This window comes from Mammaliicoccus sp. N-M50 (genome assembly GCF_022386995.1).
Taxonomy (GTDB): domain Bacteria; phylum Bacillota; class Bacilli; order Staphylococcales; family Staphylococcaceae; genus Mammaliicoccus; species Mammaliicoccus sciuri_A.
In genome coordinates, this window is the sequence record NZ_JAJNJA010000002.1 from 115,343 (window position 1) to 230,685 (window position 115,343).

Annotated in this window: 104 protein-coding genes, 1 riboswitch and 2 other annotated features (2 of these 107 running past the window's edge); of the genes, 86 read left to right on the forward strand and 18 right to left on the reverse strand. The window is 32.5% G+C overall.

The window, feature by feature from the left end; translation table 11 throughout:
* From LQ622_RS03925 to LQ622_RS03935, 3 genes are all read left to right on the forward strand, one after another.
* Positions 1–476, forward strand: the 3' portion of a protein-coding gene (locus tag LQ622_RS03925) for an MDR family MFS transporter (protein ID WP_204168633.1). The gene continues 700 nt to the left of window position 1, outside the view; 476 of the gene's 1,176 nt are visible here — the last part of the coding sequence; its start codon lies beyond the left edge, outside the window; it ends in the stop codon at positions 474–476.
* Between the two features lie 290 nt (positions 477–766).
* Positions 767–3,151, forward strand: coding sequence for a leucine--tRNA ligase (gene leuS, locus LQ622_RS03930; protein ID WP_126477596.1), 2,385 nt, complete (start codon positions 767–769; stop codon positions 3,149–3,151).
* A gap of 21 nt (positions 3,152–3,172) precedes the next feature.
* The gene (locus LQ622_RS03935) at positions 3,173–3,484 is read left to right on the forward strand and encodes a rhodanese-like domain-containing protein (protein WP_037588592.1); all 312 of its coding nucleotides are present in this window, start codon (positions 3,173–3,175) and stop codon (positions 3,482–3,484) included.
* A gap of 285 nt (positions 3,485–3,769) precedes the next feature.
* On the opposite strand, the gene LQ622_RS03940 is transcribed toward LQ622_RS03935, so the two are convergent.
* On the reverse strand, positions 3,770–5,029 hold the full coding sequence (locus LQ622_RS03940; RefSeq protein ID WP_037588590.1) for a BaiN/RdsA family NAD(P)/FAD-dependent oxidoreductase: 1,260 nt from the start codon (positions 5,027–5,029) through the stop codon (positions 3,770–3,772).
* Positions 5,030–5,151: 122 nt separating this feature from the next.
* Between LQ622_RS03940 and LQ622_RS03945 the strand changes: the two genes are divergently transcribed.
* From LQ622_RS03945 to LQ622_RS03985, 9 genes are all read left to right on the forward strand, one after another.
* Entirely contained in the window at positions 5,152–6,786 is a 1,635-nt protein-coding gene (locus LQ622_RS03945) for a putative polysaccharide biosynthesis protein (protein WP_025905265.1), read from the forward strand.
* 3 nt (positions 6,787–6,789) lie between these two features.
* The gene (locus tag LQ622_RS03950) at positions 6,790–7,497 is read left to right on the forward strand and encodes a pseudouridine synthase (protein ID WP_239762045.1); all 708 of its coding nucleotides are present in this window, start codon (positions 6,790–6,792) and stop codon (positions 7,495–7,497) included.
* 63 nt (positions 7,498–7,560) lie between these two features.
* Positions 7,561–7,986 carry a YtxH domain-containing protein gene (locus LQ622_RS03955; RefSeq protein WP_025905267.1) on the forward strand — a complete coding sequence of 142 codons (426 nt, stop codon included), beginning with the start codon at positions 7,561–7,563 and terminating at the stop codon, positions 7,984–7,986.
* A gap of 254 nt (positions 7,987–8,240) precedes the next feature.
* On the forward strand, positions 8,241–9,659 hold the full coding sequence (pepV, locus tag LQ622_RS03960; RefSeq protein WP_037588588.1) for a dipeptidase PepV: 1,419 nt from the start codon (positions 8,241–8,243) through the stop codon (positions 9,657–9,659).
* Positions 9,656–10,504, forward strand: coding sequence for a D-amino-acid transaminase (dat, locus tag LQ622_RS03965; protein WP_239748112.1), 849 nt, complete (start codon positions 9,656–9,658; stop codon positions 10,502–10,504). Before pepV ends, dat begins: the two co-directional genes overlap by 4 nt.
* Before the next feature lie 263 nt (positions 10,505–10,767).
* Entirely contained in the window at positions 10,768–11,559 is a 792-nt protein-coding gene (locus tag LQ622_RS03970) for a phosphotransferase family protein (RefSeq protein WP_025905270.1), read from the forward strand.
* 13 nt (positions 11,560–11,572) lie between these two features.
* Positions 11,573–12,208 (forward strand): tRNA (guanosine(46)-N7)-methyltransferase TrmB, encoded by a 636-nt coding sequence (trmB, locus tag LQ622_RS03975; protein ID WP_025905271.1) that lies wholly within the window; start codon positions 11,573–11,575, stop codon positions 12,206–12,208.
* 132 nt (positions 12,209–12,340) lie between these two features.
* On the forward strand, positions 12,341–13,183 hold the full coding sequence (locus LQ622_RS03980; protein WP_232193771.1) for a YtnP family quorum-quenching lactonase: 843 nt from the start codon (positions 12,341–12,343) through the stop codon (positions 13,181–13,183).
* Positions 13,173–14,372 carry a MalY/PatB family protein gene (locus LQ622_RS03985; RefSeq protein ID WP_037588582.1) on the forward strand — a complete coding sequence of 400 codons (1,200 nt, stop codon included), beginning with the start codon at positions 13,173–13,175 and terminating at the stop codon, positions 14,370–14,372. Before LQ622_RS03980 ends, LQ622_RS03985 begins: the two co-directional genes overlap by 11 nt.
* Before the next feature lie 67 nt (positions 14,373–14,439).
* On the opposite strand, the gene LQ622_RS03990 is transcribed toward LQ622_RS03985, so the two are convergent.
* Entirely contained in the window at positions 14,440–14,754 is a 315-nt protein-coding gene (locus LQ622_RS03990) for a hypothetical protein (protein WP_204258595.1), read from the reverse strand.
* A 79-nt stretch (positions 14,755–14,833) separates the two neighbouring features.
* Between LQ622_RS03990 and LQ622_RS03995 the strand changes: the two genes are divergently transcribed.
* The 14 genes from LQ622_RS03995 (at position 14,834) to ccpA (ending at position 29,823) form a co-directional block, all read left to right on the forward strand.
* Complete coding sequence (locus LQ622_RS03995; protein ID WP_204258594.1) at positions 14,834–15,910, forward strand: M42 family metallopeptidase; 1,077 nt, start codon at positions 14,834–14,836, stop codon at positions 15,908–15,910.
* 87 nt (positions 15,911–15,997) lie between these two features.
* On the forward strand, positions 15,998–16,777 hold the full coding sequence (locus tag LQ622_RS04000) for an amino acid ABC transporter substrate-binding protein (protein ID WP_058611995.1): 780 nt from the start codon (positions 15,998–16,000) through the stop codon (positions 16,775–16,777).
* Positions 16,758–17,477: an amino acid ABC transporter permease gene (locus tag LQ622_RS04005; protein ID WP_191835880.1), complete on the forward strand. Its 720-nt coding sequence runs from the start codon at positions 16,758–16,760 to the stop codon at positions 17,475–17,477. The genes LQ622_RS04000 and LQ622_RS04005 overlap by 20 nt, the downstream gene beginning before the upstream one ends.
* Positions 17,474–18,202: an amino acid ABC transporter ATP-binding protein gene (locus tag LQ622_RS04010; protein WP_025905278.1), complete on the forward strand. Its 729-nt coding sequence runs from the start codon at positions 17,474–17,476 to the stop codon at positions 18,200–18,202. The genes LQ622_RS04005 and LQ622_RS04010 overlap by 4 nt, the downstream gene beginning before the upstream one ends.
* A gap of 87 nt (positions 18,203–18,289) precedes the next feature.
* Complete coding sequence (locus LQ622_RS04015; protein ID WP_159315521.1) at positions 18,290–19,306, forward strand: PTS sugar transporter subunit IIC; 1,017 nt, start codon at positions 18,290–18,292, stop codon at positions 19,304–19,306.
* The gene (locus LQ622_RS04020) at positions 19,303–19,617 is read left to right on the forward strand and encodes a thioredoxin family protein (protein ID WP_239748113.1); all 315 of its coding nucleotides are present in this window, start codon (positions 19,303–19,305) and stop codon (positions 19,615–19,617) included. The genes LQ622_RS04015 and LQ622_RS04020 overlap by 4 nt, the downstream gene beginning before the upstream one ends.
* A gap of 155 nt (positions 19,618–19,772) precedes the next feature.
* Positions 19,773–20,651 (forward strand): DUF1444 domain-containing protein, encoded by an 879-nt coding sequence (locus LQ622_RS04025; RefSeq protein WP_025905281.1) that lies wholly within the window; start codon positions 19,773–19,775, stop codon positions 20,649–20,651.
* Between the two features lie 12 nt (positions 20,652–20,663).
* Complete coding sequence (gene ytpR, locus LQ622_RS04030) at positions 20,664–21,269, forward strand: YtpR family tRNA-binding protein (protein ID WP_126477592.1); 606 nt, start codon at positions 20,664–20,666, stop codon at positions 21,267–21,269.
* Entirely contained in the window at positions 21,253–24,510 is a 3,258-nt protein-coding gene (locus LQ622_RS04035) for a DNA translocase FtsK (protein WP_308193291.1), read from the forward strand. Before ytpR ends, LQ622_RS04035 begins: the two co-directional genes overlap by 17 nt.
* 22 nt (positions 24,511–24,532) lie before the next feature.
* On the forward strand, positions 24,533–25,840 hold the full coding sequence (gene murC / locus LQ622_RS04040) for a UDP-N-acetylmuramate--L-alanine ligase (protein WP_025905284.1): 1,308 nt from the start codon (positions 24,533–24,535) through the stop codon (positions 25,838–25,840).
* Positions 25,841–25,930: 90 nt separating this feature from the next.
* A complete protein-coding gene (locus tag LQ622_RS04045) occupies positions 25,931–26,482 on the forward strand; it encodes a DUF948 domain-containing protein (protein ID WP_025905285.1) in 552 nt (183 codons plus the stop codon).
* A 91-nt stretch (positions 26,483–26,573) separates the two neighbouring features.
* Positions 26,574–27,236, forward strand: coding sequence for a YtxH domain-containing protein (locus LQ622_RS04050; RefSeq protein WP_159315524.1), 663 nt, complete (start codon positions 26,574–26,576; stop codon positions 27,234–27,236).
* Positions 27,237–27,493: 257 nt separating this feature from the next.
* Entirely contained in the window at positions 27,494–28,573 is a 1,080-nt protein-coding gene (locus LQ622_RS04055) for a bifunctional 3-deoxy-7-phosphoheptulonate synthase/chorismate mutase (RefSeq protein WP_037588564.1), read from the forward strand.
* A 260-nt stretch (positions 28,574–28,833) separates the two neighbouring features.
* A complete protein-coding gene (gene ccpA / locus LQ622_RS04060; RefSeq protein WP_025905288.1) occupies positions 28,834–29,823 on the forward strand; it encodes a catabolite control protein A in 990 nt (329 codons plus the stop codon).
* Positions 29,824–29,875: 52 nt separating this feature from the next.
* Here ccpA and LQ622_RS04065 read toward each other — a convergent pair whose 3' ends face one another.
* From LQ622_RS04065 to LQ622_RS04075, 3 genes are read right to left on the reverse strand one after another with little or no spacing between them, the layout of a single operon-like run.
* Positions 29,876–31,021, reverse strand: coding sequence for an acetoin utilization protein AcuC (locus tag LQ622_RS04065; RefSeq protein ID WP_204189080.1), 1,146 nt, complete (start codon positions 31,019–31,021; stop codon positions 29,876–29,878).
* A complete protein-coding gene (locus LQ622_RS04070; RefSeq protein ID WP_075578034.1) occupies positions 31,014–31,658 on the reverse strand; it encodes a CBS and ACT domain-containing protein in 645 nt (214 codons plus the stop codon). Before LQ622_RS04070 ends, LQ622_RS04065 begins: the two co-directional genes overlap by 8 nt.
* 15 nt (positions 31,659–31,673) lie before the next feature.
* A complete protein-coding gene (locus LQ622_RS04075; RefSeq protein ID WP_239762029.1) occupies positions 31,674–32,309 on the reverse strand; it encodes a GNAT family N-acetyltransferase in 636 nt (211 codons plus the stop codon).
* Positions 32,310–32,458: 149 nt separating this feature from the next.
* On the opposite strand from LQ622_RS04075, the gene acsA reads away from it, so the two are divergent.
* Together acsA and LQ622_RS04085 are read left to right on the forward strand one after the other, a co-directional pair.
* Positions 32,459–34,171, forward strand: a complete 1,713-nt coding sequence (acsA, locus tag LQ622_RS04080) for an acetate--CoA ligase (protein WP_239762028.1) — start codon at positions 32,459–32,461, stop codon at positions 34,169–34,171.
* 165 nt (positions 34,172–34,336) lie between these two features.
* Positions 34,337–36,004, forward strand: coding sequence for a formate--tetrahydrofolate ligase (locus tag LQ622_RS04085; RefSeq protein WP_239774726.1), 1,668 nt, complete (start codon positions 34,337–34,339; stop codon positions 36,002–36,004).
* Positions 36,005–36,084: 80 nt separating this feature from the next.
* Here the strand turns inward: LQ622_RS04085 and LQ622_RS04090 are convergent, their stop codons facing one another.
* Positions 36,085–38,541, reverse strand: a complete 2,457-nt coding sequence (locus LQ622_RS04090; RefSeq protein ID WP_107565170.1) for a transglycosylase domain-containing protein — start codon at positions 38,539–38,541, stop codon at positions 36,085–36,087.
* A 100-nt stretch (positions 38,542–38,641) separates the two neighbouring features.
* Positions 38,642–38,831, forward strand: a binding site (T-box leader).
* A 49-nt stretch (positions 38,832–38,880) separates the two neighbouring features.
* Here LQ622_RS04090 and tyrS point away from each other — a divergent pair.
* From tyrS to LQ622_RS04105, 3 genes are all read left to right on the forward strand, one after another.
* On the forward strand, positions 38,881–40,143 hold the full coding sequence (tyrS, locus tag LQ622_RS04095; protein ID WP_103361687.1) for a tyrosine--tRNA ligase: 1,263 nt from the start codon (positions 38,881–38,883) through the stop codon (positions 40,141–40,143).
* A gap of 120 nt (positions 40,144–40,263) precedes the next feature.
* A complete protein-coding gene (locus LQ622_RS04100) occupies positions 40,264–40,842 on the forward strand; it encodes a LemA family protein (RefSeq protein WP_049318639.1) in 579 nt (192 codons plus the stop codon).
* Positions 40,842–41,696 carry a TPM domain-containing protein gene (locus tag LQ622_RS04105; protein WP_239762026.1) on the forward strand — a complete coding sequence of 285 codons (855 nt, stop codon included), beginning with the start codon at positions 40,842–40,844 and terminating at the stop codon, positions 41,694–41,696. The genes LQ622_RS04100 and LQ622_RS04105 overlap by 1 nt, the downstream gene beginning before the upstream one ends.
* A gap of 59 nt (positions 41,697–41,755) precedes the next feature.
* Here LQ622_RS04105 and LQ622_RS04110 read toward each other — a convergent pair whose 3' ends face one another.
* The gene (locus tag LQ622_RS04110; protein WP_239762025.1) at positions 41,756–43,012 is read right to left on the reverse strand and encodes a S1C family serine protease; all 1,257 of its coding nucleotides are present in this window, start codon (positions 43,010–43,012) and stop codon (positions 41,756–41,758) included.
* Positions 43,013–43,179: 167 nt separating this feature from the next.
* On the opposite strand from LQ622_RS04110, the gene LQ622_RS04115 reads away from it, so the two are divergent.
* The 3 genes from LQ622_RS04115 to LQ622_RS04125 all read left to right on the forward strand — a co-directional run bounded on the left by LQ622_RS04115 (position 43,180) and on the right by LQ622_RS04125 (position 45,757).
* The gene (locus LQ622_RS04115) at positions 43,180–43,809 is read left to right on the forward strand and encodes a lysophospholipid acyltransferase family protein (RefSeq protein ID WP_126477584.1); all 630 of its coding nucleotides are present in this window, start codon (positions 43,180–43,182) and stop codon (positions 43,807–43,809) included.
* A gap of 154 nt (positions 43,810–43,963) precedes the next feature.
* A complete protein-coding gene (locus tag LQ622_RS04120) occupies positions 43,964–45,079 on the forward strand; it encodes an HAD family hydrolase (protein WP_159315528.1) in 1,116 nt (371 codons plus the stop codon).
* 144 nt (positions 45,080–45,223) lie between these two features.
* Complete coding sequence (locus LQ622_RS04125) at positions 45,224–45,757, forward strand: hypothetical protein (protein ID WP_239762024.1); 534 nt, start codon at positions 45,224–45,226, stop codon at positions 45,755–45,757.
* Between the two features lie 53 nt (positions 45,758–45,810).
* Here the strand turns inward: LQ622_RS04125 and serA are convergent, their stop codons facing one another.
* From serA to LQ622_RS04140, 3 genes are all read right to left on the reverse strand, one after another.
* A complete protein-coding gene (serA, locus tag LQ622_RS04130) occupies positions 45,811–47,406 on the reverse strand; it encodes a phosphoglycerate dehydrogenase (protein WP_025905517.1) in 1,596 nt (531 codons plus the stop codon).
* On the reverse strand, positions 47,399–48,556 hold the full coding sequence (locus LQ622_RS04135; RefSeq protein ID WP_037588540.1) for a pyridoxal-phosphate-dependent aminotransferase family protein: 1,158 nt from the start codon (positions 48,554–48,556) through the stop codon (positions 47,399–47,401). Before LQ622_RS04135 ends, serA begins: the two co-directional genes overlap by 8 nt.
* A 101-nt stretch (positions 48,557–48,657) precedes the next feature.
* Positions 48,658–49,101, reverse strand: a complete 444-nt coding sequence (locus LQ622_RS04140; RefSeq protein WP_037588539.1) for an SACOL1771 family peroxiredoxin — start codon at positions 49,099–49,101, stop codon at positions 48,658–48,660.
* 73 nt (positions 49,102–49,174) lie between these two features.
* On the opposite strand from LQ622_RS04140, the gene LQ622_RS04145 reads away from it, so the two are divergent.
* Entirely contained in the window at positions 49,175–49,927 is a 753-nt protein-coding gene (locus LQ622_RS04145) for a glycerophosphodiester phosphodiesterase (protein WP_037588537.1), read from the forward strand.
* A gap of 54 nt (positions 49,928–49,981) precedes the next feature.
* On the opposite strand, the gene rpsD is transcribed toward LQ622_RS04145, so the two are convergent.
* Complete coding sequence (gene rpsD / locus LQ622_RS04150) at positions 49,982–50,584, reverse strand: 30S ribosomal protein S4 (RefSeq protein WP_037588534.1); 603 nt, start codon at positions 50,582–50,584, stop codon at positions 49,982–49,984.
* 225 nt (positions 50,585–50,809) lie between these two features.
* Positions 50,810–51,274 carry a GAF domain-containing protein gene (locus LQ622_RS04155; protein WP_037588533.1) on the reverse strand — a complete coding sequence of 155 codons (465 nt, stop codon included), beginning with the start codon at positions 51,272–51,274 and terminating at the stop codon, positions 50,810–50,812.
* 136 nt (positions 51,275–51,410) lie between these two features.
* On the opposite strand from LQ622_RS04155, the gene ezrA reads away from it, so the two are divergent.
* From ezrA to LQ622_RS04175, 4 genes are all read left to right on the forward strand, one after another.
* Positions 51,411–53,105, forward strand: a complete 1,695-nt coding sequence (gene ezrA, locus LQ622_RS04160; RefSeq protein WP_037588531.1) for a septation ring formation regulator EzrA — start codon at positions 51,411–51,413, stop codon at positions 53,103–53,105.
* A 144-nt stretch (positions 53,106–53,249) separates the two neighbouring features.
* A complete protein-coding gene (locus LQ622_RS04165; RefSeq protein ID WP_204252559.1) occupies positions 53,250–54,395 on the forward strand; it encodes a cysteine desulfurase family protein in 1,146 nt (381 codons plus the stop codon).
* Positions 54,385–55,602: a tRNA uracil 4-sulfurtransferase ThiI gene (thiI, locus tag LQ622_RS04170; protein WP_037588526.1), complete on the forward strand. Its 1,218-nt coding sequence runs from the start codon at positions 54,385–54,387 to the stop codon at positions 55,600–55,602. Before LQ622_RS04165 ends, thiI begins: the two co-directional genes overlap by 11 nt.
* A 47-nt stretch (positions 55,603–55,649) precedes the next feature.
* On the forward strand, positions 55,650–56,423 hold the full coding sequence (locus LQ622_RS04175; protein ID WP_025905508.1) for a sulfite exporter TauE/SafE family protein: 774 nt from the start codon (positions 55,650–55,652) through the stop codon (positions 56,421–56,423).
* A 57-nt stretch (positions 56,424–56,480) separates the two neighbouring features.
* Here the strand turns inward: LQ622_RS04175 and LQ622_RS04180 are convergent, their stop codons facing one another.
* Positions 56,481–57,284, reverse strand: a complete 804-nt coding sequence (locus LQ622_RS04180) for an NAD kinase (RefSeq protein WP_025905507.1) — start codon at positions 57,282–57,284, stop codon at positions 56,481–56,483.
* Between the two features lie 85 nt (positions 57,285–57,369).
* Between LQ622_RS04180 and sppA the strand changes: the two genes are divergently transcribed.
* The 6 genes from sppA to LQ622_RS15030 all read left to right on the forward strand — a co-directional run bounded on the left by sppA (position 57,370) and on the right by LQ622_RS15030 (position 62,043).
* The gene (gene sppA, locus LQ622_RS04185; protein ID WP_204170162.1) at positions 57,370–58,365 is read left to right on the forward strand and encodes a signal peptide peptidase SppA; all 996 of its coding nucleotides are present in this window, start codon (positions 57,370–57,372) and stop codon (positions 58,363–58,365) included.
* 12 nt (positions 58,366–58,377) lie between these two features.
* Complete coding sequence (locus LQ622_RS04190; RefSeq protein ID WP_204170161.1) at positions 58,378–58,929, forward strand: RDD family protein; 552 nt, start codon at positions 58,378–58,380, stop codon at positions 58,927–58,929.
* A gap of 79 nt (positions 58,930–59,008) precedes the next feature.
* Positions 59,009–59,509, forward strand: coding sequence for a thiol peroxidase (gene tpx, locus LQ622_RS04195; protein WP_025905504.1), 501 nt, complete (start codon positions 59,009–59,011; stop codon positions 59,507–59,509).
* A gap of 60 nt (positions 59,510–59,569) precedes the next feature.
* Positions 59,570–60,514, forward strand: coding sequence for a class I SAM-dependent methyltransferase (locus tag LQ622_RS04200; RefSeq protein ID WP_037588518.1), 945 nt, complete (start codon positions 59,570–59,572; stop codon positions 60,512–60,514).
* 75 nt (positions 60,515–60,589) lie between these two features.
* Entirely contained in the window at positions 60,590–61,786 is a 1,197-nt protein-coding gene (locus LQ622_RS04205) for an acetate kinase (protein ID WP_037588517.1), read from the forward strand.
* A 128-nt stretch (positions 61,787–61,914) separates the two neighbouring features.
* Positions 61,915–62,043 (forward strand): hypothetical protein, encoded by a 129-nt coding sequence (locus LQ622_RS15030; protein WP_257213200.1) that lies wholly within the window; start codon positions 61,915–61,917, stop codon positions 62,041–62,043.
* 571 nt (positions 62,044–62,614) lie between these two features.
* Here the strand turns inward: LQ622_RS15030 and LQ622_RS04210 are convergent.
* Positions 62,615–63,121: a universal stress protein gene (locus LQ622_RS04210; RefSeq protein ID WP_025904325.1), complete on the reverse strand. Its 507-nt coding sequence runs from the start codon at positions 63,119–63,121 to the stop codon at positions 62,615–62,617.
* A 232-nt stretch (positions 63,122–63,353) separates the two neighbouring features.
* Between LQ622_RS04210 and ald the strand changes: the two genes are divergently transcribed.
* A complete protein-coding gene (ald, locus tag LQ622_RS04215; protein WP_204252562.1) occupies positions 63,354–64,466 on the forward strand; it encodes an alanine dehydrogenase in 1,113 nt (370 codons plus the stop codon).
* 124 nt (positions 64,467–64,590) lie between these two features.
* Positions 64,591–65,484 carry a nuclease-related domain-containing protein gene (locus LQ622_RS04220; RefSeq protein ID WP_239762022.1) on the forward strand — a complete coding sequence of 298 codons (894 nt, stop codon included), beginning with the start codon at positions 64,591–64,593 and terminating at the stop codon, positions 65,482–65,484.
* Between the two features lie 301 nt (positions 65,485–65,785).
* On the opposite strand, the gene LQ622_RS04225 is transcribed toward LQ622_RS04220, so the two are convergent.
* A complete protein-coding gene (locus LQ622_RS04225) occupies positions 65,786–66,415 on the reverse strand; it encodes a copper homeostasis protein CutC (RefSeq protein WP_239762021.1) in 630 nt (209 codons plus the stop codon).
* Entirely contained in the window at positions 66,412–67,467 is a 1,056-nt protein-coding gene (locus tag LQ622_RS04230) for a M24 family metallopeptidase (protein WP_103354277.1), read from the reverse strand. The genes LQ622_RS04225 and LQ622_RS04230 overlap by 4 nt, the downstream gene beginning before the upstream one ends.
* Positions 67,468–67,578: 111 nt before the next feature.
* Here LQ622_RS04230 and LQ622_RS04235 point away from each other — a divergent pair, with 111 nt between their 5' ends.
* Both LQ622_RS04235 and LQ622_RS04240 read left to right on the forward strand, forming a co-directional pair.
* The gene (locus LQ622_RS04235; RefSeq protein WP_037588512.1) at positions 67,579–68,268 is read left to right on the forward strand and encodes a metal-dependent hydrolase; all 690 of its coding nucleotides are present in this window, start codon (positions 67,579–67,581) and stop codon (positions 68,266–68,268) included.
* A gap of 195 nt (positions 68,269–68,463) precedes the next feature.
* The gene (locus tag LQ622_RS04240) at positions 68,464–69,759 is read left to right on the forward strand and encodes a DRTGG domain-containing protein (protein WP_037588511.1); all 1,296 of its coding nucleotides are present in this window, start codon (positions 68,464–68,466) and stop codon (positions 69,757–69,759) included.
* Positions 69,760–69,793: 34 nt separating this feature from the next.
* On the opposite strand, the gene LQ622_RS04245 is transcribed toward LQ622_RS04240, so the two are convergent.
* Positions 69,794–70,144, reverse strand: coding sequence for a YtpI family protein (locus LQ622_RS04245; RefSeq protein WP_049318664.1), 351 nt, complete (start codon positions 70,142–70,144; stop codon positions 69,794–69,796).
* A gap of 74 nt (positions 70,145–70,218) precedes the next feature.
* Between LQ622_RS04245 and LQ622_RS04250 the strand changes: the two genes are divergently transcribed.
* From LQ622_RS04250 to pyk, 8 genes are all read left to right on the forward strand, one after another.
* The gene (locus LQ622_RS04250) at positions 70,219–71,145 is read left to right on the forward strand and encodes a DHH family phosphoesterase (RefSeq protein WP_204252566.1); all 927 of its coding nucleotides are present in this window, start codon (positions 70,219–70,221) and stop codon (positions 71,143–71,145) included.
* A gap of 11 nt (positions 71,146–71,156) precedes the next feature.
* The gene (locus LQ622_RS04255; protein WP_239762020.1) at positions 71,157–74,348 is read left to right on the forward strand and encodes a DNA polymerase III subunit alpha; all 3,192 of its coding nucleotides are present in this window, start codon (positions 71,157–71,159) and stop codon (positions 74,346–74,348) included.
* A gap of 134 nt (positions 74,349–74,482) precedes the next feature.
* Positions 74,483–75,712 carry an NADP-dependent malic enzyme gene (gene ystJ, locus LQ622_RS04260; RefSeq protein ID WP_239762043.1) on the forward strand — a complete coding sequence of 410 codons (1,230 nt, stop codon included), beginning with the start codon at positions 74,483–74,485 and terminating at the stop codon, positions 75,710–75,712.
* A gap of 19 nt (positions 75,713–75,731) precedes the next feature.
* A complete protein-coding gene (locus LQ622_RS04265) occupies positions 75,732–76,187 on the forward strand; it encodes a FadR/GntR family transcriptional regulator (RefSeq protein ID WP_025904315.1) in 456 nt (151 codons plus the stop codon).
* 18 nt (positions 76,188–76,205) lie between these two features.
* Positions 76,206–77,075 carry an acetyl-CoA carboxylase, carboxyltransferase subunit beta gene (gene accD, locus LQ622_RS04270; RefSeq protein WP_025904314.1) on the forward strand — a complete coding sequence of 290 codons (870 nt, stop codon included), beginning with the start codon at positions 76,206–76,208 and terminating at the stop codon, positions 77,073–77,075.
* Positions 77,068–78,012 (forward strand): acetyl-CoA carboxylase carboxyltransferase subunit alpha, encoded by a 945-nt coding sequence (locus tag LQ622_RS04275; protein WP_239762019.1) that lies wholly within the window; start codon positions 77,068–77,070, stop codon positions 78,010–78,012. Before accD ends, LQ622_RS04275 begins: the two co-directional genes overlap by 8 nt.
* A gap of 238 nt (positions 78,013–78,250) precedes the next feature.
* Complete coding sequence (pfkA, locus tag LQ622_RS04280; RefSeq protein WP_204168615.1) at positions 78,251–79,216, forward strand: 6-phosphofructokinase; 966 nt, start codon at positions 78,251–78,253, stop codon at positions 79,214–79,216.
* A gap of 30 nt (positions 79,217–79,246) precedes the next feature.
* Complete coding sequence (gene pyk, locus LQ622_RS04285) at positions 79,247–81,007, forward strand: pyruvate kinase (RefSeq protein WP_126477570.1); 1,761 nt, start codon at positions 79,247–79,249, stop codon at positions 81,005–81,007.
* A gap of 189 nt (positions 81,008–81,196) precedes the next feature.
* Here the strand turns inward: pyk and LQ622_RS04290 are convergent, their stop codons facing one another.
* Positions 81,197–82,552 carry an amino acid permease gene (locus LQ622_RS04290; protein ID WP_037588496.1) on the reverse strand — a complete coding sequence of 452 codons (1,356 nt, stop codon included), beginning with the start codon at positions 82,550–82,552 and terminating at the stop codon, positions 81,197–81,199.
* 427 nt (positions 82,553–82,979) lie between these two features.
* On the opposite strand from LQ622_RS04290, the gene LQ622_RS04295 reads away from it, so the two are divergent.
* The 29 genes from LQ622_RS04295 to LQ622_RS04435 form a co-directional block, all read left to right on the forward strand.
* Positions 82,980–84,098 (forward strand): citrate synthase, encoded by a 1,119-nt coding sequence (locus LQ622_RS04295; RefSeq protein WP_037588495.1) that lies wholly within the window; start codon positions 82,980–82,982, stop codon positions 84,096–84,098.
* A 48-nt stretch (positions 84,099–84,146) separates the two neighbouring features.
* The gene (gene icd / locus LQ622_RS04300; protein ID WP_025904308.1) at positions 84,147–85,415 is read left to right on the forward strand and encodes an NADP-dependent isocitrate dehydrogenase; all 1,269 of its coding nucleotides are present in this window, start codon (positions 84,147–84,149) and stop codon (positions 85,413–85,415) included.
* Between the two features lie 62 nt (positions 85,416–85,477).
* Positions 85,478–86,410 carry a malate dehydrogenase gene (gene mdh / locus LQ622_RS04305; protein WP_191835674.1) on the forward strand — a complete coding sequence of 311 codons (933 nt, stop codon included), beginning with the start codon at positions 85,478–85,480 and terminating at the stop codon, positions 86,408–86,410.
* Positions 86,411–86,554: 144 nt separating this feature from the next.
* Positions 86,555–87,265 (forward strand): response regulator transcription factor, encoded by a 711-nt coding sequence (locus tag LQ622_RS04310; protein ID WP_037588492.1) that lies wholly within the window; start codon positions 86,555–86,557, stop codon positions 87,263–87,265.
* Positions 87,258–88,964 (forward strand): two-component system histidine kinase PnpS, encoded by a 1,707-nt coding sequence (gene pnpS / locus LQ622_RS04315; RefSeq protein ID WP_204189026.1) that lies wholly within the window; start codon positions 87,258–87,260, stop codon positions 88,962–88,964. The genes LQ622_RS04310 and pnpS overlap by 8 nt, the downstream gene beginning before the upstream one ends.
* A 191-nt stretch (positions 88,965–89,155) precedes the next feature.
* Positions 89,156–91,777, forward strand: a complete 2,622-nt coding sequence (polA, locus tag LQ622_RS04320; RefSeq protein WP_191835672.1) for a DNA polymerase I — start codon at positions 89,156–89,158, stop codon at positions 91,775–91,777.
* A gap of 21 nt (positions 91,778–91,798) precedes the next feature.
* On the forward strand, positions 91,799–92,671 hold the full coding sequence (gene mutM, locus LQ622_RS04325; protein WP_204189023.1) for a bifunctional DNA-formamidopyrimidine glycosylase/DNA-(apurinic or apyrimidinic site) lyase: 873 nt from the start codon (positions 91,799–91,801) through the stop codon (positions 92,669–92,671).
* 8 nt (positions 92,672–92,679) lie between these two features.
* The gene (coaE, locus tag LQ622_RS04330) at positions 92,680–93,276 is read left to right on the forward strand and encodes a dephospho-CoA kinase (protein WP_191835671.1); all 597 of its coding nucleotides are present in this window, start codon (positions 92,680–92,682) and stop codon (positions 93,274–93,276) included.
* A 162-nt stretch (positions 93,277–93,438) separates the two neighbouring features.
* A complete protein-coding gene (locus LQ622_RS04335) occupies positions 93,439–94,473 on the forward strand; it encodes a glyceraldehyde-3-phosphate dehydrogenase (RefSeq protein WP_037588481.1) in 1,035 nt (344 codons plus the stop codon).
* 179 nt (positions 94,474–94,652) lie between these two features.
* Complete coding sequence (gene nrdR / locus LQ622_RS04340; RefSeq protein WP_025904300.1) at positions 94,653–95,111, forward strand: transcriptional regulator NrdR; 459 nt, start codon at positions 94,653–94,655, stop codon at positions 95,109–95,111.
* 11 nt (positions 95,112–95,122) lie between these two features.
* Entirely contained in the window at positions 95,123–96,505 is a 1,383-nt protein-coding gene (locus LQ622_RS04345) for a replicative helicase loading/DNA remodeling protein DnaB (protein ID WP_204189018.1), read from the forward strand.
* Entirely contained in the window at positions 96,505–97,425 is a 921-nt protein-coding gene (dnaI, locus tag LQ622_RS04350) for a primosomal protein DnaI (protein ID WP_204189016.1), read from the forward strand. Before LQ622_RS04345 ends, dnaI begins: the two co-directional genes overlap by 1 nt.
* Before the next feature lie 314 nt (positions 97,426–97,739).
* The gene (gene thrS / locus LQ622_RS04355; protein ID WP_037588475.1) at positions 97,740–99,668 is read left to right on the forward strand and encodes a threonine--tRNA ligase; all 1,929 of its coding nucleotides are present in this window, start codon (positions 97,740–97,742) and stop codon (positions 99,666–99,668) included.
* A gap of 69 nt (positions 99,669–99,737) precedes the next feature.
* Positions 99,738–99,910: riboswitch (Lysine riboswitch) on the forward strand.
* A gap of 88 nt (positions 99,911–99,998) precedes the next feature.
* The gene (locus LQ622_RS04360) at positions 99,999–101,492 is read left to right on the forward strand and encodes an amino acid permease (RefSeq protein WP_159315695.1); all 1,494 of its coding nucleotides are present in this window, start codon (positions 99,999–100,001) and stop codon (positions 101,490–101,492) included.
* A gap of 52 nt (positions 101,493–101,544) precedes the next feature.
* Positions 101,545–101,670, forward strand: a sequence feature (ribosomal protein L20 leader region).
* Between the two features lie 23 nt (positions 101,671–101,693).
* Entirely contained in the window at positions 101,694–102,224 is a 531-nt protein-coding gene (gene infC, locus LQ622_RS04365) for a translation initiation factor IF-3 (RefSeq protein ID WP_025904295.1), read from the forward strand.
* A gap of 25 nt (positions 102,225–102,249) precedes the next feature.
* Positions 102,250–102,450, forward strand: coding sequence for a 50S ribosomal protein L35 (gene rpmI, locus LQ622_RS04370; RefSeq protein WP_016910907.1), 201 nt, complete (start codon positions 102,250–102,252; stop codon positions 102,448–102,450).
* A 42-nt stretch (positions 102,451–102,492) separates the two neighbouring features.
* On the forward strand, positions 102,493–102,852 hold the full coding sequence (rplT, locus tag LQ622_RS04375; protein WP_025904294.1) for a 50S ribosomal protein L20: 360 nt from the start codon (positions 102,493–102,495) through the stop codon (positions 102,850–102,852).
* 149 nt (positions 102,853–103,001) lie between these two features.
* The gene (locus tag LQ622_RS04380) at positions 103,002–103,625 is read left to right on the forward strand and encodes an NUDIX domain-containing protein (RefSeq protein ID WP_239762017.1); all 624 of its coding nucleotides are present in this window, start codon (positions 103,002–103,004) and stop codon (positions 103,623–103,625) included.
* 2 nt (positions 103,626–103,627) lie between these two features.
* Complete coding sequence (locus LQ622_RS04385) at positions 103,628–104,557, forward strand: hypothetical protein (RefSeq protein ID WP_126477560.1); 930 nt, start codon at positions 103,628–103,630, stop codon at positions 104,555–104,557.
* Between the two features lie 93 nt (positions 104,558–104,650).
* The gene (gene tig / locus LQ622_RS04390; protein ID WP_025904291.1) at positions 104,651–105,931 is read left to right on the forward strand and encodes a trigger factor; all 1,281 of its coding nucleotides are present in this window, start codon (positions 104,651–104,653) and stop codon (positions 105,929–105,931) included.
* Between the two features lie 123 nt (positions 105,932–106,054).
* On the forward strand, positions 106,055–107,317 hold the full coding sequence (clpX, locus tag LQ622_RS04395; protein WP_025904290.1) for an ATP-dependent Clp protease ATP-binding subunit ClpX: 1,263 nt from the start codon (positions 106,055–106,057) through the stop codon (positions 107,315–107,317).
* Positions 107,318–107,466: 149 nt separating this feature from the next.
* Positions 107,467–108,054 carry a ribosome biogenesis GTP-binding protein YihA/YsxC gene (gene yihA / locus LQ622_RS04400; protein ID WP_025904289.1) on the forward strand — a complete coding sequence of 196 codons (588 nt, stop codon included), beginning with the start codon at positions 107,467–107,469 and terminating at the stop codon, positions 108,052–108,054.
* A gap of 74 nt (positions 108,055–108,128) precedes the next feature.
* A complete protein-coding gene (gene hemA, locus LQ622_RS04405) occupies positions 108,129–109,466 on the forward strand; it encodes a glutamyl-tRNA reductase (protein ID WP_204189014.1) in 1,338 nt (445 codons plus the stop codon).
* Positions 109,467–109,486: 20 nt separating this feature from the next.
* Positions 109,487–110,320 carry a cytochrome C assembly family protein gene (locus LQ622_RS04410; protein WP_037588464.1) on the forward strand — a complete coding sequence of 278 codons (834 nt, stop codon included), beginning with the start codon at positions 109,487–109,489 and terminating at the stop codon, positions 110,318–110,320.
* A gap of 18 nt (positions 110,321–110,338) precedes the next feature.
* Positions 110,339–111,262: a hydroxymethylbilane synthase gene (gene hemC / locus LQ622_RS04415; protein WP_204189012.1), complete on the forward strand. Its 924-nt coding sequence runs from the start codon at positions 110,339–110,341 to the stop codon at positions 111,260–111,262.
* 15 nt (positions 111,263–111,277) lie between these two features.
* Positions 111,278–111,961 carry a uroporphyrinogen-III synthase gene (locus LQ622_RS04420; protein ID WP_191835664.1) on the forward strand — a complete coding sequence of 228 codons (684 nt, stop codon included), beginning with the start codon at positions 111,278–111,280 and terminating at the stop codon, positions 111,959–111,961.
* Positions 111,958–112,941, forward strand: a complete 984-nt coding sequence (gene hemB, locus LQ622_RS04425; protein ID WP_025904284.1) for a porphobilinogen synthase — start codon at positions 111,958–111,960, stop codon at positions 112,939–112,941. The genes LQ622_RS04420 and hemB overlap by 4 nt, the downstream gene beginning before the upstream one ends.
* A 1-nt stretch (position 112,942) precedes the next feature.
* Complete coding sequence (gene hemL, locus LQ622_RS04430; protein ID WP_037588456.1) at positions 112,943–114,232, forward strand: glutamate-1-semialdehyde 2,1-aminomutase; 1,290 nt, start codon at positions 112,943–112,945, stop codon at positions 114,230–114,232.
* Between the two features lie 55 nt (positions 114,233–114,287).
* A protein-coding gene (locus LQ622_RS04435; RefSeq protein WP_239774727.1) for an AbrB family transcriptional regulator crosses the window boundary here: on the forward strand, positions 114,288–115,343 show its 5' portion. It continues 15 nt past the right edge of the window; 1,056 of the gene's 1,071 nt are visible here — the first part of the coding sequence; it begins with the start codon at positions 114,288–114,290; its stop codon lies beyond the right edge, outside the window.

Sequence of the window (115,343 nt, forward strand, 5' to 3'; positions counted from 1 at the left end):
AATCAGTTGGTATTTCCTTGAAACAATATAGTTTCCTTTGGACAATAAACGGTGTATTGATATTAGCAGGGCAACCTTTAATTGCACCATTTATCAATAGATTTAAAGAGAAATTGAAATTACAAATGTTTATAGGGCTGACGATTTTTATATTAAGTTATGTCATTACAAGTTTTGCTGAGCAATTTACAATGTTTGTTGTAGGGATGGTTATTTTAACATTTGGAGAAATGTTTGTATGGCCAGCAGTGCCTGCAATCGCAAATAAATTAGCACCTAAAGGCAGAATGGGTGCATATCAAGGTATTGTAAACGCATCTTCAACAGTAGGGAAAGCATTCGGGCCAGTTGTAGGTGGCGTAATAGTTGATATGTTTGATATGAAAATGATGTTTTACAGTATGATAATACTTATTTTAATAGGTTATTACTTCTTATACATTTATGATAGAGGTATTCCAAAGCAAGATACATGATATTAATAAATAAGACTTGCAAAATATATTGAAATTGCATAATATTAGGATGTATATAAGTAAAGTAGCTTTAATGCGAATCTTAAGAGAGTCAGTGGTGCTGTGAACTGATGATATCCATTAAGTGAACTTACGAACGATTTATTATTTATTAAAAGCAATCTTAAACCATATAAATGAAGCGCACTTAATTGTGAATTCTGGGTGGTACCGCGGCATATTTATTCAAGTCGTCCCAACTGTTATGATGGTTGGGATGGCTTTTTTTATTTTATAGGAGGAACGAACAAATGAATTATAATCATCAACAAATTGAAAAGAAATGGCAAGATTTTTGGGCAGCTAACAAAACATTTAAAGCTAACGATAATCTTGGACAAAAGAAATTCTACGCTTTAGATATGTTTCCGTATCCATCTGGCGCTGGTTTACATGTAGGACATCCTGAAGGTTATACAGCTACAGATATCGTCTCAAGATATAAAAGAATGCAAGGTTACAATGTACTTCACCCAATGGGTTGGGATGCATTTGGTTTACCAGCTGAGCAATATGCTATCGATACAGGGAATGACCCTAAAGAATTTACAGCTAAAAATATTGCGACTTTTAAAAGACAAATTCAAGAGCTAGGTTTCTCATATGACTGGGATAGAGAAGTGAATACAACTGACCCAGACTACTATAAATGGACGCAATGGATTTTCATTCAATTATATAATAAAGGATTAGCTTATGTTGATGAAGTAGCAGTAAACTGGTGCCCAGCTTTAGGTACAGTATTATCTAATGAAGAAATCGTTGATGGTGTTTCAGAACGTGGAGGACATCCAGTTGTTCGTAAACCAATGAGACAATGGGTATTAAAAATCACTGAATATGCAGATCGCTTATTAGAAGATTTAGATGAATTAGATTGGCCTGAATCTATTAAAGATATGCAAAGAAACTGGATTGGTAGATCTGAAGGTGCTGAATTAAAATTCAATATTGATAATACGGATTTATCATTTGAAGTATTTACAACTCGTCCAGATACAATTTACGGTGCGACTTTTGCCGTACTTTCACCAGAACATCCTTTAGTAGATTTAATTACGACTGAAGATGAAAAAGAAGCTGTTGAAGCATATAAATTAGCAGCATCACGTAAATCTGATTTAGAAAGAACAGATTTAGCAAAAGATAAAAGTGGTGTATTCACTGGTGCATTTACAACAAACCCATTCACTGGTAAAAAAATGCCGATTTGGGTTGCTGATTATGTGTTAATTAGTTATGGAACAGGTGCAGTTATGGCAGTTCCAGCACATGATGAAAGAGATGCTGAGTTTGCAGAGAAATTCAATTTAGATATCATCACAGTATACGATGAAGATGGAAAAATGATTGATTCAGATGTATTAAATGGCTTAACAAAAGAAGAAGCGGTACCTAAAGCAATTGAATTACTAGAAGAAAAAGGTATCGGTCATAAAAAAGTAAGCTATAAATTAAGAGATTGGTTATTTAGTAGACAACGTTATTGGGGTGAACCAATTCCAGTTATTCATTGGGAAGATGGTACAATGACAACTGTTCCTGAAGAAGAACTTCCATTAATCTTACCTGAAACAGATCAAGTTAAACCATCAGGTACAGGAGAATCACCTTTAGCTAATATCGATGAATTCATTAATGTTGTAGATCCTAAGACAGGTATGAAAGGTCGTCGTGAAACGAATACAATGCCACAATGGGCAGGAAGCTGTTGGTATTACTTAAGATACATCGATCCTCATAACAATGAACAATTAGCTGATCCTGAAAAACTTAAACACTGGTTACCTGTTGATTTATATATCGGTGGTGTAGAACATGCCGTGCTTCATCTATTATATTCAAGATTCTGGCATAAAGTGTTATACGATATCGGTGTAGTACCAACTAAAGAGCCTTTCCAAAAATTATTTAACCAAGGTATGATTCTTGGTGAAGGTAATGAAAAAATGAGTAAATCAAAAGGTAATGTTGTTAACCCTGATGATATTGTACGTTCTCATGGTGCAGACACATTACGTCTATATGAAATGTTCATGGGTCCTTTAGATGCAGCAATTGCATGGAGTGAAAATGGATTAGACGGTTCACGTCGTTTCTTAGATAGAGTATGGCGTTTATTTGTTACTGAAGAAGGGAACATTACGGATAAGGTCGTTGAAAACGAAACACCAGACCTAGATAAAGTGTATAACCAAACAGTTAAGAAAGTAACTGAAGACTTCGATACACTAAACTTCAATACTGCAATCAGTCAAATGATGGTATTCATCAATGATTGTTATAAACAAGATCAAATCAGCAAAACATATGCTGAAGGTTTTGTTAAAATGTTATCACCAATTGCGCCACATATTTCTGAAGAATTATGGCAAAAACTTGGTCATAACGATACTTTATCTTATGAAGAATGGCCTACATTTGATGAGTCATTACTAGTAGATAACGAAATAGAAATTGTTATCCAAGTTAACGGTAAACTAAAAGACAAAATCAAAATTTCTAAAGATTTATCGAAAGATGAAATGGAAGCAGTTGCGATGGATAATGAAAAAATCAAAGAAGCGATTGAAGGTAAAACAGTCCGTAAAGTGATTGCAGTTCCACAAAAGTTAGTTAATATCGTAGCAAATTAATCAATTAGGAGTGTTCTAGTGATGAAAGAAATTACAGTAACAGAATTAGCAGAAAAAATTACATCTAATAGTCCAATTAATATAGTTGATGTGAGAGAAGATCATGAAGTAGCATTAGGTGTAATCCCTGGTGCTAAACATATTCCAATGGGAGAAATTCCAAATGAATTAGATCATTTCTCTAAAGACCAAACATATTATATTGTATGTGCAGGTGGCGTTAGAAGTGCTCGAGTAGTTGATTATTTAAATGACCACGACATTGATGCAGTAAACGTAGAAGGCGGCATGAATGAGTGGGGCGACGATGGTTTAGAAAACAAAAGAATTTAATGAAGAAATAAATAAGGGAGCGGAACAGAAATCTAATTTGTATAAAAAGATTTCGTAGTTCCGCCCCGGCAAGGATGACTAGAGTTGAAGAAAGCTTGGTACAAGCGCATTTTCAATTCAGTCATCTACTGCCAAGACACTATATAAGGCTGAGACATTACATTATGTCTCAGCCTTAAAATATGTGTGAGTATAATATTATTTAGAGTTAGTAACAATTCTAGCCAGTTTTGTAAATAAGGATGTCATAAATCACAGCTCACACTAAAAGCATGCTATAGAATTTTAATCATTAAATTGTGCTGCGTTATAGCCTGCTACATATCCTGTGACAAGTGCACTTGTTATATTATAGCCACCTGTATAACCGTGGATATCTAGTACTTCTCCTGAGAAGTATAGTCCTGCACATATTTTGGATGCCATTGTATTAGGTTCGATTTCTTTAATATTAACACCGCCACCTGTTACGAAAGCTTTATCGAGTGGAAGTGTACCATTTACTGTGAATGTAAATGATTTAAGGTTTTCTACGAATGTTCGAATGGCTTGCTGGGACAGATGATGGTATGTCACATCTAAATCAATACTTGACTGTTGTAAGATAAAATGTAAATATCTTTCTTGGACTAGTCCTTTTAGTGCATTTTTAATTGCTTTATTTGGTTCGTCTTTTAATTTTTTTACAATTTGTTGTTCTAAGTCATGTGCTTTAATTTCTGGAAAGGCATCTATAGACATTTGTATGTCGGTTTTCTTTTGAGATTTTTGTTCTTTGTAAACAAATTGACTACATCTTAATGCTGCTGGTCCTGAAACGCCAAAATGTGTAAACAACATATCCATTTGATGTGTGATTCTAGGTTTACCATTTTTCTTGAGGACGGATAGTCCGACATTTTGTAAACTTAATCCTTGAAGTGTTTTGTTTTTAATGAATGGTTCACTAGATTTAATTGGTACTTCTGTTGGGAATAGTTCTGTTATGGAATGACCTAAACACTCAGCGAATTTATACCCGTCTCCTGTCGATCCAGTATGTGGTACACTGCAACCGCCTGATGCGATGATGACAGTCTTTGCAGGGATAAATGTACCATCTTGTAGTGTGACGCCTGTTATTTGTTGATTTTCACTTTCAACAGATGATACTGTAGTTTCTTGGCGTATTTCTACACCATTTTGTTTAATGGAATCAACTAGTGCATCAACAACATCTTGAGCGCGATTTGAAACAGGGAACATTCGTCCGTGATCTTCTTCTTTTAATTGTACAGATCTAGATTCAAAAAATTGTATAATAGATTCATTATCGAATGTTGAAAATGGACTATATAAGAATTTTCCATTACCAGGAATGTTTTTTATAATTTCTTCATAAGGTAAGCGGTTGGTAACGTTACATCTACCGCCACCAGATATGCGGAGCTTTCGTCCTAAGCCTTTTTTCTTTTCGAGTAGCAAGACGTTTTTACCATTTGAACTTGCACTATATGCGGCCATTAAACCACTAGGTCCAGCGCCGATAATTATTGTGTGATACATAAGTTACCTCCATAAGTCGATGTAATAATATTTTAACGAATAATGTGTCTTTAAAAAAGTAGTAGAATAGAAATAAACCTGTTATTATTAAATTTAAAAGTAAATTAGATAGGGATGAAATTATGTCAGAAAGTAAAGCGCTAGTAAGGGGAACCTTCCTACTTACTGCAAGTATTTTAATAACAAAAGTAATTGGTATTCTTTATTTAATACCTTTTTACGCTATTATAGGCGATGAAAAAAATCTTGCTCCATTTACATATGCTTATCAACCATACACAATCATGATAACAATAGCAACTGCGGGCGTTCCTTTAGCAGCTGCGAAATATGTATCTAAATATAACGCATTAGGTGCTTATAAAGTAAGTAGAAAATTGTACCGGTCAAGCTTTTTAGTTATGACGGTATCAGGATTTATCGGATTTTTATTACTTTATTTCTTATCACCAACTATTGCTCAATTAACTTTAGCAAATAAAGGTGGTATAGAAGGTGGATGGGGTATAGAAGATATTACAACTGTTATTAGAACAATAAGTTTTGTAGTATTATTTATTCCATTACTCGCAACATGGAGAGGGATCTTCCAAGGATTTAATTCAATGGGTCCTACAGCTGTATCTGAAGTAACTGAACAAGTAGCACGTATCGCATTTATACTTGGCGGAAGTTATATCGTATTAAATGTCATGGATGGTTCTGTGTTAATGGCCAACCAAGTTGCAACTTTTGCAGCTGGTATCGGTGCAATTATCGCATTACTGACTTTACTTTATTTTTGGATGAAGAGAAGACATTTAATAAAAGCAGAAGTTGAACAAGATACAAGTGATATTGATGTATCGTATATCAAAATATATAAAGAAATCATTAAATACAGTATTCCATTTGTAATCGTAAGTTTATGTTTCCCAATTATAAACTTAATCGACCAGTTTACACATAATACTGGGTTAGCGATGGCGGGTGTAGGCAGTGAATTACAAGATATTTATTTCACAATGCTAAGTATGACAACTAATAAAATTGTTATGATTCCGACATCTCTTGCAGCAGGATTTGCAGTGAGTTTAGTACCATTTATTACGAATACTTACAATTCAGGTAGAATTGATGCAATGCATCATCAAATCAGAAAATCATTAGGCGTATTATTATATTTAACAGTTCCAGCATCACTTGGCATTATGGTATTAGCACAGCCTTTATATAACGTGTTCTATAGTTACAATCCAATGGGTACAGAAATATTATTCTGGTATGCGCCAGTTAGTATTTTAATCGCATTATTATCTGTAACAGCTTCAATGTTGCAAGGTATTGATAAACAAGCCTTAACAGTATGGATCGTTATCGCGTCATTAGTCATTAAAGCAGTTATTAACTTACCACTTATTATGGTATTCCATACGTTAGGTGCTGTTATTGGTACGGCAATCGCATTATTAGTAGCTGTTATCTTAAATTGTGTAGTTCTATATAAATATGCAGACTTTAAATTTAATATCACAATTTACCATACATTAAGAATTACTTTCTATACTATAATCATGGTATTATTCGTTGAGTTAAGTTACTTTATTGTGTCATTAATCATTGATCCAACATCAAAATTAGGTGCGCTTATCACACTTATTGTAGGTGGATGTGTAGGTGTAATCGTATATGGATATTTAACAATGCGTTCACGTTTAGCGGATGAATTTTTAGGTGATTTAACTGCAAAAATTAGACGCAAAATTAAGTGGGTGTAAATGATGAGATTAGATAAATTTTTAGCAAATTCAGGTATCGGAACAAGAAAAGAAGTTAAAAAGTTTCTAAAGAAAAATCTCGTTACCGTTAATGATGAAATCGTTAAGAAACCTGAAATGCATATTAATCCAGAAGAAGATGTCATAACATTTGATGATATTCCGATAGAATATGAACCAGTTGTTTATTTAATGATGAATAAGCCATCAGGATTCGTTTCAGCAACAGAAGATGATGAACATGAAACTGTCATTGATATTGTCCCAGAATATATGCATTTAGATTTATTCCCGGTAGGGCGTTTAGACAAAGATACAGAAGGTTTATTACTTTTAACAAACGATGGTAAATTCTCGCATCAACTTATGAGTCCGAAACAAAAAGTCGCTAAAAAGTATTATGTTGAAGTATCTGGACACATTTCAGAAGATGCAATAGATATTTTTAAAGCAGGCATTGATTTAGGAGACTTTACATCTTCTCCAAGTGAATTAGAAATTGTAGAAAATGGGGAAGACTCTATTGCTTACGTTACGATTTATGAAGGTAAATTCCACCAAGTTAAGCGAATGTTTCATGCGATAGGTTGTGAAGTGACTTATTTAAAACGTGTTCAAATTGCTGATTTAGAACTTGATGAACGTTTAGAACTTGGTGAGTATAGACATTTGTTAGAAGAAGATTTTAAACTTTTAAATTTATCTGTTTAAAATGTTTAGAAAGATTTCCTCGGGGTAATATAATAAATATTAACTAAATAGAGGTGGATACAAATGGCTAAAAAAGCAGGATTATTTAGAACGTTAGTAGTATTAGGGGGAACTGCAGCAGCAGTTGTCTTATCTAAAAAAGAAAATAGAGATAAATTAAAAAATGAATACGGGAAATATAAAGAAGATCCAGAGAATTACAAAGAAAATGCTAAACAAAAAGCAAATGAACTAAAAGGTAAAGCACAAGACGAGTACTCAAAATATAAAGAAGATCCAACTTCTTATAAAGAGTCAGCTAAAGAAAAGGCAAAAAATGAATTCCAAAAAGCAAAAGAAGATCCAAAAGGTTATGCATCAAATGCTAAATCTCGTCTAAAAAAAGAGGATCAAGATCCAACTGAACAAAGAGAAGCTAAATTTGATGATGAAGGCGGAACTGCAAACAACAATTTAAGAGTTGTTACAGAAGAAGACTTGAAGAAATAATTTTCTTCTTATGTTCAATATTGGCTAAAACTAGGGCAACTTATTTGTCCTAGTTTTTTTTGTTAACAACTTTTGTCGTGTCGGGAAATAATAAGATTCAAAAAAATAATTTTATATAAGACTTTAGTCGTACGTAAAAGGAAATAACTTTTCGCATAAAAAATTAAAAATTTATCGGTAATTCTATTTCATATTTACAAAAATATCATGTATTATATAGATAACTATTCAAGTTAAGAAAGAGATGATTTTCGATGTGGAGAAATAAAGTTAAAGAATATGAAGAAGATATTATAAATGATTTAAAGGGGCTATTAAGCATCGAAAGTGTAAGAGATGATGCAGCAAGTACATACGATGCGCCAGTTGGACCAGGTCCAAAAGAAGCGTTAAATTATATGTATAAGTTAGGGGAAAGAGATGGATTTTCTCACGTTGATATAGACAATATCGCAGGTAGAATTGAAGCGGGTAAAGGTGACGATTTATTAGGTATACTTTGCCATGTCGACGTTGTGCCAGCAGGTGCTGGATGGGATTCTAATCCGTTTGAACCTGTAGAAACAGAAGATGCAATTATTGCAAGAGGTACACTTGATGACAAAGGACCAACAATTGCAGCATACTATGCCGTTAAGATACTTGAAGATATGAAAGTCGAATGGAAAAAAAGAATACATATTATTGTAGGTACTGACGAAGAATCTGATTGGAAATGTACAGATCGTTATTTTGAAACTGAAGAAATGCCTTCAGTAGGTTTTGCACCAGATGCAGAATTCCCTCTAATCCATGGAGAAAAAGGGATTGTAACATTCAACATCGTTCAATCTGGTTATGTGGAAGATAATGATGAGCCTGAAGTAGAATTAAAAGCATTCTTCTCAGGTGAAAGATTCAATATGGTACCAGATACTGCTCAAGCTAAATTACTTATCAAAGAACAAATGACGAATGTTGTTCAGAAATTTGAATCATTTTTAAATGAACATGAGATTGAAGGCGAAACAACAATTGATGAAGGATTCTTAAACATCGTTGTTCATGGTAAATCAGCTCATGGTATGGATCCTACATTAGGTGTGAATGCTGGGTTATACCTTATTCAATTCTTAAATGAATTAAATTTAGATAAATACGCGAGCTCATACGTGAAATTTGCAAATGAATATTTAGTTGATTCTCCAAAAGGTGAAAAAATGGGTATGAAATTTGCTACTGAAGAAATGGGTGAAGTGACGACTAATACAGGTATTATGAGTTATACAGATGTAGATGGTGGTCAATTTGGTATTAATTTAAGATATCCAGAAGGCTTTAATTTCGATCAGTCAATGTCTCGTTTTTCTGAAGAAGTGAAAGAAAAAGGCTTCGACATTGAAATGGACAAACACCAAGTTCCACATTATGTAGATAAAAATGATCCATTCATTGAAAAATTATTATCAGCATATCGCAATCAAACAGGTGATCAGTCCGAGCCGTATACAATCGGTGGCGGTACATATGCTAGAAACTTAGATAAAGGTGTGGCATTCGGTGCGATGTTTAAAGATTCTGAAGATTTAATGCACCAAAAAAATGAATATATCACGAAAAAACAATTATTTAATGCAACTGCAATTTATTTAGAAGCTATATACAATGTCTGTGTAAAGGGTGATGATGAATGAGTTATATTTATATAAATGATGAGTTTGTTGATGAATCTGAAGGTAAGGTTAGCTATTCTGATAGAGGTTATAATTTTGGTGATGGCATATACGAATACATACGTATATATGATGGTAAAGTATTTACATCTAAAGAACACTATGAAAGATTATTTAGAAGTGCGAAAGAAATCGGACTTAATTTAGACGCGTATTCTGTTGAAGGTTTAACAGAAGTAACAAAAGAATTAGCAGCAAAGAATAATGTTGTAAATGGTGGCGTGTATATTCAAGTGACACGTGGTGTTGCACCTCGAAACCATCCGTTTCCTGATGCAAGTACAAAGCCTGTATTTTCAGCATTCTCTAAAAGCTATGACAGACCATATGACGAATTAGAAAATGGTGTTAAAGCTATTACAGTTGAAGATATCAGATGGTTAAGATGTGATATTAAGAGCTTGAACTTATTAGGTAACGTGCTAGCAAAAGAGAAAGCTACACAAAATGATGCTGCTGAAGCAATCATGCATAGAGGCGAAACAGTTACAGAAGGTAGTTCAAGTAACGTTTATGCGATTAAAGATGGCAAGATTTATACACATCCTGCAAATAATTTAATTCTTAATGGGATTACGAGACGTGTTATAAAAGAATTAGCCGAGGATTTAAATATTCCATTTATTGAAGAATCATTTACATTAGATTTCTTAAATAATGCAGATGAAGTGATTATTTCAAGTACATCTATTGAAGTCATGCCAGTTGTGCAAGTAAATGATCAAAAAATAGGTGTCGGAAAAGTCGGACAAATTACGAAGCAATTACAAAATGCATTTAATAATTATATAGAGTCAAAATCATAAAAATTTTTTAGTGTAATTTTAATATCTTAAGTAATTCAAGTGGATACTGAATTTATAAGACTTATTGTATATGAATAGGTTCAAAATACTCGAAAGTTTTCATTTATGAGGTTGAAATCTTAACCGAAAGATAATAAAATTTAAATCAAGCGCACTAAAATTACAAAAATTAAACAAAAATTTTTAAGATTAAAATATGACTCTTGAAAAAGAATATTCTTGAGTCTTTTTCTTTTTCTTTTATTGAAAGTGAGGTGGATAGGTTGGAACATTTTTATCAATTAGGATGGACATTAGACTCAGCAGGTGGTGCATCTGGTGAAGCATATATGGCAGAACAAGATGGCCGCAAGCTCTTCCTAAAACGTAATTCAAGTCCTTTCTTAACAGCATTATCTGCTGAAGGTATCGTGCCAAAATTAGTTTGGACAAAAAGAATCGAAACAGGAGAAGTTGTAACTGCACAACATTGGAAAAATGGTAGAGAGTTAGTCCAAGATGAAATGAATTCTAACCGTGTTGCCAAACTTCTTAAAAAAATACATTCTTCTAAACAATTATTAAATATGCTTAAACGTATGGAAATGAAACCTATGCATCCAGAGATTTTATTTAATAAAATTAACAGCTCATTGTCACGACATGTATTGTCTAATCGCACTGTGAGAAAAGCATTGTTATATTTAGAAGATAACATGCCAACATTAGACAGTAGATTCTATACAGTCATACACGGAGATGTGAATCACAATAATTGGCTTTTATCTGATCAAGATGAACTTTTCTTAGTAGATTGGGAAGGTGCAATGATTGCAGATCCAGCTATTGATATCGGAATGATTTTATATACTTATGTTGATGAGAAAGATTGGTCAGATTGGCTAAGTATGTATGGCATTAACGATACGCATGATTTAAAGAAACGTATGAAGTGGTATACATTGATTCAAGCTATCGCAATGGTAGAGTGGTATGAAGAGAAAAAACGTTATAAAGATATGAATGATTGGTTACACTTCTTAAATGAAGTGATGACAAGAAATGTATTTATATAAGGAGTAACTTTGAATGAGAATGAGAAATAAACCTTGGGCTGACGATTTCTTAAAAGATCATCCCAATATAGTAGATGTAGATCTTAATCATCAATATAAGATGGCAGAATGGTTTGATAAAGATCAACCCATTCATATTGAAGTCGGAACTGGTATGGGTAGATTTATTACTGAGACGGCTAAACAAAATCCTAATATCAATTACGTAGCAATTGAAAAAGATAAAAATGTTATGGTCCGTGTTCTTGAAAAAGTTAAAGAAATGGAATTAAACAATATTAAATTGATTAATCAAGATGCTAAATTATTAACAGAGTATTTTGTTGAAAATGAAGTTTCTAGAATTTATTTGAATTTTTCAGATCCATGGCCAAAGACAAGACATGCTAAAAGAAGATTAACTTTTTCTAGCTTTTTAGAAATTTATCAGCATATTTTGAAAAAAGATGGGCAAATACATTTCAAAACAGATAATCAAGGATTATTTGAGTATAGTTTAGAAAGTATGTCTCAATATGGTATGTCATTTGATTATATTAATTTGAATTTACATGAAGATGAGCCTGAAGATAATATCCGTACTGAATACGAAGATAAATTCTCTAGTAGAGGTTTTAGAATCTATCGTATGGAAGCAAGCTTTAAATAAGGAAGTTGGAATCGTTATGATTCTAACTTCTTTTTTTATGCCATTTTTAACTAATGTGTTGTAGCAATCATGAAAGATGTTCATTACTCTAATTAGTGATAAAATAATAATAAATGATTGGAGGGGAATTTCTTGTTAAATATAGGTGATTTTAAATTATATCCATTACAAGGTGGTATTACTCAAATGGATGGTGGTGCAATGTTTGGTGTCGTTCCAAAAGCATTGTGGACTAAAAAATATCCGCCTAATGAACTTAATCAAATACCTCTCGTAACACATCCTATATTCGTTCAAACAGATGAACACAATATTATAATTGATGCTGGGATAGGTAATGGTAAATTAACAGATAAACAAAAAAGAAACTATGGTACAACTTATGAAAGTGATATTAGTAACTCATTAAAGCAATTTAATTTGACCATAGATGATATTGATATTGTATTGATGTCTCATATGCATTTTGATCATGCTTGTGGACTTACAACTGCAGATGGTCAATCAGTATTTAAAAATGCAACAATTTATACATCACAAATTGAATGGAATGAATTGAGAGCCCCAAATATACGAAGTAGTGCTACATATTGGGAACAAAATTATAAAGGTATTGAACATCAAGTTGTAACATTTGTGGATTCGATGGAAATCGTTCCAGGCATTAAAATGATACATACTGGTGGTCATAGCGCTGGGCATAGTGTCATTGAAATTGAAAGTAATGGTGTGAAAGCTGTGCATATGGCTGATATCTTGCCTACATTAGCCCATCTGAATCCTTTATGGGTTACAGCTTATGATGACTATCCAATGGATTCTATTAATGCTAAGGAAAGGCTTTTACAGAGATATATTAAAGAAGATTATTGGTTCGTGTTCTATCATGATGCCAATTATTTTGCGCTTAAGCTTGATGAACAAACGAAGGGAATTAAAGAAGAAATAAGAAGGGATGATTTAATTGAAATATAATTTTGATGAAGTGATTGATAGAAGGGGAACAGCAACAGTAGCATATGATGGACAACGTAAAGTTTATGATTATGAGAACTTAGAACCATTTTGGATCGCTGATATGGATATTAAGACACCTGATTTTATTATTAACCATTTGAAAAATAAATTAGATCAAGCACATTTCGGTTATTTAGTATGGAAGCAAGAAGCATATTTAAATGCGATTAAAAATTGGTACAAAACAAGATTTTCTGTGAACATCCAAAAGAATGATATATATTATGTGCCAAGTATTTTGTTTACGGTAACTGAAGTTATACGTGAATTTACGAAAGAAGGCGAAGGTGTCTTAATACATACACCTTCATATAATGCTTTTTTAAATTTAATTGAAGGTAATAAAAGAGTTGCTGTCGAATCTCCATTAGTAGCGACAGATAACGGTTATGAGTTGGATAAAGAACAATTTGAAGAAATGGCAGCGCGTGATGATGTTAAAGTGTTAGTACTGTGTAGTCCTCATAATCCAACAGGTAAAGTTTGGACGAAAGAAGAATGTGCATTTATGAAAGATGTTTGTGAAAGACACGATGTCTTTATTGTTTCTGATGAAATTCATATGGATTTTGTGAGAAGTGAAAATGGATTCTATTCTATGACAAATGAAATGACATTAGATTCTCCAATTCTTGTTGTTACTGGATTAGGTAAAACATTTAACTTAGCGAGTTTAGCAAGTAGTTATATGATTACAAAACATCGCTATTTCACATTACAATTCAATCGTAAATTGGCAACATATTATGGATTGTCTGCTGCAAATACATTGGCTGTTGAAGCAGTTAAAGTAGCCTATAATGAAGCAGGTGAATGGGTAGATCAATTAAATGAGCATATCGAGAAGAATATGACCATCTTAGATGAATTTATTAAAAATGAAATGTCTGATCAGTTATCGTTCATTAAACCTGAATCGACATATTTAGCTTGGATAGACTTTTCTAAAAGTGGTTACGTAGAAAGTGATGTTCAAAAAGCATTGCAATCTGTAGGTAAACTTGCAACAGGCATCGGACATTCATATGAGCTTGGAGAAAGTCATCATTTCAGAATGAATTTAGCTTGTAGTGAAGAAAAATTAAGAAGCGGTTTAGAATCTATTAAAAAGTCATTCGACGCACTAGATCACGGTGAAGTTGAATAATGTTTCAGTCATAAAAAATAGAGTCTGAGGTTTAAATTAATCACTCAGACTCATCTTTTTAAACTTATTAAATTTCAAATATATCAATGACTTGGCCATTAAAGGCATCGGCTATAAATTCATAGTGTACTTGTTTATCATCATTGTTAACGGTAATACCACCATGCACAACTTTAGTTTCAATGCCGAATTTTTGGTAGGTCTTTGGGATATGTAATATATAAGAGGCTTCAACATTATTAAATTGTGCTTTGACTTGTTTAAGTATTTCTTCACAACTATATGGTTTATATTGCTTAGCATATACGATAGAAGCAATAATTCCTAAACCAGTAAAAATGGACAATAATATAATGAAAAAGCGGAACTTATTATTCTGCATGACCATGCCTCCTTCTATTTAATTTAAGTTTAACACAAAGACTGAATGATAGATAAATATTTCAATAAGGAGATTTACAATGACACAAATTAGACAAGAAACACTTAATAGAATGAAAGAATTAACAGAATTACACGCTGTACCTGGATTTGAAAATGAAGTACGTGAATATTTAAAAGAAAAAATGGCACCATTTGTTGATGAAATTATTGGTGATAATATGGGCAGTATTTATGGTGTGAAAAAATCCAAAAAAGAAAATGCTCCTAAAGTATTAGTAGCAGCTCATATGGATGAAATTGGCTTTATGGTTACTGAAATGACAAAAGAGGGTATGTTAAAGTTCACACCACTTGGCGGTGTGTCATCAGACGTATGGCTATCACAAACACTACAGTTAAAAACGCGTGACGGTAAATACTATAACGGCGTAGTTGGCAGTATCCCTAAACATTTTAGAACTGGTAAAGAGTCAGGTGTTGCTATTGAAGATATGCTTTTAGATGTTGGTGCAGAAAGCATTGATCAATTAAAAGAAATGGGCATTAAAATTGGTGATACAATTGTTCCAAGTACGAATTTTGAACAACTAACAGAGAATAGAATACTCGCTAAAGCATGGGACAATAGATATGGTTGTTTAGTCGGATTAGAATTACTCGAAGCAGTTAAAGATGAAGAGCTTGATGTTGATTTATATGTAGGCGCAAATGTTCAAGAAGAAGTTGGTTTAAGAGGTGCTTCAGCAAGTGTGAATTTAATCAAACCAGATTTAGCATTAGTTGTGGATTGTTCACCTGCAAATGATATGAAAGGACACATTGGCTTATCAGGTGCTTTAGGAAAAGGTGTATTAATTAGAATTTTAGATCGTACGATGATTTTATCTGAAAGAATGAGAGATTATTTAATTGAAATGGTTGAAGAAAAAGAAATTAATCATCAATACTTCCAATCACCAGGTGGTACAGATGGTGGAGAAATTCATAAAGCTCTAACAGGTATCCCAACTGCGGTAATCGGTGTTTGTGCTAGATATATCCATACAAGTAAAGCTATTTATGACGCAAGAGATTACGAAAGTGCAAAATTATTACTCAATGAAATCGTGTTAAATTTAAGTTCAGAAAAGATTGAATATTTGAAATTTAAATAGTCCAGATTTTAGTAATTGACAGTAGTTGTAATTCGGTCTAAAATATGTTTATTCCGATTTGGATACTAAGAATAGAGGGATGTATAAATGAAAAAGGGTATATTTTTAATTATTGCATTAATTGTTGTGTTAGCTGCATGTGGAAACAGCAACGACAAGAAAGAAAGTAGCAAGAAAGATGATAAAACAATTGTAGTAGGTACAGAAGGTACGTATTCACCATTTAGCTTCCATGATAAAAATGATAAGTTAACTGGATATGATGTAGAAGTAACAAAAGCAGTTGCTAAAGAAATGGGATACAAAGTTGAATTTAAAGAAACACAATGGGATTCAATGTTTGCTGGGTTAGATTCAGGACGTTTTGACATGATTGCTAACCAAGTTGGTATCAACGATGAAAGAAAAGCAAAATATAAATTCTCAGATCCATACACTTATTCAAATGGTGTATTAGTAGTAAATGAGAATAATAAAGACATTAAATCATTCGACGACGTTAAAGGTAAAAAGTTAGCACAAACTTTAACATCTAACTATGGTAAACTTGCAAAATCTAAAGGTGCAGATATTACTAAAGTAGATGGCTTCAACCAAGCGATGGATTTATTACAATCAAATCGTGTTGAAGGTACTTTCAATGATAATGTTTCATATTTAGATTATAAAAAGCAAAAACCTAACGCTAAAATAAAAGCAATTCAAGGTGATGCTGAACAAAGTCAATCTGCATTTACATTTAGTAAAAAAGAAGATGACAAAGTGATTAAAGATTTTAATAAAGGTCTAAAAACTTTAAAAGATAATGGCGAATTAGAAAAAATAAGTAAGAAATGGTTTGGCGCTAATGTTTCAGAGCCTAAATGATGAGCAACTTCATGCATTAAATGCTGCCAAACAAGCATTTCTACCGATGTTAGAGGGTCTAGTTAAATATTCTATTCCTATTACTTTAGTTACTTTTGTACTTGGTTTAATCTTGGCATTAGTTACAGCATTAATGCGTATATCAAGTAGTAAAGTTCTAAAAGGGATTGCACGTTTTTATGTTTCAATCATTCGTGGTACACCTATGATTGTTCAATTATTCATTATCTTTTACGGAATCCCTGAGATTGGTAGATTGGCAACAGGAAATGCAGACAATCAATTAACTTTGTCACCTGTCATAGCTGCGATAATTGGTCTTTCTTTTAATGTAGGTGCATACGCATCTGAAATTTTAAGAGGTGGAATTATGTCTATTCCGAAAGGTCAAACTGAAGCGGCATACTCGATTGGTATGAATTATAAACAAACTGTACAAAGAATTATATTACCTCAAGCAATTAGAGTTTCAGTACCTGCATTAGGTAATACATTCTTAAGCTTGATTAAAGATACGTCTTTACTTGGCTTTATTTTAGTAGCAGAAATGTTTAGAAAAGCACAAGAAGTCGCTTCTACAACATATGAATTCTTAACGATTTATTTACTAGTAGCGATATTGTATTGGATTGTATGTTTTATCATATCAATCGTTCAATCTTACTATGAATCTTATATTGAAAGAGGGTATCGTTCATGATTGAACTTCAAAATATTAAAAAGTCATTTAATGATAAAGAAGTCATCAAAGGGATTAATCTTTCAGTAGATAAAGGTGAAGTAATTACTTTAATTGGGAGATCAGGTTCTGGTAAGACAACTTTATTGAGAATGATGAATGCATTAGAAATTCCGACTGAAGGTACTGTAGTTGTTAATGGCGAAACGTACACGGCAGATAATAAGAAGTCCCAAATTAAAGTACGTAAACAATCTGGTATGGTGTTTCAAAATTACAACTTGTTTCCACATAAAACAGCAATTGAAAATGTTATGGAAGGTTTAGTTACTGTTAAAAAAGTAAATAAACAAAAAGCATATGACGAAGCACTTCAACTTTTAGAAAAAGTAGGATTAGAAAGTGTTAAAGATCAAAGACCTCATGCTTTATCTGGTGGTCAACAACAACGTGTGGCGATTGCGAGAGCATTGGCAATGAACCCTAAAGTGATGTTATTTGACGAACCGACATCAGCATTAGACCCAGAGTTAGTGAATGATGTATTAAAAGTTATTAAAGATTTAGCCAATGAAGGTATGACGATGGTTATTGTTACACATGAAATGAGATTTGCTAGAGAAGTTTCTGATAGAATGATATTCATTCATGATGGTTTAATCGGTGAAGAAGGTAAACCGGAAGAAATGTTTACTCAACCGAAAACAGACGCATTGAAGAAATTTCTAAATGTTATAGAAGTATAAAGTTTCAATATACACATGTTATTATTTTAATTTAAATAATGACATGTGTATTTTTTATTGTATAATCCTTTTAAGGAGTGTGAATAAATGGAACGCGTAAAATCTTTTTTTAATCGAACAATTATAGATGGATTAAGTTATATGGCTTTAGGTTTGTTTAGCACATTAATTGTTGGACTGATTATTGAAACTTTAGGCCAATCATTAAATACATATTTTGATACTTCAATGATGATAGAAATAGGTAAGTTAGCTCAAACTTTAACTGGAGCTGGGGTAGGGGTAGCAGTGAGTTACGGTTTAGGCGCATCACCACTCATTATATTTACAACTGCTGTAACAGGAATGTATGGATATGAACAAGGGGGCGCTGTAGGTAGTTATTTATCTTCAGTATTTGCAAGTGAACTTGGAAGATTATATTCAGGCAAAACTAAAATAGATATTATTTTATCACCGATTTTAACGTTATTTATAGGTGCAGCAATTGCAAAGTTTATAGCACCATTTATCGATGCATTTATGAAAGCATTAGGAAACTGGATACAATTAAGTACGGATCAACAACCTTTATTAATGGGGATATTCGTCAGCCTTATAGTTGGACTTACACTAAGTAGTCCAATTTCAAGTGCAGCTTTAGCGTTAATGCTTGGCTTAAGTGGAACAGCGGCAGCAGCAGCTACGATAGGTGGTTGTTGTCATATGGTCGGATTTGCAGTAACAAGCTATAAAGATAATGGTATTTCAGGTGTTATTGCTCATGGTATTGGTACAAGTAAACTTCAAATTCCAAATTATTTAAAGCAGCCTTTTATATTAATACCACCAGTCGTAGCAAGTATTGTCGTAGCGCCAATTATGACAGTCTTTTGGCCAATGGAAAATAATGCTGCTGGTGCTGGAATGGGTTCAAGTGGACTTGTAGGGCAAATTATGACGATTAAAACAATGGGTAGTACGACTGAAGTATACTTACAAATTGCATTCTTCCATTTCTTATTACCAGCTGTAATCAGTTTATTTGTTTATCAATTGTTGAAGAAGTATCATATAATTAAAGATGGTCAACAAACATTAATGATAGGAAGTGCAAAGAAATGAAACAATTAACGTCAATCGAAGAATACAAATCATTGATTAACGAACCAACAATATTTATGTTCACAGCATCTTGGTGTCCGGATTGTCATTTTATAGATCCTGATTTACCTGGACTTGAAGAGAAATATCATCAATATCAATTCGTATCAGTTGATCGTGATGAATTTATTGATTTATGCCAAGAAGTTGATGTTATGGGCATTCCAAGTTTTATCGCTTATAACAACGGTCAAGAACTTGATAGATACGTTGGTAAAGAAAGAAAAACAATTCCACAAATTAGTGAATTTATTGATGGATTAAATAATTAAATTTATATAAAAAAAGCAGGTCGAAAAAAGTTTCTTTTATTTTCGAATTACCTGCTTTTTTATTTTATTTAACTTCATTTAAATATGTTTATCACTGTTACATAACTGCGATTTGTTGTAAACTATATAGAGGTATAAAAATAGGAGTGTTAAGTATGAATGTCTTTCAAATGAGAGATTTATTAAAAGACCGATTGAAAACTTTAGATGCAAATTTTAAGTTTGATAGGGAAAATGAAAGTTTAAGAATTGAACGAACGGATAATCAAAAAGGGCTTTCAGTTAAATTAGCTCCGATTATTGCTAAATATAAAAATAACGGTAATAAAACAATAGACGAAATTGTTTATTACGTCACTGAAACTATAAATGCAATGCAAGATGAATCTAATAAAGAAATTAATAAGATTGAGATCTTGCCTGTCATAAGGTCTACTAGTTTTCATAAAGAAACGAAAGAAGGTACACCTTTTGTCATTGATGAACATACAGCTGAAACAAATATATATTATGCGCTTGATTTAGGAAATACTTATAGACTAATAGATGAGTCTATGCTCAGTGAACTTAATTTAACGAAAGAACAAATTAAAGAGCAAGCGTTATTCAATATTAAAAAGAGAAAAACAACTTACAAGTCTGATGAAGTTCAAGGCAATACATTCTACTTCATTAACACGAATGATGGATATGATGCTTCACGAATTCTCAATCAAACATTCTTAAAAGATGTTTATCAAAATATTGAAGGGGAAATGTTATTAGCTACACCTCATCAAGATGTATTGGTGATTTGTGATATTAAAAATGAAATTGGATATGATATTGTAGCGCAAATGACGATGCAATTCTTCCAAAATGGCTTAGTGCCAATAACATCATTATCATTCTCTTATACACCTGATAAACCTTTAGAACCAATATTTATTTTAGGTAAAAATCACTCTCGTAAGAGAAACCAAGAAGTTATTGAGCGTTTAGAAAAAAATAGAGAAATATTTAAAAAAATGAAAAATAATCAAAAAAGATTGTAAGGAGTAGGAGAAATGAATTTATTTTATAATAAAAATGGTGTTGGCGACGTATTAATGGTTACTTTAGAACCTTTAACTGAAGGATTAGAATATGATTTTCAAAATGATTTAACAATTATCAAAAGCGAAGATAAAATTGTTGGATTGAATATATTCAATGCTTCTAAATATGTTCAAATAGAAGGCAATGGCAATATTAAAGTTGAAGAGAAACACATTAATAGTATTCAAGACTTACTAGAGAAAAATAATATTAATTATAAATTAGACGTTGATTTATCTCCTAAGTTTGTAGTAGGATACGTATCTGAAAAATCAAAACATCCTGATGCAGATAAACTATCAGTATGTAAAGTTGATGTTGGAAATGAGACATTACAAATTGTATGTGGCGCTCCAAATATTGATCAAGGACAAAAAGTTGTTGTTGCTAAAGTAGGAGCGGTAATGCCTAGTGGAATGATTATTAAAGATGCAGAATTACGTGGTGTTCCTTCTAGCGGTATGATTTGTTCAATGAAAGAACTTGATTTAGAAGGTGCTCCAAAAGAAAAAGGTATAATGGTACTAGATGATAGTTATACTGTAGGAACACCATTCTTTGAAGACGAAAGGTAGTGAACCTATGAGTTGGTTTGATGATATATTCGGGCAATCGAAAAATGAACAAAAAAATGAAAAGCAAAAAAGCGATCAAGTGTCTTTTGATCATCATCCAGATGACGATTCAACTAATGAAGAAATTTATAGAAGACCTAAAGGCAAATTTAGATTTCCGATACAAATGGAATATGAAGAGCAATCCAATCAAGAGCATCATCAACGTGATAATGAAACAAGTCAACGAGAAGAGAAATATCATGATAGTAGATTTTATGATGAAAGCTCAGCTTCTTTTCCAACGAATAGAAGAAGACGTAGAAGAAATCGTAATGTAGATTCATATGAACCTGCTAAGAAGTCAAGAAGTTATGACCAGGATGTAACACATCATTACGGTACGAAAAGTAAACAATCTTCTCAACGATACGACAACAGTAAACGTCATCATGATGACTATCAATTTCAAGAGAGATTAAATGCTTTACATCAGCCAAAATTTAAAGCTTCTGAAGTGCCTTCAGCAATATTCGGTATGAGAAAACAAAAAGAAGTTCCTAATAGTGGTTTGAAAGATCATTCAGCTCAATCTTCACAAAATGATGCTGTAAAAGAAAATAAACGTAAACAAAGTAGTGAAATCGTACGAGATGTCCCTACTTATTCAAAGACGGACAATACGATTAACATTGAAAATATTTATGCTTCACAAATTGTTTCTGAAATTAGAAAAGAACGTGAGAAGAAACTTCAAAAGAAAAAACAATTTGAAAAAGCTTTAAGAGAAAAAAGAGAACAAGAGCTTAACAGTCTTGATTCAGAAGAGAAAAAGTCACAAATTAAAAATCAAGACTATTACTTAAAACAACAAGCTTCATATATTAAAAATGATCCAAAAGATTATCAAGACGTGGAAGATGAACAAGAAGACTTACACGATGAATTACAAAATGACATACATCAAGATGAAACAAGCGACTTACATGATGAGACGGCTAATTCTAATGCGTTACAACCAGATGTCAATGATTTAACTACATATGAATTTAAAGAGATAGACTTGGATTTTGATGATACAGAAGACGACATTCAGCAAGACAATGTTGATGAAATCGTTGAAGAAGTTGATGCTGAACAAGAAGAAGTCAACTCAACTCACGATTCAAATGAAGAGGAAGTTTCAGAATTTGAAGAAGTAGAATCAAACAATGAAGTAGAAGAAATTCATAATGCTGAAGACAGTACGGAAGCTGAAGCAATACAGTATTTTGAAGAAGATAATGATGATTCTAATGAAGCTGTTATCGAACCTTCAGAAATAATCGATACGCATGATTCTCTCGAAGAAGACAATGATGCATCCATTACGCAATCAGAACAATTTGTCGAAGATGATATTTATTTTGAAGAAGTAGAAGATTCTGATTCTGAAGCTGAAGAAATAGATACAATCGAAAATGCTGAAGATTTATTAACATTTGACGAAACTGAAGAAGATAGAGATGAAAGCTTATTCGAGTCTGATCATGTTGATGTGGAAAGTGATACTGAAACAGAAGAAGCGGATAATGTTATTGCAGAAGAATCAAATAACGATCCTATAGAAGTAGAGGACACGGTTCAACAACCTGAAGAACCTAAAGAGACAACTTCTCACGAACCTATCTTGAAGCCTAAACCTGTTAGAAAGTCTTCACCATTTAACGTGATGATGACACCTTCAGATAAGCGTAAACATCAAGCATTTAAGAGTTCATCAAATATCAACAAGACACAAACATCAAACATACAACAAGCAGAAAGTGAAACTCAAAACGAACAACATGGGTCTAACCAAGCTGTTAAACGTAAAGGACCATCTTATGTACTTCCACCAGTATCTATATTAGATGATGTTGTCGAGGAAGAAGATAATAGTGAATGGTTAGAGGAAAAGAAAAAAGAACTAGATGAAGCTTTTTATCATTTTAATGTGCCTGCACATGTAGTAAATATGATACAAGGGCCAACTGTAACGAGATTTGAATTATCTGTTGAAAAAGGTGTTAAAGTATCTAGAATTACTGCTTTACAAGATGACATTAAAATGGCATTAGCTGCTAAAGATATTCGTATTGAAGCACCTATCCCGGGTACAAGTTTAGTAGGTATCGAAGTGCCTAATCAAAGTCCTAAAAAGATTCCGTTAGGCCAAATGATTACGTCTAAACCTTTCCAACAAGCAGAGAGTAAACTAACTGTAGCTATGGGCTTTAAAATAAATAACGAGCCGCTATTAATGGATATTGCAAAGACACCTCATGCGCTCATTGCCGGTGCTACAGGTTCTGGTAAGTCAGTATGTATTAATGCTATTTTAACAAGTTTACTTTATAAAAATCATCCAGATGAGCTGAAACTATTACTGATTGATCCTAAAATGGTAGAGCTTGCACCGTATAATAATTTACCGCATTTAGTTGCGCCAGTTATTACGGATGTTAAAGCCGCAACTGCTAGTTTAAAATGGGCTGTTGAAGAGATGGAACGTAGATATAAACGTTTTGCAGAATTACATGTTAGAAATATTACGGCATTTAATAAGAAAGCAAATTACGAGCAAAGAATGGCAAAAATCATTATAGTTATAGATGAGTTAGCTGATTTAATGATGATGTCACCTCAAGAAGTTGAACAATCTATTGCTAGAATTGCACAAAAAGCTAGAGCATGTGGTATACATATGATTCTTGCGACACAACGACCATCCGTCAATGTGATTACAGGTTTAATTAAAGCAAACGTACCAACAAGAATATCATTCATGGTATCGTCTTCTATTGACTCTAGAACAATTCTTGATGTTGGTGGAGCAGAGAAATTACTTGGTAATGGTGATATGTTATATCTTGGTAACGGTATGAATAAACCGATAAGAGTTCAAGGTGCATTTGTATCAGATGATGAAATTGACGAAACAGTAGAAAATGTAAGTAGTCAAATGAAACCAAATTATCTATTCAAAGAAGAAACATTGTTGAAAAAGGTAAATGAACAACCTGCTGATGCACTGTTTGATGAAGTTTGTGAATTTATGTTAAACGAAGGTCATATTTCAACTTCACTTATACAAAGACATTTCCAAATTGGATATAATAGAGCAGCTAGAATGATTGATAACCTTGAAGAGAGAGGTTATATATCTGGACCTAACGGCTCTAAACCAAGAGATGTACTCATTACTAAAGATATGATAGAAGAAAGAGAAACTAACATTTAAGAAATAGAAGGAGTGACATGAAATGACATTATTTCATTTTGTCGGCATAAAAGGTGCAGGTATGAGTTCACTTGCACAAATCATGCACGACATGGGACATAAAGTACAAGGTTCTGATATAGAGAATACAGTATTTACTGAAATAGCATTAAAAAATAAAGGCATTAAAATATTACCATTTGATGTTGAAAATATTAAAGAAGGTATGACTGTTATAGCAGGTAATGCCTTTCCAGATACACACCCTGAAATAGCTAAAGCATACGAAATGGGACTTGAAGTGAAAAGATATCATATTTTCCTAGGTGAATTTATGTCCCAATATACGTCAGTTGCAGTTACAGGTGCACACGGTAAAACATCGACAACTGGATTATTATCACATGTCATGAATGGTGATCAAAAAACGTCATTCTTAATAGGTGATGGAACAGGTATGGGATTACCTGATAGCTCATACTTTGCTTTTGAAGCTTGTGAATATAGAAGACACTTTTTAAGTTATTATCCAGATTATGCGATTATGACAAATATTGATTTTGATCATCCGGACTATTTTAAAGATTTACAAGACGTAACAAATGCATTCCAAGAGATGGCTAGTAATGTTAAAAAAGCAATCGTTGCTTGGGGACATGATGCTGAGCTTAGAAAAATTAAAGCTGATGTTCCAATTTACTTTTACGGTTTTGAGCATGACAATGATGTCTATGCTGACAATGTTCAAACGTCTTCTAAAGGTACAACATTTGATGTTTACTTTAAATCTAAAAATGAACTTATAGGTACATTTACAACACCTATGTATGGTGATCACCACGTTCTAAATGCATTAGCAGTTATTGCAATTTGTCATTTAGAAAAACTAGATATTGAAAATATTAAAGAAGCATTATTAACATTTGGTGGTGTAAAAAGAAGATTTAGTGAAAGTTTTTACGACAATCAAATCTTAATCGATGACTATGCACACCATCCGAGAGAAATTAATGCTACAATTGAATCAGCTAGAAAAAAATATCCTGAAAACGAAGTGGTTGCAGTATTTCAACCTCATACATTTTCAAGAACAGAAACTTTCTTAAACGAATTTGCTGAAAGTTTAAACCTTGCTGATAAAGTATACTTATGTGACATCTTTGGTTCTATTCGAGAACAACAAGGTGAGCTGACAATACATGATTTAAAAGCATTAATTCCTAATGCGGATTTAATAAGCGAAGAATCAGTTTCTCAGCTACAAAAGCATGATAATGGTGTTATACTATTTATGGGTGCTGGAGATATTCAAAAAGTTCAAAAAGCCTATGTTTCTTCACTATCACATTAAATATAATATGTTTATACTTTAATAGTGAGGGTATTAAATATTAGTAAATCGAATAAAGATTAGTTTTATAATTATTAGGAGGCGTTCAGTATGGATTGGATTTTACCAATAGCAGGCATAATTGCTGCGGTTGCATTTTTAATTATTTGTGTTGTCTTAGCACTATTTTTAATGCAATTATTAAAAACAGTTAAAGGAATTAATGAAACTTTAGATGGCATTCAAGGCCAAATACAAGGTATCACACGTGAATCTACTGATTTACTTCACAAAGCAAATCGTTTAACTGAAGATATTCAAGATAAATCATTACGCTTAAACTCAGTAGTAGATGCAGTTAAAGGTGTTGGAGATTCTGTACAAACACTTAATAATTCAGTAGATAGAGTTACAAATTCTATTACTCACAATATCTCACAAAATGAAGATAAGATTTCTCAAGTTATTCAATGGTCAAATGTTGCAATGGAAGTTGCAGATAAATGGCAATTAAGAAGAGATCGTAGAAGTAACGTATCATACAAAAATAATGTAAATGCTTCTAAAGATTTTGAAGCGCAAGTGCCGAAAGACTACAATGAAACAACAACATCAGGTGACAACCTAGATGAAGATAAAATTGGTGCAGGCTTGAAAAAATAAAGTGCATGGAAGCAAATAACTATCTTTTCAGGCTGAGGCATTTAAACATGTCACAGCCTGATTTCTTTAATAAAATTAGGGGGAAAATATAATGGAAAACAAATACAATAGAGATTTATATACACATGGTTTAGAAACGTATGAAGCTGAATATGAAAAAAATACAAACGGTAGAGATTTTGTATTTGGTGTAGTATTAGGTACAGTAGTAGGCGGAATTGTTGGTTTATTACTAGCTCCTAAATCAGGGAAAGAATTACAAGATGATTTAAGTGAGAAATCAAACAAAATTATCGATGACGTTAAAACTAAAACTGACGACTTAAAAGTTCAAGCTCAATCTAAAGCTGAAGAAATCAAAACACAAGCTGAAGAAAAGAAAGAAGAAGTTAAAACTAAAGTTGAAGATAAAAAAGCTCAAGCTAGTGAAAAAGCAGAAGAAGTGAAAGCTAAAGCTGCTGATAAGAAAGAAGAAGCTAGTCAAAAAGCGGAAGAAGTAAAAGCTAAAGCTGCTGACAAAAAAGAAGAAGTTAAAACAAAAGCTTCAGAAAAGAAAACAGAAACTAAGAAAAAAGCAGAAGAAGTAAAATCTAAACAAGCTGAAAAGAAAGCTAACAAAGGCGTTGTAACAGCTGACGATGTAGGCGACGAAGAATTAAAAGCACAAAAAAGTGCAATTAAATCTGAAGTAGAAAATGAAGACTTAAAAGGTCCAAAAACAGTTGTAGAGAAAAAAACTTTCGATAAAAAATAATAAATAAGTGATGTTTAACGCATATTATTTGTACTACCGAAAAGTCATAACATAACTTTTCGGTAGTTTTTTATATTGTAATGAACACTATTATAAATTAAAATATACTTTATTAGTCTGATTAGTAATAAATTTTAATATTTTTGAGATGTTGGGGTTGAATCAGAGCATTTTAATTGTTATACTAACATCTAATTACTTATATATTTTATCGCTTTAAAGTATGTGAGTTAAATTGTTTACATGAGGTGAAAAGGATGTCAAATGAATTAGAGAATTTAAGAAAAAGAATTGAAGGTATTAATGATGAAATTTTAGCTTTATTACAAGAGCGTGGTACTTTAGCTAAAAAAATTGGTGAAGAAAAACGTAAACAAGGTACTCAAGTATATGATCCACAACGTGAAAAAGAAATGTTAAATCATTTAATTGATAATAACCAAGGACCATATAACGACAATACTATTAAGCAATTATTTAAAGAGATCTTTAAAGCTTCTACTGACTTACAAAAATCTGAAAATGAAAAACATTTATATGTTTCTCGTAAATTAAAACCAGAAGATACTATTGTACAATTCGACAATGGTGCAATTATTGGTAATAATAAAAAATCATTCGTATTCGGTCCATGTTCTGTAGAATCACAAGAACAAGTTGATGCAGTTGCGAAAGATTTAGCTGATAGAGGCGAAAAATTCATTAGAGGTGGCGCATTTAAACCACGTACTTCTCCTTACGACTTCCAAGGTTTAGGTGAAGAAGGATTAAAAATTCTTAAAAATACTAAAGATAAATACGGTTTAAATATCGTAAGTGAAATTGTAAATCCTGCACACTTTGAAATGGCTGATGAATACTTAGATGTATTCCAAATTGGTGCAAGAAACATGCAAAACTTTGAGTTATTAAAAGAAGCAGGTAGAACAAATAAACCTGTCTTATTAAAACGTGGTCTTTCTGCAACTATCGAAGAATTCATCTACGCTGCAGAATACATTCACTCACAAGGTAACAATAACATTATCTTATGTGAACGTGGTATTAGAACATATGAAAAAGCTACAAGAAACACATTAGATATTTCAGCAGTTCCTATTTTAAAACAAGGTACACATCTTCCAGTTATGGTTGACGTTACGCATAGTACTGGACGTAAAGATATTATGTTACCATGTGCTAAAGCTGCATTAGCAGTTGGAGCTGACGGTGTAATGGCAGAAGTACATCCTGATCCATCAGTAGCATTAAGTGATGCTGGTCAACAAATGGACTTAAACGAATTTGATGCATTCTACAAAGAAATCGTTGAAGCTGCTAAATTATACGAAAAATAATATTCATATACATCAACTGGCGAAAAGTTATCATAACTTTTCGCCAGTTTTTTTATGTTGTAAATTAACATATGTTCGTTTGTTTTCTGAAAAACTATTTACAATTTACACAAAAACCAAAAATATTAGAGCAATTGTATCGACAACACCTCTATAATCTTTTATAATTGGTAATTGTGAGTTCGCTTTCATATACTTTGAAAACATTATGAAAACGTGCTAGAATAAAGTAGAAAACGTTTTCAAGATAGGAGGATATTATGACTGTAACAATATATGATGTTGCAAGAGAAGCAAAAGTATCAATGGCAACAGTTTCACGTGTCGTAAATGGTAACCAAAATGTTAAACCTTCAACACGTGATAAAGTAAATGAAGTCATTAAAAGATTAAATTATAGACCTAATGCTGTAGCTAGAGGTTTAGCAAGCAAGAAAACAACAACTGTTGGGGTAATTATTCCTGACATTTCAAATGTTTATTATTCTGAATTAGCTCGTGGATTAGAAGATATTGCCACTATGTATAAATATCATACAATCATTTCAAATTCTGATAATGATAGTGAAAAAGAACAAGAGATATTTAATAATTTATTAAGTAAACAAGTTGACGGTATCATTTTCTTAGGTGGTACTTTAACAGACGAAACAGTAGATCTTATTGATAAATCATCAGTACCAGTAGTCGTTTCTGGTACAAATGACAAAGATTCTAAACTTGCTTCAGTTAACATTAACTATACAGAAGCTAGTAAAGAAATTGCTGAGTCATTGATTAAGAAAGGTGCTAAGAAATTTGCATTTGTAGGTGGGGGATATTCAGAAAAAGCACAAGATGATGCTTTTAAAGGATTAGAACTTGCACTTCAAGAAGCTGGCCTTGAAATCGAAGACAATGCTAAATTTGTTGGTAATGAAACATATAAAGATGGTAGCCGTGCTTATGAGGCTGTTTCTCAAGATAAGCCGGATGTTATTTTATGTATTAGTGATGAACAAGCAATTGGTATTGTACACGCAGCACAAGATGCAGGCGTTAATGTACCAAATGATTTACAAGTTGTAAGTTTCAATAATACAAGATTAGTTCATATGGTTAGACCTCAATTATCAAGTGTGACACAACCATTATATGATATTGGTGCAGTTGGTATGAGATTATTAACTAAATATATGAATGACGAACAAATTGATGAACCTAATGTGATTTTACCTTATAGAGTAGAATATAGAGGTACAACTAAATAGTATAAAAAGACGACTGAAACAATGGATATGTTTCAGTCGTCTTTTTTAATATTTAATTAAACCAGTCTAATATTCTTAATTTAGTATTATTATTTTTTTCTGTTATTTCTGTTCTTCTTGGTATTTCAGTATAGTCTTCTTTTTCATCTATCCAAGTTGAAGGTAGTGGTAATGGTGCGTGTGATTGGTATTTTTGTAACCATGAATCTGGTAGCGAGCCTTCAGGTGTTTGTAGGTCATTTAGTGCAAACCATACATGTGACCACGCTCTAGGTACAACGCGCCATATATTATAGCCACCGCCACCAATCATAATGATTTTGCCATCACAATATTTGTCTGCTAAACCTTTAACGATATAAGGTATTTTATACAATGTATCAAGTGTGCAGCTCAAATGTGTGAGTGGATCTAAATAATGTATATCCACACCATTTACACTAAGTATGACATCTGGCTTATATGCTTTACAAACGGCTTCTACTGTATCTTTAAAGACGTCTATGTATGAATCGTCTTCTGTATAAGCATCTAATGGTACATTGACTGTGGTTCCAAATCCTTTACCATCACCGCGTTCTGTTAACGCACCAGTGCCTGGAAATAAGTATCGACCAGTTTCATGTATAGAATAGTTCATGACGTCTTCGTTTGTATAAAATGACCATTGTACGCCATCGCCATGATGAGCGTCTGTATCAATATATAAGACGCGTTGATTATACTTTGATTGCATGTATTGAATGGCAACAGCGCTGTCATTATATATACAAAATCCGCTCGCTTTACCTTTAAAGCCGTGATGTAAGCCACCACCAAGATGGCATGCTCTTGTTGCTTCTCCAGACATAACAGCATCTACTGCACTTAAAGTTCCACCAACAACACGTGCACTATTTTCATGCATATTTACAAATTGTGGTGTGTCTTCAGAATTTAATCCGTATTTATCATATTCTTCTAATGGTAATTCACCATTGCCAGCTTTCTTTATTGCTTCTATATAATTTGGTTCATGTACGAGTTGAAGTTCTTCATCAGTCGCTACCCGAGGTGGAATAATATGCGCTTCGGTTAATACCCCTAAATCAAAGAGTAAATCAGTTGTTAATTTAAGTCTCATTTGATTGAAAGGGTGACTATCTGAAAAACGATATTTCAATAAATCTTCAGAATATACATATTTAACATTAGTCATTTTTTATACCAAACGGATAGATGACATGGTAATCTTGTTCTTCTAATAATTTGTATATCTTCTCTGGATTCATTGATTTCACTCGTAACATCAGGTATCTCTTATTAATATCTTGTTGATCTGCATATGCAAGAACGTTTAAGATATCAATATTTTGTTCTTTAAATATTCTTGTAATATCATGAAGTGCGCCAACTTTATCATCAATATGTACTTCAATAATAGAACCAGGCATAGTCACGCCAGTAAGTTCTAAAAATGTATTGAGCATATCTTTTTGGGTTACGATACCAATTACTTTATTATCTCGAATAACTGGAATTGAACCGATAGACATTTCATAAAAATCTAGTGCAATATCTTCTACAAAATCAAGTGGATGGCAACGTATCACATTGCGTCTCATAATTTTTGAAACAGATAATGACAAACTTTTATTGGGCTCGTCATCAGATAATATGCTAGGCAGTGCCATTTTTATATCTCTATCAGAAATAATACCGAGTAAATGATCTTCTTCATCAACAATCGGTAAATGTCTAATTTCTTTTTGTGTCATTAATACTAAAGCATCTTCAATAGATTTATCACTTTGTATTGTCGTACAAGGTGATGTCATAATTTTTTCAACTAACATAAATTTAAACCCCCTCTAAAAGAAAAATCGATTCATAAATCTGAGCTTATCAAATGCTTCCATTTGTTCTTGTTGAATATTTTGTCCAATCCTTGCCATTAGGCTATTTGCTGGATGACTAATAATTTCAGGATCATCTGTTGCAAACACTTCTAATCCACCTTCAGCCATCATTTTATGCATGATTTTTTGATATTGATAAACATCTAAACCACTGTTTTTTAAATCCCAATGCCAATAATATTCAGTTGTAATGACGATGAAATCTTCCATTTCTGGTGCTTTCATAGCAAGTTGAAGCATTTTTTTACCTAGACCATATTTACGATAATCTAAAGACAATTCAATAGCGCCTAATTCTAGAATATACGGTAAATTACCATCTGACCATCTCTCTAATGGGTCAGGGTATAAGTATGTTGTATAACCAATAATATGTTGATCAATACGTGCAATAATTATTCTTCCTTCTGGTAATTCAGCAATTTCAATGATCGCTTCAAATTGTTCTTTAGATACTCTAAAACTATTGAGTCCTTCATCAAAAGTCATGTTCCGTAATTCATCTGGATGTACAGGTCCTTCAACGATAATATCTGTGTCTTTATCATAGGGGACAGTTTCAGATATAAAAGTCTTCTTGAATTTCAATGTTGTACCTCCTTTCATTAAGTATGATATTCTATATTTGTAATATGTATTTTGAATAATCAAATTTTTTTGAAAAGTATCATCTATTTATATTATAATGTAAATAGGCTTTATTGAAAACGATTACATTCATAAAAGGGGAGATTTAAATGAAAGTCGAAGTATACGAAGCATTAAATGATTCTTATAACCTTGCTGATTATGATGAAACAGTAAAAAATCATAATTGGAAAGATATCGAAAAGAATTTCAGTTGGAGTGAAACTGGAAAAATAAATATGGCTTACGAATGTATAGATCGTCATGTAGATAATGGTAAAGGGGACAAAATTGCACTTCATTATAAAGATAGCAATAGACAAGATAGTTATACATTTAAAGAATTACAAATCGCGAGTAATAAAGCTGCAAATGTCTTGAAAAATGAAGCGAATGTACAAAAAGGTGATAGAGTATTTATATTTATGCCTAGAACACCTGAATTATATTTCTCTTTATTAGGTACTTTGAAGATTGGGGCTATTGTAGGTCCATTATTCGAAGCCTTTATGGAAAAAGCAGTTAAAGACAGATTAGAAAATAGTGAAGCTAAAGTTATCATTACGACGAACGATTTAGTTGGTAGAATTCCGAAAGATGAATTACCAAACCTTGAACATATTGTCGTTGTAGATGACGATGTAAGTGATGAATACATTGATTTCAATCAATCATTTGAACAAGCAAGTGAAGAATTTGATATTGAATGGTTAGATCGAGAAGATGGATTGATCTTACATTATACATCAGGTTCTACAGGACAACCTAAAGGTGTATTACATGTTCAAGAGGCTATGATCGTACATTATATATCTGGTAAATATGTATTAGACTTTAAAGAAGATGACATTTATTGGTGTACAGCTGACCCAGGTTGGGTAACTGGAACATCATATGGTATCTTTAGTCCATGGTTAAATGGTGTTACAAACTGTATCGTCGGTGGAAGATTCTCGCCAGAAGGCTGGTATGACTTTATTCAAACATATGGCGTAACGATTTGGTATACTGCGCCAACTGCACTACGTATGTTAATGGGTGCTGGCGATGATGTTGTTAGTAAATATGATCTTTCTTCATTAAGACATGTGCTTTCAGTAGGTGAACCGTTAAACCCTGAAGTTATTAAATGGGCACATAACGTATTTAATCATAGAGTACATGATACATGGTGGATGACTGAAACAGGTGGACATATGATTGTAAACTATCCATCTATGGATATACGTGCTGGTTCAATGGGTAAACCTTTACCAGGTATTGAAGCAGCAATTGTAGATGATCAAGGTAATGAATTACCACCGAATAGAATGGGTAACTTAGCCCTTAAAAAAGGTTGGCCATCAATGATGAGAACAATTTGGAATAACCAACCTAAATATGATTCTTACTTTATCAATGATGAATGGTATGTTTCAGGAGATTCTGCATATAAAGATGAAGATGGTTATTACTGGTTCCAAGGTAGAGTTGATGATGTCATCATGACTGCTGGTGAACGTGTAGGTCCATTTGAAGTTGAATCTAAACTTGTTGAACATCCAGCTGTTGCTGAAGCGGGTGTTATCGGTAAACCTGACCCAGTAAGAGGTGAAATTATTAAAGCATTTATTGCTTTAAGAGATGGGTATGAAGAATCAGACGAACTTAAAGAAGAAATTAGAAAGTTTGTTAAAGAAGGATTAGCTGGACATGCAGCACCTCGTGAGATTGAATTTAAAGATAAATTACCGAAGACACGTTCAGGTAAAATTATGAGACGTGTACTTAAAGCTTGGGAATTAGATTTACCAGCAGGTGACTTATCTACGCTTGAAGATTAATTTAAATAAAGTTCACGTCATATAATTGGCGTGATCTTTTTTACGGGAAATTTGAATAAAAGTAGCTTACATATCGACTTTTATGAGTGAATTGTATATCCTAATAGTGTTAGGATATGTCATTTAATATTTAATTTGTAATATAAATTTAAGGAGTGAACGATGTTGAGTCATTTATCAGATTTAGAAATTGCAAAACAAAGTACTTTAAGACCAATTAGTGAAATAGCTGAGAAGGTGGGGATTTCTCATGAAGCTTTGGAACCTTATGGTCACTATAAAGGAAAAGTTAATATTACAAAGCTAAATGATCTAGAGGAAAAAGGTAAAGTTGTACTTGTAACAGCTTTAAGTCCAACGCCAGCTGGTGAAGGTAAATCAACGGTAACGGTTGGATTAGCAGATGCCTTTAATCAACTTAATCAAAATGTAATGGTCGCATTAAGAGAGCCTTCACTTGGTCCTGTATTTGGTATGAAAGGTGGCGCAACAGGTGGTGGTTATGCACAAGTTTTACCAATGGAAGAAATCAATTTACATTTTAATGGTGACTTACACGCGATAACGACTGCAAACAATGCGTTGTCAGCATTTATCGATAATCATATCTATCAAGGTAACGAACTTAATATTGATTCTAGACGAGTTGAATGGAAACGTGTACTTGATATGAATGATAGAGAGTTACGTCAAGTTGTAGTTGGTTTAGGTGGTCCAACAAGAGGTGTACCAAGAGAAGATGGTTTTGATATCACTGTTGCATCTGAAATAATGGCTATATTCTGTTTATCAAACGGCATTAAAGATTTAAAAGAAAATCTAGCTAACATTACAATTGGCTATAATGTGGATAAGCAACCCGTAACGGTTCGTGATTTAAAAGTAGAAGGTGCTTTAACACTTATTTTAAAAGACGCGCTAAAACCTAACATTGTACAAACGATAGAAGGCACACCTGCATTAGTACATGGTGGACCTTTTGCGAACATTGCGCATGGATGTAATTCAATTATTGCTACGAATACTGCTAGAAAGTTAGCGGATATCGTCGTAACAGAAAGTGGATTTGGTTCAGATTTAGGTGCAGAGAAGTTTTTAAATATCAAAACACGCAAAGCTGGATTTGATCCAAGTGCAGTTGTTATAGTCGCAACTATTCGTGCGTTAAAAATGCATGGCGGTGTAGCAAAAACTGATCTTAAAGAAGAAAATGTTCAAGCTGTTCAACAAGGTATCGTAAACCTAGAACGACATGTCAATAATATTAAACAGTTTGGCGTTGAGCCTGTTGTAGCAATTAATGCGTTTATTCACGATACAGATGATGAAGTACAAGTTGTCTTAGATTGGTGTAAAGAAAATAACGTAAAAGTAGCTTTAACAGAAGTTTGGGAAAAAGGCGGAAAAGGTGGCGTCGAACTTGCTAAAGAAGTATTAAAAGTATTAGAAACGCCACAATCCTTTAAACATCTTTATGACTTGGATTTATCTATAGAAGAAAAAATAGAAACAATTGTTCAGAAAGTATACGGCGGTAGATCTGTTAAATTCAGTGATAAAGCCTTAAAACAATTGAAGACAATTAAAGAAAACGGTTGGGATAAATATCCAGTTTGTATGGCGAAAACACAATATTCATTTACAGATGATCCAAAAGAACTTGGTGCACCAGTAGACTTTGATATAACAATTAGAGAATTATCACCAAGAACTGGTGCAGGATTTATCGTAGCATTAACAGGGGACATCATGACAATGCCAGGTTTACCAAAGAAACCAGCAGCATTAAATATGGATGTTAACGAAGACGGTTCTGCAGTAGGATTATTCTAAATAGAATATAAGTCAACAAAAAATAACACCTCATTTTCACTGAAAATGAGGTGTTATTTATTTTGAACTAGAAAGTTTATCTAATTATTGCCACTTGGTGGTGCGGTGCTTGTACCACTGGATGGCTTGCTATTGCTGTTTGAACTACTATTATTGCTGCTTGATTTATATGACCAAGCTTCTTTAGAATTTTTAGAGACGCGTTCTTTAGGTTTAACTTTTGATGATGTGTTTGTATCAATTGCTTGTCCTAGTCGTTTTAATACATAGTCAGAATTAATATCTTTATTCGAAGTATCGACTTTGTCAGATATTAATGTAGAAGATTTAGATTCACCACTACTACAGCTTCCTGTAGAATTTGTGTATTGGCAAATTGTGTCTTCTTTAACTGTGCTAGGTCTAGAGAATTCACTATCGTATCCTAATTTTTCTCTATCTGTAGAAGATAATGCATTAACCATATCTCTCCACATAAATAATTGATAATGACTGTCTTCATCAAATGTTATTGGTTGGTCATAACCCATCCAAATACCTAGTGTAACTTTTGGTGTATAGCCTACAAACAAGCTATCTTTAGCATCTTGTGATGTACCTGTTTTACCAGCCCAGTTACCGTCAAATGAATTCTTAATTTGATAACCTGAACCGTCATCAAGTACACCTTCTAAAATACTTGTTGTTAAATATGTTGTTGATTCACTAAAGATACGTTTAGGATCTTTTTTGTGTTGATAAATCACTTCACCATCTCGTGATTTAATAGATTCAATCATATAACTTTCATTATATTCACCTTTATTAGCTAAAGTACTGTAACCATTCACATCTTGTTCTAATGTGAAGTCTGCTGTACCAAGTGTTAAGGCTAAACCATCTTGGATATCTTTAGGTACGGTCATACCCATTTTATTTAAGTTTTCCCATGGTTTGTAGTCTTGAACATTGCTATACAATCTTAAAGTACTTAAGTTTAAAGAATTTCTTAAAGCATAATCTGCTGTTACTGGTCCAAATTCTCTTCTATCGTAGTTATCAGGTGAATAACCTTGGAAGTCGAATTTTTTATCCAGTAGGGCAGTGTTTGGTGTGATTAATCCATTTTCAAATGCTGGTGCATAAGTGAGTAATGGTTTCATTGTTGAACCTGGTGAACGTTTAGCACTTGTTGCATGATTGATTTGTGATTTTTCGTAATCTCTACCACCAACGAACGCTAGAATTTTACCAGATTGATTTTCTTTTAATAATGCACCGACTTCATGTTGGAACTCTTTGGAAGCTTTTTTACCTTCACTGTTTGTATAACTTGCTTCTCTATCCCAAGAGTAGCTACCAGAATTATCTTTAACTTCTTGAAGTTTATCGTACATATCTTTTTCAATCGTTGTATCTACACGGTAACCTTCAGTTCGCATAGCTTGATTAGCTTTTTCAGTATATTTCGTCATAAGAACTGGCGTTTGATCAAGTTCTTTCTTAGAAATATTATCTTCTTTAGCTAAATGATATTTAAGGATATCGACAGTACGTTTTTCAACTTCTTCAGTTAAGAATGGATATTTCTGATTAGGTTCTTCAACTTTATCAACAAATGATTTCTTGATGTCGAATTTTAATGCTTCATCGTATTCTTTTTTCGTAATTTTTTCTTCTTGATACATTCTTTTCAGAACATAGTGTTGACGATTGATGCCGTATTTCAAGGATTCATCATCTTTCAAATCACCATTCGGTAAGAAAGGTGTGTATGTGTATGGATTCTGTGGTAATCCAGCAAGATACGCAGATTGTGCGATGTTTAAATTCTTAGCTGATTTACCAAATACACCTTGAGCAGCGGCTTCAATACCCGCTATATTAGAACCATTTGAATTTCTTCCGAATGAAACGACGTTTAAGTAACTATCAATAATTTCTTCTTTTGATAAGTTCTTTTCAACATTCATTGAAAGTAGCATTTCTTTAGCTTTACGTTCAAATGATGTTTCATTAGTTAAAAGTTGGTTCTTAACAAGTTGTTGCGTTAATGTACTCCCGCCAGAAGAATTAGCACTACCAAGTACTTCTTGTACTGATGCTCTTATAAAAGCTTTAGGTACAATACCGTTATGGTTATAGAAGTCTTCATCTTCTGTTGATATAAGTGCATTTTTAACATTCTTACTTATGTCTTTCCCTTTAATAACATCCCTTTGGACATCACTTTTTAATCGACCAAGTGACTCTCCAGAACCAAAATAAACAGATGTACTTTCTGTCATTGAATAAAGTTGTTGCTTCATTTCTTTTTTAGACATTACTTTTTCATCTTTGACAAGTCCTGCGAAGTATCCGCCGCCAATACCCAATCCTAAAGCTAATAATAAACAACTAATAAATACAATAATGAAAAATAAATTGCTTATTACATTGTATGTAGTATGGAATATGAGTTTTGGGGACCATTTTGTTTCTTTAAAAGTATCTTTATATTTCTTACTTGAACGATTAAATTGTTCTTTAAGTTTGTTTTTAGACTGATTTGAACTCAAATTTTTACCTCCAATCTAATCATCAATATTATAACATATATGTTTAGTGTTGACTTTTAAAAAAGTTAGCATTATACTTTGTAATTAATTGCATAAGGTAATGAACTAAAGGAGAAGTAGTGATTATTTTCTTTTTAAGAGAGTCAGTGGTGCTGCGAACTGATAAAGTGATAATGATGAATACACCTTTATAACAACAAGTTCAACGTTTTTAATGTACGTAACATTAAAGAGTGATGATGTATTTACATCATAAGTATGGTGGTACCGTGTATTCAAGCACCCTTACATTTTTTGTGAGGGTGCTTTTTTATATTCTATTTTAGAGGAGGAAATATAATGACAAATGAACTTTTAGAAGATTTAAAATGGAGAGGTTTAATTTATCAACAAACTGATGAACAAGAAATTGAAGACTTATTAAATAGAGAGTCAGTTAAAATATATTGTGGTGCAGATCCTACAGCTGATAGTTTGCACATTGGACATTTATTACCATATTTAACATTACGTCGTTTCCAAAACCATGGACACACACCAATCGTCTTAGTCGGTGGTGGTACAGGTATGATTGGTGACCCATCAGGACGTTCAGAAGAAAGAAAATTACAAACTGATGAACAAGTTGAAGCTAACGTAAGAGGAATCATGAATCAAATGCATAAAATATTTGATTTTGAAGGTGAAGACTCAGCGATTCTTGTTAACAATAAAGATTGGTTAAAAGAAATAGACTTAATTTCATTCTTAAGAGATTACGCTAAACACGTGGGTGTAAACTACATGTTAGCGAAAGATTCTGTTAAGACAAGATTAGAAACAGGTATTTCATACACTGAGTTTACGTACATGATTTTACAAGCAATTGATTTCGGATACTTAAACCGTAATTATGATTGTAAAATGCAAATCGGTGGTTCAGACCAATGGGGTAACATCACGACAGGATTAGATTTAATGAGAAGAATGTACGGTGACACTGAAGCTTACGGTTTCACAATTCCACTTGTTACAAAAGCAGATGGTAAAAAATTCGGTAAATCTGAATCAGGTACTGTATGGTTAGATAGAAGTAAAACATCAGCTTACGAGTTATACCAATTCTGGATTAATTCACAAGATGCTGATGTTGTGAAATACTTGAAATACTTTACTTTCCTTGATAGAGAAGAAATTGAAAGACTTGAAAAAACAGTTGAAGAAGCACCTCATTTAAGAGAAGCTCAAAAAGTATTAGCTGAAGAAATGGTTCGCTTTATACATGGTGAAGAAGCTGTAGAAGAAGCTAAAAGAATTACAGATGCACTATTTAAAGGCGATATTAAATCATTAACAAAATCTGAAATCGTAGAAGGTTTTAAAGACGTGCCAACAGCTGAAGTAAGTTCTGAAACTGTACAACTTGTTGACTTTATTATTGAAGCAGGTGTTTCTCCTTCAAAACGACAAGCACGTGAAGATATCACAAATGGTGCAATCTACTTAAACGGTGAACGTATTCAAGATGTTAACCACGAGATTTCAAGCGAAGATAAAATAGATGATGAATTTACAATTGTTAGAAGAGGTAAAAAGAAATACACAATGGTTAAATACGTTTAATATTTATGAGTTATAATGGCTGAGACAACGATGTTTGTCTCAGTCTTTTTTCGCATACATATGGTATTTATTGTATAATAAAGAAGACCATTTATTTATAACAAGAAAGGGAGACATTTAATGAAAAAATATTTAGGACCAATTATTGTTGTTGTAGCAGTAATTGTTATTATTGGCTTATTTATGATCGGTCCATACAATAGATTAGTTGGACTTGAAGAAGAAGCGGATAAGTCATTATCTAATATTGATAATCAGCTTCAAAGACGTGTTGACTTAATTCCTAACTTAGTTGATACAGTTAAAGGTTACACGAAACATGAAGAAAAAGTATTTAAAGATGTATCAGATGCACGTAGTAAATTAGCAGGTGCGAATACGCCAGAAGAAAAAGCAGAAGCAAATGGAGAAGTTAATAGTGCGTTAAGTCGTTTACTTGCTATCAGTGAAAATTATCCAGATTTAAAAGCAGATAAGCAATTTACAGGATTAAGAGACGAATTAGCTGGTACTGAGAATAGAATTGCAGTAGCTAGAAAAGATTATAATGAATCTATTAATGAATATAATCAAGCTACTCGTAGATTCCCATCTAGTATCGTAGCAGGATTGTTTAATTTTGATAAGAAAGAATATTTCCAAGCCAAAGGTGAAGCTAAAGATGCACCAAAAGTTGACTTTGGCGGAGACGAATCTTAATGAAATCAATGTTTAAACGATTTTGTGTCTTGCTTATTGTTAGCTTTTTTTCACTAAGTTATGTCGTACATGCAGCTGATGATAAATTTCCTAAGTTAGAACAGCCTGTATTTGTACAAGATCATGCTAAATTAATGTCTGATCAAGATAAAGACAAAATTAATCAAAAAGGTCAAAAATTACAAGATGGAACAGATGCAGATATCTTGTTAATGACGATGAAATCAATAGGTCAAACACCTCGCCAAGATTATGCGTTAGAAGCGGGGCGACACTATAAAGTTGGTGACCAAAAGCATAATCGTGGGATTGTTATCCTATTAAATATGGATAACGGTAATGAGAACAATAATAGAGGTATTGATATAGCAGTTGGAGATGGACTTGAAGGTGTCCTCAATGACTCTAAAGTTGGGGAATTGATCGATTCTAAATTCATGCCTTACCAAAAGAAAGCTGCTCAAACTAAAGATACTAAAAAAGCAAACGCTTATTACAGTCAAGGTTTAACAAATTTATATGATGCAGTGTGGGATGAAGTAGCTAAAAGTTACGGATACGATGGTAAAAAGTTCACAGAAGACGAACCACAAAGTAGTGGGTTAGGAAAAATACCATTTATCATCTTTATCATATTTATTATTGTATTCTTCATTATTTACTTCAAAAATGGAGGCGGTAGACCTCCAAGAGGTGGAAATAGAAGAGGTACAAGACGCGGTATGACTGGTCCATTTATCTTTGGAGGCTCATCAGGTAGTTCTGGTGGCGGTTTCTCAGGTGGAGGATTCTCCGGAGGTGGCTTCGGCGGAGGAGGCGGCTTCTCTGGCGGTGGCGCAGGTAGAGGATTCTAGTTTGAAATATGTATATAGAAAAAGCATGCAACTCAATATGAGTTGCATGCTTTTTTGAATTAGTTTTGTTCTTTCAATGTGATTTTTGTTGTATGTGTTTTGCCATCTCTAATGTATTTGATTGTGATTTTGTCACCTGGTTTTTTCTCAGTGTAGATATAATTTTTAATATCAGAAACGTCTGATACATCTTTATCGTCTACTTTTGTGATGACATCATCTTTTTTAAGCCCGTTGTCTGCTTTTTTATCTACTTCAGAAATGTAAACACCTTTATCTGTAGTGAGATTTAATTCTTTCTTATATTGGTTTGGTATATCATCTATTGAAATCATGCTGATGCCGATATAAGGTCGTGTTACTTTACCGTCATCCATAATATCTTTAATGATATTATTTACTTCATTACTTGGTATTGCAAAGCCGATACCTTCTACATCTGATCTTGAAATTTTCATTGAGTTAATACCGATAAGGTTACCGTTTAAGTCGATTAATGCGCCACCTGAGTTACCTGGGTTTATGGCAGCATCTGTTTGAATAACTGTTGCTTCTGTACCACCTTGAGAAGTTTGTACATTCATCGTACGTTCTTCTGAAGAAATAATACCTTGAGTCACACTGTTTGCAAATTCTACACCTAATGGGTTACCTAAAGCAAATACTGTTTCACCAGCTTTAACTTTAGATGAATCTGCGAATTTAATTGGTTTTATATTATAATTGCCTTCTATTTTTAATACTGCTAAGTCTGTCATAACATCTGTACCGACAAGTTTGGCTTTCACTGATTTATCATTGTGAAGGCGAACTTCTATTTCATTTGCACCTTCTATAACATGGTTGTTCGTTACGATATAAGTACTATTACCATTAGATTGATAAATCACGCCTGTACCTGTTCCCGTTTCTTCTGAATCACCAGACCCATCTGAATCCTCGGAGTTGTTACCACCGAAAAATGATTCTAGTCCGCTTGCTTTTTGTTTGTTTATAACACCTACAATTGAAGGTGAAACATCTTCAATCATTTTAGAAACGGATTTGTTACTTGATTTATTATCTTTAATATTGCCACCTTTTTCATTAGCTGGTGCTTTTGTAATATTTGCTTCATCATTATAATTGCTAAATACATCTACTATTTTAGTCCCGCCGATATATAATGCGAGTATTAATACCGCACCTAAAATACCAGAAATAAATGGGATAAGACAACTTTGATACCAAGGGATTTTATTTTTTTGTTTGTAATAGTAACCATTTGAAGTTGTCTTATTAATATTTTGTTGATCCTCATTTTGATTTTGATCCATTGTATTGCCTCCTTAAACACTGTCCATAAAATAATTATTATAGAAATTCTTTTAAAAAGCTAATGATATGGTCGTTTTAAATTGTTACAATATTTTGTATGAAAACTTGTTACGTAAGTACGACAATGATAGAATATGTATATCATTAAGAAGAGAGTGGTCATTAAATGTATAAATTTGCGAGTACTGTTTTACATACTATTTTTCAAAAATTCGGGAAACAAATTGTAGCAATCGACAAAGAAAAAGTTCCTGATGAACCTTATATCGTTACATGTACACATACAGGATATGTAGAAGTGATCATGTTAGCTTTAAGTTTATATCCTACAGAAATTAATTATATGGCTAAAAAGGAATTGTTTTCGAAAGACTGGTCAGATAAGTTCTTTCATTCATTGAATGCATTTCCAGTTGATAGAGAAAAACCAGGTCCAAGTACTTTAAAAATACCTGTTAAATTATTAAATGAAGGTAAAAGTGTCGGTATCTTCCCATCTGGTCATAGAGCAGAAACAGGAGAAGCACCATTAAAAAGAGGGGCTGCAACGATTGCTGTATTAAGTAACAAACCGATTGTACCAGCTGCTTTTGAAGGACCTAAACAAGTTAAATCAATTTTTGGATTTAGACAAAAGTCGTTTATTAAATTTGGAGATCCGATTGATCCAAACGACTTTCCAAGTGATATGAAGAAAAGTGAAAAAATCGCTAAAATTATGACTTTATTAGAAGAAAGAACGAATACTTTACAAAAAGAAGTGACGTATATCGCTCAGAAATCTAGACAAAAATAACATTTAAAAATCTTACAAGCGACCATTTGCTTGTAAGATTTTTTTGTATTTTAAACTAAAACGTTTTCATTTATCTTATGTTGTAATACTACTGTATTCAGTAATAATCTATGCTAAAATTATAATCAGAATGTTCAAAAAATGGAGGCATAATATGAAACAAGTATTATTTGATGTAGACGGTGTTTTTTTAAGTGAAGAAAGATGTTTTGATGTTTCTGCTTTAACAGTTTATGAAATTTTACATAGTGAAGCTTTTTTAAACTTAAAAGGAACAGTAGACATAGAAACATTAGACGAACAAGATATTAAACAAATTAGAAAAGACATATTTATTGATGATCAAATTCTGAATCAACTTAAGTCTTTAGGTTTAAATTCTAACTGGGATATGCTTTTTATTGTGATTAGTACACATTTAATTGAATTGTTAAAGCGATCAAAAGCTACAAATCTTGACTTGAGTAACGTTAACTTTGACGACAATACTTTGAAAAATTATGCTCAACAAATAGTAGGTAAAGAGATAAATATAGAAACTCCTCGTCGATTTTTATCTAAAGCGACTTCCGGTAAAGAAAATATTTATCATGATCTTATCGCTTTTGCACAAGAAGAACTAAATGTAGAAGATGCTTCAATTTTTGAACTGAAAAGTAAGTTCTGGGATGTAGCACAAGAAGTATATCAAGAATGGTACTTAGGTACTGAGTTATATCAAGAAGTTGAACATAAGACACCTCGTACAACTTTTAAAAATGGTTATATAAAAGAAGAAGTAGTGTTAGCTGATGTGGATGAAGTGACACAATTGCTAGAAGATTTGAAAGAAGCAGGCTATCAAATTGGTATTGCTACAGGTAGACCAAGAACAGAAACAATCGTTCCATTTGAAACAATCGGTTGGTTAAAACAATTTGATGAATTCCATATTGGAACAGCATCAGAAGTGCTTAAAGCAGAAACAACATATCCAGAATTTAAACCACTCGGTAAACCAAATCCGTTTAGCTATTTAATAGCGAATGGTGGAAATGACCCAGAGAACTATTTAACTTATATTAAAGAACAAGAACAAGTGTTTAGTGAGCAAGATATATATATAGTAGGTGATTCATTAGCTGATTTATTGAGTGCACAAAAAACAGGTGCAACATTTATAGGCACACTCACTGGATTAAAAGGTCAGTCAGCAAGAGCAGAGTTAGAAGATTATGATGCTGATTTTATTGTAGATAACGTATTAGATATTAGAAACGTATTATTATAAATTGAAAATCTCACAAATCATCAAAGAATTGTGGGATTTTTTGATGAATAAAAATTTTATAAGATTTCATTACAATATTTACTTACAAATATTGTATAATAGAACTGTGGAAAAATTTTGAAAAAACAAATGGGGGTTGGAATTATGTATATTGATATTTTACTTAAAAATCATGATGCTGATAGAAACCACTTTATAAGGCAAACTGGGTTCTCTCATAAGAAAATTTCTAAACTCAATAAGCAAGATCCTAATTCGTATAGTGATGATTTAATAAAAGAGATTGCTCAATTTCTTAATTTAAGCTATGACAGTACTAGAAATGAATTACGGCAAATTAAAGAAAAGGGGACACTTTATAAAGCGCAAACTGTCGAAGAACTAAAGATTGTGATTGATACGAGTCCTAAAGAATTTATAGTGAGTAAAGAGGTTTATAGTCTGATTAATGATATCAAGCAATCTGATATATCTCATGATCAACAATATATGAAAGACGTTTCTCAAACTGTTTTAACGTCATTTATTTTATGGATTGTTGGTAAAGTGAAAAGTATTGGTAAATCATCTGAAGAAAAATTGATCAATGATTTAAGGTTACATATCTTAACGTACTATGATATTCATGAAATGAACAACAATCGAGCAAGACTCGTACTGAAAGCATTTGTTAGTTAAATATGCATAATAAAAACCACGTGCTAGCTGAATGCTAAAACGTGGTTTATTGTTTATAGTTGTTTATTTAGTTCGACTTTTTTAATGCTTTGGAAGCCATCAATAGCAAATAAGTCATCTATTGTTTCATCTGAAGCTTCATCATCTATTGATAATATCATTAATGCTTCTCCACCGATAGAATGTCTACCTAAGTGCATTGAAGCAATATTAATGCCATGTTCTCCTAAGATTTGTCCCATTTTACCTACGATACCTGGTCTGTCATTATGATGGATAAGTAACATATGCTTTTCTGGTTTGAAATCTACTGGATAGTCATTGATTCTTACGATACGAGGTCCATAACCATTTAATACAGTTGAACCGATTTTAATAGAATGATCTTTGTTCACTAATTCCAATTCAATATAGTTGCTGAAACCATATTTTTTACTATTTTTTTCGATTTGATACGTTACACCTTGTTCATTTAACAATACGAGTGCATTGATTAAATTAACATGATCACCTAAGTCTTGTTGTAAGACACCCATAACAAGTTGTCTTGTAATTAAACTTGTATCATCTAATGCAATTTCACCATGATATTTAATTTTTAATTCTCTTGGACCTTTTTCAAATAGTTGGATACCAACTTCACCAGTTGTTCTACTTAATTCAACAAAAGGTCTAAGTTCTGCTTCAACTTCACCAGACATTTGTGGTGCGTTTACAGCATGTAAGACGTTATTATTTTCAAAGATATCAATGATTTCATTTGCAACAGATACTGCAACTTTTTCTTGAGCTTCAATAGTTGAAGCACCAAGATGTGGTGTTACGATGATTTTTTCATGTTGCGTAAGCGGTGTGTTATTTGCTGGTTCTTCAGTAAATACGTCTAGAGCGGCTTTTTCGATTTTACCTTCATCAAGTGCTTTAATTAAGGCATCTTCATCGATAATACCACCTCTAGCAACGTTGATGATTTGTAAGTTAGGTTTCGCCTTATTGAAGAAGTCTTCATTTACAAGTCCTTTAGTCTTTGGTGTAAGAGGGGTATGCACTGTAATGAAGTCTGCTTGTTCAGCAATTTCGTCTACAGTTGCTCTCGTAATTTCTAAACGTTTCGCATCATCGCTAGATAAATAAGGGTCAAATGCAAGAATGTTCATGCCGAAACTTTGAGCACGTTTGGCAACACCTAAACCGATTCTACCTGCACCAATTACGCCAAGTGTCTTCTTGTATAATTCAGTCCCACGATATTTTTTTCTATCCCAATTACCCTCTTGTAAAGAGCGATGTGCTTCTGGAATATTTCGAGCCATAGAAAGAATCATTGCCATAGAATGTTCAGTTGCAGAAATAGTGTTACCATCAGGCGCATTAATAACAAGAATACCTTGTTTAGTTGCGTGATCGATATCAATATTATCAACACCAACACCAGCTCTAGCTACAACGCGAAGATTTTTTGCTGCATCTAGAATAGGGGGTGTGATTTGAGTTTGGCTTCTTACGATTAAAGCATCATAGTCACCGATAATGTTAACGATTTCTGATTCACTCAAGCCAGTTTTGATGTCTATTTCGAATTTTTCATGATCTGTTAAACTTTTTAAACCTTCTTCTGATATTGGATCGACTACAATTACTTTAAACATATTGATTAACTACCTCCTGGAATTTTGAAACACCTTTACCAAGTACTGATTGTTCTCGTATTTCTGAAAGTATAATTTCTAATGCGCTAATAAATTGCAACATGTCATTTGGAGAGACTTTACCCATGTGACCAACTCTTAATATTGTTCCTTTAAGATGCTGTTGTCCACCTGCAATTGTAATGTTGAATCTATTAAGTAATTCATCTTTAATCGTCTTAACTTCATCTTTATTTGGCACGAAAGCTGTTACAGTAGGTGAAGCAAATTCATCTTCAACTAATAGTTCCATATCTAAAGCTTTTAAACTTTCTCGAACGGCTGTTTTACATACTTCGTGTCTTTTGATTGTATTTTCAAATTTTTCTTCTTGAATTAAATCACAATAAGTTTGTACACCTCTAATAAGTGATACAGCTGGTGTGAAAGGTGTTGAATCATCGTTTAAAGAAGTTATGTATTTATTTAAATCTAAATAAAATCTTGAAGTTGTCACTTCTTTAAACCTTTCGATAGCTCTATCATTATATGCTACAAAAGCTGCTCCAGGTGGTAACATGATTGCTTTTTGACTACCTGAAACGAGCACATCGATGTTGTCTTGTTCCATATCTACCTCAACAGCCCCAATAATACTAACGCCATCGACTACAAAATAGATGTCAGGATTAAATTGTTTAACTAACTTACCTAAAGCATTAATAGGGTGTTTAACAGAAGTAGATGTTTCACAAAATTGTGTGAATACGGCTTTAACATCAACATTAAGTGAGTTTAAATATGTTTCAAATTCTTTTAAATCGACACCTTTTCCCCATTCAACTTCAAAAATATGTGCCTTAAATGGATATGAGGATGCGATTTTTCTAAACCTATCCCCAAAAGCGCCTGAAACAATAATGACAATATCATCTTCAGGATTCGCTACATTAACCATAGCTGCTTCAAGAGCACTTGTTCCTGATGAAGTTAGAATAGCAACAGGGTGTTTAGCCCCAAAAATTGTTTGTAAATCTCTCGATGCTTGATGGATAATTTGACTAAATTCCTTTGTTCTATGTCCTGTCATAGGTTGATTCATACTTTCTAAAATCTCCCTAGGAACAGTTGTAGGACCTGGTGCGAGTAATAAAGAATCATGCTGATACATATATATACACTCCTTACTGAATTTATGTTCTATATTGTAGCAAAGAAAATAGTAAAATAATAGTGAATTTATTGAAAATTCTGATTAAAACGCTTTCATTACTAAAATCTTATTTCACCTGTTGCTACAACTTGAACATTACCAGCTAAAGCACGTGTTATCATACAAGATTCTTCTGCTTTTTGAACAAGTCTGTTTAATCTTTTTTGTAAATTTTCATCTGGTTCTTCAGATAAATAAATAATAGGGAAATGTTCTATTTTTTTATAAGTGATCACGCCATCTTCGAAATCAACATGACCTTTAGAATCTACTTCGATTCTTTCAATATCAATTTCAGAGCGTTCAATCATTGCTGCCAATGTAATCATATAGCAAGTTGAAGCTGCACCTAGTAACATCTCGTCTGGATTTGTACCGATTTCTGGTCCGTCCATTACTTCAGGGATTGATACTCGAGTAGATAAATTATCAGTTGTAATATGGCCAGAAGCATTTCTGCCTTTAGTCCATGTTCCTTTTAAATTAAAAATATGTGTTGTCATATTCATGTTCCTTTCTATAATTAAAAATATTTGGGTATAATCTATAGTATGACTGATTTTAAAGGAGTAGACAATGAATGTGAATAATCAAAATTGCAAATTAAAAGTTGCACATAGAGGTGTTCCATCATTAGCACCAGAAAATACAATGATTTCTTTTAAACGTGCAATAGAATTCAATATAGATGTTCTTGAAATAGATATACATAGAACGATGGATGGTGAACTTGTTGTTATTCATGATCCAACAACGAACCGTACTTCACAAGAAAAAGGGGTAATCAATAAATTAACATATGAAACATTGAAAAAATATGATGTCGGTAAATGGAAAGGGCAAGCATATATTGGTGAACAAATTCCATTATTTCAAGATGTACTTAAATTAATAAAAGACACTCATATAAAGCTTCTAATAGAAATCAAGCAACCAGAAAACTATCCAAATATCGAATCAGATATTATTGCTATGATCAAACAACATGATATTTCGTACAATCAAATTATCATTCAGTCATTCAATAGAAATTCAATTCAACAAATAAACAGTTTATGGCCAGAAATAGAATTAGGTGTATTGATTAAGAAGAAAGACCGTTTTATAAGTAAAAGGGCAATTAAGAAAATAGGGGAGTATGCAAATTATATTAATCCGAATTATAAAATTGTAACGAGAAAATTTGTAGAGGCAGCACATGCATCGCAACTTAAGGTATTACCGTATACGATAAATGATAAATCTACGGCTCAAAAAATGTTAGATATAGGTGTTGATGGTTTAATATCGGATTATGCACATTTATTAGATGAATGGATGAAGTCATAAAATATAAAATAAAAAACCACTTTCGAAATGAAAGTGGTTTTGTTTGAACAAAGATTAACGAGAGTAGTACTCAACGATTAATTGTTCATTGATTTCAGCAGATAATTCGCTACGTTCTGGAACGCGTACGAAAGTACCTTCTAATTTGTCAGCATCGAATGATAAGTAATCAGGAACGTGATGACTTAATTCAACTGATTCTAATACGATGTTTAATTTTTGTGATTTTTCACGAACACCGATAGTTTGACCTGGTTTTAAAGTGTAAGATGGGATATCAACACGAGCGCCATCTACAGTAATGTGACCGTGGTTAACTAATTGACGTGCTTGACGACGCGTACGAGCTAAACCTAATTGGTAAACTACTGCGTCTAAACGTGAAGCTAATAGTGCCATGAAGTTATCACCGTGGATACCTTTCATGTTACCAGCTTTATCGAAAATAGTGCGGAATTGACGTTCGTTGATTCCGTACATGTAACGTAATTTTTGTTTCTCTTGTAATTGAAGACCATACTCAGATAATTTTTTACGTTGAGTTGGACCGTGTTGTCCTGGTACGTAAGGACGTTTTTCTAATTCTTTACCTGTGCCGCTTAATGAAATACCTAAACGACGTGATTTTTTCCAGTTTGAACCTCTAAATCTTGCCATTTTGAAGTTCCTCCTTTTTCTTGTTTGATTGTTATGAAGAAACAAGAAAGAATGTTAAATGCTCATAGGGATATGTTATATTTGTGTGCCTTCACCTTGCAGCCGCGGTTACACAACACGCCTTCTTTGGGAATAACATAGAGCCTTATAATATTTAACTGCTACTTTCGTTAATTCACACAAAAGCTATTATACATTTTTGTTTAGTTAATGTCAATTTATATTTTAAAGATGGATATGCTTTTCTAGTGTTTTGACAAGTAATTCTAAGCCTTCAAGATCAGTTTGATTAAATCTTGATTTAACAGGTGCATCTATATCTAACACACCGATGATTTCTTTGTTATAGTATATAGGTATAACGATTTCTGATTGGCTATTAGCATCACATGCTATATGCCCAGGGAATTGATTAACATCTTCAACAAGTTGTGATTGCTTTTCGGCAACAGCTGTTCCACAAACCCCTTTACCAATTTCAATGTCTACACAAGCTGGTAATCCTTGAAATGGACCAAGTTTTAAGGCATTATTTTTAATAAGATAAAATCCAACCCAATTAATGTTTGGTAAGAATTGGTTGATGAACGCAGATGCATTACTTAAATTAGCAATTAAATCTTGTTCTCCTGATAATAAACCATCTAATTGGCGGTTGAGTAATGAATAATCTAGTTGTTGTTCTGACATTTTTATTCCTCATTTCAATATTTATTTGAATTATATTACTATTTTATGATTTTGAATATGTTTTGCATAGAAAAAGGTTTGTTGGATATATATTTTACGTTATAATAAAGAGAACGATTTAGGAGGAGAATACATAATGGCAATTTATATAACACTTGCAGTTATAATCATTATATTAATTGGTATTGGTATAATGTTATGGTTGCGTACATCAAAGCGAAATTTGATTACTGAGACTGAGCAGCGTAAGCAAAAAATTAAGCAATTACCTTTTCAAGATGAATTAGCGAAGCTTAAAAAATTAAATATCCATGGTGAAGCTAAAGACAAGTATGACCAATTTAAGAGAGAATGGCAAACTGTTTTACAAGAAGATTTAAAAGTTGTAGATGCAAAAATTCATGATGCTGATGCAGAACTTGATAAATTTAAGTTCTCACAGTCAGAAGAAAGTATTGCTGATGCTAACAAAATAATGGATGGTATAGAAAAGAAATATACGCGCTTAACTCAGAGTGTTACAGAATTAATGACAACAGTGGAAACAAGCGACAAACTATACGATGAATCTAAACAGATTTATAGAGAAACGAAGAGAGAAGTATTAGCGAATAGACACCAGTTTGGGGATGCTGCTGAACTAATCGAAAAAAACATCGAAGCTTTTCTACCTAGAATTGAACAATATGAAGAACTTGTTGAAGATGGACACTACATTAAAGCAAGTGGTCATATCGATCAATTGAATACGGATATGAAACGTATGCAAGAAGATATGGAGGAAATTCCATTATTAATTAAAGATGTACAAAAAGAACTACCAGGTCAATTCCAAGACTTGAAATTTGGATGTAGAGATTTGAAAGTTGAAGGTTATAACCTTGAACACGTTAAAGTAGAAGGGACGCTTCAAACTTTACGTGGCAAATTAAATTTAGTTGAACCATTGATTGGGAGATTAGAATTAACGAAAGCAGAAAGCATTATTAATGAAATTAATGATTCTTTAGATGATATGTATGATTTAATCGAACATGAAGTGAAATCTAAAAATACTGTCGAACAATCTAAAGAAATTATTACAGATGAATTATTCCATGCTAAAGATATGAACTACACACTTCAAACTGAAATTGAATATGTTAAAGAGAACTATTATATTTCTGAAGAAGATGTACATAAAGTAAGACAGTATGAGAATGAAATTCAAAACTTAATCAGTGTATACGATGAAATTTTAGGTGAAATGGCTAAAACAAATGTACGCTATAGTGAAGTTGAAGATAATCTACTCTATATAGAAGAACATGTTAAAGTAATTAATGATAATCAACAAAAAATACAAAATCATTTAGTTTCTCTTAGAGAAGACGAAGCTACAGCTCAACAAAATACATTACGTGTTCAATCTAAGAAAGAAGAAATATATAGAAATTTATTAGCATCTAATTTACCAAGTGTACCTGAAAGATTTATCATTATGAAAAATGAAATTGATCACGAAATTCGTGAAGTAAATAAAATCTTTAGTCAAAGACCTATTAATGTACAATATGTGAAAGATAAAGTAAGTAACATTGTACTTCAAATGAATAAATTTGAAGATGAAACAACAGATGTACTTATCAATGCAGTTCATGCTGAAACATTAATTCAATATGGTAATAGATATAGAAAAGAAAATAATGAACTGAATAAGAGTCTTAATGAAGCAGAAAGACTGTTTGCTAACAATAGATATAAACGTGCTATTGAAATAGCTGAAGCGGCACTTGAAAAAGTAGAACCTGGTATCAGTGAAAAAATAGAAGAAGATGTAAATAAACGATAAGAACGTCATAAAGGCGAAGACATGGTAAATGTCTTTGCCTTTATTTTTTTTTCTGAGTTAGTGGATGTTTTTTCTAAGTCAATTAGTATATCTATACGAAATGACTTGTGGTATCATTATATAATGAAAAAAAGAGGTGACAGTATGATATATCTTGATAATGCTGCAACGACAAAGCCTAATGAGGACGTTATCCAAACATATACACAAATGAATCAACAATACTTTTTCAATCCAAATAGTCCTCATTCTGCCGGCATAAAGATTGCTCATTTACTTGATAAAGCAAGAGAAAATATTAAACAATATTTAAATTTAAAAGATCCATTCAATATTATATTTACAAGTGGTGCTACTGAATCGAATAATATCGCACTTCAAGGGATGGCCAAAGCGAAAAAGAGATTTGGTAATACAATCCTTACAACAAAGATGGAACATCCGTCAGTTCTTGAAACGATGAGAGGATTAGAGGACGAAGGTTTTAATTTGAAATATATTAAAACGACGAATGATGGCAAATTAGATATATCATCTTTACAAGAATTATTAAACGATGATGTTGTACTTGTTACATGTATGCATGTTAATAATGTAATGGGACAAATTCAACCGATTGAAGAAATTAGTCGAATTTTAGAAGAATATCCTAAAGTGCATTTTCATGTAGATGGTGTACAAGGTTTTGGGAAAGTACCATTAGATATTAATTTAGCGGATAGTTATAGTTTAAGCGCACATAAATTTCACGGACTAAAAGGTTCAGGTATTTTGGCAATTAAACAAATTAAATCGATTAAACAAATTATATTTGGTGGCGGACAAGAGCAAGGCTTAAGAAGCGGTACAGTTAATGCACCTGTCAATATTGCATTAGCAAAAGCGATGAGAATAATGAACGATCATATGGAAGATAATGCTCAAGCATTAAGTCAAAGAGGTAAAGAAATTAGAGCGTTTGTCGAACAATATAAAGGTGTCTTGATTAATTCACCAATCGATGCAGCACCATATATCTTAAATATTTCTTTTCCAGGTGTTAAAGGTGAAGTATTAGTCAATGCATTTTCTAAATTTGAAATTTATTTGTCTACAACGAGTGCATGTTCTTCAAAGAAAAGTTCTCATAATGAAACGTTAAAAGCAATGGGATTAAGCAACCTTGTTATTGAAGGAAGTATAAGAATAAGTATTGCACCAGATTTAACGAATGAACAAATAGAACGTTTTAAAGATGCCTTTGATAAAGTATATAAAGAGGTAAAGGAGTTAATAAAATATGAATTATGATCACATATTAGTGAGATACGGAGAGCTGACTTTAAAAACAGGTAATAGAAATATGTTTGTGAATAAATTAAAAGCAAATATCAAAAGCCGATTAATGCCACTTCAAGGTTATAAAGTACGTGCAAATCGTGACCGTATGTATATCGATGTACACGAAGGTTCTGACATTGAAGAAATGATGAGCAGAATTCAAACTGTGTTTGGCGTACATTCTGTAAGTCCAGTAGTTCGAATTGAAAAAGATTTAGATTTAATGAAAGAAGTCGCTTTAAAGTTTGCGCATGATTTTAAAGATGGTGACACATTTAAAATTGACGTCAAGCGTGCAGATAAAACGTTTGAACTTGATACTTTTCAATTGCAACAAGAATTAGGCGGTCATGTACTTCAAAATACTGATCATATAACAGTAAATGTTAAACAACCAGATCATAAAATTAAAGTAGAAGTTCGTAAAGATGCTATTTATATGTACAACCGCGTACTTGAAGGCGCTGGTGGATTACCTGTAGGAACTGGTGGTAAAACATTACTTATGCTTTCAGGTGGAATCGATTCACCAGTAGCAGGTATGGAAGTAATGAAACGAGGCGTGACAATTGAAGCTATTCATTTTCATAGTCCACCGTATACAAGTGAACAAGCTAAACAAAAAGTAATCGATTTAACAAAACAACTTGCACATTTAACAGGCGATATCAAATTGCATATTGTACCTTTTACAGAACTTCAAAAGCAAATTCATAAAGTCGTTGAAGAAAGCTATACAATGACAAGTACAAGAAGAATGATGTTAAGAGTTACTGAAAAAGTGGCACATGAAATTGGTGCACATGCAATTGTAAATGGTGAGAACTTAGGACAAGTAGCAAGTCAAACTTTAGGTAGTATGTATGCCATTAACAGCGTAACATCAATGCCAATTTTGCGTCCGTTACTTACATTTGATAAAGAAGACATTGTTAAAAAAGCGAAAGCTATTAATACATTTGATTTATCAATTCAACCATTTGAGGATTGTTGTACGATATTTACACCAAAAAATCCAAAGACAAATCCTAAATTAGAAAAAGTGGAATATTTTGAATCTAAATTTGATTTTGGTCCACTAATTGATGAAGCGGTTAAAAATGTAGAAACACTTACAATTTCTAAGCACGATGATTTGAATCAACAAAAAGACGAATGGATGGATGAACTACTTTAATACGAACGTTGGGATGTCGTTATCATTAAAGTAGAGGAGATATCCATATGGAGTTTGATTTAAATATATTATTAATCATTATTTTGTTTGGTTTAATTGCATCGTTTATCGATTCAGTTGTAGGTGGAGGAGGATTAATTTCTTTACCTGCATTACTAGCAGTGGGAATGGATCCAGCTACAGCTCTAGGTACAAATAAATTAGCGAGTTCATTCGGTTCATTTACGAGTACGATGAAATTTATAAGAGCGAAGAAAGTAGATTTCGATATTGTAGGTAAATTATTTCCATTATCCTTTGTAGGTTCGATATTCGGTGCGATTACTGCTACATATTTACCACCAGAATATTTAAAGCCATTGGCAATCATTATATTGGCACTTGTAACCATATACTCAATAGTAAAGAAAGATTGGGGAGACATTAATCGATATAAGAAATTGTCACTTAAAAAAGCAATCTTGTTTATTATTGGTGTAACGGTAATTGGTTATTATGATGGATTTCTCGGAGGCGGAACAGGATCATTCTTCCTATTTGCTTTATTAATGATTGGTCTTGATTATTTACACGCAGCCGGAAATGCTAAATTTTTAAACTTTGCTTCTAACATAGGTGCATTACTGTTATTTATGGTTTTAGGACATGTCAATTATATCTATGGATTAAGTATGGCAGTATCTATGGTTATCGGTTCGTATTTAGGGGTTACATTTGCTATCAAAAAAGGCGTATCTTACGTTAAAGTATTATTTATTATTGTAACGATAACGTTAATTCTCAAAAATCTATATGACTATATTAGTAGTCACTTTATGTAAAAAACACCTTAGCGTCTATGCGCTAAGGTGTTTTAGTTTATGGGTTGTTGCTTATTGTTATAAGAATTTTCTTTGTACTTTACTCCAGAATGAATTCTGAGGTAATTTCAGTGTTCGAATATATTTATCTTGAATTCTAAGTGAAATAAAGTCTGTTTCTTGTATGCTTAATGCTTCGTTATCTAGTCCCATAATTGGATAATAGTTACCTTCTTTATCAAGAATGATTTTAAGGGTTCTTGTATCACCCAATACTACTGAACTACTCACTGTTCTAAAATTATTGTTATTCAGTGATGCGATTTCAGTTAGTTGCATGCTTCTAATTTTAGGGTCAATAATTGCGCCGTCTAATGATTTGTTATATCCAGTTGATCCTGTTGGTGTTGAAATTAATAAACCATCTCCGTTGAATGCTTCGAAGTATTCGTCGTCAATGTATATTTCCATCTTCATCGGCTTGATGACACTTGATTTAATGTAAAAATCATTTAAACACATATAAGACATTTGGTTATTCAAGTTTACTTCTAGGACGGGATATTTTCTCACACTTACTTCATGAGAATCAATAGATTCAATTAAATGTGGAATGTCATCTATACTAAAATCTACATATAAATAATTCTGATCTAGTCGTGTTTTAATACCAATATATACTTTGTCTTTATTAAAGTTTGTTTTTCTACAAGCTTGTAAGAAACTCCCATCTCCCCCGACTGAAGCAATAATATCTGCATCATCGTAATTTGAAACAAATTCAAATCCGTGTGGTTCCATTTCTTTCTGGATTTTTTCACGTGTTTCTAATACGTCACGGTCTTTTGAACTAAATAAATAAATACGTTTATACGAAGTCATAATTTGTTCCTCCCAAAAGTTACAGTTATTATTAAAGTCTGTTATTATTATAAATGTAAATATTTAAAATAGAAAGGATGATACTATGTCTAAACGAATTATTGCGATAATCATCGCAGCTGTTTTAGTTGTAGGTGGTATAGTTGTCAGCACAGTTGGCATATTTTTAGACGATTCGTGGAAAAAAACAGTAACAGATTCAGATGGCATAAGTGAGTCTGTCGTATCTGGTAGTGATAGTAGTAGCAAAATTGTTAAATTATCAGTAGATGGTACCATTCAAGATACAGGTGTCCAAGAGTCATTATTTAGTGGTGGAGGGTATAATCATCAATCCTTCTTAAAACAACTTGATAAAATTAAAAAAGACGATCAAGTTAAAGGTGTACTTCTAGTTGTCAATTCACCAGGTGGTGGAACATATGAAAGTGATGAAATACATAAAAAATTAGAAGAAATTAAAGCTAAAGATAAAAAAGTTTATGTTCAAATGAAAAATATGGCAGCATCAGGTGGCTATTATATCTCAACACCAGCAGACAAAATTTATGCAGGTTCACAAACATTAACAGGTTCACTTGGGGTTATTATCTCAAGCATTAATTATTCAGAACTTGCGAATGATTTAGGTGTGAAAGATGAATCTGTAACTTCTGGTAAACATAAACAAATCTTGAACCCTATGAAAGAAATGTCGAAAGAAGAACGCGACATCATGCAATCCATTATTGATGATAGTTATAAACAATTTGTAAATGTCATTAAAGATGGTAGACATATGTCAGAATCAGAAGTTAAGAAATTAGCTGACGGTAGAATTTATTCAGCACAACAAGCTAAATCAAACGGTTTAATTGATGAAATTGGTTATGAAGATGATGCTATTAAAGCATTAAGAAGTGACATTAAATCCAAACATGCACAAGTTGTAACATATGATACAACAGGCGGATTCTTAAACTTCCCAATGGCTGCTAAAAGTAAACTTTCTTCTATGATAGGTTTAGATGATATGACTAAATATGAAGCCTTAATTAAAGCGAATAAATCACCACAACCTATGTATTTATACGGTGAATAAGGAGGGATTGTAATGACAGAAACAAGTTATGAACAAGTCGCTACTACACGTGAACAAAGTGAAATTGAGCGTACTGTCAATAAATATATGTCTGATATTAAATCCATCGTATTTGCTGGATTCTGGGTCCGATTTTTAGCTTATATCATCGATATTTTAGCTTTAGCAGGATTTAAAGGTATTGTGTTAAGTCCGATATTTGCACTTACAGATATCAATGATTCTTATCTATGGGTGCCATACTTCAGTGTTGAAAATATGGCTAGTGCCTTAATATTTTATTTATATTTCGTGTTGATGACGTATTATTTTAAAGCAACACTAGGCAAGATGATTTTAGGTTTAAGTGTCTATCGAGAAGATGCTCAACCGCTCAAATTGAAGGATGTCCTATTTAGAGAATGGATCGGACGAATTATTTCTGGCGCATTGTTAGGCATTCCATATATTGTAGTAGCATTTACGAAAAAGCATAAAGGTATTCATGACTATTTTGGGGAAACAGTCGTTCTCAAAAACAAATATGTTCAAATGAGAAAAGACTTCCAAAATATGATTGGATAACTAAGTTATAATCAAAAGAATTTTAAAGTCTCTTTAATCATGATAAAATATATTTATCAAGAATAAGGAGGCTTTTTTTATGGCGCAAGTTACATTCAAGAATGAACCAATTACAATATTAGGTGAGGAAGTTAAAGTAGGTTCAGTAGCACCTGATTTTACTGTATTAGCAAACGACCTATCTGAAAAGACATTAAAAGACTATGAAGGTAAAAAGAAACTTATTAGTGCCGTACCTTCTTTAGATACAGGCGTGTGCAGTCAACAAACACGTAAATTTAATGAAGAAGCTGCAAATGAACAAGATGGCGTTGTCTTAACAATTTCTAACGACTTACCATTTGCTCAAAAAAGATGGTGTGCAGCTGAAGGTTTAGATAATGTGATTACATTAAGTGACCACCGTGATTTATCATTTGGTGAGAACTATGGTGTTATCATGAAAGAACTTCGTTTATTAGCACGTTCAGTATTTGTTTTGGACAAAGATAATAAAGTTGTTTATGCAGAAATAGTGAGTGAAGGTACAAACCATCCTGACTATGACAAAGCTTTAGAAGCATTCAAAAATTTAGACTAATTAACAACCATAAACTGCTGTCCATTTAGTGGACAGCTTTTTATACGAAAGAGGGCAATTATGACTGAAGAAAAGAATATGATGGAAGTATTATTTGAAAAACTTGATGTAAAAAGTAAAGACCTCCACGACGAGAATGGACAAAGTTATATAGAGAATCTTGGTTTGGCGATGGAAGACATTTATACAAACCAAAGAGATCTTTTAGAACAATCAACATTACAAGAACGAAGAAAAGCGTTCCAATTTGCTTATTTAAGTTTATTAAAAGAAGAAGTAATACAACCCAATCATCAAATGACGCCAGATTCAATTGGGTTTATTTTAAGCTACCTTGTAAACTTATTTAATAAAAACAAAAAAGAATTAAACATTGTAGATATTGCAAGTGGTACAGGACATTTGAGTGCAACAATCAATGAACAAAATCAAGACAAGACATTGATGCACCACTTGATTGAAGTAGATCCTGTATTACAACGTGTAAGTATACATTTAGCTAACTTCTTAGAAATACCATTTGATGTATACCCACAAGATGCTATTATGCCACTACCATTAGAAGAAGCAGATGTCATTGTCGGCGATTTACCAGTCGGATATTATCCACTTGATGAACGCAGTAAAGAGATGAAATTAGGCTTTGATGAAGGGCATAGTTATAGTCATTATTTATTATTAGAACAAGCTGTTACAGCAACTAGACCAGGTGGGTATGTATTCTTAATCGTACCAACAAATATCTTTGAAGGCGAAGAAGTGAAACAGCTTCAAAAATATATTGCAACAGAAACAGAAATGCAAGCATTTTTAAACTTTCCTAATTCACTGTTCAAGACAGAACAATCACGTAAATCACTATTGATTTTACAGAAGAAAGACCCTGGAATTACTAAGAGCGTTGAAGTATTGCTAGCAAACATACCAGATTTCAAGGCACAATCTCAATTGCAAACGTTTTTATCTGAAGTAGATGAATGGATGAAAGAAAATCATTCTTTATAAACTGTATTAATGCTTGATTCATAACTGTATTAGTGTTTAAATAGTATAGAATAGTATTATCAGGAGGAAGTCTAAATGACAAAAATTATAGCAATTAATGCTGGTAGCTCATCTTTAAAATTCCAATTATTTGAGATGCCTGAAGAAAAAGTTATCACAAAAGGATTAATCGAACGTATCGGATTGAAAAATTCAATTTTCTCAATTACGGTTGACGGGGAAAAAATCACAAAAACATTAGATATTGAAAATCATGAAGTTGCAGTAAACATCATGATTGAAGCTTTAAAAGAGCACAATATCATCGAAGACATTAATGACATTCAAGGTACTGGTCATCGTGTTGTTCATGGCGGAGAATTATTCCCAGAATCAGCACTTGTTACTGATGATGTATTAGCTAAAATCGAATCATTAACTGATTTAGCACCTTTACACAATCCTGCAAACATCATGGGTATTAAAGCATTTAGAAAATTATTGCCAAGTATCCCACATGTTGCAGTATTCGATACATCATTCCACCAAACTATGCCAGAAGAATCATATTTATACAGCTTACCTTACAACTTCTATAAAGATTTCGGTATTCGTAAATATGGTTTCCATGGTACAAGTCATAAATATGTATCTGAAAGAGCAGCAGAATTATTAGATCGTCCTTTAGATCAATTAAGAATTATCTCTTGTCATATCGGTAATGGTGCTTCTATTGCTGCAATTGACGGTGGTAAATCAGTTGATACTTCAATGGGCTTCACACCATTAGCAGGTGTTACAATGGGTACACGTTCAGGTAACCTTGACCCAGCTTTAATTCCATACATCATGGAGAAAACTGGTAAAAATGCTGAAGAAGTATTAAATATCCTTAATAAAGAATCAGGTTTACTTGGTATCTCAGGTTCATCAAGTGACTTAAGAGATATCGAGCAAGACGCTAACGAAGGTAACGAACGTGCTAAATTAGCATTAGATGTATTCGCATCTAGAATCCATAAATATATGGGGTCATATGCTACAAGAATGCACGGCTTAGATGCAATTGTATTTACAGCTGGTGTAGGGGAAAACTCTGACACAGTTCGTGCTAAAGTATTAGAAGGATTAGAATTCATGGGTGTTTATTGGGATCAACGCTTAAACACAGGTTTACGTGGAGAAGAAGCGTTCATCAACTACCCACATTCACCAGTAAAAGTTATTGTAATTCCAACTGACGAAGAAGTTATGATCGCACGTGATGTTGTGAAATTTGGTAACTTAGGATAATAAAGTATATTTTAAAGCGAGGCAGGCGTATCTTATATGTGAATAAGATGCCAGTCTCGTTTTTTTATGTTTAAAAAGTGATTCTACGGTTATATGTAAGTAATGCATGTTCTAAGGAGGATATATAAATGAGACCAGAAAGAGCATTAATGAAATTAGTTAGAATCGTTACACGTAGAGTCGTTAAAGAACAATCAAGAAAACAAAAACAAGAAAATAATCAAAACTTAAAAAATCAAAATAATAATCAAAACTAATTTAAAAGCGTTCAGCCATAAGGTTGAATGTTTTTTTATTAGTATAGAAAATATGTGAAAATGAGTAATAGGTTTATGTGATTGAGGGGAGATGTGAGTTAAAGGTGGAGTAAACTCACAAGATTAGAAAAGATGTGAGTTAAAGGCGGAATAAACTCACGAGATTGAAAAACATGTGAGTTAAAGGTGGAGTAAACCCACGAGATTAGAAAACATGTGAGTTAAAGGTGGAATAAACTCACGAGATTGTGAAACATGTGAGTTAAAGAGGTAGTAAACCCACGAGATTGGTGAACATGTGAGTTAAAGATGGAGTAAACTCACGAGATTAGAAAACATGTGAGTTAAAGGGGGAATAAACTCACGAGATTGAAAAAGATGTGAGTTAAAGGTAGAGTAAACAAACGAGATTGAAAAAGATGTGAGTTAAAGACGGAATAAATACACGAGATTGGTGAACATGTGAGTTAAAGACGGAGTAAACTCACGAGATTTAAAAAACTTATAAAAATCTATTTAAAAATGAAAAAAGCGTCCAGCCATTACGACTGAACGCTTTTCTTCTGTCTATTTATTTACCTTCGTGGTGTTCTTCGAATAGTTCTTTTGTTGCTACAACTGGTTCGAAATCTTCAGGCATTGTTTCTGTTCTTACTACTAGAACGTCACATGGTGAGTTTCTCACAATTGATTCTGATACAGAACCAACGATAAATCGTTCTACTGCATTTAATCCTGAAGTACCACACATGATTAAATCTACGTCAAATTCTACTGCTAATTTTTTAGGAATAACTGTTTTTGGAGATCCGAATTCAAGTTTAGTCGCTACGTTATGAACACCATTATTCTCAGCGAATTCTTTATATCCAGATAATAAACTTTCAGCAAAACTTGTTGCTTTATTTACTATTTGAGTATCATAGGCTTCAACACTTGCATATGATCTAGAATCTACAACGTTAACAATTGTTAATTTAGCGTCATTACGTTTAGCAACGGCTACAGCTTTATTATAAGCCCATTCTGATTCAGTTGATCCGTCTACTGCAATTAAAATATTTTTGTAACTTAACATAGAAACCGCCTCCTAGTTCTTTTGTTTAATTATATCATAATTTTCTGAAAAAATAACATTATAAACTTTTAAATAATAGGGAATTTACACGATTTTTATATAATGTATGTTAAAATTGGTTGTAGTAAGAAAATTTAAAAAATTTAGAAAATAAGGATAATATAAAAATTGAATAATAATGATTGCGCTTTCAAATTTGTGGCGTTATGATAAAAACAAGGAGGAATGAAAAATGATTATTGGAGTACCAAGAGAGATAAAAAATAACGAAAATAGGGTGGCATTAACACCTAGTGGCGTGGCAAGTTTAGTTGCACAAAATCATGTTGTTAAAGTAGAAACTGAGGCAGGGTTAGGTTCACAATTTACTAACGAAGATTATCAACAAGCTGGAGCAGAAATTGTAAGTCAAGAAGAAGCATGGAATGTTGAAATGGTTATGAAAGTTAAAGAACCATTACAAGAAGAATACCAGTTCTTCAAGAAAGACTTAATCCTATTTACATACTTACATTTAGCTGCTGAAGAATCTTTAACAAATGCATTACTAGAAAATGAAGTAACTGCAATTGCTTATGAAACTGTTCAGTTAAGCGATCGTTCATTACCTTTACTAGCGCCAATGAGTGAAGTAGCAGGAAGAATGTCAACTCAAATTGGTGCGCAATTCCTACAAAAAACACACGGAGGCATTGGAATATTATTATCTGGTGTGCCAGGTGTTAAAAGAGGGAGAGTAACAATAATCGGTGGAGGCCAAGCAGGAACAAATGCTGCTAAAATGGCAGTTGGTCTTGGAGCAGACGTTACGATTATTGACTTAAATCCTACACGTTTACAACAATTAGATGATCTATTTGGTGCAAGCGTGCAAACGATGATGTCATCACCATTAAATATTGAAGAAGCAGTTGTTGAAAGTGATTTAGTAATTGGATCAGTACTTATCCCAGGCGCTAAAGCACCGAAACTTGTAACTGAAGAAATGGTTAAGAAAATGAAACCAGGTTCAGTATTAGTAGACATCGCGATTGACCAAGGTGGTTCATTCGAAACATCAGATAGAATTACGACACACGATGATCCAACATATGTTAAACATGGTGTCGTACACTATGCAGTTGCTAATATGCCAGGAGCAGTTCCAAGAACATCTACAATTGCATTAAATAATGCAACAACTCCATATGCAATTCAATTAGCAAACAAAGGCTACGTTAAAGCATGTCAAGATAACGAAGCACTTGCTAAAGGATTAAACACAATACATGGTAAATTAACATATAAAGAAGTTGCAAAAGCTTTTGATAAAGAATACACACCTTATCAAGAAGTTTTGAGATAAAATTTTTAAAAAATGTCTAACTCAGATTGCTGAGTTGGACATTTTTTTAATTTATGCAACTTGCTGAAAATGAGTGGAATACCTATAATTTGATTACATATTATTATTAACAGCAGGTGATTACATGAATAAAAACGAATATTTTTCTTATCTAAAAGCAATCGAAGGCAGAACGAATTTGAATATTGATCAAAGAAAAGAATTGTATATTAACCAATCTGGTTTGGAAGGAGAAATGTATTTTAAAGCAATATTAGACACTATCGTTGATGTTCAATATCTATATAATTTAGAAATAGGAAGCTCAAATCATATACAAATTGATTTTCTAGTTGTTTCATCAACAAAAATCTATATTTTCGAAGTTAAACACTATACTGGCGATTGGTATTTTGAAGAAGAATATATTAAATGTACGAATAGTTTAAGATACCCGTCACCACATTTACAAACAAATAAAATAGAAAACAATATACAATCAATCGTTAATACTCACAACATTCCAAGAGAAATTGAAACCTTTATTATATTTACAAACAGTCATTTCAATCTACATGGCAAAAGACCACAAAATCAAGCAATACTACTTCCTCAAGAACTTTCTATAGTTCCTCATCTCATTGATACAAATCATCAAGAAGCTAATCAAGAAATCTTAAATATTTTTAAGCAATATGAATCTATTCATTCAACCTTTTACCAAAAGGATATCAATATTCTTGAAGATAAAGTTGCATCTGGTTTAAGATGCCCAAATTGTAGAAAATTATTTACTATTACTTATAAGAAAAACCAACATAACTATACATGCTGTTACTGTAAAAAGCAGTTAGGGCTTGAAGAGTTAATATATTTCAATTTAAAAGAACTTTTTATCATAAAGAGAAAACCATTTGATTTTATTGAAGCTCAAGCATGGTGTGATCCTATACCAAAACATACAGTTAGAAGAGTATGTAATAAATACTTCAAAAATACAAATATGCGAAATAAGAAATTTTATCTAGAAAAAAGTTAAAATATGTGAAGGTGATATTTTTCAAATAACATCCGTAAATTATTTAGTTTTTGGTACATAGGGTGTATCAAAATCTTATAAGGTATTCCATAGTAACAAAAGTCGGTTGAATTGTAACTAAGGCCACCCATAGTAACAAAAGTCGGTCGAAGTGTGACTAAGGCACTCCATAGTAACAAAAGTCGTCGAAAGTGTAACTAAGCGCCCGCCCACACCAACAAAAACATTAATATAAACCCATAAAATATATCAATAACTCCACCAAAAAACCTGAGACGAATTTCGTCTCAGGTTTTTCTATTTATACGATTTTTGTACCGTGTACTTCATCGAATGGTATGTCTTCTATGAGTTGTGATAAGTTATCTTTATTGAGTCCGCCACCTGGCATGATTGTGATATTGCCTTTTGAGTGAATCAACAATTTACCTAAATGGTTAATGTTATCAAATATCTCACTATCACTAGGTCCGCCATGTGTTAGTAGGCGACTGAATTGGTGTTTAATTAACCAGTCTAATGATTTTAATTGATGATAGGGATTAATAGAATCAAACGCCATATGACAAGCTGCAGGTATGATACCACATGTTTCTTTTAATGCTTTCATCTTCCATTCGTCAAGATGTCCGTGTTCATCTAAACAGCCAAATACAAATGCATCAACTTTCAAATCTTTCAATTGTAATATATCTTGTCGCATGATTTCGTATTCGAAATAATTATAGTTAAAATCTCCACCGCGAGGTCTAATCATGACAGCGACTTCGACGTTATGTTGATGACATAGTTCTACTGCAATCTTTACCATTCCGTAACTTGGTGTTGTCCCACCAACTGAAAGGTTGTCGCAAAGTTCTATTCGATTTGCACCATTTTTAATCGCTTGTTCAATTTGCGAAATTGTTTCTACACAAGCTTCTTTAATCATTTTTGGTAGCCTGTTAGTATGCGATGTCCGTCTTCAGTTACAACGATATCGTCTTCAATTCTAACGCCAGCAACACCAGGAACGTATATTCCAGGTTCAACTGTTAATACCATGCCTGGTTTGAATTCATCCGTATTAGCACTGGAAATGTCTGGGAATTCATGGACGCTTAATCCAAGTCCGTGACCAAGTCTATGTGGGAAGTATTCACCATAACCAGCATTGCTAATAATATCTCTAGCTACTTTATCGCAGTCAGCAATTTTAGCACCTGGTTTAATCATTTCAATCGCTTGTTTGTTAGCATCAAGTACGACATTGTAAATTTCTTGTGCTTTATCAGAAGGTGTACCGAATGGAACAGTTCTAGTGATATCTGAACAATAACCTTTATAAATGACACCTAGGTCAAATAGTACATATTCGTTTTCTTTTAAAGTTCTTTCTCCTGGTGTACCATGAGGAGCTGCTGCATGATCGCCGAATAATACCATAGTATCAAAGCTCATCTTAGAAATACCATGTTGTTTCATAGTTGTTTCAATATGATTTAATACTTCAATTTCAGAAACGCCAACTTCTAATTTATCAACGCCAGCTTGAATCGCTAAATCTGCATATTTAGCCGCTTCTTGTAACAACTCAATCTCGTCATTTGTTTTTACATTTCTAATATCTTTCAATACTTGATCAATATCAACAATTGTTTCAACATTAAATGCTTTTTCAATTTCACGAAGTCTTTTAACTGATAAATGCTCTGATTCAATTGCGAAAGTTTTATAAGATTGTTGTTCAATTAAATCGAATGGTGATTCTGTATCTAAGTATCCAACGATGTTTCCAGTGAAGCCTGCATTTTTAGCTTCTTCTACTTCCATTTTTGGACAAAATAGTGTTTCTTCACCATCTTTAGTGACTAATAAACTAAATAGACGTTCATGTGGTTCAGATAAATAACCTGTTAAATAAAAGATGTTTAAAGGCGTTGTAATCCATGCTGCGTCCGCACCTTTATCTTTTAAAAATGTTGCAATTTCATTATGTTCCATTATTCTTCCTCCCAAATCTCTTTCTTACATCATTATTTTAGACTTCTTGATTCATAAATTCAAATTTAGGGTATATAATATACGGAAAAGACAATGTGAGGAGGGAGATTCATGAAAGTATCATTTCATGGACAATCAGTAATCTATTTTGAAAGTAAAGGACATAAAGTGATTGTGGATCCATTTATAACAGGGAATCCATTATCAGATTTAACGGCAGATGAAGTAGAAGCAGATTATATTATATTAACTCATGGTCATGGCGATCATTTAGGTGATACTGTTAGCATTGCAAAAAGAACTGGTGCAACTGTTATAGCGTTACCTGAAGCGATTGATTATTTATCTAATAAACACGGATTAGAAAACTTACATCCAATGAATATTGGTGGGAATATTGAATTTAATTTTGGAAAAGTAAAATATGTGCAAGCCTTTCATAGTAATAGCTTTACAGAAGAAAATGGAGAAATCATCTATTTAGGTATGCCAGCTGGAATTGTATTAGAAACTGAAGCGGGTACAATTTATCATACAGGTGACACTGGTTTATTCAGCGATATGAAATTAATTGCAGATAGACACCCAGTTGATTTGTGCTTTATTCCGATAGGCGACAACTTTACAATGGGCATTGATGATGCAAGTTATGCAGTTAATGAATTTATCAAGCCGAAAAAAGTAGTACCTATTCATTACGATACATTTGACTTTATTAAACAAGACCCTAAAGATTTTGAAAAAGCTGTAACGGAATCAGAAGTTCACATTTTAAAACCTGGTGAATCGGTAGAATTATAAATGAATATGGTAGTAAGTTTAGTAAGCTGAGATGATTTTGTCATCTCAGCTTTTAAGTTTAAGAAGTAAATCTGTATAAAATACTTAATTTAATAAGCGTTGTTTCAATCTTTTATTTAATTTTTAAGATATCATTTAAGACATTAAAAATGTATAATAGAAAGTAATTCATAAAATTTGATAGAGGGTATAAACATGACGAAACATGAGCAAATTATTAAGTATATTGAATCGTTATCTGTTGGACATAAAATCTCTGTCAGACAGATAGCGAAAGATTTAAACGTCTCTGAAGGTACAGCCTATCGTGCAATTAAAGAAGCGGATAATCAAGGGCTTGTAGCATCTATTGATAGAGTAGGGACAGTTAGAATTGAGAGAAAATCTAGAGAACAAATTGAAAATTTAACATTTAATGAAATTGTTAAAATTGTGGATGGTCAAGTATTGGGCGGTAAACAAGGCTTATATAAAACTTTATCAAAATTTGCAATTGGTGCAATGGAATTAAATGATGTCGTTAAATATTTAACTAAAAATACATTGCTGATTGTTGGTAATAGATCAGATGTACAAATGGAAGCTTTAAAAAGAGGTTCTGCTGTTTTAATTACGGGTGGTTTTGAAGCGAATGAAGATATTATAAACTACGCTGACGAACACGAACTTCCGATTATTTTATCAAATTATGATACATTTTTAGTTGCCAATATTATTAATAGAGCTATATATGATCAAATGATTAAAAAAGAAATTTTAATGGTTGAAGATATTATGATTCCTATTGAATCAACTTCTTATTTAGATGATAAACAAAAAGTGCGAGATTGGAATGAATTATCTCAACAAACATCTCATACGCGTTTTCCAGTTGTTGATAGCGAAATGAAAGTTGTAGGTATTTTAACGAGTAAAGATATTGTAAATGAAGAACAAGATAAAAGTATCAGGACGTTGATGACAAAATCACCTATCATTGCACATTTAAATACGACAATCGCAACTTGTGCCCACCTCATGATTTGGGAAGGGATTGAATTGTTGCCTGTTGTATCAACCTCTAAAGTATTAATCGGAATTATTTCTCGTGAAGATGTATTAAAGACGATGCAATTAATGAGTAGACAACCACAAATAGGTGAAACGATTCATGACCAAATTGCAAAGCAAATCACAATGGACAATGGTAATGTTGTGGTGAATATATCTCCACAATTAACGAATCAATTCGGTATGTTAACGAAATCCGTCTATATTGCAGTTATTGAAGAAGCGTTACGTTATGAAATAAGAAAAATGAAAAAATCAGAAATCATGATTGAACATATAGATATTTATTATTTAAAAACTGTTCAAATTGATGACGATGTAGAAGTGAAAATTACAACATTAGATATCGGTAGAATATTTGCTAAATTCGAAGTTACGATGGTGAGCGGTAGTGCGACTGTTGCGAAAGCATTACTGATGTGTCAAATTCTCGAAAAATAAAAAAGCGTTATGTGATACAACGCTTTTTAAAATATTATTGATGTTTTTTTTGTTCGAATTCTTCCCAAGCTTTGTTCTCAATAGGTAAGTTACCTTTAAAGTATTTACTTGCTCTATAGCCATAAGATACGTTTAAAATACCAAAGAATAATAATACTAAAACAATAATATAAGTGACTAATGTTGGGAATAACAATACTTGGTCTGCTGCAAATGCGATCATAAATATACCAAAGTAAAATCTTGAACGCGCTTTATGATAAGCTTTTCTAACGTCACGTTTCGTTCTAAATGAACGTGCTAAATTTAAAATAGCAAATATTAAAGCAATAATCATAATTGTTACTGCCAAAGCAACAAGTGTAGACATAATTTCAGATGACATGTTTGATTCCTCCTACCAAGTCGAATTATATCAATTAATAAAATATAAGTAAATATAAAGAAAGAAGGATAACAATGGAAGAAATATTAAATAAAATAAAGCAATATGAAACAATTATTATACATAGGCATGTTAGACCAGACCCAGATGCATACGGCTCTCAATTAGGTTTGAAATATATATTACAAGAGGCTTTTCCTGAGAAGCATATATATGCAGTCGGTCAACCTGAACCGACGTTAACATTTATTGGAGATTTGGATGAAATTGCAGATGACACATATAATGGCGCACTTGTGATTGTTTGTGATACAGCAAACGCACCACGTATAGATGATAGTCGCTATAATACTGGTGACGAATTAATTAAGATTGACCATCATCCACCAGTAGACTCATATGGTGATATTAATTTTGTAAATACAGAAGCATCATCTACAAGTGAAATTATCTTTGATTTAAATAAATCATGGAATTTAAATGGTTCAAACGTAAGTGAGAAAGCAAGTAGAGTGCTATATTTAGGCATCGTTGGTGACACAGGTAGATTCTTATTTGATAATACGTCTACACATACAATGGAAGTTGCAGCAGAGTTAATGACGAAAGAATTCGAACGTACTAAATTACTTAACCAATTGAGTGAAAGAGATCCAGCTTTACTTCACTTCCAAGGATATATTCTTCAGAATTTCAAATATGATGGTGAAGGATTCTGTTCAATTAAAATTACGAAAGATATACTTGAACAATTCAACTTAAAACCTAACGAAGCTTCATTATTCGTGAATACTGTTTCAGATATTAAAGGATTAAAAGCATGGGTATTTGCTGTTGATGAAGGTAAAGAAATAAGATGTAGAATTCGTTCAAAAGGCATAAAAATTAATCATATCGCAGCTAAATATAACGGTGGAGGACATCCAAATGCTTCAGGTGCATCTGTATATAGTTGGGAAGAGTTTGATGCATTAGCAGCAGATATTAAATCTGAAATATAGGAGGTGAGCGCATGGTAAGTCATTTAAATATTCATTCATCATATGATTTGCTTAATTCAAGTATTAGAATCCCAGATGTTGTTCAAAAAGCTAAAAATGAAAATTATCAAGCGCTTGCTCTTACAGATTTAAATGTTCTGCACGGTGCTTTACAATTTTATGATGCATGTATAAAAGAAAATATAAAACCAATCTTCGGATTAACTATTTATTTAGATGACCAACTCAATCAAGTTGAATGTGTGGTCTTAGCTAAAAATATAACAGGCTATCATAATTTAATTAAATTATCTTCTGCTATTTCCATAAAAGAACGATTTTCAGCACCCATTGAATGGGTGAATGCTTATTCAGAAGGACTTATAATCATTGGTAAACAAATCAATGAAGCCAACTATTATTTATTCCAAGCTATAACAATTGATGACAATGATAAATATATTTCACATGATTCTACGATTGATATGAATCATAAGAAAGTTTTTATGAAGTCTGCACTTTATTTGAATGAAGATGATGGTGATAGTTTAATTGCACTTCATGCAATTAAAAATAATGAAAAATTAACGATGAGTGATTTTCAACAAAACTTAAATCATCATTTTTTAACTAAAGAAGATATATCGCAAATTAATGTAGATGAAGCGTACATACAAAACACAGACGAAATAGCTCAAAAATGTCAGGTCGAAATTGAGTATCATCAAGATTTATTACCAAAATATAAAACACCTAATAATCAATCAAGTGATGAATATCTTTGGGAATTATTAATGATGAATAAAGGCAAGTATCCACAATTTAATGAAGTATATGAAAAAAGGCTTCAATACGAATACGATATTATTGTGAAAATGGGATATTCAGATTACTTCCTAATCGTTAGTGACTTAATCAATTATGCGAAAGATCAAAACGTATTAGTTGGACCTGGACGTGGTTCATCTGGTGGATCTCTAGTTAGTTTTATTTTAAATATTACTACTATCGATCCAATTGAATTTGATTTGTTATTTGAAAGATTTTTAAACCCTGAACGTGTGACGATGCCGGATATTGATATCGACTTTCAAGATACTAAGCGAGATAAAGTAATTCAATATGTTCAAGAAAAATACGGTGATAATCGTGTTGCTGGGATTGTAACATACGGTCATCTTCAAGCGAGAGCAGTAGCAAGAGATGTAGGTAGAATATTGCAGTTTGATGATGCTACACTCAATTACATTTCAAAATTAATTCCGCATAAATTAGGTATTACATTAGACGAAGCATTTGAAGATGATGCGTTTAAACAATTTGTTAACCAGAATCATTTGCATGAAAAATGGTTTCAACTAAGTAAACAATTAGAAGGTTTACCGAGACATACATCGACCCATGCAGCAGGTATCATTATTAATGATCAGTCTTTACACCAATTTGTACCTACGATGATGGGTGATACAGGTGTCTTAACGCAATGGACGATGACAGAAACTGAAAAGATCGGTCTATTAAAAATCGACTTTCTTGGTTTAAGAAATTTATCGATTATTCAACAAGTGGTCAATCAAGTGAAATATCAAGAAAATCAAATTGTAGATATTGAAAAAATTCCTTTTGATGATCCTAAAGTCTTTCAACTATTGTCTAAAGGTGAAACAACAGGTATTTTCCAACTTGAATCTCAAGGTGTTAGAAGTGTATTAAAAAGGTTAAAGCCTGACCATTTTCTCGATATAGTAGCAGTTACATCTTTATATAGACCTGGACCGATGGAAGAAATACCAACATATATTAAAAGACGTAGACAAAATGCAGAGATAGAATATTTACATCCAGACTTAAAAGAGATATTGAAATCAACTTATGGCGTTATTATTTATCAAGAACAGATTATGCAGATTGCGAGTAAGTTCGCAGGATTCTCATATGGTGAAGCGGATATTTTGAGACGTGCGATGAGTAAGAAGAACAGAGCAGTGTTAGAAAATGAAAGAAAACATTTCGTGAATGGTAGCTTGGAAAGAGGTTACGAGGAATCAACAGCTGTAAAAATATTTGATTTAATACTGAAGTTTGCAGACTATGGTTATCCAAAAGCACATGCAGTTGCATATAGTAAAATTGCGTATATCATGACTTATTTGAAAGTGCATTATCCGACATACTTTTATGCTGCGATTCTTTCTAATGTAGTTGGTAATGAAGTTAAGACAGAACAAATGGTAACAGAACTTAAAAGAATTGGTGTGAAAATATATCCACCGTCCATTAATCATAGTGAATGGTTCTATAAAGCAACTAAAAAAGGTATATATACATCACTTGGTGCAATTAAAAGCGTTGGTTATCAAAGTGTAAAAGTCATTGTTGATGAAAGAAAAACAAACGGAACGTATAAAGATATGTTTGATCTTGTACATCGATTACCAAGTAAGGCTAAAAGTAAGAAATTGATACAAGCACTTATATATGCTGGCGCTTTAGATGATTTTGGTCAGACTAGAGCGACGTTGTTACAGTCTATTGACGATGTTTATGAAAGTAGCGAGTCTGTCGGAGATTCTAATAATTTATTGAAAGAATTAGGTTTGAACGTTAAGAAAGAATTTAAAGAAGTTGAAGAAATGCCTAATCTTATGAAAAGTGAATATGAAAAAGAATACTTAGGGTTCTATGCAACTGAGCATCCAATCATTTCATTATTCAATCAACATCAATATTTATCAATTTATCCATTAAGAATAGACTATAATAAAGTACCGATGCTCGTAATGATTGCGTCACTAAGAAAAATAAGAACTAAAAAAGGACAAAATATGGCTTTTGTCAATTTAATAGACGGATTAAATGAAGTTGAAGGGGTTATATTCCCTGATGCATATAAACAAATTGAAACAACTGATATTACAAATGTCCCAGTAATTATCAATGGCAAATTCGAAAAAAGAAATGGTAAGACACAAATGATTATTAATCAAATAGATACATTAGAAGCATTTAAACAACATAAATTTAATACGACAAAAGAAGTCGTCGTAAGAAATGTAGAAGATTTAGCTGAGTGGATAACAAATGACCACGATCGTCATATTAAAGTAACGTATTTTAATGATAAAGATTATAGTTCAAAAATGCTTGGTTATTTAAACTTAAATCATGGTAACTTTGAAGAATTTATTCATAAAATAGGTTATGAAAATGTACGTCTTTTATAGGCTTTATTAATTAAATAATTTATGCTATAGTATTCTTCATGGTGGTCTGACCACTATGAAGAATTTTTTAATTTAATTATAGAAATTTAATGTATAATAAAGGGATAGATACATACAATGAAGGGATGATTATTTTGTCATTAAGAGATGATGCACTATATATGCATAAAGAAAAACAAGGTAAATTAGGCGTTTATGCCAAAGTTAAAGTTACTAATAAAGAGGAATTAAGTCTTGCTTATTCTCCAGGTGTTGCAGAACCATGTAAAGATATACATGAAGACGTAAGAAAAGTATATGACTATACAATGAAATCAAATGCAGTAGCTGTAATTACAGATGGAACAGCTGTATTAGGTTTAGGTGATATTGGTCCTGAAGCAAGTATACCTGTAATGGAAGGGAAAGCAGTTTTATTCAAAAGCTTTGCTGGTGTAGATGGTGTGCCAATTGCACTTAATACGACAGACGTTGATGAAATTGTGAATACTGTTAAATTATTAGAACCTAACTACGGTGGCGTTAACTTAGAAGATATTTCAGCACCTCGATGCTTTGAAATTGAAGAACGTCTAAAAAAAGAAACTAAAATACCTGTCTTTCATGATGATCAGCATGGTACGGCGATCGTAACTGTTGCTGGTTTGATTAATGCATTGAAAATTACTGACAGAAAATTATCCGATATAAAAGTTGTTTTAAACGGTGCAGGTGCAGCTGGTATTGCAATTATTAAATTATTATACAGTTATGGTGTAAGAAATATGATTATGTGTGATTCTAGAGGTGCGATTTACGAAGACCGTCCTTATGGTATGAATCCTACTAAAGACTTTGTTGCGAAATGGACAAACAAAGACAAAACAGAAGGTCAATTATCAGATGTTATTAAAGATGCGGATGTATTTGTAGGTGTATCTGTTGAAGGCGCATTAACTAAAGAATTAGTTGAAACTATGGCTGAAGATCCAATTATCTTTGCTATGGCTAACCCAGTTCCTGAAATTATGCCAGATATAGCAAAAGAAGCGGGTGCTAAAGTTATTGGTACAGGACGTTCTGATTTCCCTAACCAAATTAATAATGTATTAGCATTTCCTGGTATTTTTAGAGGAGCATTAGATATTCGTGCAACTCATATAAATGAAGAAATGAAACAAGCTGCAGTAGAAGCAATTGCTAACCTTGTTTCAGAGGAAGAATTAAACGCTGATTATGTCATTCCTGGGCCATTCGATCCAAGAGTTGCACCATACGTTGCGAAAGCAGTAGCAAAAGCTGGTATGGAATCAGGTGTAGCACGTATTGAAGTTGAAGTTGATGAAATAGAACGTAGAACATATGAATTAGCAGACTTGTCATAATTTTGGAAGGAGACTCACGTTGGATAAAGAAAAGCAAAAAGGATTAATCAAGATTGTCGAACAAATTCAGTCAATTATTGTTGAAAAAAATATTCAAGTGGGTGAAAAACTGCCTTCCGAAAGATTTTTAAGTGAAACCTTAAATGTTGGACGTTCAAGTATCAGAGAAGCCCTAAGAGCATTAGAACTTTTAGGGGTGATACATACTAGAAGAGGTGAAGGTACATTCTTAAGTGATATGTACCAGCACCAGCTTTTTGATTTAATCGGAAGGTTCTTAATTCATAATGAATCACAGCTAGATGAAATCAATGAATTAAAATGGATGATTGAAAATTTCTGTGAAGAACACAATAACATTGAAACAAATTCAAAAGAAGAACTTGTTTCAAATAATAATAATCAAATTATGTATATGATTTGGAAGCTACTCTCTCAATATAGTGATAGATTTGAAAGAGACAATTGTAAATAAAATCAGGGGGATAGTGACATGTTTAAAGACTTGTTCAATCGAAGCCAGAAAAAGAAAAAATATGTAACTGTTCAAAACAGTAAAGATAATGACGTGCCTGAAGGTATCATGACTAAATGCCCTAAATGTAAAAAAATCATGTATACAAAAGAGCTCGTTCAAAACTTAAATGTCTGTTTTAACTGTGATCATCATATTGCATTAACTGCTCACGATAGAATTAGAGCTGTGAGTGATGAAGATGCATTTAAAGAGTTTGATGTTGGTATGACTGCTTCAAACCCATTAGAATTTCCTGGATATGAAGAAAAATTAGAAAAAGATAGAAAAAGCACTGGTTTAAATGATGCAGTCGTTACTGGTGTAACGTCAATTGACGGTATTCCTTATGGTATTTGTGTTATGGATTCAAGATTTAGAATGGGTAGTATGGGTGCAGTAGTAGGAGAGAAAATTTGTAGAATTGTCGATTATTGTGCAGATCACAATTTACCATTTGTATTGTTCACAGCAAGTGGTGGTGCAAGAATGCAAGAAGGCATCATCTCACTTATGCAAATGGCAAAGACAAGTGTATCCATTAAACGTCATAGTGATAAAGGCTTACTATTCATTTCATATATGACACACCCTACAACTGGAGGCGTTTCAGCAAGCTTTGCTTCAGTAGGTGATTTGAACTTTGCAGAACCGAAAGCTTTAATTGGATTTGCTGGTAGAAGAATCATTGAACAAACGATAAGTGAAAAACTACCTGACGATTTCCAAACTGCAGAATTTTTACTAGAACATGGCCAATTAGATAAAGTTGTACATCGAAAAGATATGTATAAAACTTTAAGTACTGTGCTTAAGATGCATCATAACGAGGTGAAAGACAATGCTTGAATTTGAAAAACCTTTAGAAGAAATTAAAGAAAAAATAGCATCTCTACAATCTTATCAAGAAAAACATGGTGTAGACTTAACAGATGAAATAGAAATATTGGAAGCCACTTTAACAAAAGAAACTGAACACATTTATAATAATTTAAAGCCTTGGGATAGAGTACAAGTTGCGAGATTACAAGAAAGACCTACAACTTTAGATTATATCCCTTACATATTTGATGATTTTATCGAACTTCACGGTGATCGTACTTTCCGTGATGATCCAGCTTTAATAGGTGGATTGGCTTACTTTAATGGCTTACCTGTGACTGTTATAGGTCATCAAAGAGGTAAAGACACTAAAGATAATATTTATAGAAACTTTGGTATGGCACATCCTGAGGGATATCGTAAAGCATTGCGTTTAATGAAGCAGGCTGAAAAGTTTAATAGACCAATCATTACATTCATTGATACGAAAGGCGCATACCCAGGTAAAGCTGCAGAAGAACGTGGACAAAGTGAATCTATTGCTAAAAACTTAGTCGAAATGGCATCTTTAACAGTACCTGTTATTTCTATAGTTATTGGTGAAGGCGGAAGTGGTGGCGCACTTGGATTAGGCGTAACCAATCGTCTACTTATGTTAGAGAATAGTACTTATTCAGTTATTTCTCCAGAAGGTGCAGCAGCATTGTTATGGAAAGATTCTGGGCTTGCTCAAATGGCAGCTGAAACAATGAAAATTACAGCACCTGACTTATTTGATTTAGATGTTGTAGATGAAGTTATTAAAGAACCATTTGGTGGTGCTCATAAACATCTAGAATCACAAGCATCACTTATAAAGACATCAATTGAAAAACATCTTTCAGACTTAAGAACATTAAATGCAGAAAGTTTAGTTGAAGATCGTTTTAATAAGTATCGTAATATAGGAAGTTATATCGATTAGTATATTTAAAATGACAAGCAATCATTTATACTGATATAATTTCTTTTCATAAATTTATGTATATGTGCATAATTGAATTAAAATTAAGCGATTCCAACTTTTGAAAAATTACAAAAGTTGGAATCTTTTTTTAAGAAGACGTTTACATATTTAAATAACAGTAGTTTTAATGGAATCAAGCCAATATTTGTGTTATTTTTAAATTAACAATCATATAACAAGAGAGGTCTGTATATTTATGAAAAAAATTGCGGTTTTAACGAGCGGTGGAGATTCACCAGGGATGAACGCAGCAATTCGTGCAGTTGTTCGTAAAGCTATTTATCATGATATTGAAGTTTATGGTGTATACCAAGGTTACTTAGGCTTAATAAATGATAATATCAAAAAACTTGAATTAGGTTCAGTTGGTGACATGATTCAAAGAGGTGGTACATTCCTTTATTCTGCTAGATGTCCAGAATTTAAAGAAAAAGAAGTGCGTGCGAAAGCAATTGAAAACCTTGAAAAAAGAGGTATAGAAGGATTAGTTGTTATCGGTGGAGATGGAAGTTATAGAGGTGCACAAAGATTAAGCGAAGAAGCTAAAAATCTTAAAACAATCGGTGTACCCGGTACTATCGATAACGATATTAATGGTACAGACTTTACAATTGGTTTTGATACAGCACTTAACACAATCATTGATTCTGTCGATAAAATAAGAGATACAGCATCAAGTCATGAACGTACTTTTATTATTGAAGTAATGGGAAGAGACGCTGGTGATTTAGCGCTATGGTCAGGATTAGCAGCTGGAGCGGAAACAATTTTAATTCCAGAAGTTAAATCAGACATTGAAGAAATCGCTGAAAAAATTCAACATGGTATGGATAGAGGGAAAAAACATTCTATCATTATTTGTGCTGAAGGTGTCATGACTGGTCATCAATGTGGGGAAGAATTGAAGAAATTTATTAACATTGATACACGCGTTTCATGTTTAGGCCACATTCAAAGAGGTGGTACACCTACTGGAATGGATAGAGTACTTGCTTCTCGTTTAGGCGGTTATGCAGTTGAATTACTTATGCAAGGTGATAGTGCTAAAGCAGTTGGAATCCAACAAAATGAATTAACATGTACGCATTTTGATGAAATATTCCAAGCAGAACATAACATCGACAAGAAAATGTATAATTTAGCACATCAATTATCTATATAAAAAAAGAAAAACTACGGAGGTCATTTTAATATGAGAAAGACAAAAATTGTATGTACGATAGGTCCAGCATCAGAATCAGAAGAAATGTTAGAAAAATTAATGCTTGCAGGCATGAACGTTGCTAGATTGAACTTCTCTCACGGAAGTCATGAAGAACACAAAGGTCGTATAGATACAATTAGAAAAGTAAGTTCTAAATTAAATAAAAATATTGGTATCTTATTAGATACAAAAGGTCCTGAAATTAGAACTCATAACATGAAAGATGGTTTAATTGAACTTACTAAAGGTAGTGAAGTAACAGTTAAAACAACTGAAGTAGAAGGTACTAAAGAAGCGTTCTCAGTTACTTACGAAAAATTAGCAGAAGATGTAGAAGTTGGATCAACAATTCTACTTGATGATGGTTTAATTGAACTTACAGTTAAATCAATTGATATCGCTAAAGGTGAAGTTCACTGTGCAGTAGAAAATACTGGGGAATTAAAAAATAAAAAAGGTGTTAACTTACCTGGTGTTAAAGTAAACCTTCCAGGTATTACGGATAAAGACGCTAGTGATATCCGCTTCGGTATCGAACAAGGTGTAGACTTTATCGCAGCTAGTTTCGTAAGACGTCCATCAGATGTATTAGATATTCGTGCAATTTTAGAAGAAAAAGAAAATAATTTTATTAAAATTATTCCTAAAATTGAAAATGAAGAAGGTATTGAAAATATCGATGAAATTCTTCAAGTTTCAGATGGTTTAATGGTTGCTCGTGGTGATATGGGTGTTGAAATTTTACCAGAAGCTGTTCCAATGGTACAAAAACAATTAATCCAAAAATGTAATAAATTAGGTAAACCAGTTATTACAGCAACACAAATGTTAGATTCAATGCAAAGAAACCCACGTTGTACAAGAGCAGAAGCAAGTGACGTAGCGAACGCTATTTACGATGGTACAGATGCAGTCATGTTATCTGGTGAAACTGCAGCGGGATTATATCCTGAAGAAGCAGTACGTACAATGCAAAATATTGCAGTAGCTGCTGAAGAAGCTCAAGATTACAAAAAATTATTATCTGATCGTTCAAAAATGATCGATACAAATTTAGTTAATGCAATCGGTGTATCAGTTGCACATACAGCTTTAAACTTAAACGTGGAATCAATTGTTGCAGCAACTGAAAGTGGAGCTACAGCGCAAACAATTTCTAAATATAGACCACATTCACACATTATTGCAGTTACACCTAATGAAACAACTGCTCGTCATATGACATTAGTATGGGGCGTATTACCAGTTGTGAAAAAAGGTAAACAAACAACTGATGAATTATTAAATAATGCTGTATCAACAGCTGTTAACACAGGTTTAGTTGATAATGGTGATTTAATCATTATTACTGCAGGTGTACCAACAGGTGAAACAGGTACAACTAACTTAATGAAGATTCATTTAGTAGGTGACGAATTGGCTAAAGGTCAAGGAATCGGTCATCATTCAACAGTAGGTAAAGCTGTAGTAGCAAATACTGCTGACGACTTAAAAGGAAAAGATTTAAGTGAGTCAATTGTAATTACACAATCAACAGATGCTGATATGGTTCCATATTTAGAAAATGCTAAAGGAATTGTAACAGAAGAAGGCGGATTAACTTCACACGCTGCAGTTGTAGGCCTTAACTTAGGCGTAGCAACTATCGTAGGTGTAGAAGGCGCTCGCGAAAAAATAGCAGATGGTACATTAATTACATTAGATCCTAAACAACACAAAGTGTTCGAAGGATATGCTAACGTATTATAATATATGTGAGATAGAGACTGGGATATGATATCCTAGTCTCTTTTTTGATTTTATGGATGCATATGCCGTTATTAGCAGTTCTGGCTAAAAGTGCAAATACTGGTTCCTATATATGACTACTAAATAAGGCTACAAAAAAACATCTCATTTTCTGATTTGCTCAAGAAAATGAGATGTTTTTAATTTACTTTATTTAAATACTTTACGTTTTTGATTAAAGTACATGAATGTCAAAATGATAAACCAAATTGGTGTAATTAATATAGCGATTAATGTCACTTTATTTGTCATCAATAACACGAATACGAAAATAAAGAATATTAATGTAATCCATGCTACTGGAACACCACCAGGTAATTTGAAATCAGAAGCTTTGTTTAATTCTGGTGATATTTTACGATATCTAATATAAGCAATAATAATTAATGACCATACTACTAAGAAAAGAACAGTTGAAACTGATGTTACATATTTAAATACTTCACCAGCGTCTTTAATTACGTAATTTAAAAGTACTGAGATCATTAATAAGAAACAACTAAATAGTGTTGCTTTATAAGGGACACCAGTTTTATTTGTTTGGCCAAAACTTTTATTTGCTTGTCCATTTTGTGATAATCCATAAAGCATTCTACTATTTGAGAAAATACCACTATTACAAGATGAAGCTGCAGCTGTTAAGACAACAAAGTTGATAATTGCTGCTGCGATTGGAATACCGATCAGTCCAAATAATTTTACGAATGGACTTTCGGCAGGGTCGATTTTGTCCCAAGGTGTAATTGACATGATGATAATAAGTGAACCTACATAGAAAAGCATAATTCTAACTGGAACACTATTTATCGCTCTTGGTATCGTCTTATGTGGATCTTTCGTTTCACCAGCTGTAACACCGATTAATTCAATACCTACAAATGAGAATGCTGCCATTTGGAATGATAAGAAGAAACCATTCATACCATTTGGGAAAATACCATTATGATCCCAAATATGTGTTAGTGAAGCTGTACCGTATGGTGTTTCATATGCCATTACGATCATGATAATACCGACAACGATTAATGCTACGATCGTTGTTATTTTAATAATAGAGAACCAGAACTCTAATTCACCAAATAGTTTAGCAGTCATTAAATTCATTGTCATTAATATGAGTATTGTAAATAATGCTGTAATCCATGTTGGTATGTCAGGAAACCAAAAACTTATGTATTTTGCTACTGCAGTTACTTCAGCCATACCAGTGACAATCCAACAGAACCAGTAAGTCCATCCTGTTATATATCCCGCGAATGGGCCGATATATGTATGTGTGACATCTGCAAAAGAATGAAAATCAGTGTTTGAGAGTAATATTTCCCCTAAAGCTCTCATAAACAGAAATAAAATTAAACCTATTATAATATAGGTCAGTAGTATTGAAGGGCCTGCTGAACTGATTGTTTCACCAGCACCTAAGAATAAGCCTGTACCTATAGCACCACCTATCGCAATAAGTTGTACATGCCTATTGCTTAACTCCCTTTGTAAATTGTTAGCCATATAAACTTTATCCCTCTTTCATATACAAACTTTTATGTTATTATTATGCGCTTACTGTAAGAAAATAGCAATTAAAAAATGAATGTTTAACAACTGTTTGATACCTGTTAACATGATTTATTATTTTTATCATATATAATAATAAAAATGAATGGATGAACGACGAAATGACGTATTCTGATAAAAATGATAGGGTATTACTCACTCGTAAATCCTTTTGTGTTCACGTTTTCGGGATATATTTAATTTACTATAGCAATATTATAAAAATTATAAAATTACAACTGTTTATTTTTATTCATCTAAAATTACTAAAGAATTTAAAGTTTAAAAGTCCTTCGCATTCACAAAACTAAAGAAATTATATATAATGATAGATGAAAGCCATTACATATATGGGCAATTATTTAGTAAGGGGGATATTATTATGGCACAAGTAGCAAAAGGGTTAGAGGGCATCATTGCTTCTGAAACTCAAATTAGTTCAATCATAGATAATCAATTAACTTATGCAGGTTATGAAATAGATGATTTAACTGAAAATGCTTTATTCGAAGAAGTTATGTTTTTACTATGGAATTTAAGATTACCAAACAAAGAGGAATTAGCTGAACTAAATGAGAAACTACTAGGATATATGACTCTAAACCCTAGAATGTATACACATTTTGAAGATTATGCGACTGATAAAGTTCATCCAATGACTGGATTACGTACTTCATTATCTTATTTAGCGCATTTCGATCCAGATGCTGAAAAATTTGATGAAGAAATGAACTATGAACGTGCAATTAGAATTCAAGCAAAAGTTGCATCGTTAGTTGCAGCATTTTCTCGTGTAAGACAAGGTAAAGAAGTTGTAAAACCTAAAAAAGATTTAACATATGCAGCAAACTTCTTATATATGTTAAGAGGTGAAGTTCCAACTGATGTTGAAGTAGAAGGTTTTAACAAAGCATTAATTTTACATGCTGACCATGAATTCAATGCTTCAACATTTACAGCACGTGTAGCGGTTTCGACATTATCTGATATGTATTCAGGTGTGACAGCAGCAGCTGGCGCATTGAAAGGCCCATTACATGGTGGTGCTAACGAACAAGTTATGAAAATGTTAACTGAAATTGGTACTGTCGACAAAACTGATGATTACATTAAAGAAAAAATCGCAAACAAAGAAAAAATTATGGGCTTCGGACACAGAGTTTATAAAAATGGTGATCCTAGAGCGAAGTACTTAAAAGAAATGAGTCGTCGTATTACAGATGAATCAGGTCAAAAAGAACTGTTTGAAATTTCTTTAAGAATTGCTGAAATTATGAAAGAAGAAAAGGGATTATTACCTAACGTTGACTTCTTCAGTGCAACTGTATATCACAGCATGGGTATTGATCACGATTTATTCACACCAATTTTTGCGATTAGTCGTATGTCAGGTTGGACAGCTCATATTCTTGAACAATATAGAACAAATAGAATTATGAGACCTAGAGCTGAATATACTGGTGAACGTGATCGTAAATATGAACCAATTGAAAATCGTTAATTTAATGAATATAATATAACTAACAAATTTAGATGGAGGAATCATATAATGACAGCAGAAAAAATTACAACAAATCAAGGCGTTTTAAATGTTCCAAATAATCCAGTTATCCCATTTATTATTGGGGATGGAATCGGACCAGATATCTGGAATGCAGCAAGTAGAGTATTAGATGCAGCTGTAGAAAAAGCATATAATGGCGAAAAGAAAATCGAATGGAAAGAAGTATTAGCAGGTCAAAAAGCATTCGATGAAACTGGTGAATGGTTACCAAACGAAACTTTAGAAACGATTAAAGAATATTTAATCGCTATTAAAGGTCCATTAACTACACCAATCGGTGGCGGAATTCGTTCATTAAACGTTGCTTTACGTCAAGAGTTAGATTTATTCACTTGTCTACGTCCAGTACGTTGGTTCAAAGGTGTTCCTTCACCTGTTAAACGTCCTGAAGATACAGATATGGTTATCTTCCGTGAAAATACTGAAGATATTTATGCTGGTATTGAATTCCAAGAAGGCTCAGATGAAGCTAAAAAAGTTATAGACTTCTTACAAAATGAAATGGGTGCTAAAAATATTAGATTCCCTGAAACTTCAGGTATCGGTATTAAACCAGTATCTAAAGAAGGTACTGAAAGATTAGTAAGAGCAGCAATTAACTATGCATTCGATAATAATCGTAGAAATGTTACGTTAGTTCATAAAGGTAACATTATGAAATTCACTGAAGGTGCTTTCAAAAAATGGGGTTACGATTTAGCTGAACGTGAATTCGGAGATCGCGTATTCACTTGGCAACAATACGATAAAATTGTTGAAGAAGAAGGTAAAGATGCTGCTAATAAAGCACAATCAGATGCAGAGGCTGAAGGTAAATTAATTATCAAAGACTCTATCGCTGATATCTTCTTACAACAAATTTTAACGCGTCCTGCTGAATTTGATGTAGTAGCTACAATGAACTTAAACGGTGACTACATTTCAGATGCATTAGCAGCTCAAGTTGGTGGTATTGGTATTGCACCAGGTGCAAACATTAACTACGAAACAGGACATGCAATTTTCGAAGCGACACACGGTACAGCTCCTAAATATGCTGGTTTAGATAAAGTTAACCCTTCATCAGTATTATTAAGTGGTGTATTAATGTTAGAACACTTAGGTTGGCAAGAAGCTGCTGACAAAGTAACACAATCTGTTGAAGCTACAATTGCTTCTAAAGTAGTAACATATGACTTTGCTCGTTTAATGGATGGCGCAACTGAAGTTAAATCTTCAGAATTCGCTGATGAATTAATTAAAAATTTACCATAATAGATTGTTATTTGAGGAAGGTTATTTATTAACCTTCCTTTTATTATAAGGAGATGAACAACATGGCAAGAAAGAAAATTTCAATTATTGGAGCAGGATTTACTGGCGCTACAGCTGCATTTATAGCAGCCCAAAAAGAGTTAGGTGATATTGTACTTGTTGATATGCCTCAATCTGAAAACCCAACAAAAGGGAAAGCGTTAGATATTGCAGAAAGCGCACCGGTATTAGGCTTTGATTCAAAAGTAACGGGTACTGCTAATTATGAAGATACAAAAGATTCAGATGTCGTCATTATTACAGCGGGTATTGCAAGAAAGCCTGGTATGTCACGTGATGATTTAGTACAAACGAATCAAAATGTTATGAAATCTGTAACGAAAGAAATTGTTAAATACTCACCTAATTGCGTTATCTTAGTCTTAACAAACCCTGTAGACGCTATGACTTATACAGTGTATAAAGAATCAGGATTTCCGAAAGAGCGCGTAATTGGTCAATCTGGCGTATTAGACACTGCTAGATTTAGAACATTTGTTGCAGAAGCATTAGACCTTTCTGTTAAAGATGTAACAGGATTTGTATTAGGTGGTCATGGAGATACAATGGTTCCACTTATTAGATACTCAGCAGCTGGTGGCGTACCTTTAGAAAAGTTATTATCTGAAGAAAAAATTGCTGAAATTGTTGATAGAACAAGAAAAGGTGGAGCTGAGATTGTTAACTTACTAGGTAATGGTTCAGCATATTATGCACCAGGAGCAGCTTTAATTGAAATGACAGAAGCAATATTGAAAGATCAAAAGAGAGTATTACCTTCAATTGCTTATTTAGAAGGTGAATATGGTTATCAAGACATCTATTTAGGTGTACCAACTGTATTAGGTGCTAAAGGTATTGAAAAAGTCATTGAGTTAGACTTAACTGACGAAGAAAAGCAATTACTTGATGAATCTGCTCAATCTGTTGAAGCAGTAAAGAATATTTTACAATAAAATAACAGTTAAAAGGCGCATTCTGCTTTGAATGCGTCTGTTTTATTTAGCTAGTGTTAACTTTTTGTAAAGTTCTCTAAATAACCATTATTTTTTTAATAATTTAAGTTATAATTATATTAAATCGCTTAAGGAGGACCTTGAATGTCACAAAAAGTATTGGTAGTAGACGATGAGCAATCTATCGTTACATTGCTTAAATATAATATAGAACAAGCTGGTTACCAAGTAATTGTAGCTTATGATGGAGTTCAAGCGTTAGAGAAAGTTAATGAAGAGAAACCAGATTTAGTAGTATTAGATGTAATGTTACCTGAGAAAGATGGAATTGAAGTTTGTAAAACGATTCGATCAGATAAAAACCAAGTTCCCATTCTTATGCTTACAGCTAAAGACGATGAATTTGATAGAGTATTAGGTCTAGAATTAGGTGCAGATGATTATATGACTAAACCATTTTCACCTCGTGAAGTTGTAGCACGTGTTAAAGCTATATTAAGACGCGTTGGGCAAGTTGAAAATAAAAACATAGATGATGATGAAGATATTATTCTAGGTGCAATTAGAATTAGACCTGACTTCTTTGAAGTGTATAGAAATGATGAGTTATTAGAATTGACACCAAAAGAATTCGAACTTTTACTTTACCTTATTGAGAGACAAGGTCGTGTGATAACTAGAGAACATATGTTGAATTCAGTTTGGAATTATGAATTTGCTGGAGACTCTAGAATAGTCGATGTGCACATTAGTCATTTGAGGGATAAACTTGAAGAAAATCCTAAACAACCTCAATTCATTAAAACGGTGAGAGGTTTAGGCTATAAGTTAGAAAGACCAAAGAATAATGATTAAGTTCTATAATAAATTACTAATTATACTTACAACGGTTACTGTTGTAAGTTTTCTTATATTAGGGTTTTTCCTTCATAATTCTAGTTACGATTTAATTTCTAAACAACAGCAAAAATTATTAAAGACTGAATCCAAAAAAGTTTACGATATTGCAAAAAATAATCCTGAAAATCTTAAAGATATTTTAAGTGTCTTTGATCAAGATATTTTACTGCAAAAAGATGGACGAGTGTTATATCGTTCAAGTGAAAAAGATACAAATATATTTAATCAAAATAAAATGCAAGCTATATCTGATGCAAAAGCTTTTGATGAATATTTTGCAGTAGACAAGTCAGAATCTGAAGTCATGTATGCAAGAACGTATGGTGATTATACAGTTGTCATTGCAAAACATACAGATACGATAGCGATTATTCAAAAAGATATTTGGAAATATTTATTGTTAGTCTTATGTTTTACATTACCTTTAATTTATTTTGTCGTTCGATATATTAACACTTCTTATATTCATCCAATTAAAGAAGTGACATATGCTACTAAATTATTGGCTTCTGGTAAATATCGTGTTAGAGTGCCAGAAAGTAATGTGAAAGAAACGAAAGAACTCTTTGTTAATACGAATGAACTTGCTAGAACATTAGATAATTTAAATAATGAACAGAAATTGCAACGTAATCGATTGGAAACGACTTTAGAGAATATTCCAAGTGCAATTTTAATGTTAGATAGAGAAGGTTATATTGTCATCGCAAACAAGACGTATCATGACTTATTTGATAGAAACAGTCATTCAGAAGGACAGTTATTTAAAGAAGCAATGCCTAATGTTGAGATTATACAGATGATGAACGAAGCGTTAAAATTAGAAAAACCTATGTTTGAACAAGTCGAAATGTATATCAATGATGTTCATAATAAGTTCTTTGAAGTTTCAGTTATTCCAGTATTATCCCGAAAAAAACGAAATCTATTAGGTTTAGTTGTCGTTATGCATGATATAACGAAGTTGAAGAAATTAGAACATATGCGAAAAGATTTTGTGGCTAATGTATCTCATGAATTAAGAACACCAATTACATCGATAAAAGGATTTGCGGAAACATTATTAGATGGTGCTAAAAATAATCCCGAATCGTTAGATATGTTCTTAAATATTATGTTAGATGAATCTAATCGAATTCAATCACTTGTTCAAGATTTACTCGAGTTATCAAAAATCGAACAAAATAGCGAGATACCGAAAGAACAAATATCTTTAACAGAAATTGGCGAACATTCGATTAATACAGTATCAAATGTTGCTTCTAAAAAAGACATACACATTACAAATCATATCGATAAAGAAGTGTATGGATATGGTGACAAAGATAAATTAACACAGGTGTTGATTAATTTATTAACGAACGCCATTAGTTATTCACCGAAATCTAGTGAAGTTATTATAACCATTAAAGAAGTAGATGATGGTCAAATCATTTCTGTGAAAGATAATGGTATAGGTATATCTAAAGATGAACAAAAACGAATTTTTGAAAGATTTTATCGTGTAGATAAAGCGCGTAGTAGAGATTCAGGAGGAACAGGACTTGGTTTATCCATTACGAAACATATTGTAGAAGCGCATAATGGACAAATCAAAGTTGAATCAGAAGTTGGAAAAGGATCTAACTTTATTGTGAAACTCTTTAATAAGTAATCTTCATACAATCTTTACAATTTATTCATATTGAATTAATCATGAACAGATAGAATAAACATAGACCCCTTCATTTTGATGATTATGCGAAATACATTGTGTATTTCGCTTTTTTTATTTATGCGAAACAATCTTATTATATTGTGAGATATGATAAAATATAATCAATATAAAGATGGAGGTATCTTATTGTGGAAAAATTGGTACTGATTGATGGTAATAGTTTATCATTTAGAGCATTTTTTGCTTTGCCTTTATTAACAAATAAAGCTGGCGTTTATACTAATGCTATATATGGTTTTACGATGATTTTAGATAAAATAATTAAAGAAGAAGAGCCAACTCATTTTATGGTTGCTTTTGATGCTGGAAAAACAACTTTCAGAAATAATATGTACAGTGAATATAAAGGTGGTCGTGAGAAGACGCCGGATGAATTAAGAAGCCAATTACCATATATCCGTCAACTTGTGGAAAGTTATCATATTAAACATTATGAATTAGAAAATTATGAAGCGGATGATATTATCGGTACATTATCTCGTGAAGCGGATGAGAAAAATATTAAGACGATCATTATTACGGGTGATCGAGATTTAACTCAGCTAGCAAGTGAAAATGTAACGATTTATTATACAAAAAAAGGTGTAACAGATATTGATCATTACACACCTGAATTTATCGCTGAAAAATATGATGGTTTAGTACCTAACCAAATTATTGATATGAAAGGGCTTATGGGTGATAAGTCAGATAATATACCAGGTGTGCCTGGAATTGGTGAGAAGACAGCGATTAAATTACTGAAACAGTTTGAGACTGTAGAAGGTGTTTATGAAAATATTGATGAGTTAAAGAAATCAAAAATGAAAGAAAAATTAATAGATAACGAAGACAATGCTAAGTTAAGTAAAGAGCTAGCTACGATTAATCGTGAGTCTCCTATTGAAGTCACAATTGATGACTTGAAACTTACAGAACAAAGTAATGACGAGAAGATAAAGTTATTTAAGACATTAGAATTCAAACAATTGCTTGATCAAATGGATGCAAGTGCTGAAGCAACAGATGACCGAGAGATTAAATACTCAACTGATATTGATGACTTTGATTTTGATAATGTAACTGAAGCGGCTATTCATTTTGAAACAAACGAAGCTAATTATTTAAAAGCAGATATACTTGGATTTGCGATTCATGCAAATGACGAAACTTATGTTGTTTCTCTTGATGTTTTAAAAGAACATAAAAAATTACAACAATGGCTTGAAAATGATCAAGTAACATTTGCAACTTATGATGCTAAAAAAACGATTATATTATGTAAAAGATTAGGTATTGAAATTAATGGTATTCAGTTCGATACAATGTTAGCGAGTTACATTTTAGATCCTTCTAGAACAATTGATGATGTATACTCAGTTGTATCAGAATTTGGCATTTATTATGTACCGAATGATGAAAGTATATATGGCAAAGGTAAAAAGTTGCACGTCCCAGAAGAAGATATGCTTTTTGAAAGTATCGCTAAAAAGGTAACAGCAGTTTATGAAACAAAAGATAAAATGACTGAATTACTAGATGAAAAAGATCAATTAAGTCTACACGATGATTTAGAATTACCGTTAGCACGTGTATTAGCTGAAATGGAATATATCGGCATAACGGTTGATAAAGATACTTTAGTTGAAATGCAAGAAGACTTGAAAGTACGTATCGATAAATTGATTGAACAAATTCATCATCATGCTGGTTCGGAATTCAATATTAATTCACCAAAACAGTTAGGTGTCGTATTATTTGAAGATTTAAAACTACCAATTATTAAAAAGACAAAGACAGGATACTCAACTGCAGTTGATGTGTTAGAACAACTGCGCAATGAACATCCAATTATTGAAGATATATTAGTCTATAGACAACTCGCTAAACTTCAATCTACTTATATTGAAGGATTGCAAAAAATGATTACGTCTGAAGGTAAGATTCATACGAGATTTAATCAAACATTAGCTCAAACGGGTCGTTTAAGTTCTGTAGATCCTAATCTACAAAATATACCTATAAGATTAGAAGAAGGTAGAAAAATTAGAAAAGCATTTAGACCAAGTAAAGAAAATCACGTTATTTTTGCTGCTGACTATTCTCAAATCGAATTACGTGTATTAGCAGATATTACTGGTGACGAGCATATGAAAGAAGCCTTTACTGCTAATGAAGATATTCATACGACAACTGCAATGCGTGTGTTCAATGTCAGTAAAGACGAAGTAACTTCAAATATGAGAAGACAAGCAAAGGCAGTTAACTTTGGTATTGTGTATGGTATTAGTGATTATGGTTTAAGTCAAAGTTTAGGTATTACAAGAAAAGCTGCTAAGCAATTTATTGATGATTACTTAGATAGTTTCCCTAAAGTAAAAGAATATATGGATACAATCGTACAAGATGCTAAACAAAAAGGTTATGTAGAAACGCTACTTCACAGAAGAAGATATACACCAGACATCACAAATCGTAACTTTAATTTAAGAAGTTTTGCTGAGAGAACAGCTATGAATACACCAATTCAAGGTAGTGCAGCGGATATTATTAAATTAGCAATGGTACAATTTGCGAATAAGATGAAAGATAAAGATTTTAAAGCTAAATTATTATTACAAGTACACGATGAATTAATATTTGAAGTTCCAGAAGATGAATTAGAAGCATTCCAACCGTTTGTAGAAGACATCATGGATAATGCACTCGAGTTATCTGTGCCATTAAGTGTAGAATCTAGTTCAGGACAAACATGGTATGATGCTAAATAATAAAAGGAAAGAAGATTATATATGCCTGAGTTACCAGAAGTAGAAAGTGTTAAAAAAGTGATAGAACCTAAAATTGTCGGTGCCACAATACAAAATGTAACTTTTTCAGAAAAAGTTGAATTGGGCAAATCGACAGGTAAAGAAACAATTATAAAAGGTAGTTCATTAGCTGTATTCAAAGAACGTACTGAATATTACAAGATTATGAGTGTCTATCGTAGAAGTAAATATATTTTTATGGAAATTGATAACGGTGAAAATAGCAATGTTATCATGTGTCACTTCGGTATGACGGGGGCATTTTTTACAGTTCCAGATTTAAGTCATATTGAAGTTGATAACCATAGGAAGCATTGGCACGTTATATTTGAATTAGATAACGGATTACAGCTTATTTACACAGATATTAGAAGGTTTGGTGAATTAAGAGCATTGGAAGATTTAAGTGAATATCCTTCAGTCTTAAAAATTGCACCAGAACCGTTTGTTGAAGAAGCTTACCAACATTACTTAAATAAAGTGATGTCAAATAAATTTATCAATAAACCAATTAAAGTCGCGATATTGGACCATACAGTTATATCAGGTTGCGGTAACATATATGCTTGTGAAGCTTTGTTAAGAGCAGGCGTTCTTCCGATGAGACCTGTGAAAGACTTAACTTCAAAAGAACGTAAAGCGGTCTTTGATGAAGTGGTTAACGTGTTACAAGAAGGTATCGATAACGGTGGTTCAAGTATATCTGATTACTACAATGCAGATGGTGAAAAAGGGACAATGCAAGAAAAGCATAGAATATATGGTAAAAAAGTGTGTGGTCAATGTGGCGGGCAAGTATTACAAAAAGTCATTGCCACAAGAAACACGCACTATTGTCCAAATTGTCAAAAGTAGGTGTAAAAATGGCGAAAGTAATAGGTTTAACTGGAGGTATTGCTACCGGCAAGTCTACAGTATCTCGTATTTTACAAGATAAAGGGTTTTGTATAGTAGATGCCGACGTAGCTAGTCGAAAAGCAGTCGAAAAAGGTAGCGTTGGTCTACAACAAGTTAAAGAAGTATTTGGAGAAGATGCAATTATAGATGGTGAAATGAATAGACAATATATTGGTTCTATTGTATTTAAAGATTCAACAATGCGAGAAAAGCTAAACAATATTATTCACCCGATAGTAAGAACAATAATGGATAAAGAAAAAGAAGAGGCATTAAATCATGGTAAAAATGTCATAATGGATATTCCGTTATTGTTTGAGAACAAATTGCAAAATACAGTCGATGAAACTTGGTTAGTTTATACAGATCAAGAAACTCAAATACAACGTCTTAAAGAACGTAATCAGTTAAGTGATGAAGAAGCGGAAGCAAGAATACAATCACAAATACCAATAGATGAAAAGAAAGCATTAGCTGATTGTATAATTGATAACAATGGAAGTTTAGAGGATTTACATCAAAATATTGATGATTTACTTAATAATAAGGCATTAAATCTTTAAAATTAAATAAGCTTAAAATGAAAGTGGATGAATAGCATTTGTTATTCTTCCACTTTTTTAAATTATTTTAGAAAAAGATAATAGAAAACGTTTTCAACAAACTTTTAATGTGATATACTAATTGCAATAAATAGTATATCACATTAAAAGGGGTTCTCGACTATGAAGAAAAATATCGCAATTAATGGTTTAGGAAGAATTGGAAGAATGGTCTTAAGAGGTGCACTTAAATCAAATGATTTAAATATTGTGGCTATTAATGCTTCATATCCACCAGAAACAATTGCTCATTTAATTAAATATGATTCTACACATGGCAAATTAGATGGAGAAATTAAAGCAGTTGAAGATGGCATCATTATTGATGGTCATAAAATTTTACTTGTATCTGAAAGAGATCCTAAATTATTACCGTGGGGAACTTTAGGAATTGATATTGTTATAGAAGCAACTGGTAAATTTAATCATGGAGATAAAGCTATCGCACATATTGACGCTGGCGCTAAGAAAGTTATTTTAACAGGACCATCTAAAGGTGGACATGTTCAAACAATTGTTAGAGGTGTAAATGATGATGCACTTGATTTAAATGATTTTGATATTGTTTCAAATGCATCTTGTACAACAAATTGTTTAAGCCCAGTAGCCAAAGTTTTAAATGATACATTTGGAATCGAAAATGGATTAATGACAACTGTACATGCATTTACGAATGACCAAAAGAACTTAGATAATCCTCATAAAGATTTAAGAAGAGCACGTTCTTGTACGGATAGTATCATTCCAACTTCAACAGGTGCAGCAAAAGCATTGTCACTTGTATTACCTGAATTAGAAGGGAAAATGCATGGAATGGCATTAAGAGTACCAACTTCTAATGTTTCTCTTGTAGATTTAGTTGTCGATTTAAAACAAAATGTAACAGTTGAAGAAGTGAATGAAGCATTACGTCAAGCTAGTAATGGACCATTAAAAGGGATTATGGATGTTAATGATGAGCCACTTGTTTCAATTGACTTCAAAACGAATCCACATTCAGCAATCGTTGACGAACAATCTACAATGGTCATTGCAGATAATAAAGTGAAAGTACTTGCTTGGTATGATAATGAATGGGGTTACTCAATGAGAGTTGTTGAACTAGCAGAACAAATTGCTCAAATACTTTCAGAAGTGAGAGAACAAAAAATTTCATAAGTGATATAAGTTACATTTAAAACGTAATGTGGTAAATTAAATACCGCATTACGTTTTTTTATTGAATAATAATACTGTTAAGTATCTATAAGTGCATTTTGAAAAGTAGTGAGCGTTTAAAAAAATAACAAACTACTGTATAATCAACCTATGTAATAAGTATATGAGGGGTGAAACGAATGAGATGTCCAAACTGTAAATATGAAAATTCCAAAGTTGTAGACTCTAGACACGCGGATGATTTAGTAGCAATTAGAAGACGAAGAGAATGTGAATCATGTGGATTTCGTTTCACAACTTTTGAAAGGGTAGAGCTCACACCTTTAATCGTCGTAAAAAAAGACGGCGCAAGACAAACATTTAATAGAGATAAAATATTAAACGGTTTAGTACGTTCTTGTGAAAAAAGACCAGTTGCTTATCAAAAATTAGAAGAAATTACAAATCAAGTTGAAAAAGAATTAAGATCTGAAGGTAATACAGAAGTATCTTCAAATGATATTGGTGAAAAAGTTATGGAACATTTAATGGATGTCGATCAAGTATCTTATGTAAGATTTGCGTCTGTATATAGAGAATTTAAAGATGTCGATCAATTATTAAAGTCTATGCAAGGCATATTGAAAGACCGAAAGTAAGGTGAGTATTAATGGCGGAATATTTTAGTGGTATCAAGCCAAGTGATGGCTTCTATGTTAAATCGAATTATAATTATACACATGTACATCAAGATATATTAGTTAGTTTATATACGCCATTAATTGGAACTGATGCAATTGGTGTTTATTTATATTTATCGCAGTTTAATTATCATCATGAAACAGAAGCGTATAATCATTATACAATTATGAATGATTTAAGAATTAATCTGTCTAGCTTTAGAGATGCTTTAGACTTGTTAGAAGGTATAGGCTTACTGAAGACATATTTTAAGACGAATCAAGAAGCGCAATCATTTATTTATCAATTAGAGCAACCTGCCACAGCAGAGCAATTCTTTAATGACCCTTTATTATCTGTATTTTTATATCAACAAATTGGGAAGTCGAGATATATTAAATTAAAAAATAGATATAAAGATGACAGTGTGACGACTCAAGGCTTTCATGAAGTGACCAAGAGCTTTACTGATGTATTTAAAGTGCCAAAGTTGACGAATGTTGAACAACAAGATGATATCAATATTCGACCTGAATATAAAAGTAAGGGACTCGATTTGTCAGACGTTCAATTTGATTTTGAAATGTTAGAGTTATTGTTGAGTAATCATTTAATTTCTAAAGAGATTTTAAATAAACAGACGAAAGAAGTCATCATACAAATTGCTACATTATACGGTATTACACCGGTTGAAATGAAGTCTATTATCTTAAAATCCATTACAGAGAACCAAACGATTTCACTACAAGATTTAAGAAAACATGCACGTACAATCTATCAAATCGAGCATGAAGGTGAATTGCCGACTTTAGATTTAAAAAATGAAAAGTCTAAAGCAAATTCGCATGCTGAAAACAGTGAAGTGAACTCTTTGTTGTCATGGTTTGAACTGTTGGATACGACAAGTCCAATAGACGTGTTATCATCATTTACGCAATCTGAACCAACAATTGCACAAAAGAGAACTGTTGAAGATATTATTACACGCGAAAAATTACCGTATGGTGTAATTAACATCTTGTTAGAGTATGTAATGTTTAAAAATAATATGCAGTTACCGAAAGCATATATTGAAGAAATAGCTTCGAATTGGAAGAAACTTAAATTATCCTCAGCTGAAGAAGCTTATCATTATGTTAAAAATCTTGATAAACAAAAAGCTGAGAAGAAAAAAGAACGTAAAAATAATGCAAATAACCCATATAAATTAAAATCAATTGAAAAGACACCAGAATGGTTATTAAAACAAAAATCTTCTGAATCAACTAAAGAAGAGAAACAAAATGATCATGAATCAGATGCAGCGTTTGAAAAAAGAAAACAAGCGCTTCAAAAAGAAATGGAAGCTTTTTGGAAAGAAGGTGATCAATAATGGAACCACTTGGACAACATTTGAAACAAAATAAAGATTTTCAAAAACGATTAGAAAAAATTAAAAAAGATACATTGTCTCATAAAGAGGTAAAGGCATTTTTAGAAGAACATCAATCTGAATTAACGAACGAAATGATTGATAGAGATTTAGATCAACTACAAGCATATAAAGATCAATCGAAATGTTGTGAGAAATGTGGGAGTTATGGTACTTGTATCAACTTTGTGAAAGGTCATGTACCTGAACTATACATTGAGAATGACCACATCAAAACAAGGTACTTACCATGTCCGAACAAAATCGAATACGATGAACAAAGATTTGAATCAAGTTTAGTGACATCATTCCAAATGCCAGAAGAAACGTTGAAAGCGACGATCAAAGATATATATATCGATAATGAATCTCGTATGCAAATTATTAAGAAGGCTATGGATATCTGTAATAAAATTGTAGCTGGTGATGAAGTTAAAGGACTATATATTCATGGTCCATTCGGAACGGGTAAATCATATATATTAGGTGCAATTTCAAATCAGCTAAAAGTCAAAAAGCAACCTTCTACAATTATATATTTGCCTGAATTTATTAGAGTGCTTAAAAATGGATTTAATGACGGATCATTCAGTAGTCGATTTGAAGCGGCACGTGAAGCTAAAGTGTTGATGCTAGATGATATTGGTGCGGAAGAACTGACACCATGGGTTCGTGATGAAATATTGGGTCCATTATTGCATTATAGAATGGTCCATAAATTACCGACATTCTTTAGTTCGAATTTTAACTTTGAAGAGTTAGAATTTCATTTGAGCAAGACACGACAAGGTGCAGAAATCACAAAAGCTAGTCGAATAATGGAACGTATTAAAACAATCTCTGAGCCATATGAATTAGATGGTAAAAACTATCGCGCTTAATTTTAGCTTGATATTTTACAGTAGAGTTGTATAATTGAATTATCTTAAATGAATATACAAATTTAGAGGACATGACGTCTATAAAGCATTCACAGAGAGTCTCATTGAGCTGGAATTGAGATAATGCAATATAAATAGTTACTCCCTCAATACATGATGTGTTAATCCACATTCGGCTCAAGACCGTTATCTTATGTAGAGTTATCGTACTTATAAGTTAAGTGCGTTAATGAGGGTGGTACCGCGAGAGATTTCGTCCCTTTGGATGAGGTCTCTTTTTTGTGTTCTTTAATAAAAAAGAGGAGGAAGTCGTTATGAGTGAGATAAATATTAAGTTTCCGGATGGTAATGTGAAAGGGTTTGAACAAGGCACAACTACTGAAGAAATCGCTCAATCTATTAGCCCAGGTTTAAGAAAGAAAGCTGTGGCTGGTAAATTTAATGGTCAGTTAGTAGATTTAACAAGACCTTTAGAAAATGATGGGGAAATTGAAATCGTTACACCTGGAAGCGACGAAGCTTTAGAAGTGTTGAGACATTCAACTGCACATTTAATGGCACAAGCTTTACAAAGATTATACGGAGATGTGAAGTTTGGCGTAGGTCCTGTAATCGAAGGTGGTTTCTACTACGATGTAGATACAGAACATAAAATTTCTAGTGACGACTTTGAAACTATCGAAAAAGAAATGAAACAAATTGTGAATGAAAACTTTAAAATTGAACGTAAAGTTGTAAGTCGCGATGAAGCGAAAGCATTCTTTAAAAATGATGAGTATAAATTAGAGTTGATCGATGCTATTCCTGAAGACGAAAATGTAACACTTTATTCTCAAGGTGAATTTACAGATTTATGTCGAGGCGTACATGTTCCTTCAACTTCAAAAATTAAAGAATTTAAATTGTTATCTACTGCAGGTGCTTATTGGAGAGGTGACTCAAACAATAAGATGTTGCAACGTATATACGGAACAGCATTCTTTGATAAAAAAGAATTAAAAGCATACTTGAAAGTATTAGAAGAAAGAAAAGAACGTGATCACCGTAAAATCGGTAGAGAATTAGAATTATTTACTACTAACCAAGATGTTGGTGCTGGTTTACCTTTATGGTTACCAAATGGTGCAACTATTAGACGTGAATTAGAGCGTTATATTGTAGATAAAGAAGTCGCAATGGGGTATGACCATGTGTATACACCAATTATGGCTAATGTAGATTTCTACAAGAGATCTGGACATTGGGATCACTATCACGAAGATATGTTCCCACCAATGGATTTAGGTAATGAAGAACTTGTGCTTAGACCTATGAACTGTCCACATCATATGATGATTTATAAAAATAGTCGTCATTCATATAGAGAGTTACCAATTCGTATAGCTGAATTAGGTATGATGCATAGATATGAGGCAAGTGGAGCAGTATCTGGTTTACAACGTGTTAGAGGTATGACTTTAAATGACGCACATATCTTTGTTCGTCCAGACCAAATTAAAGAAGAATTTAAACGTGTTGTTAACATGATTCTTGATGTGTATAAAGATTTCGGTTTCGAAGATTACAAATTCAGATTAAGTTATCGCGATCCAGAAGATAAAGAAAAATACTTCGATGATGACGAAATGTGGAATAAAGCACAAGCGGTTCTTAAAGAAGTAATCGATGAAATGGCATTACCATACGAAGAAGCAATCGGTGAAGCGGCATTCTATGGCCCTAAATTAGACGTTCAAGTTAAAACAGCAATGGGTAAAGAAGAAACACTTTCTACTGCTCAATTAGATTTCTTATTACCACAAAAATTTGATTTAACTTATATCGGTAATGATGGTGAAGAACATCGTCCAGTTGTTATTCATAGAGGCGTAATTTCTACTATGGAAAGATTTACTGCATTCTTAATAGAAGAAACTAAAGGTGCATTCCCACTTTGGTTAGCACCAAAACAAGTGGAAATTATACCTGTAAATGTTGACTTACATTACGATTATGCAAGAGCATTAAACGATGAATTAAAATCTCAAGGTGTACGTGTTCATATTGACGACCGTAACGAAAAAATGGGATATAAAATTCGTGAAGCTCAAATGAAAAAAATACCGTACCAAATAGTAGTCGGTGATAAAGAAGTAGAAAACCAAGAAGTAAATGTACGTCAATACGGATCAAAAGATTCAAAAACAGTTGAAAAAGACGAATTCATCTGGAATATTGTGGATGAAATTCGACTAAAAAAGTAATATCCTATTGAAATTTCTGGAATCATCGGGTATAGTTTTAATAGTGAAATTTAATTAAATATTCCTCAGTAATGAGTTAGAGGTTGCGATGTTCAAGAGTAATTATTCAGAAGCGAAATGGCGCGTATGTTGAAATAATGAAAGGGTGCATCGCCGAAACGAATCATATCCATAATATGATTTGTTGGGTCAGTGTTTAATAGATACTGGACTGTCACACTAAGTGATGTGCTACCAATTTGTATGGAATGTTCATATATCGGTCGCATATCTCTTGAGATATGCGACTTTTTTAGTGGCTCGATTGTGGAATGGAGAAAGGAAATAGCAATGAATCAAGAAAAATCAACGAACAATATTCAAAGGAAACTCAAAGATAGACATATCTCTATGATAGCCATCGGTGGTTGTATTGGTACTGGTTTATTTATGACTTCTGGCGGAGCGATTAGAGATGCTGGACCGGGTGGTGCATTACTAGCATATGCAATAGTTGGCTTGATGGTCTTCTTCCTTATGACATCATTAGGAGAAATGGCGACTTATTTACCAGTCTCAGGTTCTTTTAGTACTTACGCAACTCGATTTGTCGATCCTTCACTAGGATTTGCATTGGGATGGAACTATTGGTTTAACTGGGTTATTACAGTTGCAGCTGATATTACAATTGCATCTCAAGTTGTGAGTTACTGGGAACCATTAGAAATCATTCCATCATGGTTATGGAGTATCATTTTTATGGTTATCATATTTGGCCTTAATGCACTTTCAGTTAGAGTATACGGGGAAAGTGAATACTGGTTTGCATTTATTAAAGTAGCTACAGTAATTATTTTCATTGGCGTAGGTTTATTAACGATATTTGGTTTACTAGGTGGCGAATACTTAGGATTCGATAACTTTGTAGCAGGTGATGCACCATTCTTAGGTGACTCGAACGTTAATACATTCTTACTTGTATTAGGTGTATTCTTAGTTGCGGGATTCTCATTCCAAGGTACCGAGTTAATTGGTATTACAGCTGGAGAATCTGAAAATCCTGAAAGAGCAGTTCCTAAAGCGATTAAACAAGTATTCTGGAGAATTTTATTATTTTACATTTTAGCAATCTTTGTAATTGGTATGATTATTCCTTATACAAATCCAAACTTAATGGGTGGAGACGAAATTGCGAAATCACCATTTACACTAGTATTTGAGAATGCAGGTTTAGCATTTGCTGCTTCATTTATGAATGCTGTTATTTTAACTTCAGTATTATCAGCAGGTAACTCTGGTATGTACGCTTCAGTTAGAATGCTATTCTCAATGAGTAAAGATAAATTAGCATCACCAGTATTTTCAAAAACAAATAAATCAGGTGTTCCATACACAGCATTATTTGCAACAGCAGTAGTTGTTATACTTATATTTGCAATTGAGCATTTAAGTGGTGGCGCATACGAATATATTATCGCTGCTTCAGGTATGACAGGCTTTATTGCTTGGTTAGGAATCGCAATCAGCCATTATAGATTTAGAAGAGCATTTGATCTACAAGATTATGATAAGACTAAATTAAAATATAAAGCTAAATGGTTCCCATTTGGTCCATTGTTTGCATTTGCTTTATGTGCGATTGTAATTGTAGGACAAGATGTTGATTTCATCCAAACTGGTGAATTCGAACCAAGAAGATTCTTCATTACTTATATGGGTATTCCTGTATTTTTAGCGTTTTATATTTTCCATAAACTAAAATATAGAACTAAAATGATTCCACTTGATAAAGTTGACTTAAGTCAAGATGTGGATATGAAAGAATTTGAAAAGAATATTAAATAAACATTGACATAAGGGTTTATAATTGGTAAGATTAGTTTTGTTGAATACGAAACGGACCAAGTAGAAGCATACCCGCTTCTCACCTGTAGTGACGCGTAAAGCAGTTAGCAGGTACAATAAACCTTTAAAGTTTATGGATGAGAACGGGTGCATTATGCATTCGTTCTTTTTTTCTTGGACGACTTCGTAAAATTCTAGGAGGTGTCAACCATAGCTAAAGATCAGACTCAAGTTAACGACAAAATTCGTGCAAAAGAACTTCGCCTTATTGGCCAAGATGGTGAGCAAATTGGTGTTAAATCTAAATATGAAGCCCTTGAAATGGCTGAACGAGTAGATTTAGACGTTGTAATCGTAGCGCCTAATGCTAAACCACCTGTTGCAAGAATTATGGATTACGGTAAATACAAATTCGAACAGCAGAAGAAAGAAAAAGAAATGCGTAAGAAACAAAAAGTAGTCAATGTTAAAGAAATTCGATTAAGTCCAACTATCGAAGAACATGACTTCGAAACTAAATTGAAACATGCTCAAAAATTCTTATCTAAAGAAGATAAAGTTAAAGTATCTATTAGATTTAGAGGTCGTGCGATCACGCATAAAGAAATTGGTCAACGTGTGTTAGAACGCTTTGCAGAATCTTGTAAAGACATAGCAACAGTTGAACAAAGACCTAAAATGGAAGGGCGTTCAATGTTCTTAATGTTAGCGCCAATTTCAAACGACAAATAAACCGAAATTATAGGAGGAAATCTCAATGCCTAAAATGAAAACTCATCGTGGAGCAGCAAAACGTGTTAAAAGAACTGGTTCAGGTCAATTAAAACGTTCTAGAGCGTTCACTTCACACTTATTCGCAAACAAATCTACAAAAGCAAAACGTAAATTGCGTAAAGCTTCATTAGTTTCTAAATCAGATACTAAACGAGTTAAACAAATGTTAACGTACGTAAAATAATAAACATAGCGGACTAATGGTCCATTTTAAGGAGGAATTATCATGCCACGTGTTAAAGGTGGAACAGTGACGAGAGCTCGTCGTAAAAAAGTTTTAAAATTATCTAAAGGTTACTTTGGTTCAAAACATACATTATATAAAGTTGCTAAGCAACAAGTTATGAAATCTGGTAACTACGCTTACCGTGACCGTCGTCAGAAAAAACGTGAATTCCGTAAATTATGGATTGCACGTATTAATGCAGCAGCTCGTCAAAACGACATCAGCTATAGCCGTTTAATGAATGGTCTTAAAGTAGCTGGTATTGAAATTAACCGTAAAATGCTTTCTGAAATCGCTATTTCAGACGAAAAAGCATTTGCTGAATTAGCTACTAAAGCTAAAGACGCTTTAGCTAAATAATTGCATTTCATTGTTGTATAAGCTGTCAATAAAGTTATTAACTTTATTGATGGCTTTTTTTATGAAATAATATAGTAGAAAGTGCGTCTTCTTTACGCTTCAAATTCGCTTTGATAAAATAGTGTAGAAATAAGAATAAGGAGTTTATTATGTCTAAATTTGATGAAATGATTACAGTAGTACCACGTAAATTAATATTTAAAGACGAAGCTTATCAATTTGATGGGTTTAAATCTATTCAAGATGAAGAAACTAAGTATATTTATGAAACAATTTGTCGATTTGAAACAAAACGTCGTGGCGATATGGAAGAAGATCCTTCATATAAACAACTTATTTCATATTGTATATTAGAAAATGAGGACGACGAAGTACTTGTATATGAGAGATTAACAGGTGGTGGCGAAAGTCGATTACACGGTTTAAGTTCAATTGGCGTAGGCGGACATATGAATGATGTTCCTGAAGCTGTGACAGTTGAAGAGGTAATCAGAGAGAATGCTGCAAGAGAACTTGAAGAAGAAGTTGGCTTAAATAAACAAGATGTAGCTAATATGGAGTTAATTGGATTTATAAATGATGATCAAGATGAAGTAGGAAAAGTTCATATTGGTGTTGTTTTTAAATTAAAAGTTAATAAATCTAGCGTTGAAGCAGTCGAAACAGATACATTAAAAATTAAGTGGGCTGATCAAACAGAATTGTTGAATCATAAGAATTATGAAACATGGAGTAGTCTAATTATAGATGGTATATACAGAAGAGGTGAGTAACCTTGAGTGAAATTATTCCATTTCCAAAATTAAAAAAACAACTGGTTAACAATATTAATCTTGCGATTCGAAATGAACAATTTGATGAAGCGTATGAATTGTTTGAAACATACGAGCAACATTTTGAGATGGATGATGACTTATCAATAAAGAAATGTGAAGTCTTAAAATCTTGCGGTTACTATCTTGAATTGCGAGAAGAAGCGAGTATATTGCTGAATCAAGGTCATCCATTCTATGACAAAATAGTCATTTATTTTGTAGAAAGTTTATACTTTTTAGAACAATATCAAACGGTAGTTGAAATTATAAATCAAATTAAAGATGAAAATATCGAACATGCTACGAGAATGGCATTGCTACCTATTCAAGATATGGCTAAAGAAAAGTTGAACCAAAGGCAATTGAAAGCTTCAGAGGTATTAAGAACATTTCAAGAAACACAATTTGAAGAACAAATTAATCTACTTATAGATTTAATTGATCATCACTTAGGTATATTTAATTTAACTTTAGCTCAAATTATTGAGAATGAAGTATTGCATCCTAATGTGCAAAGTTTAATATTAGAATACTTAAGATTAAGCGAATGGTCAGCTGAAGTTAAATTCAATAAAATAGATGAGAATATTACAGTTATACCGACAGAATTACCTGGTATAGAAAGAACAAATTTTACACAAAATATCATTCCTAAAGTAATTGATCAACTTGAAATTGATAGCCCAGCATCTATAGAGTTAGCTAAAAGTTTATTAAACCAACATGCTATTATTTTGTATCCAATTACACTAAATGATATAAATGATGATGTTTTAGTTGCATGTTACTTGAAACTTTTATCAGAACGTTTTAATATAGACGCTAACTACGAAAGTGTGACTCAACAAGATTGGGACATATTCATTGAAGTCATTCAAAAATTGCAATGAATATAAACACTATAGTTGAAACATTAGAAAGCTATGTTATAATTAAAGAGTTGAAAATTTATAAAATTAGGATAATCACGGAGGTTTTTATTCATGACAGCAACATGGGAAAAGAAAGAAGGTAACCAAGGTTTATTAACTGTTACGGTTCCTAAAGAAGAAGTAGATAAAGGATTAGACAAAGCATTCAAAAAAGTTGTTAAACAAATTAATGTACCTGGTTTCCGTAAAGGTAAAATGCCAAGACCATTATTTGAACAAAGATTTGGTGTTGAATCATTATACCAAGATGCTTTAGATTTCATTTTACCTGAAGCATATGGTAATGCAGTAGAAGAGGCAGAAATCAACCCAGTTGATCGTCCAGAAATCGACGTTACACAAATGGAAAAAGGTAAAGAACTTATCTTTGAAGCAACTGTAACTGTTGAACCAGAAGTTGAATTAGGAGACTATAAAGGTCTTTCAATCGAGAAACAAGATCGTGAAGTAACTGACGAAGAATTCAATCAAGCAATTGAAGATGCAGTAAGCCGTCAAGCTGAATTAACAGTTAAAGAAGGCGAAATCGCTGAAGGAGACGTTGTTAACATTAACTTCGATGGTTATGTTGATGGTGAAGCTTTCGAAGGTGGTCAAGCAGAAGGTTATGATCTTGAAATTGGTTCTGGATCATTCATCCCTGGATTTGAAGAACAATTAATCGGTCTTAAAGCTAACGATAGCAAAGATGTTGTTGTCACATTCCCAGAAGAATACCACGCTGAAGAATTAGCTGGTAAAGAAGCTACTTTCAAATGTGAAGTTAACGAAGTGAAATCTAAAGAAATTCCAGAATTAGATGACGAGTTAGCACAAGAACTTGATGAATCAGTTAGCACAGTTGATGAATATAAAGAAAAATTACGTAAAGACTTAGAAGAAGCTAAAGTTAATCAAGCAGAAGCAACTGAAAAAGAAGAAGCTATTACAAAAGCTACTGACAATGCAAAAGTTGATATTCCAGAAGCTATGATTAATACAGAATTAGATCGTATGATGCAAGAATTTGAACAACGTATTTCTCAACAAGGTTTAAACCTTGAGTTATACTATCAATTCTCAGGTCAATCAGAAGAAGAACTTAAAGCACAAATGAAAGAAGATGCTGAAAAACGCGTTAAAACTAATTTAACTTTAAGAGCTATTGCTGATGCAGAGAATATCGAAGTATCTGATGCAGATGTTGAAGCTGAATTCGCTAAAATGAGCGAACAATTTGGATTATCTGTTGAAGATATTAAAGCAACATTAGGTAATAACGATATTTTAGTTAATGACCTTAAAATCCAAAAAGTTATCGATTTATTAGTAGCTGAATCAGCTGGAGAATAATAATTATTCGGTATTAAAGTAACTATAGTAGCAGAATATTTCTGCTACTATTCTTTTTTAGTCCGTTTAATTTGAAAAAGTAAAAAACATTTAGTATAGTCTAAAAAGAATAGGGGTGTAAATATGTTTAAATTTAACGATGGTGAAGAAAACTTAAAATGTTCTTTTTGTGGTAAAGAACAGGATCAAGTTAAAAAACTTGTTGCTGGTAGTGGCGTATATATTTGTAATGAATGTATAGAATTGTGTTCTGAAATTGTAGAGGAAGAATTAAAGTCACAAGAACCAGAACAGTTTACTGATGTTCCTACACCTAAAGAAATTATGGAACAATTAAATGATTATGTTATTGGTCAAGAAAATGCGAAAAAATCATTAGCTGTAGCTGTTTATAATCATTATAAACGTGTACAACAACCTTCTGAAAGTGAAGATGGTGTTGAATTACAGAAAAGTAATATTGCATTAATCGGACCTACTGGTAGTGGTAAAACATTGCTTGCACAAACGTTAGCTAAATCATTAAATGTACCATTTGCAATTGCAGATGCAACAAGTTTAACTGAAGCAGGTTACGTTGGTGAAGACGTTGAAAATATATTATTAAGATTAATCCAAGCAGCAGATTTCGATGTTGAAAGTGCTGAAAAAGGTATCATTTACGTGGATGAAATTGATAAAATTGCACGTAAATCAGAGAATACGTCAATTACACGTGACGTATCTGGTGAAGGTGTACAACAAGCATTGCTTAAAATATTAGAAGGTACGACAGCAAGTGTACCGCCTCAAGGTGGAAGAAAGCATCCAAACCAAGAGTTTATTCAAATAGATACAACAAATATTCTGTTTATCCTTGGTGGTGCCTTTGATGGTATTGATGAAGTTATTAAACGTAGACTTGGTGAAAAAGTTATCGGCTTTAGTAGTTCAGGTGATGAAATTAGTGACGAAGAATCATTATTATCACAAATTAGACCTGAAGATTTACAGGCTTATGGTTTAATTCCTGAATTTATTGGTAGAATTCCAATTGTAGCTAACCTTGAAACATTAGATGTTGATGCATTGAAAAATATTTTAACGCAACCTAAGAATGCGTTAGTTAAACAATATACTAAGATGCTTGAATTAGATGATGTTGAACTACAATTTGATGAACAAGCACTTACGGCTATTAGTGAATTAGCAATAGAACGTAAAACAGGTGCACGTGGACTTCGTTCAATTATTGAAGAAGCTTTAATCGATATTATGTTTGATATTCCATCTAGCTCTGATGTAAGTAAAGTAGTTATTACTGAAGATACAATTAGAGATCATAAATTACCAAACTTATATGATAGTGAAGGTAATTTAATCAATGATGAAAAAACATCAGCATAATCACATATGATTATAAAGGCTGAGACATGTTATTAACTGTCTCAGCCTTCTTTAATGTTTAAAAGTGATTTGATAGACCTATCGTTACTGTGTTTAAAATATAAGTAAGATAAGATATAATAAAAGAAACAAACTTGTAGGAGAAAACGATGAAAATTAATCCGAATAATGTAGATATTATAATCAGTGCAGTAGATCCAAAACAATATCCTGAGACTGGTTTGCCAGAAATAGCACTTAGCGGACGTTCAAATGTTGGGAAATCAACATTTATCAATACGTTAATTTCAAGAAAAAAAGTGGCAAGAACGTCATCGAAACCAGGTAAGACACAAACATTAAACTTCTTTAATATCGATGAGCAACTTATCTTTGTAGATGTGCCAGGTTATGGATATGCTAAAGTTAGTAAAAAACAAAGAGAACAGTTTGGTAAGATGATTGAACAGTACTTAACAACTAGAGAAGCATTAAGATGTGTAATTCAATTAGTTGATATTAGACATAAACCGACTCAAGATGATGTGTTGATGTATAACTATCTGAAACATTTTGAAATACCAACTATTGTCATTGCGACTAAAGAGGATAAAATTCCTAAAGGTAAAGTACAAAAGCATTTGAAAATCATTAGACAAACATTAGAATTAGATCCTGAAGATAAATTGATTAGTTACTCATCTTTAAATAAAGATAAGACAGACAATATTTGGGCATTATTGTCACAATTTATTTAAACAAATTACTCACATTTCTAGATTAGAAATGTTATAATTTAGACATTGGACATAAATTAATGGGGGCGTTAGAAGTGCATGTTGTTGTAGTAAGCGTAAACTATAAGACTGCAGATGTTGCAATGCGTGAAAAACTAGCTTTTAATGATCAAGAAATTGAGAATGCGCTTGTAACACTAAACAATCAAAAATCTATATTAGAATGTGTAATCTTATCGACTTGTAATAGAACTGAAGTATATGCTGTTGTAGATCAAATCCACACTGGTAAATATTATATTCAGTCATTTTTAGCAGATTGGTTTGATCAATCTTTAGATACAATTAAACAATATACAAATGTTTTAACTGAGAATGATGCAGTGGAACATTTATTTAGAGTGACTTCTGGACTAGACTCAATGGTTCTAGGAGAGACTCAAATTCTAGGTCAAATGAAAGACGCATTTCAAATTGCTCAAACAGAGGTTACAACTGGAACAATGTTTAACCGTCTATTTAAACAAGCAATTACTTTAGCAAAGCGTGCGCATCATGAGACAGATATTGCGTCAAATGCTGTTTCAGTATCTTATGCAGCTGTCGAATTATCTAAAAAAGTTTTAGGTAAATTAGATAATAAGAAAGCATTAATCATTGGTGCAGGGGAAATGGCTGAGTTAGCAGTTGCGAATTTAAATGGTAGTGGCGTTAAAGACATCACTGTTTTAAACCGTACAGTAGCAAAAGCGGAATCTCTTGCGATGCAGTATAAAGGTGTAGCGAAAAGCATCAATGAATTACAATGTTCATTAATGGAAGCTGATATTGTGATCAGTTCTACTAGTGCTGAACATTATGTATTAACTAAAGATATGATGCGTGATGTAGAGCGTTTTAGAAGGAATAAACCGTTAGTATTAATTGATATTGCGGTACCTAGAGATATAGACCCAGGTGTAAATGATTTAGATTCAATGTTTAATTATGACGTGGATGATTTAAACGGACTTGTTGATGCTAATTTAGCTGAACGTGAACAAGCAGCACGTGAAATTGAATTATTAATTGCTAAAGAAATTGATAAACACGATGAATGGGTGAATATGTTAGGTGTTGTGCCAATTATTACGGCATTAAGAGACAAAGCATCACATATACAACAAGATACAATGATGAGTGTTGAAAGAAAGCTTCCTGATATGACTGACAGAGAGCGTAAAGTTATTTCTAAACACATGAAGAGTATCGTCAATCAACTATTAAAAGATCCGATTACACAAGCAAAAGAATTATCAACGGACAAAAAATCAAAAGAAAAATTAGAATTATTCCAAGAAATCTTCAATATCTCAAGTGAAGTTGAGCGAATAAATGAAACTAAGAAAGAATTAAAGCAAGATCAATTGTCTGCTAAAACAGTTGAATCTTAATACAAAATAATGGTGATGCTATGCAAGATGTAATTTCTGTACGTTTGCATGAAATAGTATTAATTATTTACATGATTTGTTTAGGGTGCTATTTTTATGACTTTATTCAAAAGAATTCTAAAGTTAGAAAGTTTGGGTATTATGCGCTAGGGATTGTTTGGATTTTTCAAACAATCTTTTTGTGCATGTATATTGTTACAACGAAACAATTCCCTGTACTAACAATTTTTGAAGGATTTTATTTTTATACATGGATGATTATCACTGTTTCATTAGTTTTAAATTATTTTAAATCCACAGATTTAACAGTCTTTATTATCAATTTGATTGGATTTGTATTTTTAGTTATTCATACATTTAGACCAGAACAGTATGACACAGAAAATACTGCTGCAAATATAATGAATGAATTACTTTTAATACATATTTCTTTAGCTATTTTAAGCTATGTTCTTTTTGCATTGAGTACATCACATGCAATTTTGTATTTGTTACAAAGAAAAAATTTAAAAGAGAAAAAATTTAATCAAAAGTTCTTTAGAATGGGCAGTATTGACCAATTAGAACAAAATGTATTCAGATTTACATTAGTAGGATTTTTAGTCTTATTAATTAGTTTAATACTTGGCATTCAATGGGGACTTATTATAATTGGTAGTGAAATATGGATTGATAGTAAAGTAGTCGGTTCCTTAATTGTCTTACTACTTTATGGTATTTATTTGTTTTTAAGAGTAAGAAAATCAATCAACACAAAAACGTTAGTTATAGCAAATATTATGATGTTTCTCGTGTGTATGATAAATTATTTGGTGGTCTCAAAATTTTCAGGATTTCATCAATGGTTTAACTAAACAATGGTGGAGGAAATTATGCGTAAAATTATTGTAGGTTCTAGAAAAAGTAAATTAGCTATGACGCAGAGTCAGCAATTTATAGATAAATTAAAAGAAAAACACCCAGATTTAGATATTGAAATTAAAGAAATCGTTACGAAAGGTGACAAGATTGTTGATGTTCAATTATCTAAAGTCGGTGGTAAAGGATTATTCGTTAAGGAAATACAACAAGCATTATTCAATCATGAAATTGACTTTGCAATTCATTCCTTAAAAGATGTTCCAAGTGAATTGCCTGATGAATTAACATTAGGATGTATTCCAGAACGTGAAAATCCATTTGATGCATATATCGCAAATAACCATGTCAAACTTGCAGATTTGAAACCAGGTAGTATCGTTGGTACAAGTTCATTAAGACGTGGTGCACAATTATTAGCAAAATATCCTCATTTAAAAATTAAGTGGATTCGTGGAAATATTGATACACGCTTAAATAAATTAGAAACTGAAGACTTCGATGCGATTATACTTGCTGCAGCTGGATTAAAACGTATGGGCTGGAGTGATGATATCGTTACTGAATATTTACAAGAAGATACGATGGTACCTGCTATAGGGCAAGGTGCACTAGGTATCGAATGTAGAAGTGATGATCAAGAATTATTAGATATTCTTAAATCAGTTCATGATGAGAATGTAGAAACATGTGTAACATGTGAAAGAACTTTCTTAAATGAAATGGATGGTAGTTGTAAAGTGCCAATAGCTGGTTACGCAACACTTGAAAATGATGAAATTTCATTTACAGGTTTAATCATGTCTCCAGATGGTAAAGAAAGATATGAATCAACAATAAAAGGAACTGACCCTGTTGAAATAGGTAAACAAGTTTCTGAAGAATTAAAAGCACAAGGTGCATATGAAATCATTAAGAAATTGAACGAAGAAGCATAATAAGGAGTCGTTAACATGAAGCCAATCATTGTGGTTACAAGTACAAGAACTGTTCAACGTGAAGATGTCGAAATTCGTCATTATCCGTTCATTGATATTGTTCCTATCAAATTTGAACAATCTTGTTTAAAACCGCACTATGATTGGCTTATTTTTACGTCTGTAAATGCGATCAAAATATTTGAACCATATTTAAATCAAATAGAAGTCGATCGTATTGCTGTTATCGGTACAAAAACTAAAAAAATAGCAGATCAGTACAATATCCCAGTAGATTTAATGCCAGATTCATTTACTCAAGAAGGTTTATTACATGAATTTAAAGATCAGTTCACAAACCAATCTATATTAATCCCGTGTAGTAAACAAGCTAGGGATAAACTGGCGAAAGAACTTATGAAATGGGATAATCAAGTACAAGTACTGCATCTATATGAACCTGTTACAAATATAGAAAATGTTAGAAAAGTACATGAACTGATACAACAGCAAGAAGTAACGCATGTTACTTTTTCAAGTTCATCGGCTGTATCAAGTTATTTTGATAACTATCATCGAATTCCAGACTCAGTCGAAGTTTATGCAATTGGTGCGATAACAGAGCGAAAGTTAAATACATATCATCAACCTTCTAAAGTAGCAGAAGAATACACATTAGAAGGCATGATAAATACAATTTTGAAAGAGGTAAAATCATGAAATTTGATAGACATAGAAGACTTAGATCATCTCAAGTTATGAGAAATATGGTGAAAGAAACGTATGTTCATAAATCAGATTTAATATATCCGATTTTTGTAATTGAAGAAGATAATATTAAAAACGAAATATCTTCAATGCCAGGTATTTATCAATTAAGTTTAAACTTATTAGAACAAGAGCTTAAAGAAGCTTATGATTTAGGCATTAGAGGTGTTATGTTCTTTGGTATACCTAATGAGAAAGATGCTTGTGGAACAGGTGCTTTTATTGATGATGGTATTATACAAAAAGCAACACGATTATCTAAAAGTAAATTTCCAGATATGTTAGTTGTAGCGGATACGTGTTTATGTGAATATACAGATCACGGACATTGCGGTGTGATAAACGAAGAAACAAAAGATGTAGATAACGACCAATCATTAGAATTACTTGTGAAAACAGCTGTATCACAAGCTAAAGCTGGTGCAGATATTATTGCGCCAAGTAATATGATGGACGGATTTGTTGCTGAAATTAGAGAAGGCTTAGATCAAGCAGGATTTATAAATATTCCTATTATGAGTTATGGTATTAAATACGCATCTAGCTTCTATGGCCCATTTAGAGAAGCAGCAGAAGGAGCACCTTCATTTGGTGATCGTAAGACTTATCAAATGGATCCAAGTAATCGATTAGAAGCATTCAGAGAATTAGAAAGTGATATTAAAGAAGGTTGCGACATGATGATTGTTAAACCAGCACTAAGCTATTTAGATATCATTAGAGATGTTCGTAATCGCTCAGACTTACCAATTGTTGCATATAATGTAAGTGGAGAATACAGTATGACAAAAGCAGCTGCATTAAACGGCTGGATTGATGAAGAAAAAATCGTGATGGAACAAATGACGTCAATGAAACGTGCTGGCGCTGACATGATTATTACTTATTTTGCTAAAGATATTTGTAAATACTTAGACGGAGGAGACTACTAATATGAGATATGAACGTTCAATAAATGCCTATGATGAAGCTGTAAATTTAATGCCAGGTGGCGTAAATAGTCCAGTACGTGCTTTTAAATCAGTAGATACACCACCGATTTTTATGGACCACGGACAAGGATCTAAAATTTATGATGTAGATGGTAATGAATATATTGATTATGTGTTAAGTTGGGGACCATTAATTCTAGGTCATACACATGAAAAAGTAAAAGCTGCATTACATGAAGCAGTTGATAAAGGAACTTCATTCGGTGCATCAACTGAACTTGAAAATAAAATGGCTAAACTTGTTATTGAACGTGTGCCATCTATTGAAATGGTAAGAATGGTTTCTTCAGGTACAGAAGCGACATTAGCCGCATTACGTCTTGCTAGAGGATATACTGGCAGAAATAAAATATTGAAATTTGAAGGCTGCTATCACGGACATAGTGATTCATTATTAATTAAAGCAGGTTCTGGCGTCGCGACTTTAGGTTTACCAGATTCTCCTGGTGTACCAGAAGGCACAGCAAAAAACACTGTAACTGTACCATATAACGATATAGAAGCAGTAAAAGTTGCATTTGAACACTTTGGTGAAGATATTGCAGGCGTTATTGTTGAACCAGTTGCTGGTAACATGGGCGTTGTCCCACCTGTTGAAGGATTCTTAGAAGGTTTACGTGATATTACGAAAGAATACGGTTCATTACTTATTTTCGATGAAGTCATGACTGGATTTAGAGTTGGCTATAACTGTGCACAAGGTTACTTTGGTGTGACACCAGATTTAACATGTTTAGGTAAAGTTATTGGTGGTGGACTACCAGTTGGCGCATTCGGTGGTAAGAGAGAAATTATGGAAGAAATAGCACCAGTCGGTAATGTATATCAAGCTGGTACACTTTCAGGTAACCCATTAGCAATGACAAGTGGTTACGCAACACTAAGTGAATTAACTGAAGAAAGCTATCAATACTTTAACGAACTTGGAGATTTACTTGAAAAAGGTCTTAAAGAAGTATTTGCGAAACACGCTGTACCGATTACGGTTAATCGAGCAGGTTCAATGATAGGTTATTTCTTAAATGAAGGACCTGTAACTAACTTTGAAGAAGCAAATTCTTCAGATTTAGAACTATTCAGCAAAATGTATAGAGAAATGGCTCAAGAAGGCGTATTTTTACCACCTTCACAATTTGAAGGTACATTCCTATCTACTGCTCATACTAAAGAAGATATTGAAAAAACAATTCAAGCTTTTGATACAGCATTAGAAAGAATTACAAACGAATAAAACTTACCTCAAAATATAGAAACATAAATGATATAATCTTTTTGAGGTGTTAATCATGAATAGAAATAAATGGAACATTGTATTTGTATGCTTGTTAGCCATTATACTCGGTTTTGTGTTACAAAGTATTCACATGATATTACCGTGGATGTTTGGACCTATATTTGCGAGTTTAATAATGATTAAAGTATTAAAACGCACGATTAAATGGCCAGTATGGTTAGGTAATATCGGTTTACTTATATTAGGGATACAAATGGGCTCAACATTTACGCCTACTGTCCTTCATGATATTAAAGATGAATGGCTACAAATTATATTCATGTCAGTATTTATTTTAATACTAGCGTTAATTGTGTCTATAGCATTTAGAAAAATTGCAAATGTTACATTCGAAACAGCATTATTAAGTGCAATTCCAGGTGCTTTAAGTCAGATGGTTATAATGGCAGAAGAAAATAAAAAAGCAGATTTATTAATCGTTACATTGACTCAAACATCTCGAATCATGTTTGTCGTCATATTAGTTCCAATTATTTCATCTATTTATGGTAATGATGGTACGGCGTCAGGACAAATTGAAAAAGCGCCATCTATATTTACAGCGCTAGATATCTCAGGACTATTTGTGATACTAATAAGTATCCTCGCTTTATTTTATATATTCTATAAAATTAAAGTACCTGTACCTCAGTTACTAGCACCGATATTTGTTTTATTAGTATGGAATTTATATACTGGACAAATCTTTTCATTGGATTATCCGATCATTGTCGTTGCACAAGTATTATTTGGCATAAGAATAGGTGTTCAAATATCTGATTTAATTAATAATTTAACGAAAAAAACGATATTTGCTATCGCATTTCAAAATGTATCACTGATTATTGGTGCATTTGTACTAGTTTTTGTATTTGAGATATTTATAGACGACAATATAAATGACTTATTCTTAAGTGCAGCACCTGGTGGTATGGCTCAAATTATCGTTGTAGCATTAGAAACTGGTGGAGATGTCGCGATGATATCAAGTTATCATATATTTAGGATATTCTTTATTCTACTGATCGTTGCACCGTTAATTAAAATATTCTTAACAGTTAGATCTAGA

Coding starts and splice junctions, on each gene's coding strand:
- coaE (WP_191835671.1), top strand. CDS start 92,680: ATGGCGAAAGTAATAGGTTTAACTGGAGGTATTGCTACCGGCAAGTCT.
- dnaI (WP_204189016.1), top strand. CDS start 96,505: ATGGAACCACTTGGACAACATTTGAAACAAAATAAAGATTTTCAAAAA.
- thrS (WP_037588475.1), top strand. CDS start 97,740: ATGAGTGAGATAAATATTAAGTTTCCGGATGGTAATGTGAAAGGGTTT.
- pyk (WP_126477570.1), top strand. CDS start 79,247: ATGAGAAAGACAAAAATTGTATGTACGATAGGTCCAGCATCAGAATCA.
- ald (WP_204252562.1), top strand. CDS start 63,354: ATGATTATTGGAGTACCAAGAGAGATAAAAAATAACGAAAATAGGGTG.
- yihA (WP_025904289.1), top strand. CDS start 107,467: ATGAAAATTAATCCGAATAATGTAGATATTATAATCAGTGCAGTAGAT.
- trmB (WP_025905271.1), top strand. CDS start 11,573: ATGAGAATGAGAAATAAACCTTGGGCTGACGATTTCTTAAAAGATCAT.
- nrdR (WP_025904300.1), top strand. CDS start 94,653: ATGAGATGTCCAAACTGTAAATATGAAAATTCCAAAGTTGTAGACTCT.
- LQ622_RS03935 (WP_037588592.1), top strand. CDS start 3,173: ATGAAAGAAATTACAGTAACAGAATTAGCAGAAAAAATTACATCTAAT.
- tig (WP_025904291.1), top strand. CDS start 104,651: ATGACAGCAACATGGGAAAAGAAAGAAGGTAACCAAGGTTTATTAACT.
- LQ622_RS04210 (WP_025904325.1), bottom strand. CDS start 63,121: ATGTTAAGTTACAAAAATATTTTAATTGCAGTAGACGGATCAACTGAA.
- ytpR (WP_126477592.1), top strand. CDS start 20,664: ATGAATTTATTTTATAATAAAAATGGTGTTGGCGACGTATTAATGGTT.
- LQ622_RS04045 (WP_025905285.1), top strand. CDS start 25,931: ATGGATTGGATTTTACCAATAGCAGGCATAATTGCTGCGGTTGCATTT.
- clpX (WP_025904290.1), top strand. CDS start 106,055: ATGTTTAAATTTAACGATGGTGAAGAAAACTTAAAATGTTCTTTTTGT.
- dat (WP_239748112.1), top strand. CDS start 9,656: ATGAGTTATATTTATATAAATGATGAGTTTGTTGATGAATCTGAAGGT.
- LQ622_RS04015 (WP_159315521.1), top strand. CDS start 18,290: ATGGAACGCGTAAAATCTTTTTTTAATCGAACAATTATAGATGGATTA.
- pnpS (WP_204189026.1), top strand. CDS start 87,258: ATGATTAAGTTCTATAATAAATTACTAATTATACTTACAACGGTTACT.
- LQ622_RS03995 (WP_204258594.1), top strand. CDS start 14,834: ATGACACAAATTAGACAAGAAACACTTAATAGAATGAAAGAATTAACA.
- LQ622_RS04180 (WP_025905507.1), bottom strand. CDS start 57,284: ATGACTTCGTATAAACGTATTTATTTATTTAGTTCAAAAGACCGTGAC.
- LQ622_RS04255 (WP_239762020.1), top strand. CDS start 71,157: ATGGTAAGTCATTTAAATATTCATTCATCATATGATTTGCTTAATTCA.
- hemC (WP_204189012.1), top strand. CDS start 110,339: ATGCGTAAAATTATTGTAGGTTCTAGAAAAAGTAAATTAGCTATGACG.
- LQ622_RS04380 (WP_239762017.1), top strand. CDS start 103,002: ATGTCTAAATTTGATGAAATGATTACAGTAGTACCACGTAAATTAATA.
- leuS (WP_126477596.1), top strand. CDS start 767: ATGAATTATAATCATCAACAAATTGAAAAGAAATGGCAAGATTTTTGG.
- LQ622_RS04005 (WP_191835880.1), top strand. CDS start 16,758: ATGTTTCAGAGCCTAAATGATGAGCAACTTCATGCATTAAATGCTGCC.
- LQ622_RS04100 (WP_049318639.1), top strand. CDS start 40,264: ATGAAAAAATATTTAGGACCAATTATTGTTGTTGTAGCAGTAATTGTT.
- pepV (WP_037588588.1), top strand. CDS start 8,241: ATGTGGAGAAATAAAGTTAAAGAATATGAAGAAGATATTATAAATGAT.
- mdh (WP_191835674.1), top strand. CDS start 85,478: ATGGCAAGAAAGAAAATTTCAATTATTGGAGCAGGATTTACTGGCGCT.
- LQ622_RS04360 (WP_159315695.1), top strand. CDS start 99,999: ATGAATCAAGAAAAATCAACGAACAATATTCAAAGGAAACTCAAAGAT.
- LQ622_RS04295 (WP_037588495.1), top strand. CDS start 82,980: ATGGCACAAGTAGCAAAAGGGTTAGAGGGCATCATTGCTTCTGAAACT.
- thiI (WP_037588526.1), top strand. CDS start 54,385: ATGAATTATGATCACATATTAGTGAGATACGGAGAGCTGACTTTAAAA.
- LQ622_RS04065 (WP_204189080.1), bottom strand. CDS start 31,021: ATGACTAATGTTAAATATGTATATTCTGAAGATTTATTGAAATATCGT.
- LQ622_RS04240 (WP_037588511.1), top strand. CDS start 68,464: ATGACGAAACATGAGCAAATTATTAAGTATATTGAATCGTTATCTGTT.
- LQ622_RS04165 (WP_204252559.1), top strand. CDS start 53,250: ATGATATATCTTGATAATGCTGCAACGACAAAGCCTAATGAGGACGTT.
- LQ622_RS03940 (WP_037588590.1), bottom strand. CDS start 5,029: ATGTATCACACAATAATTATCGGCGCTGGACCTAGTGGTTTAATGGCC.
- LQ622_RS04145 (WP_037588537.1), top strand. CDS start 49,175: ATGAATGTGAATAATCAAAATTGCAAATTAAAAGTTGCACATAGAGGT.
- LQ622_RS04055 (WP_037588564.1), top strand. CDS start 27,494: ATGTCAAATGAATTAGAGAATTTAAGAAAAAGAATTGAAGGTATTAAT.
- LQ622_RS04010 (WP_025905278.1), top strand. CDS start 17,474: ATGATTGAACTTCAAAATATTAAAAAGTCATTTAATGATAAAGAAGTC.
- LQ622_RS04205 (WP_037588517.1), top strand. CDS start 60,590: ATGACAAAAATTATAGCAATTAATGCTGGTAGCTCATCTTTAAAATTC.
- serA (WP_025905517.1), bottom strand. CDS start 47,406: ATGTTTAAAGTAATTGTAGTCGATCCAATATCAGAAGAAGGTTTAAAA.
- rpsD (WP_037588534.1), bottom strand. CDS start 50,584: ATGGCAAGATTTAGAGGTTCAAACTGGAAAAAATCACGTCGTTTAGGT.
- LQ622_RS04125 (WP_239762024.1), top strand. CDS start 45,224: ATGTATATTGATATTTTACTTAAAAATCATGATGCTGATAGAAACCAC.
- hemL (WP_037588456.1), top strand. CDS start 112,943: ATGAGATATGAACGTTCAATAAATGCCTATGATGAAGCTGTAAATTTA.
- murC (WP_025905284.1), top strand. CDS start 24,533: ATGACATTATTTCATTTTGTCGGCATAAAAGGTGCAGGTATGAGTTCA.
- LQ622_RS04070 (WP_075578034.1), bottom strand. CDS start 31,658: ATGTTAGTTGAAAAAATTATGACATCACCTTGTACGACAATACAAAGT.
- LQ622_RS04420 (WP_191835664.1), top strand. CDS start 111,278: ATGAAGCCAATCATTGTGGTTACAAGTACAAGAACTGTTCAACGTGAA.
- LQ622_RS03955 (WP_025905267.1), top strand. CDS start 7,561: ATGGCTAAAAAAGCAGGATTATTTAGAACGTTAGTAGTATTAGGGGGA.
- LQ622_RS04230 (WP_103354277.1), bottom strand. CDS start 67,467: ATGGAACATAATGAAATTGCAACATTTTTAAAAGATAAAGGTGCGGAC.
- LQ622_RS04020 (WP_239748113.1), top strand. CDS start 19,303: ATGAAACAATTAACGTCAATCGAAGAATACAAATCATTGATTAACGAA.
- LQ622_RS03945 (WP_025905265.1), top strand. CDS start 5,152: ATGTCAGAAAGTAAAGCGCTAGTAAGGGGAACCTTCCTACTTACTGCA.
- pfkA (WP_204168615.1), top strand. CDS start 78,251: ATGAAAAAAATTGCGGTTTTAACGAGCGGTGGAGATTCACCAGGGATG.
- LQ622_RS04025 (WP_025905281.1), top strand. CDS start 19,773: ATGAATGTCTTTCAAATGAGAGATTTATTAAAAGACCGATTGAAAACT.
- LQ622_RS04050 (WP_159315524.1), top strand. CDS start 26,574: ATGGAAAACAAATACAATAGAGATTTATATACACATGGTTTAGAAACG.
- LQ622_RS04140 (WP_037588539.1), bottom strand. CDS start 49,101: ATGACAACACATATTTTTAATTTAAAAGGAACATGGACTAAAGGCAGA.
- LQ622_RS04345 (WP_204189018.1), top strand. CDS start 95,123: ATGGCGGAATATTTTAGTGGTATCAAGCCAAGTGATGGCTTCTATGTT.
- mutM (WP_204189023.1), top strand. CDS start 91,799: ATGCCTGAGTTACCAGAAGTAGAAAGTGTTAAAAAAGTGATAGAACCT.
- LQ622_RS04110 (WP_239762025.1), bottom strand. CDS start 43,012: ATGGATCAAAATCAAAATGAGGATCAACAAAATATTAATAAGACAACT.
- ezrA (WP_037588531.1), top strand. CDS start 51,411: ATGGCAATTTATATAACACTTGCAGTTATAATCATTATATTAATTGGT.
- LQ622_RS03990 (WP_204258595.1), bottom strand. CDS start 14,754: ATGCAGAATAATAAGTTCCGCTTTTTCATTATATTATTGTCCATTTTT.
- LQ622_RS04000 (WP_058611995.1), top strand. CDS start 15,998: ATGAAAAAGGGTATATTTTTAATTATTGCATTAATTGTTGTGTTAGCT.
- accD (WP_025904314.1), top strand. CDS start 76,206: ATGTTTAAAGACTTGTTCAATCGAAGCCAGAAAAAGAAAAAATATGTA.
- rplT (WP_025904294.1), top strand. CDS start 102,493: ATGCCACGTGTTAAAGGTGGAACAGTGACGAGAGCTCGTCGTAAAAAA.
- LQ622_RS04200 (WP_037588518.1), top strand. CDS start 59,570: ATGACTGAAGAAAAGAATATGATGGAAGTATTATTTGAAAAACTTGAT.
- LQ622_RS04220 (WP_239762022.1), top strand. CDS start 64,591: ATGAATAAAAACGAATATTTTTCTTATCTAAAAGCAATCGAAGGCAGA.
- tpx (WP_025905504.1), top strand. CDS start 59,009: ATGGCGCAAGTTACATTCAAGAATGAACCAATTACAATATTAGGTGAG.
- LQ622_RS04190 (WP_204170161.1), top strand. CDS start 58,378: ATGACAGAAACAAGTTATGAACAAGTCGCTACTACACGTGAACAAAGT.
- LQ622_RS04310 (WP_037588492.1), top strand. CDS start 86,555: ATGTCACAAAAAGTATTGGTAGTAGACGATGAGCAATCTATCGTTACA.
- LQ622_RS04175 (WP_025905508.1), top strand. CDS start 55,650: ATGGAGTTTGATTTAAATATATTATTAATCATTATTTTGTTTGGTTTA.
- sppA (WP_204170162.1), top strand. CDS start 57,370: ATGTCTAAACGAATTATTGCGATAATCATCGCAGCTGTTTTAGTTGTA.
- hemB (WP_025904284.1), top strand. CDS start 111,958: ATGAAATTTGATAGACATAGAAGACTTAGATCATCTCAAGTTATGAGA.
- LQ622_RS04275 (WP_239762019.1), top strand. CDS start 77,068: ATGCTTGAATTTGAAAAACCTTTAGAAGAAATTAAAGAAAAAATAGCA.
- icd (WP_025904308.1), top strand. CDS start 84,147: ATGACAGCAGAAAAAATTACAACAAATCAAGGCGTTTTAAATGTTCCA.
- LQ622_RS04155 (WP_037588533.1), bottom strand. CDS start 51,274: ATGTCAGAACAACAACTAGATTATTCATTACTCAACCGCCAATTAGAT.
- ccpA (WP_025905288.1), top strand. CDS start 28,834: ATGACTGTAACAATATATGATGTTGCAAGAGAAGCAAAAGTATCAATG.
- LQ622_RS04250 (WP_204252566.1), top strand. CDS start 70,219: ATGGAAGAAATATTAAATAAAATAAAGCAATATGAAACAATTATTATA.
- LQ622_RS04410 (WP_037588464.1), top strand. CDS start 109,487: ATGCAAGATGTAATTTCTGTACGTTTGCATGAAATAGTATTAATTATT.
- LQ622_RS04135 (WP_037588540.1), bottom strand. CDS start 48,556: ATGTATCAGCATGATTCTTTATTACTCGCACCAGGTCCTACAACTGTT.
- LQ622_RS04235 (WP_037588512.1), top strand. CDS start 67,579: ATGAAAGTATCATTTCATGGACAATCAGTAATCTATTTTGAAAGTAAA.
- LQ622_RS15030 (WP_257213200.1), top strand. CDS start 61,915: ATGAGACCAGAAAGAGCATTAATGAAATTAGTTAGAATCGTTACACGT.
- acsA (WP_239762028.1), top strand. CDS start 32,459: ATGAAAGTCGAAGTATACGAAGCATTAAATGATTCTTATAACCTTGCT.
- LQ622_RS03950 (WP_239762045.1), top strand. CDS start 6,790: ATGAGATTAGATAAATTTTTAGCAAATTCAGGTATCGGAACAAGAAAA.
- LQ622_RS04225 (WP_239762021.1), bottom strand. CDS start 66,415: ATGATTAAAGAAGCTTGTGTAGAAACAATTTCGCAAATTGAACAAGCG.
- LQ622_RS04290 (WP_037588496.1), bottom strand. CDS start 82,552: ATGGCTAACAATTTACAAAGGGAGTTAAGCAATAGGCATGTACAACTT.
- LQ622_RS04245 (WP_049318664.1), bottom strand. CDS start 70,144: ATGTCATCTGAAATTATGTCTACACTTGTTGCTTTGGCAGTAACAATT.
- LQ622_RS04115 (WP_126477584.1), top strand. CDS start 43,180: ATGTATAAATTTGCGAGTACTGTTTTACATACTATTTTTCAAAAATTC.
- rpmI (WP_016910907.1), top strand. CDS start 102,250: ATGCCTAAAATGAAAACTCATCGTGGAGCAGCAAAACGTGTTAAAAGA.
- LQ622_RS04105 (WP_239762026.1), top strand. CDS start 40,842: ATGAAATCAATGTTTAAACGATTTTGTGTCTTGCTTATTGTTAGCTTT.
- LQ622_RS04335 (WP_037588481.1), top strand. CDS start 93,439: ATGAAGAAAAATATCGCAATTAATGGTTTAGGAAGAATTGGAAGAATG.
- tyrS (WP_103361687.1), top strand. CDS start 38,881: ATGACAAATGAACTTTTAGAAGATTTAAAATGGAGAGGTTTAATTTAT.
- LQ622_RS04120 (WP_159315528.1), top strand. CDS start 43,964: ATGAAACAAGTATTATTTGATGTAGACGGTGTTTTTTTAAGTGAAGAA.